Raw genomic sequence first — 112,353 nt, forward strand, 5'->3', positions numbered from 1 at the left:
CAAGGAGCAGGTGCAGATGATGGTGATGCACCTGTTGAAGCTGGTCAGCAAGCCGCAGATCGATGCCTCCGATGCCCTGGCCATCGCCATTTGCCATGCCCATACCCGTTCCAGTCTGTTGCCTCACGGCCTGGGAGCCGCACGCAGTCGTGGCGGGCGCCTGCGTCTCTGATAGCATCAGCGCTTCATTCATGAACCCGAGTAAGTTGCGCCTGTGTCGTCGGCCTTTATGCTCGTGTTGATATTCGCCAGCCTGCGGGCTGGCCAACACCCAAGGATCTGAAACGTGATTGGACGCTTGCGCGGCACCCTGGCTGAAAAACAGCCGCCGCACCTGATTCTGGATGTAAACGGCCTGGGCTATGAGCTTGAAGTGCCCATGACCACGCTGTATCGCTTACCGTCGGTCGGCGAGCCACTGACCCTGCACACCCATTTGGTCGTGCGCGAGGATGCGCAGTTACTCTATGGCTTCGTCGGCAAGCGCGAGCGGGATTTCTTCCGCGAACTGATCCGTCTCAACGGCGTCGGCCCGAAATTGGCCCTGGCCTTGATGTCGAGCCTGGAAGTCGACGAGCTGGTGCGGTGCGTGCAGTCCCAGGACACCTCGGCCCTGACCAAGGTGCCGGGTGTGGGCAAGAAAACCGCCGAGCGCCTGCTGGTCGAACTCAAGGACCGTTTCAAGGCCTGGGAAGCCGTGCCGGCGATGTTCGCCCTGGTGCCGAACCAGCCGGACGCGCCTGTGCCTGCGGTCAGCGCCGAAAACGATGCGGTCACCGCACTGATCTCCCTGGGCTACAAGCCGCAGGAAGCCAGCAAGGCGATTTCCGCCATCAAGGAAAAAGGCCTGAGTACGGAAGACATGATTCGTCGTGCCCTGAAGGGAATGATTTAAGTGATTGAAGCTGACCGTCTGATCGCCGCCACGGGCGCCCCCCGTGACCGCGAGGAAATCCAGGACCGCGCGATTCGTCCTGTCAGCCTGGCCGACTACATCGGTCAACCGACTGTGCGCGAACAGATGGAGCTGTTCATCCAGGCGGCCCGGGGGCGCAGCGAGTCCCTGGATCACACCTTGATCTTCGGCCCGCCGGGCCTGGGCAAGACCACCCTGGCCAACATCATTGCCCAGGAAATGGGGGTGTCGATCAAGAGCACGTCCGGGCCGGTCCTTGAACGGCCGGGTGACCTGGCGGCGCTGCTGACCAATCTCGAACCCCATGACGTGCTGTTCATCGACGAAATCCATCGGCTGTCGCCCATCGTCGAGGAAGTGCTGTACCCGGCAATGGAAGATTTCCAGCTCGACATCATGATTGGCGAGGGGCCGGCCGCGCGCTCCATCAAGCTCGACCTGCCGCCTTTCACCCTGGTGGGCGCCACCACCCGTGCCGGCATGCTGACCAATCCGCTGCGCGACCGTTTCGGTATCGTCCAGCGCCTGGAGTTCTACAGCAACGCCGACCTGGCGACGATTGTCAGCCGCTCGGCGGGTATCCTCGGGCTGCCGCTGGACCCGGACGGTGCCTATGAAATCGCCCGGCGTGCCCGGGGAACGCCGCGGATCGCCAACCGGCTGCTGCGTCGGGTCCGGGATTTTGCCGAAGTCCGGGCCAAGGGCCACATCACCAAGCCGATTGCCGACCTGGCGCTGAACCTGCTGGACATCGACGAGCGTGGCTTCGATCACCAGGACCGGCGCCTGCTGCTGACCATGATCGAGAAGTTCGACGGTGGCCCGGTGGGCGTGGACAGCCTGGCGGCGGCCATCAGCGAAGAGCGCCACACCATTGAAGATGTGCTGGAGCCGTACCTGATCCAGCAGGGCTACATCATGCGTACCCCTCGTGGGCGCGTGGTGACCCGTCATGCTTATCTGCATTTTGGCTTAAACATCCCGACACGAATGGGTGAGATGCCGGTGGTAGACGAATTCCTCGATGCCGTGGACGATTGAACGAGCTCTGTACGCCGACTTTTTTCCGGTTCGTGCTGTCCCAGACGACGCCTGGAGCGTCAATGCGTTCGAGAATGAAAAAACAGTTGCCTGGCCGATTGGCAACCTGAGGAGTAAGCACTAGAGTATGCGCGCGCAAAACGGGCTGGAGTCGTTCGCACATCGCTGTCGCGTTTATTACGAGGACACCGATGCTGGCGGCATCGTCTACTACGTCAATTACCTCAAGTTTATGGAACGGGCTCGAACCGAACGGCTGCGGGAACTGGGTTTCGCCCAATCCGCGCTGGCAGGGGAGGACCTGTTATTCGTCGTGCATTCCAGCGAAGCGCGCTACCACGCGCCGGCGCGACTGGACGACGAACTGGTGGTAAGTGCCGATGTCATCGAATTGAACCGTGTCAGCCTGCGCTTCAAGCAGCAGGTCAGGCGGGCTACGGATAACGTGCTGCTCTGTGAAGGGCAGTTTTTGGTGGCCTGTGTGCGCACCCATAGTTTGAAACCCCGGGCCATTCCCGAAGCTCTACGTGCGGCCTTTGCCGGCGTGAGCGGCGCGGGTACACACTCAGAGCAGGAGATAAAGCGTGGAAGCTAACGTCGTCGACCATTCCTCCATGTGGAGCCTGGTCAGCAATGCCAGCGTCGTGGTGCAACTGGTAATGCTGACCCTGGTAGCCGCATCGGTGACCTCATGGATCATGATCTTTCAGCGCAGCAACATGCTGCGCGCCGGTCGCCGTGCCCTGGAGAGCTTCGAAGAGCGCTTCTGGTCCGGTATCGACCTGTCCAAGCTCTATCGCCAGGCCGGTAGCAACCCGGACCCGGATTCGGGTGTGGAGCAGATCTTTCGTGCCGGCTTCAAGGAGTTCTCCCGCCTGCGCCAGCAGCCGGGCGTCGATCCTGAAGCGGTGATGGAAGGCGTGGCCCGTGCCATGCGCGTGGCCATTTCCCGCGAAGAAGAAAAGCTCGAGCAGGGCCTGTCGTTCCTCGCCACCGTCGGTTCGGTCAGCCCGTACATCGGTCTGTTCGGTACCGTGTGGGGGATCATGAACTCCTTCCGTGGCCTGGCCTCCGCCCAGCAAGCGACCCTGGCCACCGTGGCCCCGGGCATCGCCGAGGCACTGATCGCCACCGCCATCGGCCTGTTCGCGGCCATCCCGGCCGTTATCGCCTACAACCGCTTCGCTGCCCGCAGCGAAATGCTGACCGGCCGTTACTACACCTTCGCCGATGAATTCCAGGCGATCCTGCACCGCAAAGTGCACACCAGCGAAGAATAAGCAGGTATTTCCCAATGGCTTTAATCGCTCGAGCCCGAAAAAAGCGCAAGCCGGTTGCCGAGATGAACGTGGTGCCCTACATCGACGTGATGTTGGTGCTGCTGGTCATCTTCATGGTGACCGCGCCGATGCTCAATCAGGGCGTGAAGGTCGATCTGCCCAAGGTTTCCAGCGAAGCCTTGCCGCAGGACAACAACACCCAGGTACTGACCATTTCGATCAAGGCTGACAAGACCTACTACTGGAACCTTGGCAGCGAAGTCGATACCGAGAAGCAGCAGGACCGCGCCATGACCTTGCCGCAGATGACTGATGCGGTGACCAAGATCATTCGTGTCGGCAACGATGCCGGCAAGCGCACCCAGGTTTTCATTCGCGGCGACAAGACCGTCGACTACGGTGCGGTGATGGGCGCCATGGGCGGTTTGCAGAAAGCCGGGGTCGGTAACGTTGGCTTGATCACTGAGGCGCCCTGATGCAGCAACAGCGAGAGCCGTCCGCCTCGGAAAGCTACTTCTGGCCCAGTGTCCTGGCAATCGGCCTGCATGTGCTGGTGTTCGGCATGCTGTTCGTCAGTTTTGCCATGACTCCGGAGCTGCCGCCGGCCAAGCCGATCGTGCAGGCGACGTTGTACCAGCTCAAATCGAAAAGCCAGGCTACGACCCAGACGAACCAGAAGCTTGCGGGTGAGGCGAAGAAGTCCGCCGCGCGCCAGACTGAAGTCGAGCAGATGGAACAGAAGAAGGTCGAGCAGGAAGCGATAAAGGCAGCGGAACAAAAGAAAGAGGAAGCGGCTCAAAAGGCCGAGGAAGCCAAGAAGGCCGATGAGGCGAAGAAAGCGGAAGAGGCGAAAAAGGCTGACGAAGCCAAGAAAGCCGATGACGCCAAGAAAGCCGCCGAGGCGAAAAAGGCAGAAGAGAAACAATTGGCTGATATAGCCAAGAAGAAAGCCGAAGAAGAAGCCAAGAAAGCCGCTGAAGAAGAGGCCAAGAAAGCGGCCGCTGAAGAAGCGAAGAAAAAGATCGTCGAGGACGCGAAGAAAAAAGCGGCCGAAGACGCCAAGAAGAAAGCTGAAGCCGAAGAGGCGAAAAAGAAAGTCGCCGAAGACGCGAAGAAGAAAGCCGCCGCCGACGCCGCCAAGAAAAAGGCCCAGGACGCAGCGCGTAAATCCGCCGAAGACAAAAAGGCCCAGGCCTTGGCAGATTTGCTTTCCGACACGCCAGAGCGCCAGCAGGCATTGGCTGACGAGCAGGGCGATGAAGTCGCCGGCAGTTTCGATGATTTGATTCGCGCACGAGCGGCAGAAGGCTGGGCTCGTCCACCTTCGGCGCGCAAAGGCATGACGGTAGTATTGCAAATCGGCATGTTGCCCGACGGTACGGTTACCTCGGTCAGCGTCGCCAAGTCCAGTGGTGACGGTCCGTTCGACGCTTCGGCGGTCGCAGCGGTCAAGAACATTGGGCGATTGACGGAAATGCAAGGAATGAAACCGAGCGACTTCGCTCCCTATCGTTCATTCAAGATGACATTCACACCTGAGGATCTAGCCTTGTGAGAAACCTTCTTCGAGGAATGCTTGTCGTTATCTGCTGCCTGGCAGGGATAGCGGTAGCAGAGGAAAAGAACATCCTGGTCACCAGCGGCAGCGACCGGGCGACCCCGATCGCCGTCGTACCGTTCGGCTGGCAGGGCGGTAGCGTCCTGCCGGACGACATGGCGGAGATCATCGGCAACGACCTGCGCAACTCGGGTTACTACGCGCCGATCCCCAAACAGAACATGATCAGCCTGCCGACCCAGGCCAGCGAAGTCATCTACCGTGACTGGAAGGCCCTGGGCGCCCAGTACATCATGGTCGGCAGCATCGTTCCGGCCGGCGGTCGCCTGCAGGTGCAGTACGCCCTGTTCAACGTCGCCACCGAGCAGCAAGTGCTGACCGGCAGCGTGTCGGGCAGCGTCGATCAGTTGCGCGACATGGCGCACTACATCTCCGACCAGTCGTTCGAGAAACTCACCGGCATCAAGGGCGCATTCTCTACCCGCATGCTCTACGTGACGGCCGAGCGCTTCTCCGAGAACAACACCCGCTACACCCTGCAGCGCTCCGACTATGACGGCGCCCGTGCGGTGACCCTGCTTCAATCGCGCGAGCCGATCCTGTCGCCGCGTTTCGCTCCAGATGGCAAGCGCATCGCCTATGTCTCGTTCGAGCAGAAGCGTCCACGTATCTTCATGCAGCACATCGACACCGGTCGCCGCGAGCAGATCACCAACTTCGAAGGCCTGAACGGCGCGCCAGCCTGGTCGCCGGACGGCTCGCGCCTGGCGTTCGTGCTGTCCAAGGACGGTAACCCGGACGTCTACGTGATGAATCTGGCTTCGCGTTCGATCTCCCGCGTCACCAATGGCCCAGGCATCAACACCGAACCGTTCTGGGGCAAGGATGGCTCGACCATCTACTTTACCTCCGACCGTGGCGGCAAGCCGCAGATCTACAAGACCAGTGCTGGTGGTGGCGGTGCCGAACGCGTGACGTTCGTGGGTAACTACAACGCCAACCCTAAACTGTCGGCGGACGAAAAGACTCTGGTGATGATCCATCGCCAGGACGGTTTCACTAATTTCAAGGTGGCGGCCCAGGATTTGCAGCGCGGAAGTGTAAAAATCCTCACTGATAGCACTCTGGACGAGTCACCTACTGTTGCGCCCAACGGCACCATGGTAATCTACGCCACCCGCCAGCAGGGCCGGGGAGTCTTGATGCTCGTGTCCATTAATGGACGCGTGAGGCTCCCGCTTCCTACCGCTCAAGGCGAAGTCAGAGAACCGTCCTGGTCCCCTTACCTGAACTGACGCGGCGCTATACGTTTTACTTAACACACTGGGGTTCATTAGGAGTTTCACGATGGAAATGCTGAAGTTTGGTAAATTTGCTGCGCTGGCTCTGGCCATGGCTGTAGCTGTAGGTTGCTCGTCCAAAGGCGGCGACAATGCCGGTGAAGGCGCTGTTGATCCAAACGCTGGTTACGGCGCTAACACTGGTGCAGTTGACGGCTCCCTGAGCGAAGAAGCTGCTCTGCGCGCAATCACCACCTTCTACTTCGAATACGACAGCTCGGACCTGAAGCCAGAAGCCATGCGCGCTCTGGACGTTCACGCCAAGGACCTGAAAGCAAACGGCGCTCGCGTTGTTCTGGAAGGCAACACCGACGAACGTGGTACTCGTGAGTACAACATGGCACTGGGCGAGCGTCGTGCGAAAGCCGTTCAACGCTACCTGGTACTGCAAGGTGTTTCCCCAGCTCAGCTGGAACTGGTTTCCTACGGCGAAGAGCGTCCAGTTGCTACCGGCAACGACGAGCAGTCCTGGGCTCAAAACCGTCGCGTCGAACTGCGTAAGTAATTCGTCATGCGAACGTGCCGTCGTGCTGTAACTGTTCTGGCTCTCAGCCTCGCGCCGCTTGCGGCGTGGGCTGCGGTTCCTGTGGTCGATAACGATGCCGGCTATAACAATAGCGGGAGCAGTTATCCGCCTGCAGGTTACGGTACGAACGGCGCCTATGCCGGGGGAGGGGTTTCGGCCCCTGTCTCGGCACAGGGCCAGCTGTTCAACCAACTGCAGCAAATGCAGGATCAGATATCGCGCCAACAGGGTGTGATCGAAGAACTGCAAAATGATATTTCGCGCATGAAGCAGGAAAACCTGGAGCGATACCAGGATCTTGATCGGCGCATAGGATCCGGCGTTGCACCTGCCGCGACTCCCGAGAATTCTCCTGCCGGTGGCGACTTGAACGCCCCCGGTGCAGCCGCTGGCGCTGGCGCGGGGGCTGCTGCTCCAGCAGCACCTGCCGCCGGTGGCGAGCCCGCTGATCCGGCGAAGGAAAAGCTCTATTACGACGCTGCCTTCGACCTGATCAAGGCCAAGGATTTCGACAAGGCCAGCCAGGCCTTTGCCGCTTTCCTGCGCAAATACCCAAACAGCCAGTACGCGGGCAATGCCCAATACTGGCTGGGCGAAGTGAACCTGGCCAAGGGCGACCTGCAAGGCGCTGGCCAGGCGTTCGCCAAGGTTTCGCAGTTGTATCCCAAGCACGCCAAGGTGCCGGATTCGCTGTACAAGCTGGCTGACGTAGAGCGCCGCCTTGGTCATACCGACAAGGTGAAAGGCATTCTGCAGCAGGTGGTGGCTCAATATCCGGGTACGTCGGCTGCCCAGTTGGCCCAGCGTGATCTGCAACGCATGTAAGCCAGCTTGACCTGTTTTTGAAGAAACCCGCGCCTGTCGCGGGTTTTTTCGTTAGAATTCACGCCCTTTTTATGAAACACGCTTTTTGGGATCTGCGCGTTGGCGGGGTTCCTTGAAGTGCCTGACGGAGGCGGACAGCCTGTTTAGCTGTTACGCCCGTGGCGACTATGCAAGACACATTGAGAATCACCGAAGTTTTTTACTCGTTGCAGGGTGAAACGCGCACGGCTGGGCTGCCCACGGTATTTGTGCGCCTCACCGGTTGCCCGTTGCGCTGCCAATACTGTGACAGCGCCTACGCTTTCAGCGGCGGCACCTTGCGAACCCTCGACGATATCCTGGAACAAGTGGCCAGTTATCGTCCGCGTTATGTCTGCGTCACGGGCGGTGAGCCATTGGCGCAACCCAACGCCATCCCTTTGCTCAAGCAGCTGTGTGATGCCGGTTACGAGGTTTCGCTGGAGACCAGCGGCGCCCTGGATATCTCGGCCGTCGACCCGCGCGTCAGTCGCGTCGTGGACCTGAAGACTCCAGGCTCCAAGGAAGCGCACCGCAACCGTTACGAGAATATCGAACTGCTGACACCCAACGATCAGGTCAAGTTCGTGATCTGTTCGCGGGAAGATTATGACTGGGCCGTGTCCAAGCTGATCCAGTACGGACTCGACCAGCGGGCCGGCGAAGTGTTGTTGTCGCCGAGCCATCACGATTTGAGCGCCCGGGAGCTGGCGGACTGGGTGGTGGCGGATAACCTGCCGGTGCGCCTGCAATTGCAGCTGCATAAATATCTTTGGAACGACGAGCCGGGGCGCTGATATGACTGATTCGAACATTGCGGAAAAACGTGCGGTCATCCTGCTGTCCGGTGGCCTGGATTCGGCCACTGTCGTGGCCATGGCCCGTGCCGAGGGTTACCGCTGCTACACCATGAGTTTCGACTATGGCCAGCGCCACCGAGCTGAACTGCACGCCGCCGAACGAGTTGCCCGGGACCAGGGTGTGGTGGAGCACAAAGTGATCGGCCTGAACCTCAATGGCATCGGCGGCTCGGCCTTGACCGACAGTTCCATCGACGTGCCCGAGGCGCCTGGCGAAGGTATCCCGGTGACGTATGTGCCGGCACGCAACACTGTGTTCCTGTCATTGGCATTGGGCTGGGCCGAAGTGCTGGGTGCCCGCGACATTTTCATTGGCGTCAATGCCGTGGATTATTCCGGTTACCCGGATTGCCGTCCGGAGTTCGTCGAAGCCTTCGAGCGCATGGCCAACCTGGCGACCAAGGCCGGCGTAGAGGGGCAGGGCTTTCGCATCCAGGCGCCGCTGCAGAATCTCAGCAAGGCCGACATCGTCAAGGCCGGTGTGAAGCTTGGCGTGGACTACGGGCTCACTGTTTCCTGCTATCAGGCCGACGATCAGGGCCGTGCTTGCGGCAAGTGCGACAGCTGCCGCCTGCGTGCGGAAGGCTTCGCGGCCGCGGGTGTGAGCGATCCAACTCGTTATTTTTGATTTATTTCAAATTAAGTGTTGAATAGTCCTTAGAAATCAGTATTATACGCGCCACCACACAGCGGGTCGTTAGCTCAGTTGGTAGAGCAGTTGGCTTTTAACCAATTGGTCGTAGGTTCGAATCCCACACGACCCACCATTTTTTGCAGTTTTAAAAGTCTGGAAGGCCCACGAAAGTGAGGATTTCCGGATTTTTTTTTGCCTGCGTGAAAGTGGCCGGACGAATCCCGAATCTGGCCGGGGTCATGGCAGTCCTTGGGCTACGCCATTAACCTGGAAAAAATAGCCTCAGCTCCTAGACTGTTGAAGCCCGCTCCCTGTTCAAGCGCAGCGCGCATCTCGTTCATAAAGTGCGCGAGGTTCGATCAAGGAGGATTCGACATGAAGCTGCGAATTACCCAGTTTGCTCCCTTCGATCAGGTCAAGGATATCAAGGCTGATATCAAGGGCGGATGGTGCGCCGGGGTAACCGCCATGGTCGGCGCTGCCGTGGGTGCCTATGACGTGGAAGGCCAACCCGATTTTGGGCATTGGGTCGAACATGTCGCTTTTGTAAGAGCCAAGGCGGCGTTGCTGAAGATCAATTCCAGTCTCAACACGGCCGAAACGCTGCAGGCCGTCCTGGGCCGATATCAGAAAACCCGCGACGTCTGCGGTGACCTGCATAAACCCGAATATGAAGCGCGTGGTTGCAAAGTTCTCCTGAGCTTATCGGGATGGTTTCCAGTGCTGGGTTATGCGTCCTACCTGAAAAATTCCAAATGGCTGACCAATCATATCGGCTACATCATCCGAGGCGGGGACAAGCTGGTGTTGTTCGACCCCAATTACGGTATCGGTTTGTTCACCATTGAGGATGCGCTGCCGCTGAACCTGAACGAGCTGACCAAGGCGATCGGCATCCTCGCCTGGAAGAGTGGCCTTTCCAGTTACCTGCTGTCCTACACGGCGGCCACTTCCGTTGTTGACGAAGATCCCTTGCAACTGCGCTTGTCGAACGATATCGAGGAGAAAGCCCGGGCCTTGAGAGAGCTCAGCGGTCGTTTTTTTACCGGGACAAAGTAGCAGCGTTAGCGGATGTGTCGCCCATAACCCTTTGGGTCAAACCGCAATACCATCACCATCATCAACGCCATGATCGCCGTGAGCGACCACCAGGCCCACTCGAAACTGCCCAATTGATCGCGGATCATTCCGGCAATCAAAGGCGAGAGCCCGGCGATGAGATAGCCCACACCCTGCACGAACGCCGTAAGACCGCCGGCCCGGCGTGGGTTGTCCAGGTGGTCGAGGGACACGATCAGGCTCATGGGGAACAGGCCGCCGATACCCAGTCCCAGCAGGCAGGGCCAGAGCAGGCTGAAGCGTTCCGGGCTGAGGATCAGGCCGCAGAAGCCGCCGATGATCAGGGCCAGCAGGACGCCCAGGAGCAGGCGTTTATCCCGGCTGCGGTTGGCTATCGCCGGAACGACCAGGCCGGACAACACTTCCATGGCCGTAAGCAATCCCAGCAGCAGGCCCGCGTGCTGTTCGCTCCAGCCCTTTTCCACGTAGTACGGCGCCAGCCAGGCCAGCACGCAAGTGTAGGAGGCGGTGCCCAGGCCAAAGAAAATCGCCAGCAGCCAGGCCCGCGCGTTGCTGGAAAACGTTTCGTGCTGCCGGGACGCTGCTTCGGGCAAGGAGGTGATGCTCGAGCGTTGGCCGTACCAGCTGCCGAGGGCGATCAGCGCCAGCAATGCCCAGATCGCCAGGCCGAGGCGCCAGCTACCGGTCTGTGCCAGGACAAAAGGTGAAAACGAAGCGGCAATCGCCGCACCGCCCATGATGGACGTGACGTACAAGCCCATGAGCAGCGAGACGTTGTCGGCGAAGCGCGACTTGATCAGTGCCGGCATCACGGCCTGGATCAAGGCGATCCCGAGCCCGGCCACGATCGCACTGGCAATCAGTCCGGCGGCGCTGTCCAGATACAAGCGCGACACCGTGGCGAGCCCAATGATCAACAGCGACAGCACGATGGTGCGGTGTTCACCGATGCGCAGGGCGATGCGCATGCCCAGGAACATTGCCAGGCCCATCGACATGACGGGCAACATGGTCAACAGCGAGGCGGTGCTGAAATTCAGGGGGACCTCGCCGCGAATGGCGGACAGCAGCGGTCCGACCGCCGCCATCGAGGGCCGTAGGTTCAGCGCCACCAACACGATGCTGACCAGCAGCCAGGCGGCGTGGGTGCTTGAGGTTCGAACGTTTTCCATGACAGGGCCTTGGTTGGACAAGGCCCCATTTAGGCCTGGGCGTCTTGCGGCGGGCAAACTGAAAACTGGCTGGTGGTATTGAAAAATTAAATACCGCCCTCGGTTATTCCATCTCCGGGCTCAGCGTCCCCAACCACGCCACCAAGCCGAGAATGACCACTGCCACAGAGAACTCCAGGACCATGCTGCGCCGCAGGGCATTCACCGCGACCCGGTGCTCACCGGTCTGTCGGGCGTTCTCCAGGAGTGGGCTCAGGTGAAAACGGTTCAGCGCGGCGAACACCAGCATGACCGCGAACAAGGTGAGTTTGAGCGCCAGCAACTGACCATAGGTGCTGTCGAGTAGCCCCGTGATACTTGGGCCGACGATGAACAGGTAATTGATCACCCCTGTCACGCTGATGACCACCACGATCACCGCCCCGGCGGTTTCAAACCCGGTCAATGTCCGGGCCAGTACCGCCAAGCGAGGCTCGGACTGGCGAAGCAGCAGGGCGAACGCGGCCAAGGCGCCGACCCAGCCACCCGCCGCCCATAGGTGCAGGAAGTCGGTGATGAAGTGCCAACTGCGGCGTGCGCCTTCGTCCATCGCACCGTGCCCTGCCCAGGCCAGCGTCGCCAAAGCCACGGCTCCGCCCAGCAGGACCAGGCCCAGGCTGGCGGTCGGCCAGCGTTTATTGAGCATCACGGCGAAACCGGCCAGCAGCAGCGCCGCCATGCGCAGGGTCCAACTCAAGCCGACGTCGGTTTCCCATACCATCATTTCAATGTGCGGCCACAGCTCGATCCAGTCCGAAACGCCGCTCATGGCCCAGGTCATGCACACCATGGCGGCGAGGGAGAGCAACCCACCCAGCACCGCCGTGGTCGCCAGCAGCGGCGCGAAAGGCAACTGCGCACCCGACACCCGCTCCTGGCCTCGCAGGCTATAAAGACCGAACGCGGCCAGGCCGAACAGCAACATCAAATCCAGGTACAGGGCAAAGCGCAGCACAATGTTGATCGAATCGCTCATCAACTCACTTCACCTTGAACGTGACGTTGCCGGTGATCGGGTGAGTGTCGGACGATACCGCGCGCCACTGGACCTGATAGGTGCCAGCGGTGAGAGGCGTATTCGGGGTAATGACCATGGTTTTCGGGTCATCGCTGCCGGAGACCTTGGCTGGCATGGGCATCGGCGCATGGGCCGCCATGCCGGGCATCTCGGTCATCATCAGCTTGGCACCGGAGAGTTTGGTCATCAGGTTCTCGGAGAAGTGCAGTTCTATTTTTGCCGGCGCCGCCCCATCGGCGCCTTCGGCGGGGGTGGAGGACAGCAGTTTCGGATGGGCCTGGGCCAGGCCACTGAGCAACAGGCCTGTGGACAAGGCGACGGCAACGACAGCGTTTTTGATGAGTGACATGCAAGGACTCCTACAGCTCGGTTTTTAGTTTTTAGTGAAAAAGGTCAGCGGGTCAGAACCACATGCGCAGGCCCAGTACCAGGCGTGCCTCGCTGCGGTCTTCGCCTTCTTCCCGGGCGTAATCGGCGGTGTTGCCGTAGACGCGGTTCCAGGTGACGCCAATGTAGGGCGCGAATTCGCGGCGTATTTCATAACGCAGCCGCACGCCGAGTTCGCTGTCTGACAACCCTGAGCCGATGCCTCGGGCGGGATCGTTCTTGCCATAGAAGTTGACCTCGGCGGTGGGCTGAAGGATCAACCGATTGGTCAGCAAGATGTCGTAGTCGCCTTCCAGGCGCGCCGCGCTCTGGCCGCCTTCACCGATGAACGCGGTGGCCTCGGCTTCGAAGTTGTACAGCGCCATGCCTTGCACGCCCAGGGCGGCCCAGGTTTGCGGATCGCCTGGCTTGAAGTCCTGGCGCACGCCGGCCACCACGTCCCACCAGGGACTGATGGCGTGGCCCCACAAGGCCTGGAGTTCGGCTTCTTCAGTCTTGCCGTTGAGGCGTTCGCCTTCGGAACGCAGCCACAGACGGTCGATGTCACCGCCGATCCAGCCCGAGGCATCCCAACTCAGGGCGCTGCCATCGTCGGCGTCCTGCCACTCCAGTTGGTCGATGAGAAAGAACGAGTTGATGGCGCTGTCATGTACCGCGTGTCCACCGTGATCCTCGTAGACGGCGGCGCGGTCGGCGGCGGTCAGTTCCGGGATCGGCGTGCGACTGGTGGCAGGTGCCGATTGCATGGACTCCATGCCCTGCATCGAGTCCATGCCTTGCATCTGGCTATGGTCCATTCCCGGCATCTGGCTGTGATCCATGCCCGGCATGTCGTTGCTCGCGGCCCAGGCCGAGATGCTGCTGCCGAGGGCAAGGACGGCCATGGGCAGGATGGGGTACTTCACAATCATGGTCATGGTCGCTTCCTCATTCCTGCACCCGAACTTCACGAAACATCCCCATCTCCATGTGAAACAGCAGATGGCAGTGATACGCCCAGCGCCCGAGGGCATCGGCGGTGACCCGGTAGCTGCGCCGGGAGCCCGGTGGCACGTCGATGGTGTGCTTGCGGACCATGAACTGGCCGTTCTCATCCTCCAGGTCGCTCCACATGCCGTGCAGGTGGATGGGGTGGGTCATCATGGTGTCGTTGATCAACACGATGCGCAGTCGTTCGCCGTACTTGAGCAGCAGCGGTGCGGCGTCGGCAAACTTCACGCCGTTGAACGACCAGACGAATTTCTCCATGTGCCCGGTCAGGTGCAGCTCGATCGTGCGGCCAGGCTCGCGGCCGTCGGGGTCGGGAAAAGTGCTGCGCAGGTCTGAGTAGGTCAGCACTTTGCGGCCGTTGTTGCGCAGCCCCATGCCCGGGTCGTCGAGCTTGGGCTTGACGCTCATGGCCTGCATGTCCACCAGGGGGTTGTCTTTCTCGGTGTCGGGGTGCGAGAGCATGCCGTCCATGCCCTGCATGGCACCGTGATCCATACCGGCCATGTCACCCATACCCTGCATCTGGCTGTGATCCATGCCTTGCATCGGGCTGTCGTCCATCCCCGCCATGCCCTGCATCGATCCATGGTCCATGCCACTCATTTGCCCCATGCTGCCGTGGTCCATGCCTCCCATGCCCATGTCGTCCATGGTCACCAATGGCCGCGGGTCCAGTGGCGGCACTGGCGCTGACAGCCCGGCCCTGGCCGCGAGGGTGCCACGGGCGTACCCGGTGCGGTCCATGGACTGGGCGAACAGGGTGTAGGCCTCTTGGGTCGGTTCGATGATGACGTCATAGGTCTCGGCCACGGCGATCCGGAACTCATCGACGCTCACCGGTTTGACGTATTGGCCGTCAGACGCCACCACCGTCATCTTCAAGCCGGGAATGCGCACATCGAAATAGCTCATGGACGAGCCGTTGATAAAGCGCAGGCGAAGACGTTCGCCTGGCTTGAACAGGCCGGTCCAGTTCATGTCCGGCGCCTGTCCGTTCATGAGGTAGGTGTAGGTGGCGCCGCTGACGTCGGCCAGGTCAGTGGGATTCATCTTCATCTCGGCCCACATCTTGCGATCGGCCACGGTGCTGGCCCAGCCGTTCTTGCCCACATCGTCTATGAAGTCGCCGACGGTGCGCTTGTTGTAGTTGTAGTAGTCCGACTGTTTCTTGAGCTTGCGAAGGATGTCGCCGGGCTCTTCATCGGTCCAGTCGGTGAGCATCACGACGTAATCGCGTTCGTACTGGAAAGGCTCGGGTTCCCTGGCGTCAATCACCAGCGGGCCGTAGACCCCGGACTGTTCCTGGAAACCGGAATGGCTGTGGTACCAGTAGGTGCCGTTCTGTCGGACCTTGAACTGATACACGTACATGCCGTCGGGTTCGATGCCTTTGAAGCTCAGTCCCGGAACGCCATCCATGTTGGCCGGCAGCAAAATACCGTGCCAGTGGATGGAGGTGGTGTCCTTCAAGCGGTTGCGCACCCGCAGGGTCACGGTGTCGCCTTCACGCCAGCGCAGCAGGGGGCCGGGGATGCCGCCGTTGATGGTCTGGGCGGTGCGTGGGCTACCGGTGAAGTTGACCGGGCTTTCGCCGATGAACAGGTCGAATTCGGTGCCTGTCAGCACGTTGGGCTGGCCGGGGCTGGTGACTGCCCAGACGGGCGCGCGCCATAACCCCAGGCCACCCAGGATGCCGCCGGCGGTCAGGCCTTTGACGAAGGTTCGCCGGGAAGTTTTTGTTTGCATCGATGGAAGTCCGTCAGTCGATTCGCAGCGAGCACAGGAACAGTTCCCTGTGCAGGTTTGAAAAGAAGATGACATAAGCCAGCGCGACAAGTGATTACATTTCAGTCAGCTTGGCAGAGGCAGAAGTCAGCCATTGCCTTGGTGAATACAAAACTTGTGGCGAGGGGATTTATCCCCGTCGGGCTGCGAAGCAGCCCCGGAAAAAGGTGAATGCAACTGCCCTGATACAGCGCGCTGATTGGGTTTAGGACCGCTTCGCGGCCCAGCGGGGATAAATCCCCTCGCCACAGATTTTGTGTTCGACCTTATAGCCTTGATGCGTCTGCCAGGACGCAGGTCAGAATGATCTTTTGCAACGGCGGGATATTCTGTAGCCTTGCCGGCTTCACGCTGTCCCGTGCCTGATTGATACCCACTTTCCCGGCGGTACCCGAGTGGTCCGGAGCCGGGTGTATACTCGACTTTCGCGCTAAACGCGCTTGCAGGTCTTGCGAACATGACGCAAATTTCCGAACGCCTTCTGGTCCAGGCCCATCTCGACGCCAAGCAGCCCAAGCCGCTGAGCGCCGAGCAAGAGGCCTGGTACCGCGCCGCCATCGCTGCCGAGCTCAAGGCTCAGGACGCAGTGCTGGTCGCGCACTTCTATTGCGACCCGGTCATCCAGGCCCTGGCCGAAGAGACCGGTGGTTGTGTGTCCGACTCCCTGGAAATGGCCCGCTTCGGCAATGCTCACCCGGCCAAGACCGTGGTGGTGGCGGGGGTCAAGTTCATGGGCGAGACCGCCAAGATCCTCAACCCCGAAAAACGTGTGCTGATGCCGACCCTGGAAGCCACCTGCTCCCTGGACCTGGGCTGCCCGGTGGACGAGTTCTCGGCGTTCTGCGACCAGCATCCGGAGCGCACCGTGGTGGTGTATGCCAATACCTCGGCGGCAGTCAAAGCCCGGGCCGACTGGGTAGTGACCTCCAGTTGTGCGCTGGAAATCGTCGAGAGCCTGATGGACAACGGCGAAACCATCATCTGGGGCCCGGACAAGCATCTGGGGACTTACATCCAGCGCAAGACCGGTGCCGACATGCTGCTCTGGGACGGTGCCTGTATCGTCCACGAAGAGTTCAAGTCCAAGCAGTTGGAGGACATGAAGGCGCTGTACCCGGATGCCGCGATCCTGGTGCACCCGGAGTCGCCGACATCGGTGATTGAACTGGCCGATGCCGTGGGCTCCACCAGCCAGTTGATCGCCGCGGCCCAGACTCTGCCGAACAAGACGCTGATCGTCGCCACCGACCGGGGTATCTTCTACAAGATGCAGCAGCTGTGCCCGGACAAGGTCTTCATCGAGGCTCCTACCGCTGGCAACGGCGCGGCGTGCCGCAGTTGCGCACACTGCCCGTGGATGGCGATGAACACCCTGGAGCGCACGCTCAAGAGCCTGCAGGAAGGCGCCAATGAGATATTCGTCGACCCGGCTTTGATTCCCCAGGCCATTCGCCCGCTCAAGCGCATGCTGGACTTTACCCAGGCGGCGCGGATGAAGCTGGCGGGGAATGCTTGAGGCTGAATAAGATTTTCAGTCGCGTAGGGCTTTCTGTGGCGAGGGGATTTATCCCCGCTGGGCTGCGAAGCGGCCCTAAAACCTGACACCGCGGAGTGTCAGAATGAACAAATGGGGCCGCTACGCGCCCCAACGGGGATAAATCCCCTCGCCACAATGTAATCCGCTTACCTGCTTTGGCGGTATCACTTGGTCTTCTTGGGAATCCGCACCAACTGCGTTTCCGAGTAGATGTCATGCCAGCTGCGTTTGCGCTTGTCGAACAGCGCCCAGATGAAGCCCAGCCCCACCAGCAGCAACGACGCAATCGACACCACGAACCGCAACAGCGCCTGCCACAGGCTGATGGCTGTGCCATCGGCGTTCTGTACACGGATGCACCACACCTGCATGCCCAGGGTCTGGCCGTTGTGGGTCCAGAACTTGGCGAAAAAACCGAACAACACGAACAGCAGCACAGTGGACAGCAGCGGGTCACCGTCCAGTGCCCCGGCTTCGGTCAGGGCGCGCATTTTTTCTTCGCCGATGATCGCCATCTGGATCATCTTGTAGGCGCCGCTGGTGACGATCAGCAGCGCCGTGCACAGCAGGAAGTCATAAAACATCGCAGCCAGGCGACGACCCAGGCCGGCGGGAGGAAAGTCCCCCTGGGGAGTGAGCAGGTGTTTCGGCATGACGGCCTCGGACAGAAAAAGAAGCCATTTTACGGATTTACGCCCATAAAAAAGCCCCTGATATCAATCAGGGGCTTTTTCGTGTGGGAAAGCTTCAGGCTTCGGCGATAACTTCGTCAGCCTGCATGCCTTTCTGGCCTTGGACGGCAACGAAAGTGACCTTCTGGCCTTCTTTCAGGCTCTTGAAGCCGTTGCCCTGGATGGCGCGGAAATGCACGAACAGATCCGGACCGCTTTCAGGCGTGATAAAACCAAAACCCTTCTCGTCGTTGAACCACTTGACGGTACCGCTCTGACGTTGAGACATTTTCTTATTTCCTTTGACGCTAAAATTGATGACAGCCTCTTTCGCATGAAAGAGTACTGGGGCTGGGTTGCAGGAAAGTAAGAGACGTCGAACGGGATGTAGCGAACTTCATAAGCTACTGCCCAGGTCACGATTCCAAGCGACCCATGCAAACACAGTGACCAAACTCTACGCCAACTACGAATGAAAAAACAACCCCCCGGGGAAGCCCGTATTTACTCAGCTTGCAGGCATTTACATGCCCCGTCGGGGGCGCTTATTCGATAGGCTAGTTCAATTGTTTGCCGCCGTTATAAGCGCTGTTGAGTGCCTAAAAGATATGCACCTTTTTATGGCGGTTGCGTTACACATTAGTGCACGTATAACGCAATCGCGTTACTTATAGAAACAGTCAATCAACCGCGGTAGTAGCGTTGTGGAACAAATGGCATTTTGCTTACAAGCAAAGGCACTTTTTTCCCACGCACGATGGCCCAGACTGGCGTATCCAGTGCGACATAGGCGCTGTCCAGGTAACCCATTGCCAACGGCCCGCCCAGGGTCGGGCCGAAACCGCCGCTGCACACCGTACCGATAATCTCGCCCGTCTCGTTGACGATCTCTGCACCTTCGCGCACGGGTGTGCGTTCCTGGGGCAGCAGGCCCACGCGTTTGCGCTTCACGCCGCCCTGTTGTTGGGCGAACACGGTTTCAGCCCCGGGGAAACCACCGGCCCGGGCGCCATCGGCGCGGCGGACCTTGGAGATCGCCCACAGCAGGCTGGCTTCGACCGGCGTCGTCTCGGTGTTCATGTCATGGCCATAAAGACACAGGCCGGCTTCCAGTCGCAGGGAGTCGCGGGCGCCGAGGCCGATGGCCGCGACTTCCGGTTCGGCCAGCAGGGCGCGGGCTAGTTTTTCCGCGTCGGTGGCGGGTACCGAGATTTCGAAACCGTCTTCACCGGTGTAGCCAGAACGACTGACGAAGCAATCCACGCCCAGCAGTGTGACGCGCTGGAACTGCATGAAGGTCATTTTCGCCACCTCAGGTGCCAGGCGGGCGAGCACGGTGACGGCTGCCGGGCCTTGCAGGGCGAGCAGGGCCCGGGCTTCGAACAGCGGCTCGATGTCGCACTGCGCACCAATGTGGGCCCGCAGGTGGGCCAGGTCCTGGTCCTTGCAGGCGGCGTTGACCACCAGGAACAGTTCGTCGTTGCCCAGGTTGGCGACCATCAGGTCGTCGAGGATGCCGCCGTTGTCGTTGGTGAACATGGCGTAGCGCTGCATGCCCACCGGCAGGTCGATGATGTCCACCGGCACCAGGGTTTCCAGGGCCTTGGCGGCACCTGCGCCAGTGAGGCGGATCTGGCCCATGTGGGACACGTCGAACAGCCCGGCCTGATCGCGAGTGTGCTGGTGTTCCTTCATCACGCCCAGTGGGTATTGCACCGGCATGTCGTACCCGGCGAACGGCACCATGCGGGCGCCGAGTTCGAGGTGCAGCGCATGCAGCGGGGTTTTCAGCAGTTGTTCGGTGGACATATCAGCTCCTGGAAAAATGTAGAGGGCAGGCAAGTGCGCGTCAGCATTCGATGATGTTGACCGCCAGACCGCCGCGGGCGGTCTCCTTGTATTTGCTTTTCATGTCGGCGCCCGTCTGGCGCATGGTGCGGATGACTTTGTCGAGGGAGACGAAGTGATGCCCATCGCCGCGCATGGCCATGCGCACCGCGTTGATGGCTTTCACCGAGCCCATGGCGTTGCGTTCGATGCACGGCACCTGCACCAGGCCGCCGATCGGGTCGCAGGTCAGGCCGAGGTTGTGTTCCATGCCGATCTCGGCGGCGTTTTCCACTTGCTGCACGCTGCCACCGAGCACTTCGCACAGGGCTCCGGCGGCCATGGAGCAGGCCACGCCGACTTCACCCTGGCAGCCGACTTCGGCACCGGAGATGGAGGCGTTTTCCTTGTACAGGATGCCGATGGCGGCGGCGGTCAGCAGGAACCGCACCACGCCATCTTCGCTGGCACCAGGGATAAAGCGCATGTAGTAATGCAGCACTGCCGGGATGATGCCTGCCGCCCCATTGGTAGGGGCGGTGACAACGCGCCCGCCATAGGCGTTTTCTTCGTTGACTGCCAAGGCGTACAGGTTGACCCAGTCCAGTACCGACAGCGGGTCGCGCAGGGCGGCTTCGGGGTTCTTGCACAATTGGCGATGCAGCGCCGCGGCCCGGCGCTTGACCTTCAGCCCGCCCGGCAGAATCCCTTCGTTGCGACAGCCCGCCGCCACGCAATCTTGCATGACCTGCCAGATCTTCAGCAGGCCGGCGCGGGTTTCGGCTTCGGGGCGCCAGGCGCTTTCGTTGGTCAGCATCACCTGGCTGATGGACAAGCCATAGGTGGTGCAATGGCCCAGCAGGTCCTTGGCGCTCTTGAACGGGAAGGTCAGGGGCGTGGCGTCTTCGACGATACGGTCGGCGCCGGCCGCGCCTTCGTCGACGACAAAACCGCCACCCACCGAGTAGTACTCGCGGCTGCGCACTTGCAGGCCTGCGGCATCGAAGGCGCGGAAGATCATGCCATTGGGGTGAAAGGCCAGCGGCTTGCGGATCATCGCCAGGTGCAGTTTTTCATTGAATTCGATGGAGTGCTCGCCGAGCAGGTTCAGCCGACCGCTGCTGCGAATCGCTTGCAGGCGACTGTCGACGGTCTCGGTGTCCACGGTATCGGGGTGTTCACCTTCCAGGCCCAGCAGCACGGCCTTGTCACTGCCGTGACCCTTGCCGGTGGCGCCGAGCGAGCCGTAGAGCTCGACTTTGACGCTGGTGGTGACATTGAGCAGGTCATCACGACGCAACCCTTCGGCGAAACGGGCGGCGGCACGCATCGGGCCGACCGTATGGGAGCTGGAAGGGCCGATGCCGATCTTGAACAGGTCGAACACGCTTAACGACATGGTGTTTCTCCGGTTTCTTTTTATGGGGATCGACGGTTTAAGGTCTGACATGGATCCTGTGGGAGCGAGCCTGCTCGCGATAGCGGATTGTCAGGCAACATCTATTGGCTGTTACGCCGCTATCGCGAGCAGGCTCGCTCCCACAGGAGATTTGGAGGGCTGGTAGATCGCCCTCCATTCAGGTCAAGCGTAGCTTTCGATCGACGGGCAGGCGCAGACCAGGTTGCGGTCGCCGAACACGTTGTCGACCCGGCCCACCGGCGGCCAGTATTTGCCATCGACCAACGACGCCACCGGGTACACCGCCTGTTCGCGGGTGTAAGGGTGGGTCCACTCGCCGACGATTTCCGCTGCAGTGTGCGGGGCGTTTTTCAGCGGGTTGTCGTCTTTGTCCAGGCTGCCGTTTTCCACCGCGCGGATTTCTTCGCGGATGCAGATCATGGCCTCGCAGAAGCGGTCCAGTTCTTCCTTGGATTCGCTTTCGGTCGGCTCGATCATCAGCGTGCCGGCCACCGGGAACGACATGGTCGGGGCGTGGAAACCGAAGTCGATCAGGCGCTTGGCCACGTCATCGACGCTGATACCGCTGCTGTCCTTGAGCGGGCGCAGGTCGAGGATGCATTCGTGGGCGACCAGGCCGTTGCTGCCGGAGTAGAGCACCGGGTAATGCTCTTCCAGGCGTCGGGCGATGTAGTTGGCGTTGAGGATCGCCAGTTGCGAGGCGCGCTTGAGGCCCGCGCCGCCCATCATGCGGATGTACATCCAGGTGATCGGCAGGATGCTCGCGCTGCCGAACGGCGCCGCGCACACCGCGCCTTCCTTGCGCTCCATGTTGGCATGGCCCGGCAGGAACGGTGCCAGGTGCGATTTGACGCCAATCGGGCCAACGCCCGGGCCGCCACCGCCATGGGGGATGCAGAAGGTCTTGTGCAGGTTCAGGTGCGACACGTCGCCGCCGAACTTGCCCGGGGCGCAGAGGCCGACCATGGCGTTCATGTTGGCACCGTCGATGTACACCTGGCCGCCGTTGTCATGGATGATGCCGCAGATTTCGCGGATGCCTTCTTCGAACACACCGTGGGTGGACGGGTAGGTGATCATCAGCGCCGCGAGGTGTTCGCGGTGCTCGATTGCCTTGGCCCGCAGGTCTTCGATGTCGACGTTGCCGCGGGCATCGCAGGCGGTCACGACCACGCGCATGCCGGCCATGTTGGCGGTGGCCGGGTTGGTGCCGTGGGCCGAGGACGGGATCAGGCAGATGTCGCGACGTTCTTCGCCACGGCTCTGGTGATAGGCGCGGATCGCCAGCAAACCGGCGTATTCGCCCTGGGAACCAGCGTTGGGCTGCAGCGACACCGCGTCATAGCCGGTGGCGGCGCAGAGCATGGCTTCCAGCTCGTCGGTCAGTTGCTGGTAGCCGGCGCTTTGCTCGGCTGGAGCGAACGGGTGCAGGGCGCCGAACTCGGCCCAGGTCACCGGGATCATTTCGCTGGCGGCGTTGAGTTTCATGGTGCAGGAACCCAGCGGGATCATGGTGCGATCCAGGGCCAGGTCCTTGTCGGCGAGCTTGCGCAGGTAGCGCATCAGCTCGGTTTCGGAGTGGTAGCGATTGAACACCGGGTGGCTGAGGATCGCCGACTGGCGCACCAGCTCGGCCGGGATACGGCTTTGCACGGTGGTGGCCAAGGCGGCGAAGTCCGGCAGGGCCTTGCCGTCGGCCAACAGGTTCCACAGCGTTTCGACGTCAGCCTGGCTGGTGGTCTCGTCCAGGGACAGGCCCAGGCGTTGTGCGTCCACCACGCGCAGGTTGATGCGCTGGGCGCGGGCCTTGTCGTGCAGGGCGGCGGTTTGCGCGCCAGTGTGCAAGGTCAGGGTGTCGAAGAAGCTTTCTTGCTCGACGCTCAGCCCCAGCGCGCCCAGGCCCTTGGCGAGGATCGCGGTCAGGTGATGGATGCGGTTGGCAATTTGCACCAGGCCCTTGGGCCCGTGGTACACGGCGTACATGCTGGCGATGTTGGCCAGCAGCACCTGGGCGGTGCAGATGTTGCTCGTGGCTTTCTCGCGGCGGATGTGTTGCTCGCGGGTCTGCATCGCCAGGCGCAGGGCCGGCTTGCCGAAACGGTCCACGGAAACACCGACCAGACGGCCCGGCATGTCGCGCTTGAAGGCGTCCTTGGTGGAGAAATACGCCGCGTGCGGGCCACCGAAGCCCAGTGGTACGCCGAAGCGCTGGGCGCTGCCGATGGCGACGTCGGCACCGAACTCACCGGGTGGGGTCAACAGGGTCAGGGCTAGCAGGTCAGCGGCAACGGCCACCAGGGCGTTGGCGGCGTGGAAGCGCTCGGTCAGTTCGCGGTAGTCGAACAGGTCGCCGTTACTGGCCGGGTACTGCAACAGTGCGCCGAAGAAACCGCTGACATCGCTCAGTTCGCGCTCATCGCCCACCACCACGTCGATGCCCAGGGGCTCGGCACGGGTGCGCAGCACGTCGAGGGTTTGCGGGTGGCTGTGTACGGAGGCGAAGAAGGCGTTGCTGCCCTTGTTCTTGCTCAGGCGCTTGCAGAAGGTCATGGCTTCGGCGGCGGCGGTGGCTTCGTCGAGCAAGGAAGCGTTGGCGATCGGCAGGCCAGTGAGGTCGCTGATCAGGGTCTGGAAGTTCAGCAGCGCTTCGAGACGGCCCTGGGAGATTTCCGGCTGATACGGCGTGTAGGCGGTGTACCAGGCCGGGTTTTCCAGCAGGTTGCGCAGGATCGGTGCCGGCGTGTGGCAGTTGTAGTAGCCCTGGCCGATGTAGGTCTTGAACAGTTGGTTCTTGGCGGCAATGGCTTTGATCGAGGCCAGTGCATCGGCTTCACTCTGGCCGTCGCCCATGTCCAGTACGCTGGTGCCCTTGATGCTTTCCGGGATGACGCTGGCGCTCAGGGCTTCCAGGGAGTCGTAGCCCAGGCGCTCGAGCATGGCTTGCTCGTCGCTGGCACGCGGGCCGATGTGGCGGGCGATGAATTCGTTGGCGGTGCCGAGATTAACGGTCATGTTGCGCTCCTCAGGCTTCGGCGTTGGCTTTGATCAGACGGTCGTAGGCGTCCTGGTCCAGCAGTTGGCCAACTTGAGCGGGGTCGGCGGGCTTGAAGCGGAAAAACCAGCCTTCGCCCAGCGGATCTTCGTTGACCAGTTCCGGATTGCTTTCAAGGGCCGGGTTCACTTCGAGCACTTCACCGTCCAATGGCATGTAGACGCCGCTGGCCGCTTTCACCGATTCCACGGTGGAGGCTTCGGCACCCTTGTCGTAGCTTTGCAGTTCCGGTAACTGAACATAGACCACATCGCCCAAGGCGTTCTGCGCAAACGTGGTAATACCGACGGTAACGCTGCCGTCGGCTTCGGTGCGCAGCCATTCGTGATCTTCAGTGAAACGCAACTCGCTCATGGAAACTCCTGGGGCCAGATTCGTCTGGTGGACGCGAAGAAGGCACGGGACTTGGCCCGGCCGAATGGCAATACCCATAGCAAGAATGCGGCCAATGTTGATAATGGCTTATAGATCAATGAGTTGAGTCGTTTCGTTGAGGCCCGGATCGACTTGACTGTAGCGAAATCGCTACAGCTGAGCGCCTGGAAAAAATCGTTGTGGGATCAAAGCCTTAGTTTGCGCTGTTTGGCAGCGGCTGTAGCGATATCGTTCCGCTGTAGCGCTTTCAGTACAGGTGGAGGTCGTTTTTGGCTCGGTTTCAAATATGCCGCTGGCCAAATGTGGGAGGGTGGGCTTATGGCTTGTTGGAAATGCCGTACTTGCGCAGCCGATGGGCAATCGCAGTGTGGGAGGTTTGCAGGCGGCTGGCGAGTTGGCGGGTGGAGGGGTAGTTGACGTAGAGGCTTTCGAGCAGGTGCTTCTCGAAGCTTTTCACGGCCTGCTCCAGGCTTTCGACTTCCACATCGCCCTGGCGCGCCACGGAGGTGCCGGCAATGTCCAGGTCGCCGATATCCACCAGGCTGCTTTCGCAGATGGCGGCGGCGCGGAAGATCACGTTCTGCAATTGCCGCACGTTACCCGGCCAGCGGTTGCCCAGCAGCGCCGGGTAAGTGCCTGGGGCCAGGCGGCAGACCGGGCGCTGGATCTGCGCGCAGGCCTGTTGCATGAAGTAACGCGCCAGCAGCAGGATGTCCTGGCCGCGTTCACGCAGCGGCGGGACTTCGACATTGAGCACGTTCAGCCGATAGAACAAGTCCTCGCGAAACGAGCCTTCGCTGACCATTTTCTCCAGGTTGCGATGGGTGGCGCTGAGGATGCGCACGTTGACCTTGATCTCCCGATCGCCGCCGACCCGACGGAAGCTGCCATCGTTCAGGAAGCGCAGCAGCTTGGCTTGCAGGTACGGCGACATCTCGCCGATTTCATCGAGAAACACCGTGCCCTGGTTCGCCAGCTCCATCAGCCCTGGCTTGCCGCCCCGTTGCGCGCCGGTGAAGGCGCCGGGGGCGTAGCCGAACAGTTCACTTTCGGCCAGGTTCTCCGGCAACGCCGCGCAGTTCAGGGCCAGGAACGGCGCGCTGTGACGGGCGCTGATGGCGTGGCAGGCCCGGGCCACCAGTTCCTTGCCAGTGCCGGTTTCGCCCTGGATCAGCAGCGGTGCATCAAGCGCTGCGACCCGCTGGGCCCGGGTCTTGAGGGTGCGGATCGCCGGAGATTCGCCCAACAGCGCGTCGAAGCCCTCGGCGTGGTCGTGGTGCAGCGCCGACAGGCGTTCGCCGATGCGGTTCGGCTGATAAAGCGTCAGCAAAGCGCCAGCGTCGGTGATGGGCGTGGCATCGAGCAGAAAGGTCTGGCCGTTGAGGGTGATTTCCCGCAGTGGCAGGCGGAAACCATTCTCCAGCAGAGCGCCCAAAAGGGTCTCGTCCCCGAACAGCTCGGCGACGCTTTCCCCGGCCGGTTCGCGCCCGTACAGGGCGATCAGCGCCGGGTTGGCCAGCAATATGTTGCCAGCGCTGTCCAGGGCCAGCACCGGGTCGGTCATGGCGGCGAGCAGGGCATCGAGCTGCAAGTGTCGACGTTGTCCGGGCAGGATGTCCACCACGGTGACCGCCTGCACGCCTTGCACGCTGAACAGCGCCTCGCGCAGTTCGTCGAGCACTTGCGGGCTGAGGGTCGGGGCGTCGATGTAGACGTTGGGCGGCACCATCTCCACCGCATCCAGATTGAGATTGCGCCCACCGAGCAGGGCCAGGACTTCCTGGGTGATGCCGACGCGGTCGATGAAACTGACGTGGATACGCATGGGGCGGTTTTGGGTTCTGGACTGCGGAGGGTGGCAAGTATGCCTTGGGGCGGGCTATTGGTGAAATCCTGGCGCAAAGCTTGGGGCCATAACAGATTCCCTGATGTGGGAGCGAGCCTGCTCGCGATAGCGGAGGTTCGGTCACCCTTTTATTGATTGAGACACCGCTATCGCGAGCAGGCTCGCTCCCACAGGGGGGGCATTGTGGCAAATATCGGTTACAACCCAACATCCCACTCCGGCTTCTCGGGAAACTTGAGCACCAAAAAATCCAGCAGGCTACGCAGCGCCGAGGGCATGTGCTTGCGTGACGCATACACCGCGTACATGTTCATCCGACGGGGTTCGGCGTGGGCCAGCAGGCGGATCAGTTCGCCGTTCTTGATGTGGGCGCCGGCCTGATAGCTGGGCAGCATCGCCACGCCGGCACCGGCCATGGTGGCCCGCAGCAGCGTGCTGGCCTCGTTGGCGCTGATGTTGCCCTGCACCGGCACCGAAACCTGCTCGCCGTCCTGCTCGAAATGCCACAGGCTCTTGCCGACGTAGGAGTGGGTCAGGCAGTTGTGCCGACTCAACTCCTCGACCCGCTGCGGTGTCGGGTGGTCGCGCAGGTAACCGGGCGAGGCACAGATCACCGAACGGCAGACCGTGAGGCGGCGGGCGATCAGATTCGGGTCCAGGTCGTTGCTCATGCGGATCGCCAGGTCGATGCGCTCGTCCACCAGGTTCACGGTGCGGTCGAGCATCTGCAGGTCGACGCTCACCCCAGGGTAGCGCTTGACGTATTCGGCCATGGCACTGGCCAGTTGGGCCTGGCCGAACGAGGTGCTGGCACTGATGCGCAGCATGCCTCGTGGCGCGTCGTCCGGGGTGCTGACCGCCGCTTGCATGTCGCCGCACAGTTCCAGCATCTGTCGGCAACGTGGCAGGGTTTCCAGGCCGGCGGCGGTCAGGCTCAGCTTGCGGGTGGTGCGGTGCATCAGCCGGGCGCCGACCCAGTCTTCCAGCTCCGCCAGGTACCGCGATACCACCGGCCGCGACAGGTCCAGGTGGTCAGCGGCCGCCGACTGGCTGCCCAGGTCCACCACCGTGACGAATACCCGCATTGCTTGTAGACGATCCATGATTTGCCCGATTTCAGAAACAAACTATGTTGGATCATCGCATTTTTCGAAATGAACCGGGTCACTAAGCTCCGTCTCATGCCCTTCCGGGCTTTGGACAATGGAGCAAGCATGACCGTATTCACCCCATTCAAGCACCTGCTGCTGGCGACCGCATCGATGGCATTCGCTGCCCACAGCTGGGCGGCCAGCTTGACGCTGGATGTCTACAACCCTGGCGCGGCGGCGATCTTCCCGGTGACCTCGGTAGTGGTCAGCGGTGAGAAAGAAGCGATCCTGGTGGATGCCCAGTTCGGCAAGTCCCAGGCGGCCCAAGTCGTGGAAAAAATTCGCGCCAGTGGTAAACGACTGACCACTATCTACATCAGCCACGGCGATCCAGACTACTATTTTGGTCTGGAAACCCTCACCGCCGCGTTCCCTGAGGCCAAGGTGCTGGCGTCCGCGCCGACCGTCGAGCACATCAAGCAAACCGTCGACGGCAAGCTGAAATATTGGGGGCCGATCCTGAAGGCCGATGCACCGGCCAAGGCTGTCGTGCCACAGGTACTCAAGGGCGACAGCCTCACCCTGGAAGGCCAGCGCTTGCAGATCGTCGGCCTCGATGGCCCGCAGCCGGACCGCAGTTTCGTGTGGATTCCATCGATCAAGGCGGTGGTTGGCGGCGTGGTGGTGGCCGAGAACATTCATGTCTGGATGGCCGACACCCAGACGCCACAGTCCCATAAGGATTGGCTGACGACGCTGGCAGGCATTGAAAAGCTGCAACCGGACACCGTGATCCCGGGCCACTACCTGGGTGAAAGCACCCGTTCCCTCGTCCCGGTGCGCTTCACCGCCGGTTACATCAAGGCCTTCGATGAAGAAACCGCCAAGGCCAAGGATTCCGCTGCGCTGATCGCCGCCCTGAAGCAACGCTACCCGAGCCTGGGTGAGGACAGTTCCCTGGAGCTCAGTGCCAAGGTGGCGAAGGGGGAGATGAAGTGGTGAGACCTAACACCGTTGTGGCGAGGGGATTTATCCCCGCTGGGTTGCGAAGCAGCCCCAAAAAAGGCTGACCGGGCTACATCAGGTCTATCGCATATGACGCATTGGGACTGCTTCGCAGTCCAGCGGGGATAAATCCCCTCGCCACAAGAGCATGTATTTCAAACATCGTTAATCAATGGAGAACATCATGAGCAAAATCGCAATCATCGGCGCCACCGGGCGTGCCGGTAGCCAACTGTTGGAAGAGGCCCTGCGCCGAGGCCACAGCGTGACGGCCATTGCTCGCAATACCGCGAAAATCGGCGAAAGGGCCGGGGTGGTCAGCAAGCAACTGGACGTATTGGACAGCGAGGCGTTGATCGCAGCGATCACCGGGCATGATGTGGTGATCAGTGCCGCTCACTTTGCCAGCGTACCGGCCGACAAGCTCATCGCGCCGGTGAAGGCCGCCGGGGTCAAGCGTTTGCTGGTGGTCGGCGGGGCCGGCTCGTTGCTGCTGCCGGACGGCACTCGTGTGATCGACAGCGATGGCTTCCCGGAGGAATACCTGGCAGAAGCCAGCGCCGGTGCGTTGTTCCTGGATGTACTGCGCCAGGAACAGGATCTGGATTGGACCTTTCTTTCGCCTTCGGCGGAGTTCGTCGAAACCGCACGCACCGGCCAATTCCGCCTCGGCAAGGACCACCTGCTGTTCGACGATGCCGGGCGCAGCTGGATCAGCTTTGCCGACTACGCCATTGCGATGATCGATGAAGTGGAAACGCCACAGTTTTCGCGCACGCGGTTTACTGTCGGTTATTGAGCCACAGGCATCAGCCGTGAACCCGCACCCAAACGGTGACCAGCACCGTCGCCGCCATCAGCCAGGCGACGGCGGCGACGGCCAATGAGGCTTCGAGGCGCATGCGGTCGACCATCACGTACAGCGTTGCGAGATAGACGAAATACGGAATGATCGACCACATGCCGAACACAATGGTGGTCTTCAGGTCGTCCACCGAGCGGCCCTTGCCGACGATGTAGTGGGCGATCAGGGCAAAGGTCGGGAACAGCGGCACCAACCCGGCGATGTAATAGTTCCTGGTCTTGGCCAGCATCGCCAGAATGACCACCACGGCCGCACCCAGCGCCGCCTTGAAAATCAGGTCCACACGTTCACCATCCGGTTAATGGCTCAGGCCATATTTTTTGACTTTGTCGAACAGCGTGGTCTTGGCCATGCCCAGTTCCTGGCTGGCCTGGGTCAGGTTGCCACCGCTGCGTTGCAGGGCGTCCACCAGCAGGTTGCGCTCGAAGGCTTCCACTGCTTCGGCAAAGGCCAGGCCCTGGCTGGCGCCACTGGCGCCGGACCTCTTGAACGCCGGCAGGCCCAGGGCATAGCGCTCGGCGACGTTGCGCAGCTCGCGCACGTTGCCCGGCCAGTCGTGGCTCATCAGGTTCGACAGGGTCTGGTTGTCCAGCTCCGGCACCGTACGGTCGAAGCGCAGGGACGACTGTTGGAGGAAGTGTTCGAACAGTTGCAGGATGTCTTCGCGCCGCTCGCGCAGTGGTGGCAGTTCCAGGGTCACTACGTTTAGGCGATAATACAGGTCGCTGCGAAACTGCCCATTCCGGCCCATTTCGTCCAGGTCGGACTTGGTGGCGGCGATCACCCGGCAATCCACGGCCACGCTCTGGTTCGAACCCAGGCGCTCGAGGGTGCGTTCCTGCAACACGCGCAGCAACTTGATCTGCAAGGGCAGGGGCATGCTTTCCACTTCGTCGAGAAACAGCGTGCCGCCATCGGCGTGCTCGATCTTGCCGATCCGGCGTTTGCCGGCGCCGGTGAAGGCATTGGCTTCGTGGCCGAAAATCTCGCTTTCGAACAGGTTCTCCGGCAGACCGCCGCAGTTCAGCGCGACGAACTGTTTGTCGTGGCGGCGGCTGAAGTCATGCAGGCAGCGGGCGACCAGTTCCTTGCCGGTGCCGGTTTCGCCTTCGATCAGCACGTTGGCCGAGGTGTCGGCGACGTTGGCGATCAGCGCCCGCAGGTGCTGCATGGCCGGCGAGCGGCCAATGATCCGGCCTTCCAGGGAGTCGCGCTCGGCCAATTGCCGACGCAGCGATGACACCTCTCGGGCCAGGCTGCGCTGCTCCAGGGCGCGGCGAGCGACGTCCACCAGGCGTTCCGGAGAGAAGGGTTTCTCCATGAAGTCATAGGCGCCTTTTTGCATGGCGCCCACGGCCATGGAGATGTCGCCGTGGCCGGTGATCAGCACCACTGGCAGGCTGCGGTCCCGCGCCTTGAGGCGGGTCAGCAGCTCCAGGCCGTCGATGCCCGGCAGGCGAATGTCGCTGATGACGATGCCGGCAAAGTTATCGTCGACGCGCTCCAGGGCCTCTTCGGCGCTGCCCACGCCGATGCAGGGAATGTCTTCCAGGCTCAGGGCCTGCTGGCAGCCCAGCAGGACGTGGGGGTCGTCTTCGACGATCAGTACGCTCAGGTCGTGGTTCATAGCGGCTCGGCAGGTGAAAGGCTTACCAACGGTAAACTGAGGACAAATGTGGTGCCACGTTCAAGCGGATACTCGACGCCCAGGTGCCCGCCAGCGGCGGCGGCCAGGCTCGCCGAGAGCGTCAGGCCCAGGCCCAGCCCCTGTTCGCCAGGTTTGGTGGTGAAGAACGGTTCGAACAAATGCTTGCGGGCCTCTGGATCGATGCCGTGGCCATTGTCCCGCACCCGCAGGCGATATTTGCCATCGGCGGCCTGGCCTTCGAGCCACAGTTTCGGCTCGGGTTGCGTCTGCATGGCGTCCAGGGCATTGCCGATCAGGTTCACCAGGATCTGCTCCAGGCGGGTCTGGTCGATTTGCAATTGGACGTCATCGAAGCCGCTGTGGATTTGGATGTCCAGGCTTTCCAGGCGCCCGCCCAGCAGTTGCAGCGCCGCCTCGACGGCCTTGCCCAGGCTCGCCCGGCCCTGGTCATCGCCGCGCCGGGCGAAGGCGCGCAGGCTGGCGGTGATCCGGCCCATGCGGTCGATCAAATCGTTGATGGTATTGAGGTTGGTGCTGGCGATGTCCAACTGACCGCGCTCCAGGAAGCGCACGGTATTGCCGGACAAGGTGCGCAGCGCCGCCAGCGGCTGGTTGAGTTCATGGGCGATGCTGGTGGACATCTGGCCGATGGCCGCCAGTTTGCCGGCCTGGACCAGTTCGTCCTGGGCTCGGCGCAACGTCTCTTCGGCCTGGCGCCGCTCGCGGATCTGGCCCTTGAGTCGTTCGTTGCTGGCACGCAGGTCGGTGGTGCGTTCGGTAATCCGACGTTCGAGCTGGTTGTTGGCTTCCTGCAAGGCTTCCCGGGCGGCGAGGCGGGTGGCGATGACCTTGCGCCGTTCATTCCAGGCGATCAGCAGGAACGCCACCAAGGCGAACGCCACGGCCACCAGGATGCCTTGGTTGATCGCCTGGCGCCGCAGGTCTTCGAGAGGGGTGAGCAGAGTGAAATTCCACGGGGTATCGCTCAAGGGCCGGGTCTGCGACAAATAGCTGATGGCGCGCTCGTCGGACACCAGTTCGCTATTGGCCGGGAAGGTCAGCTTCTCCATGCCTTCGGCCAGGCGTTCCCGGGCCAGGGGCACCAGTTCATTGAGCGGAAACCAGTAATATTGCAGGCTGCGGGCCAGGCGTTCCTTGGTGTCGTCGCTCAGCGGGCGTACCGACTTGAGCCGTCGCGCCGGGTCGCTGGACAGGATGATGATGCCGTTCTCATCACTGACGAAGGCCTCCAGCCGTGCTCGTTGCCAGCGCTCTTCCATGGCTTCGAGGCGCACCTTGACCACGGCCACGCCGATGATCTTGCCTTGTTGTTCCAGACCATGGGCCAGGTAATAGCCGGGTTCGCCATTGGTGCTGCCGATGCCGTAGAACCGCCCCGGCTGGCCGCGTACGGCGTTCTGGAAATAGGCGCGAAACGACAGGTCCTCGCCCAGGTAACTGTCGACGTCGCGCCAGTTGCTGGTGGCCATCACCCGGCCGGTGGTGTCCATCACGTAGATAGCTCGGCTGCGGCTGCGGCGGTTCAGGCCTTCGAGGTATTCGTTGACGGTTTTGCGATGTTCGGGCGTAGGGTCGTCGAGCAGTTGCGAGACGCTCGATTCAAGCTCCAGCAGGCTGGGCAGGTAGGTGTACTTGCTGATCTCGCTCTCGACCGCACGGGCGTGCAGCTCCAACTGGCGCTCGCCATTCTCGGCGAGGCCACGTACGCCATAGTGTTCGCTGATCCAGAAGCCGAGGTAACCCAGGCCGATCATCAGGGCGATGACCAGGGGCGGCAGGAACAGATGGCGAATCAGGCGGGGTTTCACGGCGAGTGATGGCGGCGCGGCGCGATAGAGGGTGGGGTCGCATTTCATCACAGATGCCTTGGGTCAACCACAACACAAATCCTTATGCCGACATCGATCCCCTTGTGGGAGCGAGCCTGCTCGCGATAGCGGACTTACATTCAACATCGATGTTGACTGTGCCGGCGTCATCGCGAGCAGGCTCGCTCCTACAGGGTTTTGCGCAAACGTGCTTTTAGTGCTGCAGGATTTTCTCGAGGAAATGCTGCGCGCGTTCGGAGCGGGCGCTGATGTCGCCGAAGAACTCTTCTTTCTTGCAGTCTTCGATGATCTGGCCCTGGTCCATGAAGATCACCCGGTTCGCCACTTTGCGGGCGAAGCCCATTTCGTGGGTCACGCACATCATGGTCATGCCTTCGTGAGCCAGTTGCACCATCACGTCGAGCACTTCGTTGACCATTTCCGGGTCAAGGGCCGAGGTCGGTTCGTCGAACAGCATCACCACCGGGTCCATCGCCAGCGCACGGGCAATCGCCACGCGCTGTTGCTGGCCGCCGGAGAGCTGGCCCGGGTGCTTGTGGGCGTGGGCCGAGAGACCAACCCGTTCAAGCAGTTGCAGGCCTTTCTTGGTGGCTTCTTCCTTGCTGCGCCCCAACACCTTGATCTGCGCGATGGTCAGGTTTTCGGTGATGGTCAGGTGCGGGAACAGTTCGAAATGCTGGAACACCATGCCCACCCGCGAGCGCAGTTTCGGCAGGTTGGTCTTCGGGTCGGCGATGGACGTGCCATCGACCACGATGTCGCCTTTCTGGAACGGTTCCAGGGCGTTCACGCATTTGATCAGCGTGGATTTGCCCGAGCCCGATGGCCCGCACACCACCACAACCTCACCCTTGCTGACCTCGGTGCTGCAATTGGTCAGTACCTGGAAGTCCCCATACCACTTGTTGATGTTCTTGATAGAGATCATACGGCGAACCTTTTTTGCAGACGCTTGACCAGCAGCGAGGCGGCAAAGCTGATTGTGAAGTACACGAGACCTGCGATGATCAGGAACTCATTGGAGCGGCCGATGATGTCGCCATTGGCCCGCGAAGCATTGAGGAAGTCCACCAGGCCGACCGTGTAGACCAGCGAGGTGTCCTGAAACAGGATGATGCTCTGTTGCAGCAGCAGCGGGGTCATCTTGCGAAACGCCTGGGGCAGGATGATCAGGCGCATGGTCTGGCCGTAATTCATCCCCAGCGCCTGGGCGGCACCCATCTGGCCCTTGGGGATCGACTGCACGCCGGCCCGGACGATTTCGCAGAAGTACGCCGCCTCGAACATCATGAATGCCACGACGCAGGAGCCGAACGCGCCGATGGGCGTGTCTTCGCCGGTGATCCAGCGCAGCACGAACGGCACCGCCAGGTAGAACCAGGTGATGACCAGCAGCAGCGGAATCGAGCGGAAATAGTTGACGTAGGCGCCCGCGATATTGGAGACCAGCTTGTTGTGGGACAGGCGCATCAGCGCCAGGATCGTCCCCAGAATGATCCCGCCGACGACGCCCAGGGCCATCAGCTTGAGGGTCATCACCATGCCGTTCCACAAACCGGGAATGGCCGGGATGATGCCAGTGAAGTCGAATTCCATTATTTACCCCCCACGGAGATCAGGCCGGGCACCGCGACTTTCTTCTCGACCATGCGCATGAGCAGCATCAGGCTCATGTTCAAGGTGAAATAGATCAGCGTTGCCAGGGTAAAGGCTTCGAACAGGTTGGCGGAGAACTCGGCGGTCTGCTTGGTCTGCGCGAGCAGTTCCATGAGGCCGATCAGCGAGGCCACGGAGGAGTTCTTGAAGACGTTGAGGAATTCCGAGGTAAGCGGCGGAATGATGATCCGGTAGGCCTGGGGCAGCAGCACGTTCCAGTAGATCTGCGGCAGCTTGAAGCCCATGGCGCGGGCGGCGGATTCCTGGCCGCGCGGCAGTGCCTGGATGCCGGTACGCACCTGTTCGCAGACCCGGGCGGCGGTGAACAGGCCCAGGCACACGACGACGCTCAGGTAGGCCGAGGTGGTCGGGTTCAGGTCCTGTTTGTACCACTCCTGCATATCGGCGGGCAGCAGGTCCGGCACCAGGAAGTACCAGATGAACAGCTGAACCAGCAGCGGCACGTTACGGAAAAGCTCCACGTAGCACGTGGCGATACCCGACACCAGCCGGTTCGGCACGGTACGCATCACACCCAGAATCGAGCCCAGCAGCAGGGCTATGATCCAGGCCACGACGGCGATGGCGATGGTCCAGCCCAGGCCGGCCACGTACCAGTCGAGATAGGTCTCGCTGCCCACGCCGGTGGACTTGAAGAACACGCCCCAGTCCCAGTTGTAATTCATTAGGGTCTCCCCTCAGATCGTTCGATGTACAAGTGCCCGCCTGGGGAAACTCCGTTCCCGCCCGGCTTGGAGGCCAGGCACACGCGATCGGCTCGACAGCCACCGGTTCGAGTGTTTCCAGATTTGCCAGCAGGGAGTGACCATCCCCTGAAAGGGCCGGGCCCCTTCAGGAGATAAGGTTAGTCAGAAATCAGGACTTCTTGTCGTCAGCCGCTTTGTCGGTCGGGTTGGCGATCAATTTCTTGAGCTCTTCGCTCATCGGGAAGTTCAGGTTCAGGCCTTTTGGCGGGATAGGTTGCATGAACCACTTCTCGTAGATCTTGTTGATCTCGCCCGAAGCGTAGGTCGCCTTGATGGCGTCATCGACAGCTTTTTTGAACGGCTCGTCGCCCTTGCGCATCATGCAGCCGTAGATTTCGTAGGACTGTGGCGTACCGGTCACGGCCCAGTCATCGGCTTTCTTGGCCTTGGCGGCTTCGCCAGCCAGCAGGGCGTCGTCCATCATGAACGCGACGGCACGGCCCGATTCCAGCATCTGGAAGGATTCGCCATGGTCCTTGGCGGAGATGACGTTCATGCCCATCTGCTTGTCGGCGTTCATCGCCTTGAGCAGGCGCTCGGACGTGGTGCCGGCGGTGGTCACGACGTTCTTGCCTTTGAGGTCGTCGAAATCCTTGTACTTGGAATCTTTCTTGGACAGCAGCTTGGTGCCGATCTCGAAGATGCCAACGGAGAAGTCAACCTGCTGCTGACGCTCGACGTTGTTGGTGGTGGAGCCGCATTCCAGGTCCACGGTGCCGTTTTGCACCAGCGGGATACGGGTTTGCGAGGTGACCAGGTTGTACTTGACCTGCAGGTTGGGCAGGTCCAGGTCTTTCTTGATCGCTTCGACGACTTTGAGCTGGATGTCGTGAGAGTAGCCGACAGGCTTGCCGGAAGCGTCTGCGATGTAGGAGAACGGAATGGAAGCGTCGCGATGGCCAAGCGTGATAACGCCGGACTCTTTGATCTTTTTCAGTGTGCCGGTCAGTTCGGCTGCGAAAACCGGAGTGCTGATCAGAGCGGCAGCAATGGCTGCGCCCAGGAGATGGGGAACGATACGCATCGATGTTTCCTCGACATTGTTTTTTTTATTTCGGCCGGTTCGTCGGCCCTGAGTACTTCGAAGTGCCTGGTAGCTCCTGTTGTGTTGGCGAACAGGCATTCGTCTCCAGGAGTGTAGAGCATGACTCGTGCCAGGCCAGGACGGTCTGTTTAACTTGTTGTTTTATTTGGTAATTAATGTTTTGTTTCAGGTTTCATGCGGGCTGCTTCATCCGGTTAGCCGAACTGACTGGCGGGTCGTGTTCGGAAAACCGAATGGCTCTGGCACCCAACATCAAACCACTGTGGGAGCGAGCCTGCTCGCGATGAGGCATTAGCATCTACATCTAAGGGGCTGACATACCGCTATCGCGAGCAGGCTCGCTCCCACAAGGGATAAGTGATGTATGCCAGAGAGCAAAAAGCCCCTGAATCGCAGGATTCAGGGGCTTTTGGTATCGCAGTCTATTGTTCAGGCCGCTTCGATCTTGCGACGGTTGTGCTCGACCTTGTCCAGGTACTGTTGCAGCTTCTCCTGTTCGACCGCAGTGGTGAACAAGCCCAGTTTGCTGCGGCGCCACAGGATGTCCTGGGCATCGACGGCCCACTCGTCGCTGCACAGATAATCGACTTCGCGGGTATAGAGGCCGGCGCCGATATGCTCGCCCAGGTCGCCCAGGTTGTGCACGCCTTCGAGCATGCGCCAGGTGCGGCTGCCGTAGGTGGTGGCCCAGCGGCGGGCAATCTCGGTTGGCAACCAGTCGAACTTGTCGCGGATCGCCGAGCACAGTGCCTGCGGGGTGGTCATGTTTTCGCCGCCGGGGAGGGCTTCCACGGCGGTCCAGCTCGGACGCATTTGCGTGAAATAGGGGCTCAGTTGCGCCATCGCCGATTCGGCCAGTTTGCGGTAGGTGGTCAGCTTGCCACCGAATACCGACAACAAGGGGGCCTCTTCACCGCCACCCGACAGCGCCAGGGTGTAGTCCCGGGTCACGGCCGACGGGTTGTCGGATTCGTCGTTGCACAGCGGACGCACGCCGGAATAGCTGTGCAGGATATCGTCGCGGCTGATCTGTTTCTTGAAGTGGGCGTTGACCACCTTCAACAGGTAATCGGTTTCGCCTTCGGTGATCGCTACTTTGGCCGGATCACCGGTGTATTCGCGATCAGTCGTGCCGATCAGGGTGAACTGGTTCAGGTACGGAATGGTGAATACGATGCGCTGGTCTTCGTTTTGAAGAATGTGCGCATGCTCGCCTTCGTAGAGTTTCGGCACGATCAGGTGGCTGCCCTGGATCAGGCGAATGCCGTAGGGCGATTCCAGCTTCAGGTCATCGCGAATGAACTTGGCGACCCACGGGCCGGCGGCGTTGACCAGTGCCTTGGCGCGGATCGAAAACAGGCTGCCGTCGGCGCGCTCCAGGTGCAAGTGCCACAGGCCTTTGCTGCGGCGGGCGTTCACGCAGCGGGTGCGGGTGTGGACATGCGCACCTTTTTCCCGGGCGGCCATGGCATTGAGCACCACCAGCCGCGCATCGTCGACCCAGCAGTCGGAGTATTCGAAACCTTTGGTGATCTCGCTTTTCAGCGCACTGTCGGCACCGAATTTCAAACTCTTGGAGCCAGCGAGCTGTTCGCGTTTGCCCAGGTGATCGTAGAGAAACAGGCCTGCGCGAATCATCCACGCCGGACGCAGGTGCGGACGGTGAGGCAGCACGAAGCGCATTTGCTTGACGATATGCGGAGCCTTGGCCAGCAGCACTTCGCGCTCGGCCAGCGCTTCACGCACCAGGCGAAATTCATAATGTTCGAGGTAGCGCAGACCGCCGTGGATCAGCTTGCTGCTGGCCGATGAGGTGTGGCTGGCCAGGTCGTCCTTTTCGCAAAGGAACACCGAAAGACCGCGACCGGCAGCGTCCGCGGCAATCCCCACGCCGTTGATACCACCGCCAATGACGGCGATGTCGTAGATCTCGGCGAGAGGGGGCGTAGGCAAGGTAGAAGTGGGCATCGGCTGGCCTCGGGCTCTTTTCGTAATATTTGAATTCGAACATAAATGTTCATTTGCGAAAATACTAGCCCATAAAGACGGCAACAGCCAGTCAACTTCGATTGAAAATACTGATCAAGAGAAGCTGAAAGGAAAATTTTCGAACATGGAAGGAAGGGGGAAGGTGCCTGGGCACGCTTTTGTGGCGAGAGGGATTTGTGGAAAAAAGCTTCCTCGCGAAACAGGCGCCTCGTTCTATGTAGAAACTGTGTCGCCTTCATCGCGGGCAAGCCATGCTCCCACAGCACCCTTGCCACAGGGTATTGAGGAGGTCGTCAGACCACCTCCAGCCGAATCTTGTGTTGGCTCAGCAATTGCGCCAAAGCCGGCACCGGTTGCTGGTCGGTCACCAGGCAATCGATCAGGCTGATGGGGCCCAAGCGGACCATGGCGTTACGCCCGAATTTGCTGGAGTCCGCGGCCAATATAACTTGCCGGGCGTTGGCGATGATGGCTTGGGAGACTCGTACTTCCTGATAGTCGAAGTCCAGCAGGCTGCCGTCTTCATCGATCCCGCTGATGCCCACCAGGGCGAAGTCGACCTTGAACTGGTTGATGAAGTCGACGCTGGCCTGGCCCACCACGCCGCCGTCACGCCGTACGTTGCCGCCGGCGATCAGGACTTCGAAGTCGTCCTTGGCACTGAGGATCGAAGCCACGTGCAGGTTATTGGTGATGACTTTCAGATGGTTGTGATTAAGCAGCGCACGGGCGATGGATTCGGTGGTGGTACCGATGTTGATGAACAGCGAGGCATGATCGGGGATCTGGGCGGCGATGGCTTCGGCGATGCGTTGCTTTTCATCGCGCATCTGATCGGCGCGCATGGCGTAGGCGGTGTTTTCCACGCTTGAGTCGTAGGCGGCGCCGCCGTGGTAGCGGCGCAGCAGGTTCACTTCCGCCAGTTGGTTGATATCACGGCGGATGGTTTGCGGGGTAACGACGAATAGCTGCGCCATTTCCTCGATGCTGACATAGCCGCGTTCGCGGACCAGTTCGAGAATTTGCTGCTGGCGGGGAGGCAGATTCATGGGGCTTCCTTTGGGCTGCCGTACAAAATTTGCCCATGATGCCGCAGGAATCCACTCCCGACCAGTTTCAGAACCTCATCGGGTTTTATTCAGCGTCTTCATGGGGCTCCCAATCACGGGTGCGACTGACCGCCTTCTGCCAGCCGGCGTAGAGTTTTTCCTTCGCCTGTTCGTCCAGTTGCGGTTCGAATTCGCGCTCGATCACCGCTTTGCCGCGCAGTTCTTCCAGGCTGCCCCAGAAGCCACATGCCAGGCCGGCCAGGTAGGCAGCACCCAAGGCCGTGGTTTCACGCATTTTCGGCCGCTCGACCTGGGTGCCCAGGATGTCGGCCTGGAATTGCATCAGGAAGTTGTTCGCCACCGCGCCGCCGTCGACGCGCAGGGCCCTGAGGCGTTCACCCGAATCCTGCTGCATGGCGTCGAGTACGTCGCGGGTCTGGTAGGCAATCGACTCCAGTGCCGCGCGAATGATGTGATCGACCCGTACGCCGCGGGTCAGGCCAAACAACGCGCCGCGGGCATAAGGGTCCCAATACGGCGCGCCGAGGCCGGTGAAGGCGGGCACCAGGTACACGCCGTTGCTGTCCTTGACCTTGTTGGCAAAGTATTCGGTATCCAGCGCGTCGTTGATGATCTTCAGTTCATCGCGCAGCCATTGGACCGTGGAGCCGCCATTGAATACCGCGCCTTCCAAGGCATAGGCCACTTCGCCGCGGGGACCGCAGGCGATGGTGGTGAGCATGCCGTGATTGGATTTGACGGCTTTTTCGCCGGTGTTCATCAGCAGGAAGCAGCCGGTGCCGTAGGTGTTTTTCGCTTGGCCCGGCTCCACGCACATCTGGCCGAAAAGAGCGGCCTGCTGGTCACCAGCGATGCCGCCAATAGCGATGCCGCTTTTGGTGCGGCCGTAAATCTCCGAGGACGATTTCACTTCCGGGAGCATTTCGCGGGGGATGTCGAGGATGTCGAGCATCTTCGCGTCCCACTCCAGTGAGTGAATGTTGAAGAGCATGGTGCGCGAGGCGTTGGTGTAGTCGGTGACGTGGACCTTGCCGCCGGTGAATTTCCAGATCAGCCAGCTGTCGACGGTGCCGAACAGCAGTTCTCCGTTGCGTGCACGCTCGCGGCTGCCTTCGACGTTGTCCAGGATCCACTTGAGCTTGGTGCCGGAGAAGTATGGGTCGGTGACCAGGCCGGTGGTTTCGCTGATGTATTGCTCGTGGCCGTCGCGCTTGAGCTGTTGGCAGATCTCGGTACTGCGGCGGCATTGCCAGACGATGGCGTTGTAGATCGGCCGGCCGGTGGTCTTGTCCCAGACGACGGTGGTTTCGCGCTGGTTGGTGATACCGATGGCGGCCACCTGGTCATGGTGCAGGCCAGCCTGGGCCAGGGCTTCGACCATGACCGCGCTCTGGGTGGCGAAGATTTCCATCGGGTCGTGTTCGACCCAGCCGGCCTGCGGATAATGCTGGGCGAATTCGCGCTGGGCGGTGCAGACCACGTTGGCGTCACGGTCGAAAATGATCGCGCGCGAGCTGGTCGTACCCTGGTCGAGGGCAATGATGTAGTTCTTGTTCTGTATGTCGGTCATGTCGATTGCCTTGGGACGTAAAAAAAGGGAGAGACCATGGCGCACGCTTGAAGGGGTAGGAGCATGCGCCCACTGTATTCAGGACGTTCTGGGCTTACCGTCAATGGAAGGTGTTGCATCCTTTGTAGCAGTTATGGCGCTGGGCAGGTGGCGGGCAATCAAGCCGCGATAGGCCGCGGCACCGAGGCACGCACCCACGATCGGTGCAAAAATCGGAACCAGGAAATACGGGATGTCGCGTCCACCCGTGAGGGAAATTTCACCCCAGCCGGCGAAGAAAGTCATCAGTTTAGGACCGAAGTCCCGCGCCGGGTTCATCGCAAAGCCTGTCAGTGGTCCCATGGAGCTGCCGATCACCGCGATCAGCAGGCCGATCAGCAGCGGCGCCAATGGGCCACGGGGCAAGCCATTGTTGTCATCGGTCAGGGACATGATTACCCCCATCAGGATGGCCGTGATGATCACTTCCACGAGAAAGGCTTGGCCGGTGGACAGCGCTGCGTGCGGGTAGGTGGAAAACACCGAGGCCAGTTCGAGGCTCGCTTCAGTGCCGCGAATCATGTGGCGGGACTGTTCGAAATCGAAGAATAGATTGCTGTACAGCGTGTAGACCAAGAGGGCGCCGCAAAAAGCGCCGGCCACTTGGGAAACCATGTAGAGAGGCAGTTTGCGCTTCTCGAAGTCAGTGAAAATGCACAGGGCAATGCTGACCGCGGGGTTGAGATGGGCGCCGGAAATGCCGGCGCTCAGATAGATCGCCATGCTGACGCCGACGCCCCAGATGATGCTGATTTCCCACAGGCCGAAACTCGCACCCGCGACCTTGAGCGCTGCGACGCAGCCGGTGCCGAAAAAGATCAGCAGGGCAGTGCCCAGGAATTCGGCCAGGCATTGGCTGGACAGGGACGGCTGTTGTAAAGCAATTGTCATTCAAACCTCGGTTTTTTGTTGTTTTGCTGCGCCTTCGACAAAGCTCGATTGCGCATTCCGCGCCGAGGCAGGATCCCCATCCTGATCTCGGGTTGCTGCTTGAGACCTGCGATATTACTTTCAGTTTCGAAAAAATATAGACAAGAAACGCTGGTGTCAAAGGTCGAAAGTGAACCATCGGTCACATTTCAACTATTCGCGGCGTGAATGACTTACCCGCCAGCGGCGTGTCACCGTGACGGTCGCGGTGTGCCAAGCCTTTTCGTGGGCGATGGCTTAGAATCCGGCCACTCTTTTTTGATTTCCTTGTCAGGAGCGGTCATGACACCCGCGTTGGATTTGCTTAAGAAAGTGCGCGCCGAACATCGCATCCACAGTTATGAGCACGATCCCAAGGCCGCGTCGTACGGCTTGGAAGCGGCGGAAAAGCTCGGCCTGGATCCGGCGCAAGTGTTCAAGACGTTGTTGGCGGCGAGCGAAAAAGGTGAATTGCTGGTGGCGGTGGTGCCAGTGGCCGGGACCCTGGATTTGAAAGGCCTGGCCCATGCCGCCGGGGTGAAGAAAGTCGAAATGGCCGACCCGGCCGCCGCGCAGCGTTCGACCGGTTATCTGCTCGGCGGCATCAGCCCGCTGGGGCAGAAGAAGCGCCTGCGCACTTTTATCGACAGCTCCGCACAGCCGCTCGCCACTATGTTTGTCAGTGCGGGGAGGCGCGGGTTGGAAGTCGAGTTGGCGCCTTCGGTATTGAAGGAGCACACCGGGGCGGCATTCGCTGATATCGGGCGTGCTTGAATAGAGTCGGTGCCTGCTGCGCAGCCAGGCGCAAACAAGTGCCCTCGCCACAAGGGTGTGAAAGGCTAAGCTTGGCGTCAGATCTTCTATCCCCAGGCTGTAGGGTGAAAATTCTGCTGATCTGTCACTGGATAAGCCGTGCCGCTGCGTCGCATGCTGGCGCATAAAAAAGGAGAAGTGCCATGCAGCTTGCGTTTCATCAGGTCGATGCGTTCAGTGATCGGCCGTTCGGCGGTAACCCGGCGATGGTCTATCGGCTCGACGGCTGGCTGGCCGACGACTTGATGCAGAAGATCGCCGCCGAACACAACCTGGCTGAAACCGCGTTTCTGGTGCGTGAAGGCCAGCATTGGCATATTCGTTGGTTCACGCCCACCACCGAAGTGCCGCTGTGTGGGCACGCCACGTTGGCCAGCGCTTATGTGCTGTTCGAGGTCTATCACGAAACGGTCGAGCGCCTGGATTTCATCTGCCGGTCCGGTTCGTTGAGCGTGACGCGTGAGGGTGATCGGCTGTGGCTGGATTTTCCGGCCATCGTGCCTGCCGAATTGGGCGCCTCCCTGGCCGTGCAGAGTGCCTTGGGCGTCGAAGCGGTGGATGTGCTGAGTTCCAACGAACTGTTTGTGGTGCTGGAGTCGGAGCAAGCGGTGCTCGATTGCAAGCCGGACATGGTGGCCTTGGCAAAACTGCCTTGGCCCGGGGCTATCGTGACTGCGCCGGGGAGCAAGCATGATTTTGTCTCGCGCTACTTTGCCCCGGCGATTGGCATCAACGAAGACCCGGTGACGGGCTCGACCCACTGCAGCCTGATTCCATACTGGTCCAAGCGTTTGGGTAAGCACGGGCTGACGGCTTATCAGTGCTCGGCCAGGGGTGGGGCTTTGTTTTGCCGGCTGGAAGGTGAGCGGGTGAAGATTGGCGGGAATGCGACGTTGGTGGCCAGTGGAACGTTGATGCTGGGTTGACTCTGCACTCCAGCCAATGAGATCGAATGTGTGAGCGAGCCTGCTCGCGATGGCGGCGGCTCAGCTTGCATCGATGCTGAATGTGCCTACGTCATCGCGAGCAGGCTCGCTCACACAGAATTTTGCATTTCTTCAGGTTTTAGCTGGAGGTGCTGTGACGCCGCACGCCGCTTTCCACCGGTGGTAGATGCGCCGCCGTGCTGCCCGAGGCCTGGAACAACACCAGGTGTTCAGCCGCGACGCGGATGCCCACACTGGCCTCGACCTGATGGTCGGCATGGCTGGGGAAGATCGATTCCAATTGCGCGCCTGTCGGTAATTGCAGGCGATACAAGGTTGACGCACCCAGGAAAGTCTTGCCGACGATTTTGGCGGTGAGCGGGCTGTCCGGTGCGTAGACGATATCGTCCGGGCGCAGCAACACATCCACCGCACCGCCGATGGGCCAGGTGTAGGCACGGTTGCCACGCAGGATGCCCAGCTCGGTCTGCACCGATTCCGGGCTCTCGAGTCGGCCGCGAATGAAGTAGCCCTGGCCAATGAAACTGGCGACGAACGGTGTCAGTGGTTCGTGATACAGGTTGTAGGGCGTGTCCCACTGTTCCAGTCGACCTTCCTTGAACACCCCGACATGGTCACTCACGGCGAAGGCTTCTTCCTGGTCGTGGGTGACCAGGATCGCGCTGGTGCCGCGGGCCTTGAGAATGTCCCGCACTTCATGGCTGAGCTTGCGGCGCAGCTCGCCATCGAGATTGGAAAACGGTTCATCGAGCAACAGCAGCTGTGGTGCTGGTGCCAGCGCGCGGGCCAGGGCCACGCGCTGTTGCTGGCCACCGGAAAGTTCATGGGGAAAACGCTTGCCCAGGTGCTTGAGGTTGACCAGTTCCAGCAATTCTTCGACGACACGATCCTTGTCCGGATGTTTGCGAATGCCAAAGGCAATGTTCTCGGCCACGCTCAGGTGGGGAAACAGGGCGTAGTCCTGGAACACCATGCCGATGCGGCGTTTCTCCGGGGCGAGGGTGAAGCCGGCGCGGGAAATGGTTTCCCCGGCCAGTTGGATTTCACCCTCGTGCACCGGTTCGAAGCCGGCGATGGCGCGCAACGTCGTGGTCTTGCCGCACCCGGACGAACCGAGCAGGCAACCGATATCACCGGCATTGAGGTGCAAGTTGAGGTTCTGGACCACCCGTTGGTCTTGATAACCGCAGGCCAGGTTGTGCAAGTTCAGCAGCAGGGGGTGACTCATGCGTGGTGATACGCCGGCTCGACCAGGAACTCGAGCAGGGCCTTTTGCGCATGGAGGCGATTCTCTGCCTGGTCCCATGCCACCGAGCGTGGATCATCCAGCAGGTCGAAGCTGATTTCCTCGCCACGGTGGGCAGGCAGGCAGTGCATGAACAACACGTCGGCATCCGCCAGGTCGAGCAATGCCCGGTTGACCTGGAGCGGTGCGAACAGCTTGAGGCGCTTGGCGGTTTCCTCTTCCTGGCCCATGGAGGTCCAGACGTCGGTGCTTACCAGATGCGCGCCGGCCACGGCCTGTTTCGGATCGCGGACGATGGACACCCGGTCCGCGGCCTTGGCGAGCAGCTCGGCATTGGGGTCATAACCTTCAGGGCAGGCAATGCGCAGTTGGAAGTCGAATTGAAGCGCCGCTTCTATATAGCTGTTGCACATGTTGTTGCCGTCGCCGATCCAGGCCACGGTCTTGCCCTGGATCGAGCCACGGTGTTCGAGGAAGGTCTGCATGTCGGCCAGTAACTGGCAGGGGTGCAGGTCATCGGACAGGCCATTGATGACGGGTACGCGGGAGTGGGCCGCGAACTCGGTCAGGGTGCTGTGGGCAAAGGTACGGATCATCATCGCGTCCAACATGCTCGACATGACGATGGCGCAATCGCTGATGGGTTCGCCACGGCCCAGCTGGGTGTCGCGCGGCGACAGGAAGATCGCCTGGCCGCCCAGTTGGATCATGCCGGCTTCGAAAGAGATGCGCGTGCGGGTCGATGATTTCTCGAAGATCATCCCCAACACACGGTTTTTCAAGGGCTCGAACAGTACGCCGCGGTTACGCAGGTCCTTGAGCTCCACGCCTCGACGGATCACACCGAGCAACTCATCGGGCGTGAAATCCATCAGGGAGAGAAAGTGCCTTGCGCTCATGATTGACTACCTTTTTGTAACTGACCGCAGATGCTCAAAGCCTTGTTTATTCAAAAAACGGGCGAGACCTGCGGCAAAAGCCGCACGGGGCGACGAAATAGGGGAAGGCGCGATCTTATAATTAAATGTCGCGTCTTACCAATAGGGCTACGGTTTTTGGGGATTTCAGCGAGGCCATCGCAAGACTGCGATGGCGAATTTGTGGCCGGTTTCCTGACAGCAGCGACCCATTTGTACACTGGCGTTGCTCGGCTTGGCAATCAAGCACGGCGGGCGCGCCATGGATGAGGGGCGGTTTGCGCCGTGGCATCCCATCTTTCGCCTGTCTGCCGCTGGTTGTGAAACATTTCCTAATGCAAAGGCCTGGGTTATAAATGAACCACAGCGGCACAGGAGCCCGAAATGGATTCGAAAGAGCAACAATTGATGGAATTGCTAGGGCTGACTGCACGCTCGCTGACGCACCTGACGGCTTCGGTGACTTCGATGTCATTCGAATTGCTGCGCAGCGACGATGAGGTGACCAAGGCCGCGGGTCGTCGAATGATCGATCGCATGGCCACTATCAGTAACGGGCTCGACGAGCATTGGCGGCTGATCGGCGAGCTGACAGGTGTGCCCATCGCCCAGGAGCAGGTGGAAACCGTCGAAGAAATCCAACTGCTGGCGCCGCCTCCCGACCAGCCTTGACGCCATGTCATCGGTTGGCCTGATGCCCGGCAATTCACAGGACGAACGTCGCTGGCGCTGCCGGGAATCACGCGCCATAGTTTTGTTCCCGCGGCCGAAAGCGCCCGCCACGAATAAAACAGAGACTGGCCATGACCAAGACTCTCCACCACCGTGCGTGCCATCTGTGTGAAGCCATCTGTGGCTTGACCCTCGAAACCACCGAGACCGACGGCCAGGGCCTGGCGATCACTTCGATCAAGGGCGATGCGCTGGACACCTTCAGCCGGGGTCACATCTGTCCCAAGGCCGTGGCCCTGCAAGATATCCAGAACGATCCGGATCGGCTGCGCCAGCCCATGCAGCGCATCGGCAATGAATGGCACCCCATCGCCTGGGACGATGCCTTCGCGTTGGTGGCCGAACGTCTGGCGGATATCCAGGCGCGCCACGGCCAGAACGCGGTGGCGGTCTATCAGGGCAACCCCAGTGTGCATAACTATGGGTTGATGACCCACAGCAACTATTTCCTGGGCCTGTTGAAAACCCGCAGCCGTTTCTCGGCGACCTCGGTGGATCAACTGCCCCATCACCTGACCAGTCACCTGATGTACGGCCATGGCCTGTTGCTACCGATTCCGGACATCGATCACACGGACTTCATGTTGATCCTGGGCGGCAATCCGCTGGCCTCAAACGGCAGCATCATGACCGTGCCGGACGTGGAAAAGCGCCTCAAGGCGATCCAGGCCCGTGGCGGCAAAGTGGTGGTGGTCGATCCGCGCCGCAGCGAAACGGCGGCCATTGCCAACCAGCATGTCTTCGTCCGCCCTGGCGGCGATGCCGCGCTGCTGTTTGGCTTGCTCAATACATTGTTCAGCGAAGGCCTGACCCGTGACAGCCATTTGCCTGTGGATGGTCTGGACGAGGTGCGTGAGGCTGTCGCTACTTTTACGGCTGAAGCGATGAGCCCGCTCTGTGCGGTGCCGGCAGCGCAGATCCGCCAGTTGGCGCGGGACTTCGCCGCCGCGCCGTCAGCGGTGTGTTACGGGCGGATGGGGGTTTCGACCCAAGCGTTCGGTACGTTGTGCCATTGGTTGATCCAGGTGATCAACCTGGTCACCGGCAATCTCGATCGGGTGGGCGGGGCGCTGTGCACCGAGCCGGCGGTGGATCTGGTGGCCACCACTTCGGGCGGGCATTTCAATCGTTGGCAGAGCCGGGTGTCCGGGCGCCCCGAATATGCGGGGGAGTTGCCGGTATCGGCCCTGGCCGAGGAAATGCTCACCGAGGGCGAGGGCCAGATCCGTGCGTTGGTCACTGTGGCCGGCAACCCGGTGCTGTCCACCCCCAACGGGCGGCAACTGGAGCAGGCCCTGGACGGGTTGGAGTTCATGGTCAGCGTCGATTTGTACGTCAACGAAACCACGCGCTACGCCGATCTGATCCTGCCCTCGACCTCGGCCCTGGAGAACGATCATTACGACACCACGTTCAACCTGTTCGCGGTGCGCAACGTGACCCGTTTCAACCGGGCCATCCTGCCCAAGCCCGAGGGGGCGCTGCACGACTGGGAAATCTTTGTCGGCCTGGCCAAGGCCTTTGCTGCCCGGACCGGCAAAGAGCTCAAGCCGACCATGCCGCCGGCGCAGATGATCGATTTTGGCCTGCGCAACGGGGCGTATGGCGACGCCTCGCCGCACAAGTTGTCCCTGGCGACCCTGTTCGACCATCCCCATGGCATCGATCTTGGCGCACTCAAGCCTAACCTGGCCCCGCGCTTGAAAACCGAAAACCAGCAGGTGCAGGCCGCGCCGGCGGTGATTCTCGCCGACCTTGCGCGCTTTGCCGCGTTGCAGGCGCCAGAACCGGATGAGTTGCTGATGATTGGCCGCCGCCATGTGCGCAGCAACAACTCCTGGATGCATAACTTCCATCGACTGGTGAAGGGCAAGCCGCGTCATCAATTGCTGATGCACCCGGATGACCTCGCCTCTCGCGGCCTTGCCGACGGGCAGCGCGTGACGGTCAGTTCGCGAGTGGGGGCCATCGAAGTCGAGGTGCTGGGCAGCCTGGACATGATGAAAGGTGTGGTCAGCCTGCCTCACGGCTGGGGCCATGCCCGGCCGGGCGTGCAGATGACCATTGCCAGCGCACAGCCAGGCTCCAGCGCCAATGACCTGACTGATGATTGCCAGCTCGATGAGTTGTCCGGCAACGCGGCGCTCAACGGTGTACCGGTGAAGGTGGCGGCTGCGTAAAATTGTCTCTGGAGCACGTTCGGCTTTCCGTTACAATGCGTCACCGTGTCGACAACTTACGTCGCAAAGTTTTAAGCCGAGGTGCTCCATGGATATCATCGAAACGATTAAAGACCAGATTGCCAACAACACCATCCTGCTTTACATGAAAGGCTCGCCGAACGCGCCACAGTGCGGTTTCTCGGCCAAGGCCGCTCAGGCTGTGATGGCGTGTGGCGAGAAGTTTGCCTACGTGGACATCCTGCAGAACCCGGAAATCCGCGCCAACCTGCCCAAGTACGCCAACTGGCCAACCTTCCCACAACTGTGGGTTGGCGGTGAGCTGATCGGCGGTAGCGACATCATGACCGAGATGGCCGCTGATGGCTCGTTGCAAGCCACGATCAAGGAAGCGGTAGAAAAAGCGGCGGCGAACAAGACCGAAGCCTGATCCATGGAAGTCGGTTCACCACACCGGTTGTGATGAACACGAAACCTTGTGGGAGCGAGCCTGCTCGCGATAGCGGTATGTCAGTCAGCAGTTTTTTACCTGAACCACCGCTATCGCGAGCAGGCTCGCTCCCACAGTGGTTTTGGGTAGGCCTGGAATCCAGGCAATAAAAAGCCCCGCCTCTCGAAAGAGGGCGGGGCTTTTTAATGCCTGGCTAGCGGGGAAGCTTACTCTTCACCCATCTGCGATTGCAGGTAATTCTCAAGACCGACTTTGTCGATCAGGCCCAGCTGGGTTTCCAGCCAGTCGATGTGCTCTTCCTCGGATTCGAGGATATCTTCCAGCAGTTCACGGCTACCGAAATCGCCAACGCTTTCGCAATGGGCGATGGCGGCCTTCAGGTCGGCGTGGCCGGTGCGCTCGATACGCAGGTCGCACTCCAGCATTTCCCGGGTGTGTTCGCCGATGTGCAACTTGCCCAGATCCTGGACGTTCGGCAGGCCTTCGAGGAACAGGATGCGCTTGATCAGTTTGTCCGCGTGTTTCATCTCGTCGATGGATTCGTGGTACTCGTGCTTGCCCAGCTTGTTCAGGCCCCAATCCTCGTACATGCGCGCATGCAGGAAGTACTGGTTGATCGCGACCAGCTCATTGCCGAGGATCTTGTTGAGATGCTGGATGACTGTAATGTCGCCTTTCATGATGAGACCTGCCCTGTAATAGCTGTATATAGGGCAGAGTTTGAGCCGCACATTTACGGGTGTCAAACCTAAGTTATTGAATAATAAATGAAAATTAATCGGAATAAGAATGTTTGTGTTCCGCGTCTGGACGCTAAGCAATTGATTTACAGGCATAAAAAAACCGGACATTGAGTCCGGTTCCTTGAAAACTGTTTTTTACGCGGCGGTAAATTCTACCGGGTAGGGGATCGAGGCCTGTGCCGTTTGCACCTTGGCGAGGGTTTCGCGAACCACTTCCTTGGCCAGGCACGCACATTTACCGCATTGGCTGGCTACGCCGGTGGCCTGACGGACTTCGCGATAGCTGCAGCAACCTTCGTAGATCGCTTCGCGGATTTGTCCGTCGGTGACGCCAGTGCAGAGGCATACATACATAAGTTAGAACCGTCGCTGGTTGTGACTCAATTGAGACGGATCTTAATGTTAACGAGAATGATTGTCAAAGTGGTTTCTGAAAACCTTTTGCCAGAGCGACGCCTGGCTGACGAACGGTTTGTACCCCGGCCAGTGACGTGTCATGAAATGCTACAGCGATTTTTCAATACCGCCGAAAAACCGTTGAAGACAGCCCAAATTCGCGGTGTATGATGGTCGGCCCTTGCAAGCGGGTTCGTGTCACAGGGCTGTCGCCTGAGGGTGGCAGGCTGGCCCGGACCTTGTTTTCACGCTATTACATCAGGAGATATCCAATGAGCGTACTCGTAGGCAAACAAGCCCCAGACTTTACCGTTCCAGCCGTGCTCGGCAACGGCGAAATCGTCGACAGCTTCACCCTGTCCTCGGCCATCAAAGGCAAATACGGCCTGGTGTTCTTCTATCCGCTGGACTTCACCTTCGTCTGCCCGTCCGAACTGATCGCACTGGATCACCGCATGGACGACTTCAAGGCCCGCAACGTTGAAGTGGTTGCCGTTTCGATCGACTCGCACTTCACCCACAACGCCTGGCGCAACACCCCGATCAACAATGGCGGTATCGGCCAGGTGAAATACACCATGGCTGCCGACATGAAGCACGAAATCGCCAAGGCCTACGACGTTGAGTCCGAAGGTGGCGTGGCTTTCCGTGGCGCGTTCCTGATTGACGACAAAGGTGTTGTCCGTTCGCAGATCATCAACGACCTGCCGCTGGGCCGTAACATGGAAGAGCTGATCCGTCTGGTCGACGCGCTGCAATTCCACGAAGAGCACGGCGAAGTGTGCCCGGCCAACTGGAAAAAAGGCGACAAGGGCATGACCGCTTCGCCTGAAGGCGTTGCCGCTTACCTGGGCGAGCACAGCGACAAGCTGTAATTGCTTTAGGCATAAAAAAACCGGCCCTTGGTAGGGCCGGTTTTTTTATGGGTGTTTCAAGCCAAATTATCGGCTGAACACAGAGCTATGGGGCGATGTCAGTCGTCGAAATCCTGCCAACCACCCATCTGCTTCCAGCGATTGACGATGCCGCAGAACAGCTCCGCCGTCTTCTCGGTGTCGTAGCGGGCCGAGTGGGCCTCGCGGCCATCGAAATCGATGTCGGCCGCCTGGCACGCCTTGGCCAGGACGGTCTGGCCGTATGCCAGGCCAGCCAGGGTCGCGGTGTCGAAGCTGGAGAACGGGTGGAACGGGTTGCGCTTCATGTCCAGGCGCGCGACAGCGGCGTTGAGGAAGCCCAGGTCGAAGCTGCTGTTGTGGCCGACCAGGATCGCTCGCTTGCAACCGTTGGCCTTCAGCGCCTTGCGCACGCCACGGAAGATGTCGGTCAGGGCCGTTTCTTCGCTGACCGCCATGCGCAGCGGGTGATCGAGCTTGATCCCGGTAAACTCCAGGGCCGCCGCTTCGATGTTGGCGCCTTCGAACGGTTCGACACGGAAGAAATAGGTGTGGTCAGGGAACACGAAGCCTTTTTCGTCCATGCCAATGGTGGTCGCGGCGATTTCCAGCAAGGCGTCGGTGGCGGAGTTGAAACCGCCGGTTTCTACATCGACGACGACCGGCAGATAACCCCGGAAGCGGGCTGCCATGGGATGACGGGCGCCGCCCGAACCACCATTGCCGTCCAGTTCGTCGTCGAAATGATCTTCACTCACGCGTTTTCCTCCAGCAGGCGCCAGCGCAGTTTTTCACCGGCGCGCAGCGGGATGACAGTCAGCTCGCCGAAAGGCAGGCTGGCGGGGGCGGTCCATTCGTCGCGGACCAGGGTAATACTGTCGGTGTTCACCGGCAGGCCATAGAAACGCGGGCCATGCAGGCTGGCGAAGCCTTCGAGTTTGTCCAGCGCATTGCGCTGTTCGAACGCCTCGGCATACATCTCGATGGCGGCATAGGCGGTGTAGCAGCCGGCGCAACCGCAGGCCGCTTCCTTGGCGTGACGGGCGTGGGGCGCCGAGTCGGTGCCGAGGAAAAACTTGGTGCTGCCGCTGGTGGCGGCGTCGAGCAAGGCTTCCTGGTGGGTATTGCGCTTGAGGATCGGCAGGCAATAGAAGTGCGGCCGGATCCCGCCCACCAGCATGTGGTTGCGGTTGTACAGCAGGTGATGGGCAGTAATGGTCGCGCCAACGTTGGCCGGAGCCTCGTTGACGAACTGCACGGCATCGCCGGTGGTGATGTGTTCGAACACCACCTTGAGGGTCGGGAAGCGCTCCACGACGCGGCGCATGTGCTCGTCGATGAAGATTTTCTCGCGGTCGAACACGTCGACGTCGCCCCGGGTGACTTCACCGTGGATCAACAACGGCATGCCGACTTCGGCCATGGCCTCCAGCGCCGGGAAGATCTTGTCGATGCTGGTGACGCCGGAATCGGAGTTGGTGGTCGCGCCGGCAGGGTACAGCTTGGCGGCGTGGACGAAGCCGCTGGCCTTGGCGTCGCGAATCTCTTCGGGCTGGGTGCGGTCGGTGAGGTACAGCACCATCAGCGGTTCGAAGCGGCTGCCAGCCGGGCGTGCGTCGAGGATGCGCTGGCGATAGCCGTCGGCCTCGGCGGCGTTGCGCACGGGCGGAACCAGGTTCGGCATGATGATTGCGCGCCCGAAGGTGCGCGCGACATCGGCGACGGTATGGGTCAACACAGCACCATCGCGAAGATGAATATGCCAGTCGTCGGGACGCAGCAGGGTCAGGCGGTCAGACATTGGGGGGCTTCCAGGCGGGTCAAACTCTGGGGAATGCTACCGGAAAAGACCGATTCAGGCACCCGCTATCAAGTTCTGCCGCAACTTACCGATAGCTCCTACAGGTGTGCCACGAATCCGTGCAGTGCCCCGGACAGGCGTCATGCCCCAGGCATGCGTCGATCTTTGTATAAAAGTCAGTGGAGCCTCCCGTGCGCCAGCGTTATCTAGCCTTGCTCAGTGTGTTTGCCAGCCTTCCCGCCATGGCGCTCACTTTCCAGACCCGTCTGGAGAGCATTGAGTGGACGGTCGAAGGCGACAAGTTCGAGTGCCGGCTGAGCCAGCCGATCACCGATTTCGGCAGCGGCGAGTTCGTGCGTCGGGCGGGCGAGCAGGCCACGTTCCGCCTCAAGACCTACAACCCGATGCTTGGCGGCGGTTCGGCAACCTTGCTGGCGGCCGCCGCGCCGTGGCAACCGGGGCGAGGCGATATCAACCTGGGTTCGGTCAGGATCGGCAGCGGCGATGTGCTGTTCAACAGCTCCCAGGTCCAGGCCGGCCGGTTGATCAGTGGCCTGATGGAAGGTCGCAGCCCCGTGGTGCGCCGCAACACCGAGGACGGACGGGTCTCGGAAGTGCGCCTGCTGCCGGTGCGTTTCAGCAAGGCTTTCAATGACTATCAAGGTTGCGTGGCGAAACTGTTGCCAAAGAATTTCGAGCAGGTGAAGCAGACCCAGATCGGCTTCCCCGGCGAAGAAGTCGAACTCGATGCCCATGCCAAGGCACAGTTGCAGGTAATGCTCGACTTCATCAAGGCTGATCCAAGCGTTAATCATGTAGAGCTTGACGGCCACTCCGACAACAGCGGCAATCGCCTGACCAACCGTGAGCTGTCGCGCCGCCGCGCCCTGGCAGTTCAGGATTTCTTCAAGGCCAATGGCTTCCAGGAATCGCAGATTACCCTGCGCTTCCACGGCGAGCGTTATCCCCTGGTACCCAATACCAACGCCGCCAACCGCGCCAAGAATCGTCGCGTGGTCGTGCGCCTGGAGCGTGTGGCGCCGACTGAAGTACCGGCACCCCAGGCCCCGGCGGCGCAGCCGGCGGCTCCTGCGGCGCCCGCCAAGGTTCCGGCGCCGGTCGCCGCACCAGCCAAGGCGCCCGCTCCGGCGACTGCGCGCACGTCCTGATTCGATTTTGACCGTCGCGCTCTCGACATAATCTGTCGCTTCGTCGTCATAAGCTGTCGCGCCTCTGTAAATTATCCGCGCTGGACGTTAGACTTCTCGGCTTTCCGTACAACCCGTGGAGTGATGGCATGGCGGACGTAAACAAGGTCGTTCTGGCGTATTCCGGCGGCCTGGACACTTCGGTGATCCTCAAGTGGCTGCAGGACACTTATAACTGCGAAGTGGTGACCTTCACCGCTGACCTGGGACAGGGCGAGGAAGTCGAGCCTGCACGCGCCAAGGCCCAGGCCATGGGCGTCAAAGAGATCTACATCGATGACCTGCGCGAAGAGTTCGTCCGCGACTTCGTGTTCCCGATGTTCCGCGCCAATACCGTTTACGAAGGTGAGTACCTGCTGGGTACCTCCATCGCCCGTCCGTTGATCGCCAAGCGCCTGATCGAAATCGCCAACGAAACCGGCGCCGACGCCATTTCCCATGGCGCCACCGGCAAGGGCAACGACCAGGTGCGTTTCGAGCTGGGTGCCTATGCCCTCAAGCCTGGCGTTAAAGTCATTGCCCCATGGCGTGAGTGGGACTTGCTGTCCCGTGAAAAACTGATGGACTACGCCGAGAAGCACGCGATTCCGATCGAGCGCCACGGCAAGAAGAAATCCCCGTACTCGATGGACGCCAACCTGCTGCACATCTCCTATGAAGGCGGCGTGCTGGAAGACACCTGGACCGAGCACGAAGAAGACATGTGGCGCTGGACCGTCTCCCCGGAGAAGGCCCCCGATACCCCGCAGTACCTGGAGCTGACCTATCGCAACGGCGATATCGTCGCACTGGACGGCGTTGAGATGAGCCCGGCCACCGTGCTGGCGACCCTGAACCGCATCGGTGGCGAACACGGCATCGGTCGCCTGGACATCGTCGAGAACCGCTATGTGGGCATGAAGTCCCGTGGCTGCTACGAAACTCCCGGCGGCACCATCATGCTGCGCGCCCACCGGGCGATCGAATCGATCACCCTGGACCGCGAAGTGGCTCACCTCAAAGACGAGTTGATGCCCAAGTATGCCAGCCTGATCTACACCGGCTACTGGTGGAGCCCTGAGCGTCTGATGCTGCAACAGATGATCGACGCCTCCCAGACCAACGTGAACGGTGTCGTGCGGCTGAAGTTGTACAAGGGCAACGTGATCGTGACCGGGCGCAAGTCCGACGACTCGCTGTTCGATGCCAACATCGCGACCTTCGAAGAAGACGGCGGTGCCTACAACCAGGCCGACGCGGCCGGCTTCATCAAGCTCAACGCCCTGCGCATGCGCATCGCGGCGAATAAGGGTCGCAAGCTGTTCTGACCCTGGCGAGATGAAAAAGCGGCCTGCCATGAGCAGGCCGTTTTTTTTGCCCCTTTTTTGCGTGTGCGGGCTTTGCTGCTGCGCGGCCCTTGATCGTTCATTCATCCTGCCCGTGGGCTGCCGGGTCTGCGTTGCTGTAGATGACGTATACGACGATGCGGGTGTGCTTCAAATGTCTTGATCGACAGGTCTCGCTCAGGCGTTCCGATTGGCCGCATAGGAGACAAGGGGAGGCTGGTTCGCGCCTGCGTCGATGAAGGCGTTTTAGCAGCTCTTTGATTTTATCCGCCCGACGTAGCAGTCGTTTGTGTCGGCAGGGCGAGTCAACCATGGTCTTTAAAAAGTGCTTGTTCTTGCGAAAATCCGAGGGTGAATACAGGGAGCGATAATTGAAGTTGAGCGTTATGAAAAAAAGCAGCAATAGATAAAAAGGGAAGCTGATCAGGAACCAGAGGTAATACTCACGATCCTGGTCATCCAGGAATGGCAAGGAAATCGCCGCGGAAGTTTCGGACAAAGTTGCGAATATGGCGATGAGGGTCATAGGGTTGGTTATGGTCTTCGAAGGTTTGTTCATGGTTAATGCTCATGGAATATTTATGCTCGGTGAATAGGCTGGAAAGTGGTTATTAAGATATAGGCGCAATCGCAGCGGCTGCCGATGATGGATGTCGGATGCCAAGCTATTTTATATATGAATTTTTCTTCTTGAAGTGAGCGAGAGGCAGTTTTAACAGTAAATAATTCAGTTACTCTTTATGATTGAAAAGCTTTTTAATGGGCTGCCTGTCGGTGGGCGTCACGGTAAAAGAGCGAATTGTTCACAGGGTTACCGGATTGTTAAGAAAGGTCCATTCTTCTCTGTAGAAAAATTCACGACACATTTTTTCCTGGAGAATTTGTAGGATTTTTCTGTATAGCTTGTAGGTTCTGTCTCTCGGTGCGAGCGTTCAGGGGGGGGCGGCATGCCAAGGTAGAAATGACTAGGCTATTGTGCGTGCTCTAAAAATTCGAACAGCGAAGTTGGATTTGCCCATGAATAAAGTGCTGATCGTGGATGATCATCCCGTCATTCGTCTTGCTGTACGTTTGCTGATGGAGCGTCATGGTTATGAAGTCGTTGCCGAAACCGATAATGGCGTCGATGCGTTACAACTTGCTCGCGAACTTATGCCCGATATCGTCATTCTCGATATCGGTATTCCCAAGCTGGACGGATTGGAGGTCATTGCCCGTCTGGCGGCTATTCCTTCATCGATGAAGGTGCTGGTGCTGACTTCCCAGGCACCGGGACATTTTTCGATGCGCTGCATGCAGACGGGGGCGGCCGGGTATGTATGCAAGCAACAGGATCTTACTGAGTTACTGAGTGCAATCAAGGCAGTACTGTCCGGTTACAGTTACTTCCCCAACCAGGCCTTGCATACGGTACGGTCGAGTCTGGGCAATGCCAGTGAGTCGGATATGGTCGACCGATTATCGGGGCGGGAAATGATGGTCTTGCAACAACTGGCTCGCGGTAAGACCAACAAGGAGATCGCCGATGGAATGTTCTTGAGCAACAAGACCGTCAGTACCTACAAGACACGCTTATTGTTGAAGCTCAATGCCCGTTCCCTGGTCGACCTGATCGAACTGGCGCAGCGTAATGGGTTGGTGTGAGTTTTCGGGTCACGCGTACTCAGTAAAAAGCCTCCATCAGGGAGGCTTTTACGTGTCAGAGGTCAAAGTCGTAATCGGCCAGTTGCTTCTGCAGACGGCGCTCTTCCAGCAGGTTATCAATGGTGCGGCGCTTGCTCAGGTTGGTTTTCGCCACTTCCACGACCACAGGTTCAACGTCGTCGGCCTCAACGGCGATGAATTCGTCTTCTACATCCAGTTGTTCTTTGCCAGTACTCATGGGTTCGACTCCAGGCTAAGACTGCCATTGGCGCTCCTTATATCGATAAACCACGGGCGGGTAAAAAAGATTTTTTCAATCGGTTGATCGATAAAATCAATAGCGCCTCAATCGTCGGAGGTCTTGTGCTTGTATTCGCATAAGTCTTCGATTCGACAGCTGCCACAGCGGGGCTTGCGCGCCAGGCAGACGTAGCGTCCGTGAAGGATGAGCCAGTGATGGGAGTCCAGCAGGAATTCCTTGGGGACGAATTTCATCAATTTCTTCTCGACCTCCACCACGTTTTTGCCGGGGGCCAGCCCGGTGCGGTTGCTGACACGGAAAATGTGGGTGTCGACCGCCATGGTCAACTGCCGAAACGCGGTGTTGAGTACGACGTTGGCGGTTTTGCGGCCCACGCCCGGAAGGGCTTCCAGCGCTTCACGGGTCTGTGGGACCTCACTGGCGTGGCGCTCGATCAACAGGCGGCAGGTCTCGATTACGTTTTTGGCCTTGCTGTTGAATAGCCCGATGGTCTTGATGTACTCGGACAGTCCCTCGACGCCCAGGGCATAGATCGCCTCTGGCGTATTGGCCACCGGGAAAAGTTTGGCCGTGGCTTTGTTGACGCCGACGTCGGTGGACTGGGCCGAGAGGATGACCGCGATCAGCAACTCGAACGGCGAGGAATAGGCCAGTTCGGTCTTTGGTTCCGGGTTGTCCTCGTGAAAGCGACGAAATATTTCCAGGCGTTTTGCGGCGTTCATGGGCGCGGCGTTTCCTCGATAGTTGAAGGGGGAGTGTCAGCCGTCCAAGCCTGTCGGGCCGCCAACAGCAGCCCAAGCAGAATGAACCCGCCTGGGGCGAGCAAGGCCAGGGGAAGGCTGCTGCCGATCAGCCCACGCACGGCGCCCAGGCTGATCATCAAGAGACCGAACAGCCCAACCAGCCTCAGGCGCCCAAGCCAGCGAGACTCAACGAAGAATCCCTCATGCTCCAGCGCCACGCAGCTCAGGGCGATCCAGCCAACGTAAAGGCTCAACGGACGGTACAGTTCCAGCGCCCAGGCCTGGACGATAAAGCCCGTGCAGGTGGTCAGGGTCGCGGCCAGCACGATGGAGGCGAGCAGCCGTTGACGGGTTGTCAGGCGCTGCCGGACAAGCCCCATCGTCAAACCATGGCTGAAGAGAATCAAGGCCCAGGCCAGCCACAACCCCAGCGCGCCGACCAGCGAATGACTCGCGCCGATCAATGGGACGAGCAGCAGGCCGTGTGTCAGCCCCCATGGTTTATTCATTCGCCGCCACCCCCGTCAACTGAGCCTTGTGCTCGTCGAAGTAACGCAGCGCATCGTGCACAGCCTGCAGGACCGCCCGGGATGTCACTGTCGCGCCTGCCAGTTGATCGAACTGCCCCTGGTCCTTTTTCAAGGCCCAGCCGCTGTCGTCAGGCGCCTGACGTGATTTACCGGTGAAAGTCTGCAGCCAGGCGTTCGGCCAACCGGCAATCGCCGCGCCCAACCCGCGTGTTTCGGATTGGCGCAGGGTCTTGACGCCCAGCAACCGGCCCTGAGGATCGATGGCGATCAGCAATTCGATGCTGCCTTCATAGCCCTGCGCCTGGCTACGTAGCAGCACGGCGCTGGGCTGGCCGCTGCGGGTCGCCAGGTAGCCGCCCAGCAGCGTGCTGTGAGCCAAGGTCACCGAGGCTGGGACAATGGGGTGCGCCAACGGCTGGTTGTCATAGCGGTCAGTGGGCAGCACCTCGAGCAAGGTTCTGTTCGCCAACGCTTGCCGCTGGGCCTCGATGCGCCCGGCCGTGCCGAGGTGAGTGAGGTAAGTGGCACCAACGCCCAGGCCGATCACCAGGATCAGGATTGCCACGCCGCCGCGATTATTCATGTCAGTGGCCGCCGTTGTCGCGCTTCGGCAAACCGGTCCAGTGCCGGTACTCCGAGGTTCATCAGCAACACCGCGAACGCCACGCCGTCCGGGTAACCAGCCCAGGTACGGATCAGATAGACCAGCAACCCCATACCTGCGCCAAACAGCAGGCGAGCGAGAGGGGCCTTGGCCCCCGAGACCGGTTCGGTCGCGATAAAAAACGCGCCGAGCATGGTTGCGCCGGTGAACAGGTGAAACAGCGGCGAGCCATGGGAGTCGGAACCCGAACCGTTCCAGCACAACAGGCTGACGATGGACAGGCTCGCCAGCATGCCCACCGGGGCATGCCAACTGAACACCCGCTGTTGCAGCAGAAACAGACCGCCCGCCAGGAAGGCCAGGTTGATCCATTCGACACCACTGCCACCGAAACGCCCGAAGGCCGGATCGTTGGCGAACAGTTCATCGATGGTCAGGCTCGTGTTGGTCCGCAGGCTGTCCAGCGCGGTTGCTCCGGCCCAGGCATCGGGCGTCGGGTGAGTGCCGAATACCTGCTGCAAGCCTTCAAGCAGGCCCATGGCATGGAGCGCCGGCCATTGGCTCATATGGGAGGGAAACGCCACCAACACCACGGCGTACCCAAGCATCGCCGGGTTGAACGGGTTGCTGCCGACGCCGCCCCACAGGTGCTTGCCGAACAGCAAGGCGCAGGCGGCCGCAGTCACGGTCAGCCACCAGGGGCAATAGGCCGGCAAGGCCAGGGCCAGCAGTGTGGCGCTAACCAGCGCGCTGCCATCGTTCAGCTCAGGTTTGAAGGGTCTGCCCCGTAAACGCAGTACCAACGCTTCGACTGCCAGCGCAGTGAGACCGGACAACAGCAGGTTGAGCAGCACGCCCCAGCCATGGAACCACAGCAATGCCAGCAGGCCGGGCAGTGTCGCCAGCAACACACGCGTCATCGCTTGGCGCAGCCGTTCATCCACGGGCTCAGGAAGCGGCATGGGCGTCCACCTGGCGTTCGGCATCCTTCACCGCTTGTTCCAATGCCCGCAGTTGTTCATCCGATACCGTAGCCGCCCGGGCCTTGCTGAGTTCGGCGCGGCGCATCGCCAGTTGGATCTTGGCTCGCTTCAGCTCGGCGCTGTTCGCCGGTGCAGGAGCTGGAGCGGTCGAGGGGGTGGCGTTTTCCAGTTGGCTCAGGGCCTGCTCGGCTGCTTCGAACTGGCGTTGCAGCACGATCAGTTGCGACTGTTGCTCGAAGGTTGGCGGATGGCCGAACGCTTTCAAGGATTTGTTCAATTGCGCCCGGCTCATGGCCAGGTCGACCTTGGCTTTTTTCAAGGCAGCATCGGCGGTGGCGGCTTTTTGCGCGCGCACGCGCTCCAGTGCGGCTTGTACGGGGTCGAGTGCCTGGCCCTGTTCCTGGGGTTGAGTCTGGGCTGCGCGTTGGTTGCGAGCCAGGCGTTCGGCCTGGCGCTGTTCTTCTTCGCGGCGTAGGCGCGTATTGCGCTGTTCGAAGCGGCGCCGGGCGTGGTTGCGCTTGGCGGTTCGCGCCTGTTGCTCTGCGGCGCTGAAGGCCAGGCCGCCGACGATCGGCAGGGTCGCCGTCGGCAGAGGACGCATTTCAATGCAATCGACCGGACAGGGCGCCACGCAAAGATCGCAGCCGGTGCATTCGTCGATGAGGACGGTGTGCATCAGCTTCGCCGCGCCGACAATCGCGTCCACCGGGCAGGCCTGGATGCACTTGGTACAACCGATGCATTCGGCTTCGCGGATAAAGGCAATCTGCGCCGGGGCACTGCCGCGGCTGGTGTCCAGTTCCAATACTGGCACTTTCATCAGCTCGGCCAGGGCGGCGATGGTTTCGCGTCCACCGGGCGGGCATTTGTTGATCGGCTCACCCTGGGCGATGCCTTCGGCGTAGGGCTTGCACCCGGGATGGCCGCACTTGCCGCACTGAGTCTGCGGCAGCAAGGCGTCGATACGTTGAATCAGGCTCATGTTTTGACCAGCCCGCGCAATCCGAGAAAGGCCACCGCCATCAGTCCGGCGCTGATCAACTGAATCGGCAGGCCCCGAAAGGGCAGGGGAATATCGTTATTGAAGACGCGTTGGCGCAAATCATCGAACAGGCTCAGCACCAGCCAGAATCCCAGCCCGGCGCCCAGGCTCGTGGCGATGGCATGGCCCAGGCCCCGATCATCCTGGCTGTTGAGTAGCGTGAGGCCGAGGATACCGGCATTTGCGAGCAACAGCGGCCACAGCCCCTCGAACGGCAATGCCGGCAGCCAGCGCGCCAGCCAGTGCAGCAATGGGCCGATCAACAGCACGCTCAAGGACAACCAGGCAAACAGGCGCAGCGATGTCAGGTTTGCCGGGACCAGCAGCCAGTGGTCCAGCAGATAGCCCAAGGCGCCAACCATCAGCATCAGGAACGCCGTCGCCAGGCCCAAGGCGTGCACCTGCTTTCGACCATTGGCCGCCAGCAGCGGATCGACGCCCAGCGGCCAATGCAACACGAGGTTGTTGATCAGGGCAGCGCTGAACAGCGTGAGGACGATTTCGGTCATGGGCGTGTTGGCAACAAAGGGCCTGTTACAAGATTAGGCATTATCCGGCACGCCGGGAGGGCGGGCCAGATATGAAAATCCCACAGCCGCCTGCGAAGCGACTGTGGGATCGGTGCAACAAGCGGTCGCGTTACTTGATCCGCTGGCCCGGCTTGGCGCCGCTGTCGGGGCTCAACAGGTAGATTTCCTCACCACCGGGGCCTGCCGCCATCACCATGCCTTCGGAGATACCGAAGCGCATTTTGCGTGGCTTGAGGTTGGCGATCATCATCGTCAAGCGGCCTTCAAGCTTGGCGGGGTCCGGGTAGGCACTCTTGATGCCGGAGAACACGTTGCGTTGCTCATCGCCAATGTCCAGGGTCAGGCGCAACAGCTTGTCGGCGCCTTCGACGGCCTCGGCCTTGACGATCAGCGCCACGCGCAGGTCAACGGCAGCGAAGGCGTCGAAGTCGATTTCCGGCGACAGCGGGTCCTTGGCCAGTTCGCCGTTCCCGGCCGGCGCGCCGGTATCGGTCTGGCTGGCGGCCAGGTCTTCCTTGGAGGCGTCGGTCATGGCTTGCACCTTGGTGGCGTCGATGCGAGTCATCAACGGCTTGAACTCGTTCAGCTGATGGTTGCTCAGCAGCGTCTGGTGATCGTTCCAGGTCAGCGGCGCGACGTTGAGGAACGCCTCGGCATCGGCGGCCAGCAGCGGCAGCACCGGCTTGAGGAAAATCACCAGCTGGCGGAACAGGTTGATGCCCAGGGCGCAGATCGCCTGGACTTCGTCCTGCTTGCCTTCCTGCTTGGCCAGCGACCAGGGCGCCTTGTCGGCGATCCAGGCATTGGCGCGATCGGCCAGGGCCATGATTTCGCGCATGGCGCGGGCAAAGTCGCGGCTCTCATAGGCTTCGGCGATGCTTGGCGCGGCGGCGAGGAAGGCGTCGGTCAACTCCGGCGCGGCATTGCCCGCAACCAGGACACCGGCGTTGCCTTTGTGGATAAAACCGGCGCAACGGCTGGCAATGTTGACTACCTTGCCTACCAGGTCGGAGTTGACCTTCTGCACGAAGTCTTCGAGGTTCAGGTCCAGGTCATCGACGCCACGGCCGAGCTTGGCCGCGTAGTAGTAGCGCAGGTATTCCGGCGACAGGTGGTCCAGGTAGGTCCGGGCCTTGATGAAGGTGCCGCGGGACTTGGACATTTTCTGGCCGTTGACGGTCAGGTAGCCGTGGACATTGATGCCGGTCGGTTTACGGAAGCCCGCGCCTTCGAGCATGGCGGGCCAGAACAGCGCATGGAAGTTGACGATGTCCTTGCCGATGAAGTGGTACAGCTCGGCGGTGGAGTCCTTGCCCCAGAACGCATCGAAGTCCAGCTCCGGCGTGCGGTTGCAGAGGTTCTTGAAACTCGCCATGTAGCCGATCGGTGCGTCCAGCCACACGTAGAAATACTTGCCGGGCTCGTCGGGGATCTCGAAACCGAAGTACGGCGCATCGCGGGAGATGTCCCACTGTTGCAGGCCGGCGTCGAGCCATTCGGCGATCTTGTTGGCCACGGCGTCCTGCAGGGTGCCGCTGCGGGTCCAGGCTTGCAGCATCTGCTGGAAGTCCGGCAGCTTGAAGAAGAAATGCTGGGAGTCCTTGAGCACCGGTGTGGCCCCGGAAATCGCCGATTTCGGGTCCTTCAGGTCGGTCGGTGCGTAGGTGGCGCCACATTTTTCGCAGTTGTCGCCGTACTGGTCCTCGGTGCCGCATTTCGGGCAGGTGCCCTTGATGAAGCGGTCGGCCAGGAACATTTTCTTTTCCGGGTCGAAATACTGGGTGATCGAACGGGTGGCAATGTGCCCGGCGTCACGCAGCTTCAGGTAGATCTGGCTCGACAGCTCGCGGTTTTCTTCGGCGTGGGTGGAGTGGAAGTTGTCGAAATCCACCAGGAACTCGGCAAAGTCGGCGCTGTGTTCAGCCTGGACGTTGGCGATCAGTTGTTCCGGGGTGATGCCTTCCTTTTCCGCGCGCAGCATGATGGCCGAACCGTGGGCGTCGTCGGCGCAGACATAAATGCATTGGTTGCCGCGATGCTTCTGGAAGCGCACCCACATATCGGTCTGGATGTATTCCAGCATATGGCCGAGGTGAATCGAACCATTGGCATAGGGCAGGGCGCTGGTGACGAGGATCTTGCGTGGCTCGGACATGGGGCTCGGCTACTTGATGAAACGGAGGTCGGCCACTATAAAGCGCCGGGAAATATATTTCACCCCACTGGCCTGTTTCCGGATGCGTTGTTGGGTGCGGTATAGACACAACCTGTGGCGAGGGGATTTATCCCCGCTGGACTGCGCAGCAGTCCCAAAACATTCGAACCTGACCAGTCTGATTCACCGAAGCGCCAGGTTTTGGGGGCGCTTCGCAACCCAGCGGGGATAAATCCCCTCGCCACAAAAGGTGTTCGCACCGCGGTAATCGGGTCGCCACAACAGCATGCGCGGCGTAGGATAGCGGCCTGTTTTCAAGTCTTGCTATCGGAGTTGCCCATGAGCGCCGTCAATCGCGCAGCGGTGGAAGCCGTCCTTCGCCAGTACACCGACCCCTACCTGAATCAGGACCCGGTCAGCGCCGGATGCGTGCGCACCATCGACATTCAGGGCGATCGCGTCAGCGTCCAGCTGGAAATCGGCTACGCCGCCGATCTGTTCAAGAGCGGTTGGGCGCAAATGCTGCAAATGGCGATCGAGTCCCTGGACGGTGTAGCCAGCGCCAAAGTCGACATCACCAGCGTGATCGCTGCTCACAAGGCCCAGGCGCAGGTACCGGGGCTGGCGAACGTCAAGAATGTCATCGCCGTGGCCTCGGGCAAGGGCGGCGTGGGCAAGTCCACCACCGCCGCCAACCTGGCCCTGGCCCTGGCCCGTGAAGGGGCCAAGGTCGGGATTCTCGACGCGGACATCTACGGCCCGAGCCAGGGCATCATGTTCGGCGTGGCCGAGGGCACCCGGCCCCAGGTCAAGGACCAGAAGTGGTTCGTGCCGATCCAGTCCCATGGCGTGGAAGTCATGTCCATGGCCTTCCTGACCGACGACAACACGCCGATGGTCTGGCGCGGGCCGATGGTTTCCGGTGCCCTGCTGCAACTGGTGACGCAAACCGCCTGGGGTGACCTGGATTACCTGGTGATCGACATGCCGCCAGGCACTGGCGATATCCAGCTGACGCTGGCGCAGAAAGTCCCGGTGGCCGGGGCGGTGATTGTCACCACCCCTCAAGACCTGGCCCTGCTGGACGCGCGCAAGGGTGTGGAAATGTTCCGCAAAGTGAACATCCCGGTGCTGGGCGTGGTGGAAAACATGGCCGTGCACATCTGCTCGAACTGCGGGCATGCCGAGCATCTGTTCGGCGAAGGTGGCGGGGAAAAACTGGCGAGCCAGTACGGCGTCGAACTGCTGGCCTCGCTGCCGTTGTCGATGCTGATCCGCGAACAGGCCGACGGCGGCAAGCCCACGGTCATCGCCGAGCCGGACAGCCAGATCGCCATGGTCTATCAGGAGCTGGCCCGCCATGTGGGCGCGCGGATCGTGTTGCAAGAGGCCGCATCACCGGCGATGCCGAACATCACTGTCAGCGACGATTGATGCTGCACAGCAATTTGAGCAGCTAACCAGGCTGCTCCTTTGAAATGCAATCCCTTGTGGGAGCGAGCCTGCTCGCGATAGCGGTATATCAGCCACATCAAGGCTGACTGACCTGACCTGACGCGATCGCGAGCAGGCTCGCTCCCACATTGATTGTGTGCAGGTTCTTAGATCCGCAACCCGCCATCCATCTCCAGGATCCGACCGGTGTAATAGTCGTTCTCGAAGATGTACGCCGCCGAATGAGCAATCTCCTCGGGCTTGCCCATGCGCTTGAGCGGAATCCCCGAGGTCATTTTTTCCAGGGCTTCGGGCTTCATGCCCAGGGTCATCTCGGTTTCAATGAAGCCCGGTGCGATGCCGGCGACACGGATGCCGTAGCGTGCCAGCTCCTTGGCCCAGGTCACGGTGGCGGCGGCCACGCCGGCCTTGGCGGCCGAGTAGTTGGTCTGGCCGACATTGCCGGCGCGGGAAATCGACGAGATATTGATGATGGCGCCACTGTTTTTCAGCTCGACCATTTTCGCCGCCACTTCACGGGTGCACAGGAATACACCGGTCAGGTTGACGTCGATCACGGCCTGCCACTGGGCCAGGCTCATCTTGGTCATTTCGCCGTCCTTGACCTTGAGCAGCAGGCCGTCGCGCAGGATCCCGGCGTTGTTGATCAGGCCGTGGATCGCGCCGAAATCCTCGGCCACCCGAGCAACCATGTCGGTCACTTGTTCTTCATTGGCGACGTTGCACAGGTAGGCACGCGCCTCGACACCCTTGGCTGTGCAGGCGGCAACGGCCTGGTCGAGTTTTTCCTGGTTGAGGTCCACCAAGGCGAGTTTCGCGCCTTTCCCCGCCAGATACTCGGCCATGGAGCGGCCCAAACCCTGGCAACCGCCGGTGATAATGATTACTTTGTCGGTGAGTTGCATTCTCATGTCCAGATGGCGCAGCGGTGAAGGGGACCTTTTGGGAGGCCTCTCGATTTGCGACGGTGTAGCCCGGCTGCACACGAGAACTGTCCCATAGGCGTACCGGAACATTACTCCAGTCGCCTGACCGTTTTCTAGACGGATTTCATAAAAGGAGTCATAAATTGAGCGTTGAAGCTGCCAAGAATGCCCGGGAACTGCTGCTCAAGGAATACCGTGGAGTGCTCGCCACTCATTCCAAATCCATGCCCGGCTTTCCGTTCGGTTCCGTCGTGCCCTATTGCCTGGACGAACAAGGCCGGCCCCTGATCCTGATCAGCCGCATCGCCCAGCACACGCACAATCTGCAAAAAGACCCCAAGTGTTCGATGCTGGTAGGCGAGCGCGGTGCCGAGGATGTGCAGGCCGTGGGGCGCCTGACCTATCTGGCCGAGGCCCGGAAACTCGAAGACGGCGCCGCCATCGAGGCTGCCGCCGAGCGTTACTACCGCTATTTCCCTGACTCGCAGAACTACCACAAGGCCCATGATTTCGATTTCTGGGTGCTCGACCCGGTGCGCCATCGCTACATCGGCGGCTTTGGTGCCATCCACTGGATCGACCAGCTCACCCTGGCCAATCCCTTCGCCGGCAAAGCCGAAGCCAGCATGATCGAGCACATGAACGCCGATCACGCCAAGGCCATTGCTCATTACGTGGAGTTGGCCGGCCTGCCGAAAAGCGAACCGGCGCAATTGGTAGGCATCGACAGCGAAGGCATGCACCTGCGTATCGGCCAGGGCCTGCATTGGCTGGCGTTTGCGACGCCTTGCAACACGCCGACACAAGTGCGCGAAGCCTTGGTTTATCTGGCTCACGCCGAGCAATGGCCGAAAAATGCGCAAGTCGACGCTTGAATTCACGAAAGAACGACGTCATTTAGGTTTTCATAGCAAGGCATTCTTGCGTTGAGGAACCATTTGATGCGCCCTTTTTTGTTGCTCTTTCTGCTGTTCCCAGTGTTGGAGCTGTTCGTATTCGTCAAGGTCAGCGGTGCGATCGGGTTTTTCCCGGCGCTGCTGCTGGTCATTCTCGGCTCGATGCTCGGCGTATTCGTGCTGCGCATTGCCGGTCTCGCCACAGCGTTGCGGGCTCGTGAAAGCCTGAACCGTGGCGAGCTGCCAGCCCAGACCATGCTCGAAGGCCTGATGCTGGCCTTGGGTGGCGGCCTGTTGATCCTGCCAGGCTTTATCAGCGACGTAGTGGGCCTGGTCATGCTGTTGCCATTCACCCGTCGGATGCTGGCCAATAAAATGCGTCAGCGCGCCGAAGAGCAGGCGATGCGTCAGCGGGCCTTTGCCGATGACCTGCAACCCCGTGGTGGTCCGGCCCCGCGCCAGCCTGTAGGGCGCGAGCCCAATGTGATCGAAGGCGAGTTCGAACACCGGGATTCCAAGTAAAACCCTCGATACGGCGCCTTCGGGCGCCGTGTTCGTTTTGGCTGCGCGAAGTAAAAAAATTTCTCCCCCCGCCCTTGTAATCCACTTGTACGCCCTTATGTAACGGTCACCGCAAGGTTTCCGGTGGTGACACCGGACAGACTTCCGCGGTTCGACTGACGAACCGCACCCGGCTCTGCCGGCTTTGTTAAACCCGCCGGGACTACACCGGCCGATGAAAACCACAATTAGGAGAGATCGACAATGAAGCTTCGTCCTCTGCATGACCGCGTCGTCGTCCGTCGCAGCGAAGAAGAAAAGAAAACCGCTGGCGGTATCGTCCTGCCAGGTTCGGCTGCTGAAAAGCCAAACCAGGGTGAAGTCCTCGCTGTAGGCCCAGGCAAAGCACTGGAAAACGGTGAAGTACGTGCGCTGTCCGTGAAAGTGGGTGACAAGGTTGTTTTCGGCCCTTACTCCGGTAGCAACACTGTGAAAGTTGATGGCGAAGACCTGCTGGTTATCGGCGAGAGCGAAATCCTCGCTGTTATCGAAGGCTGATTCCCCGCTCATTTTTCCGCGACTACAAAGTATTTAAGGAATATCGATCATGGCTGCTAAAGAAGTTAAATTCGGCGATTCCGCCCGCAAGAAAATGCTCGCCGGTGTCAACGTCCTGGCTGACGCAGTAAAAGCGACCCTGGGCCCGAAAGGCCGTAACGTGATCATCGAGAAGAGCTTCGGCGCTCCGACCATCACCAAGGACGGCGTTTCCGTAGCCAAGGAAATCGAGCTCAAGGACCGCTTCGAAAACATGGGCGCGCAACTGGTCAAGGACGTTGCCTCCCGTGCCAACGACGACGCCGGTGACGGCACCACCACCGCTACCGTCCTGGCTCAATCGATCGTCAACGAAGGCCTGAAAGCCGTCGCTGCCGGCATGAACCCGATGGACCTCAAGCGCGGCATCGACAAGGCGACCATCGCCATCGTCAAGGAACTCAAAGGCCTGTCCAAGCCGTGCGCTGACACCAAGGCAATCGCCCAGGTCGGCACCATCTCCGCCAACTCCGACAGCTCCATCGGCGACATCATTGCCGAAGCCATGGAAAAAGTCGGTAAAGAAGGCGTGATCACCGTTGAAGAAGGCTCGGGCCTGGAAAACGAACTGTCGGTTGTTGAAGGCATGCAGTTCGACCGTGGCTACCTGTCCCCGTACTTCGTCAACAAGCCGGACACCATGACCGCCGAGCTCGACGGCCCGCTGATCCTGCTGGTCGACAAGAAGATCTCGAACATCCGCGAAATGCTGCCAGTGCTGGAAGCCGTTGCCAAAGCCGGTCGCCCACTGCTGATCGTGGCCGAAGACGTTGAAGGCGAAGCCCTGGCGACTCTGGTTGTGAACAACATGCGTGGCATCGTTAAAGTCGCAGCCGTCAAGGCTCCAGGCTTCGGCGATCGTCGCAAGGCCATGCTGCAGGACATCGCCGTACTGACCGGCGGTACCGTTATCTCCGAAGAGATCGGCCTGAGCCTGGAAAGCACCACCCTGGAGCACCTGGGTAACGCCAAGCGCGTGATCCTGTCCAAGGAAAACACCACCGTGATCGACGGTGCCGGCGTCGAGGCTGATATCCAGGCTCGCGTTACCCAGATCCGCGCCCAAGTGGCCGAAACTTCGTCCGACTACGACCGCGAGAAACTGCAAGAGCGCCTGGCCAAACTGTCCGGCGGCGTTGCAGTGATCAAGGTTGGCGCCGGTTCCGAAGTTGAAATGAAAGAGAAGAAAGCCCGCGTTGAAGACGCCCTGCACGCCACCCGTGCAGCCGTTGAAGAAGGCGTGGTACCTGGCGGCGGCGTGGCACTGGTTCGTGCCCTGCAAGCCATCAGCGAACTCAAGGGCGACAACGATGACCAGAACGTCGGCATCCAGTTGCTGCGTCGCGCTGTAGAAGCTCCTCTGCGCCAGATCGTTGCCAACTCCGGCGACGAGCCAAGCGTTGTGGTCGACAAGGTCAAGCAGGGTTCGGGTAACTACGGTTACAACGCTGCGACCGGCGAATACGGCGACATGATCGAAATGGGTATCCTGGACCCAGCCAAAGTGACTCGTTCGGCCCTGCAAGCGGCTTCGTCGATTGCCAGCCTGATGATCACCACCGAGGCGATGATCGCTGAAATCAAGGAAGACGCTCCAGCTGGCGGCGGCATGCCAGACATGGGCGGCATGGGTGGCATGGGCGGCATGATGTAAGCCAGCCTTACCCCTGTAGCGAAAAGCCCCGCCTGCGAAAGCAAGCGGGGTTTTTTATTGCCTTGGATTTATCTCAGGCTTGAAATTGCACCCATCTGTCTCTGTGGGAGCAAAGCTTGCTCGCGATCGCAGTGGGTCAGCTTGCCAGGATGCTGACGCTGCCCTCGCAATCGCGAGCAAGCTTTGCTCCCACAGGGTTTGTCCGGGGGCTTTCAGGCATTGACCGGATGAGTGACGGCCACACGCTCAGATGTAGAGGCCGGTCGGTACAGGATGTAGTAGTAACACCCCAGGCAAATCAGCCAACAGAACACCGCAGTCCACACGTTGTGGGAAAAGAAATGCGCCCCTTGCATCATCCGACCCAGGGAAAACACCGTTCCCAGCGTGAAGGCGAGTACCAGGGCCCGGCGGGCCAGGCGCGGGCGGCGGTCGCGCAGCACGAAAAACAGCGCAAACAAGGTGAACCCGGTGGCGGCATGACCGCCGGGCCAGCATCGGCCGGGTTTGTCCGTGGCCGGGCGTGGGCTTAGCAGCTCACTGTAGGTTTCCTTGCCTCCGAACTCCTTCAAACTCCAGGGGCATTGCACCGCCGTCACCGCTTTCATCGGTGTGACGAAGGACGTCGCCAGGGCCAGGGACAGCACCAGGCAACCCAGTTCGCGTTTGAATGGCTTGAGCCGGGCGACGAAAAACGAACTGATAAACCCGAGGATCGCCAGGACGGAAAAGGCGATGACGACTTGTTTTGCCCGGTCATGGAGGATGTTTTCCAGAAAGTAGCTGTGGCGCCCGATGAAGTCGCCGGTGGCCGGGTCATAGAGCAATCGGGCCAAATCCATGTCCAGATCGGTCCACTCCAACAAAATCAGAGTAATTGCCACAACGGCGGGAATTGCGAGGCACAACCAGAAGTTCAGCGGGCGAGGCGTGGGGCGTAGAACGCTTGATGGCATGACAGATCCTGAACCAAGAAAGCGCCCCAGGGCATCAGCCTGGGGCAGTTCGATTAACGTTTGCTGACTTGCTCGACACCCTCCTTGGGTGTTCTCCAGCCAAGCAGCTGTTGCTTGAAGCCATAACTGGCGGTTTGGTAATACGTAATGGCGCGACTGATCAGAGGGTCTGTGTTATCTGCCCGGGATTCGCGACTTTCGGTCAGCGCATCGTCATGCCGTCGCAGGCCTTGGCGTGGACTGAGGATTGCCAGATCCTTGCCGTCGAACAGGCCCAGATGTTGATAATTGCCTACGACGACGCGGGGCGGCAACGGGTTGTCCTGTAGCAGATTGCGACCGAAGAACGTCGACTGGTAATCCATGTTAAGCAAACCGAGCAAGGTGGGTGCGAGATCGATCTGGCTGGCCAACTGGCCGCTTTCCCGCGGCTCGATCAGCTTCGGCGCGTAGATGAACAGCGGGATCTGATAATTGCTGATCGGTAGGTCTTCCTTGCCGGCGCTGCCGGCGGTATGGTCGGCCACGAAAACGAAGATCGTGTTATCGAACCACGGTTTTTGCCGTGCCTGTTCCAGAAACTGACCAATGGCGTAATCGGTGTATTTCACTGCCCCATCACGGCCATTGCCGGACTTGATGTCGATCCGATTATCCGGATAGGTGTAGGGACGGTGATTGGACGTGGTCATCAACTGCAATAAGAATGGCTGCTGCCTGGCGTAATTGCTATCGGCCAGTTTCAACGTCTGTGTGTACAGATCCTCGTCGGCCATGCCCCATGCATTCTTGAAGTGGATCTCGGATTCATCGACGCTGCTTTGATCGACGACCCGATAGCCATTGCCGCTGAAAAACGCGTTCATGTTATCGAAGTAACCGCGCCCGCCGTACACAAACACACTGTCGTAGCCGACTGCGTTCAATTGCTGGCCAAGGCTGGCGAAGCCGCTTTCCCGGCCAATGCGCTTGACGATCGAGCGTCCCGGGGTAGGCGGAATAGCCAGGGTGATGGCTTCCAGGCCTCGGTCGGTGCGGGTGCCCGTAGCGTAGAAATTATTGAAGTACAGGCTCTGTTGGCGCAAGGCGTCCAGATTGGGTGTCAAGTTGCGTTGGTCGCCGTTGCTACCCAGGTATTTGGCGCTGAGGCTTTCGATGGTCACCAGCACGATGTTCGGTGTACGGGCGGTGCCGGGGTTGTCGATCATTCGGCGGATATCTTGCGGATCCTCACCGATGAAGCGCGCATGGGGCTCGCTCAGTTCGGCACGTATCTGCTGGGCGACGGTGGCCGGGGCCAAGTGGCTGTAGAACTGTTCATAGTCCAGTTCGTTGTTACGAAACGCCGCGAAGAACTGATACGGGCCGTTGCTCGCCAGTTCGTTCCGATAGGCATTGCCGCCCTGAGCGCGTGGCGCATCCTGGCTGAGCAATTGCAAGCTCAGGGCCGCGACAGCCAGCAGGCCTGATGCACTGAGCAGGCGCCCGCGCAAGGGTGGCAATGGCGCGGCCAGCGCTGCATTGAAAGGTTTGCCCAAAGCCAGGCTCAATCCCACGGCCAGTACCGCGAGAATCGTCAGCAGGGTGCCGATTGGGTACGATTCCAGCACGTTGTTCAGCACTTCATCGGAATAGACCAAGTAGTCGACAGCGATGAAGTTGAAACGCACGCCGAATTCATCCCAGAACAGCCATTCGGCGACGGCGGTGAACAACATGACGAATACGCTGACTGTCAGCAGCCCCCGAAGAAACCAGCGGTGACCGCGACGACGCCATAGGGCCGGAGGGCAAAGCAGCAAATACAGCCCCATCGGCAAAATTGCATAGGCAAGAAACCCTAGGTCATACAGCAAGCCGGTGCCAAACACGGAAAACGCGACACCTCCAGCCTCATCCAAGTGAGTGAGCAGTAGAAAGGTTCGGGTCAGGAGAAACACCACCAGCCAGGCGCTGGTGATCAACAGCAGAAAGCGCATGGGCGCTGCTTTGATAAAGTCCATTTACTACTTTCCTTATATATCAATCCGATAGCGCGAGAGTGTTGCTCCTTCACTGTAGTCAGGGTGTGAATCGATAGTGAAAAAACTATAAAAAACTGATGGGTGGTAGGTGTCGATTTTCCGCAGCCTCCAGCCCTAGCCCTGAATCGGCATTGGCCGTAAGCTGCGCGGGCCAAGATGGCCGTTAACCGTATACGCAGGAGATGCCCATGCGAATTCTATTGGTTGAAGACAACCGCGACATCCTGGCCAATCTGGCCGATTACCTGGGGCTCAAGGGCTATACCGTCGATTGTGCCCAGGACGGATTGTCGGGGTTGCACCTGGCTGCTACCGAACACTACGACTTGATCGTGCTCGACATCATGCTGCCAGGCATCGACGGCTATACCCTGTGCAAGCGCCTGCGCGAAGACGCCCGGCTCGATACGCCGGTGATCATGCTCACCGCCCGGGATCAGTTGGACGATCGTCTGCAGGGCTTCAAATCCGGTGCCGACGATTACTTGATCAAGCCTTTCGCCTTGTCGGAACTGGCCGCGCGGATCGAAGCCGTCATGCGTCGTGCCCAGGGCGGTGGTCGGCGTGCCTTGCAGGTGGGCGACCTGAGTTACGACCTCGACACCCTCGAAGTGACCCGTGAAGGCAAGCTGCTCAAGCTCAACCCCGTAGGCCTGAAGCTGCTGGCGGTATTGATGCAGAAAAGCCCCCACGTGCTGCGCCGGGAAATCCTCGAGGAAGCGCTGTGGGGCGATGATTGCCCGGACAGCGACAGTCTGCGCAGCCATGTCCACCAACTGCGCCAGGTGATCGACAAACCGTTCGACAAGCCGCTGTTGCACACCGTGCACGGCGTGGGTTATCGCTTGGCCGAGGGCCGAGATGGAGTTTAAGCAGAGCCTTGCCCAACGGATCATCATCGCTTTTGCGCTGATGAGCGCGTTGGTGGCCGGGGCATTCGCCATGGGCATCGTGGCGACGGTCCACCTGGTGGAGGAAAAGCTGATTTCCGCCGGGCTTGGGGGCGATCTGCAACGCCTGCTGCTGATGGACAGCGTCTCGGACTGGAACCATCGCCCGGAACCCGACCAGTTGTTTTATTTCAGCGGCGGCCCGGGCGACTTCGAGTTGCCCAAGGACCTGCGGCATCTGGAGCGTGGTTTCCACGAGGTGTTTCGCGAACAGTTGTCGTATCACGCCATGGTCGAGATCGTGGACGGTCGGCACTACGTGTTGCTGCAAGACCAGAGCGACTTCGAAGAGCGCGAACGGGTGTTGTTCGCCGTGGTGCTGGTGGGCTTTGTGCTCAGCCTGGCACTGGCGGTATTTCTGGGCTGGGTCCTGGCACGCCGGGTGATGGCCCCCGTGGTTCGCCTGGCCCGGCAGGTGCGCCATCGCGACCAGCTCCTCGGGCTCGCCCCGCCGCTGGCGCCGGATTACGCCGCCGATGAAGTGGGCGAACTGGCCGTGGCGTTCGACGCGACACTGGGGCGGTTGCGCCAAGCCTTGACGCGCGAGCGGTTGTTCACCAGCGACGTAAGCCACGAGTTGCGCACACCGTTGATGGTCCTGGCGACCTCCTGCGAACTGCTGCTGGAAAACCCGGCCCTGGATCAGCGCGGCCGCACACAGGTCGAGCGCATTAACCGGGCCAGTGAAGAAATGCGTGAGCTGGTGCAAACCTTCTTGATGCTCGCCAGGGCAGAGCGTGAAGACAACGGCATGTCACCTCGACTGGCCCTTGCCCAAGTGGCTGAAAACCTCCTCGGGGTGTGGCGTGGTCCCATCGAATCCAAAGGCTTGACGCTGATCTTCGAGCCGGGGCAAACCCTCGACACCCTGTATAACGCCACCTTCCTGACCGCCGTCATGGGTAACCTGCTGCGAAACGCCTTGCACTACACCGACCAGGGTTTCATCCGCCTCTCGTTGACCTCCACCGGATTCGTGGTCGAGGACAGCGGTGTGGGCATCCCGGAGGAGAAGCGCGAGGCGATGTTCGAGCCGTTCGTGCGTGGTAATGAAAAGCGCGGCGAGGGATTGGGGTTGGGGTTGTCACTGGTGCAACGGATTTGCGAGAACCAGGGCTGGACGGTGAGTCTCAGCACGATGGAACCCAACGGTTGCCATTTCGAGGTGGAATTGAATCCGATGGTGTGATCACCAATACCGGAAAAGTCTTGTAAAGATTCGGTCATTTACATGACAAAGTTTTCACAAAGCGATGACCTGACCCTGACATGTCAATTCATAAGGTGGGGGCTATTCAGACAGGGAGGCCCCCATCAATGCCCGATCCCATCAAGCTTGATTTTTCCGAGAAATACGACGAGCAGCATGCCCAAAGATACTTTCAAAAGCATCGAAGCAATTTGAGTCGTCGCCTTTCCAATCAACGAGACCAGCAACTGGCCCGCCGTGCATTAGCCCTGGTGGGCGACCCTGGCCTGGTGCTGGACTTGCCCTGCGGTGCCGGGCGATTCTGGCCCTTGTTGGCCGAAAAGCCGAACCGGGTAATCATCGGCGCGGACAATTCCGAAGCCATGCTCAAAACCGCAATGGAGTCTCAACCGGTCGATGTCGTGAAACGGGTACAACCCTTGCACACTTCTGCGTTCGACATTGCTTTGCCTGATAGCGCCGTTGACAGCATTTTTTGCATGCGCCTGCTGCACCACATCGGTGAACCCGCGCATCGACTGGCGATTCTTAAGGAATTCGAGCGCGTTACCCGTGATAGCGTGATCGTTTCATTATGGGTCGATGGCAATTTCAAGGCCTGGAAACGCAAGCGGCAGGAACGTACTCGTGGGCAAAAAGGCTACCAGAATCGATTTGTGTTACCGGTTGCTACAGTAGAGGATGAGTTTCGGCAGGCAGGGTTTCGCATTCAGGAACGACTGGATTTTCTACCGCTCTATGCCATGTGGCGAGTTTATGTATTACGCAAGAGGTAAGGGCATGGGTGTACAGGTAGCAGGGACATCAACGATTCTGCTCGACGACTTCGAACATTTCTGGAGTCAGCAGGGTGAATGGGTGGAAGAACCCAATGTGCGTCGCGGCGGTGAAAGCGGTGTGCAACGAATCAAGAGCAAGGACGGCAAGCTGCTTTATGCCAAGCGTCAGACCGGCCATATTTATCGCAGTTGGCTGCACCCGTTCGGTAGACCGACCGTGCTGCGGGAGCAAGACGCACTCCTGGCGTTGACCCGTCTGGGTGTCCGTGTCCCCAAACTCATTTTCTGTGGCGCCCAGCGGGACCCGATTCACAAGTGGCGCGCGCTGCTAGTGACCCAAGCGCTGGAAGGGTTTGAAGAGATCGAGCACTGGTATGCCGCAGGTGGTCGCGAGCGTCATGGCGAAGCGGTGCATGATCAAATCCTCCTGGCACTGGCGCAAAACCTGGCCCGCATGCACAAGGGGCGTTGGCAACATGGCTGTATCTACATCAAGCACGTCTTTGTGCGCGTGACCGGAGAAGGTGAGGCGGCCAAGGCCGAAGTGGCTTTGCTCGATTTTGAAAAGTGTCGCCAGCGCCTGACCGCCCAGCGTGCCGCGTCCCATGACCTCAAGCAGCTGCGGCGCCATTCGTCGTTCAGCGATGCCGATTGGAAAAAACTCGTCTACTTTTATGAGGCGGCGTTTGGCAGCGCTATCAAAGGTTTATAGCGATGAAACTAGAAATTGCTAGAGGTTTGTTTTTAGTCGGAGCCCTGGCAGTTGCATCGATGGCGGTGGCTGTGTGGGAACAGCCACGCTCGCAGATCCTCAGTGCTTCGAATGCTGATGCGCATTGCCCTTTGCCGCGCGTGGCAAAGGCCAGCGAGGCGATCCGACCGGACAATGATCTGCTGCTGTTCATGTTCAGCCTTTCCCAGGGGATGAGGCCGCAAAGTTGAGAGACATGAAGCCAAAATAAAGGCCTCGCTTGTGCGAGGCCTTTATTTTCTGACTGCAGAAAAACCATTGTGGCGAGGGGATTTGTCCCCGTTGGATTGTGGGAGCAAAGCTTGCTCGCGAAACGCCCGCCCCGATTCCTGGAAGACCGCATCACCTTCATCGCGGGCAAGCCTTGCTCCCACAGTATCCCTCGCCACAGGTGTCCACTTCAGGCCTTGTCCGGCTTGGCCAGCAGCGTGTAGACGCAGGGCAACACGAACAGCGTGAACAGGGTGCCAATCGACATCCCGGTAGCGATCACCGTACCGATGTCGAAACGGCTCACAGCCCCGGCGCCCGTGGCGAGGATCAGCGGCACCATGCCGAACACCATTGCCGCAGTGGTCATCAGCACCGGTCGCAGACGAATCGACGCGGCTTGTTCCACGGCTTCGCGCGGCGTCAGGTTCTGCTCCCTGCGCAACTGGTTGGCGAATTCGACAATCAGGATCCCGTGCTTGCTGATCAGGCCAATCAGCGTCACCAGGCCCACCTGGGTGTAGATGTTCATGCTCGACCAGCCGAGGAACAGCGGAATCAAGGCGCCGCAAATCGACAGCGGCACCGTCACCAGGATCACCAGCGGGTCCCGGAAGCTTTCGAACTGCGCGGCCAGCACCAGGAAGATGATTGCCAGGGCCAGGGCAAAGGTCACCCACAACGCGCTGCCCTCCTGTACGAATTGGCGCGAAGCCCCGGCGTAATCGAAGGCGAACCCTACCGGGGCCTCCTCCCGGGCTATCTGGCGGACGGTCTCGATGGCCTCGCCCATGCTCACGATGGGGAAGCCTGAAATCGTCACCGCATTGAGTTGCTGGAACTGGTTCAGTTGTCGCGGTCGCGCCCGGTCGCTGACCTTGATCAGGGTCGACAGCGGTAGCGATTCACCCTTGGCATTTTTCACGTAGTAGTTGTTCAACCAATCCGGGTTGTCCCGGAAAGGACGCTCGACCTGGGCAATGACCTTGTAGCTGCGCCCCTCGAGGGTGAAGCGGTTGATCTCGGCTTCACCCAACAGTGTCGCCAGGGTGCCACCCAGGTCCTGCATCGAAACGCCCATCTGGGCAGCCTTGGCGCGATCGATATCCACCACGACCTCGGGCTTGTCGAACGCAAGGTCAATGTCCATGAAGGCGAACTTGCCGGATTCCAATGCACGCTTTTTGACCCGGTCGGCAATCTCCAGCAGCGTCGCGTAGTCCTTCGGCGAGTTGATGACGAACGCGAACGGCAAGCCTTCGCCGGTGCCTGGCAGCGAAGGCAGGTTGAAACCGAATATCTGCAAGCCAGGCACGCTTTCCAGCTTGGCCTGGACCTCTGGCAGGATTTCCATCTGGGTGCGGCTGCGTTCGTTCCAGGGTTTGAGCAGGAAACCGCCGATACCCGACTGCACGCCGTTGTAGCCATTGATCTGGAACGAGGAGTAGTACTCCGGGAACTCCTTGAAGATGGTAATGAAGTGATCGGTGTATGTGTTCAGGTAGTCGAGGTTGGTTGGCTGCGGGGCGTTGGCCATCATGAAAATGATGCCCTGGTCCTCGTCGGGGGCCAGTTCGGACTTGGTGAACATGATCAGCACCGGAATCAGCAGCAGGACGATCACCGCGAACACCAGCACCACCGGCCGGGTGTTGAGAGTGCCGTGAAGCATGCGCTGGTAACGGCTCTTCAAGCGTTCGAAGACCGTGTCCAGCCGATGAGCCAGGCCCGAGGGGTTCTCGTCGTGGCGCAGGAGCATGGCGCACATCATCGGCGACAGGGTCAGGGCGACGATCCCGGAGATCACCACCGCCCCGGCCAGGGTCAATGCGAACTCCTTGAACAAAGCGCCCGTCAGGCCCTGGAGCAGGCCGATCGGTGCATACACCGCCGCCAGGGTGATGGTCATCGAGACCACCGGCATGGCAATTTCCCGGGCACCTTCTATCGCGGCGTCGAACGGGGTCTTGCCTTCCTCGATGTGCCGGTGAATGTTCTCCACCACCACGATGGCGTCGTCCACCACCAGGCCGATGGCGAGCACCATGGCCAGCAGTGTCAGGAGGTTCATCGAGTAGCCCATCAACTGCATGAAGAACATCACGCCGATCATCGACAGCGGGATGGTCACCACCGGGATGACCACCGAGCGCAGGGCCCCGAGGAACAGGAACACCACGACGATGACGATCAGCACCGCCTCGAACAGGGTTTTCACCACTTCGTCGATGGAGGCCTGGATGAACAGGGTGGCGTCGTAGGCGATCTCGGCCTTGAGGTTGGTCGGGAGCTGGGCCTCCATGTCCGGCATGATCTTGCGCACTTCCTTGATCACATCCAGCGGGTTCGCGCCGGGCGTGGCCTTGATCCCGATGTACACCGAAGGCGTGCCACCAAAGGAACTGATGGTGTCGTAGTTCTCGGCGCCCATTTCCACGCGGGCCACGTCTCGCAGCAACACGCGGCTGTCGCCGTCGGTCTTGAGCGGGATCGCGGCGAAGGCCTCGGCGGACTTGAGTTCGGTATTGGCGTTGATGCTGGTGACCACATACTCGCCTTTCACTTCACCGGCAGCGGAGAGGAAGTTGTGCTGGCGCACGGCATTGGTCACGTCGGCGGCGGTCAGGCCGAAGCCGGCGAGCTTGACCGGGTCCAGCCACAGGCGCATGGCGAAGACCTGGTTGCCGAGGATCTCCGCCTCGGCCATGCCCGGCAGCGTCGCCAGTTTGGGCTGGACCACCCGTGACAGGTAGTCGGTGATCTGCGGGTTGTTCAGTTCCTTGCTGAAGAAGCTGATGTACATCAGTGCCGAGGCGTCGGCGGCCTCGCGGCTGAGAACGGGGTCCTCGGCGTCCTGGGGCAACTGGTTCTTGACCTCGTTGGCCTTGGCCAGCAGTTCGGTAAAGAGCCGGTCGCTGTTGGAGCCGATACGGGCGTAGACCGAAATCACCGAGAAATTCTGGCGACTGACCGAGGTCATGTAGTCGATGCCCTCGGCGCTGGCCAGGCTTTGCTGCATCGGCTGGGTAATGTAGCCCTGGATGGTTTCGGCGTTGGCCCCGGGGTAGGCGGTGGTCACCGTGATCAGGGCGTTCTCCATTTGCGGATACTGGCGCAAGGGCAACTTGCTCCAGGCCTGGAAGCCCAGCAGCACGATCAACAGGCTGACCACGGTGGCGAGCACCGGACGGCGGATGAATGGATCGGTAAAAGCCATGAGGGTTCCTTGATCAGTCCGCGCGCGGCGGGCTGTTCTGTTCGGTCAGGGTCTTGTCGTCGCTGATGGCGATGGGCGTACCGTTGTCGAGTTTGATCTGGCCGGCGATCACGACTTGTTCGCCACTCTGCACGCCTTTGGAAACCAGCACTTGGCCGTCACGTCGTTCGCCGGTTTCAACGAAGCGCCGTTCGGCGATCAGGACCGGCTGGCCCTTGTCGTCTTTCTCGACATTGCCGTCGGCGGCTTTCTTCTGGCTTACCACGTACATGGAGTTGCCGTAGAGGGTGTAGGTCACGGCGCTTTCCGGCACGACGATTCCGGCGGCCACCTCCGGCAGGATCACCTGCAGGTTGGCGAACATGCCGGGCAGCAGCTTGCCGTCGGGGTTGGCCAGGGTGGCGCGCACCAATACGTTGCGGGTGCTGTCCTCGACCTTGGGGTTGATCGCGCTGATGGTGCCGACGAAGTTCTGCCCGGGATAGGCCGAGACGCTGACGTTGACCGGTTGGGCAACGGCGAGCCTGGGCACGGTTTGCTCAGGGACGTAGAAGTCCACATAAAGGCTGCTGAGGTCTTGCAGGGTGGCGATCACCGTGCCGCTGGCCAGGTAGTCGCCGACGTCCACCTGGCGAATGCCGATGGTGCCGCTGAACGGCGCCAGGATGTGTTTCTTGGCCAGTGACGCCTTGAGTTGATTGACCGTGGCCTGGTTTTTTTTCAGTTGCGCCGAGAGCCGGTCGAACTCGCCCTTGGAGATCGCCTGGCTGCCCACCAGTTGTCGGCCGCGACCGAAATCCAGTTGCGACAGGCCAAGGTCGGCCTCGGCGGTTTCCAGCAGGGCGCTTTCGACGTCGCTGTCCAGTTGCAGGAGTGGCTGGCCGGCCTTGACCTTCTGCCCGGACTGGAATTGCACCTTCTGCACGGTCCCGGCAGTTTCCAGGCTCAGGTCCACGCCTTGCAGCGCCTTGAGGCTGCCAACGGTGGGCAGGCGAGCCTCCCAGGGTTGCTGGGCGGCCGTGGCTACGGCAACGCTGACCGGTGGTTTGGGGGCAGAAAACATCTGGATCTGCTGGTAGACGGAGAAGGCCTTGTAGCCGGCGAGCAACAGCACCACCAGCAGGACAACACCCAACATGATCAGCATGCGGCGTCGCAGCATGTTCCACTTCCTTGGAAAAGAGCTGAGGGAAAATACAGATAGGCGGGCACATTACTCCGAGTGTGCGGGGGATTCCAGATGCTGGCGGGCTGGCAATGCGTGGGATTTTTCCGAAAAATCAGGGAGCTCGGCGCCGATGCGCTTCGCTCCCTGGCTCAGGCCAGATGCAAATGGTTGTCCCAGAGCCCTGCCGGTAGATCCAGTGGTTTTGCAACCAGTTGTGTCTGTCGGCAATCGTAATAGCGGCAGCGTCCTTGGCCCGACGTCACGACGAAACCATCGGCCACCGCGCCTACGCCAGCGCAGTCCGGCAGCGGTGCGTCCAGGCGTACGTCGCCACTGTCCAGGTCCCAGATGAAGAAGCGGTTGCCACGAGGGGCGGTCAGGGCCACCAGGCGCAAGTCGCTGTGCACGGCGACGCTGGCGGTGTAGTGCCCCATGGCCTGCAATTGCTCTTCAGGCACCGGGAACGCCTGGAACGGTTGGCCCGGCCGCTTGATCGCCACCAGTTCCGACGACTCGTGGGCAGCGCCCATGAACTGCTGGCCGGAGACGATGGTGCCGTCGCTGGCTATGCCCAGGTGGCGCACGCTGTTCATCGACTGGGCGAGGGTTTCCTTGCTCAGCAGGGTGCCATCGCGTTGCATCAGCACCAGGCTCGGCTCCATGGCGTCGAGGTTCATTTCGACCCGGCTTTCGGCCTCGGTGCGAATGCCGCCGTTGGCGATCACCAGCGTTTCGCCATCGGGCATCCATGACACCTGGTGAGGACCGATGCCATGGGTGGAAATCTCGCCGCTGTGCACCAGCCGCTCGCCTTCGAAACGGTATACGCCCAACAGCCCGCGTCCCGGGTCGGTGGTGTCGTTCTCGGTGGCATACAGCCACTCGCCGCTTTTGTGGATCACCGCGTGGCCATAGAAATGCCGGTTCGGCAACGAGGTGATGGTTTGCAGCAGCGACCCGTCGCGCAGATCGATCAGATAGCTTTCGGTGCCTGGACGACGGGCGACGAACAGCGCAATCGGCAGTGTCGGATGGTTGATGATGTCATGGCAACGCTGGCCGACCTGGGTGGCGAACACCCTCGTGCCGTCCAGTCGATAGCCGACGGCGTAGTGCTTGCCGTCGCCATCGTCCCGTGCCGAAAGCAGTAGCGGACTCTTGTCCTTTTGCTTGAACAGCGTCCAGCCGCCCAGGGTAACGGCGCCGAGCAGCAAGCTGCCCAGTGCCAGGACCTGACGTCGAAACATGATCAGTCACCGTCGTTGGCGTTGAAGCCCAGTTGAATGCCCAGCGCCTTGGCCAGTTCGCCTTCGTGCAGGCGATGGACGACGTTGAGGCTGTCATACAAATCGTTGAGTTGCTGGCGCCCGGCATCGTCGTTGAGCATTTCGGTCAACGAGCGCTGGCTGCTGGCGAACAATTTCAACGAGGCATCGTAGGCGGCATCGATCTTGTCGACCAGTGGTTTCTGGTCGCTTGGCAGCAGGCCGCGCAGGCCCTTGTTGTCCACGCCGGCCCAGACGGTCCTGGCCGCGCTCAGGCTGGCCTCCAGGCCTTGCAACGACGACTGGCTGCGCCAGGCATCGGCCTGGAACGGTTGGGGTACGCCTTTGCTCTGGCGGCCCATCGGCGTGCCGAGCTTCTTCTTCAGCGTGTCCAGGGCGGTGACCTGCACACGCAGCAGGTCGGCGATGGCCTCGTGGGAATCGGCGTAGCGCTGGTTGGGGAACTTGCTCATCTGGGCGAGCATGCCGTCGTTGGTGTTCCAGCGCGACAGGATCTCTTCGGCCAGTTGTTTCTGGCGTTCGCCGATGGCGGTGAGCAGTGGGCAGTACTTGGCTTTTTGCGCACTGTCGGCCATGTCGATCTTGGCGTCGAACAGCAGGTATTCATAGGCCGAGAGGCCCTGGACCACGACGCTGGACTTGGCCAGGCCGGCGGCGTCGATCTGTGGCTCGCTGTTGACCAGTTGCTCGACCTGGCGGCCCACCAGGTTTTTCTTGTCCGGCCAGAACTGCACCTGCCAGGCGCGGTTGCCCTCGGCCAGCGGACCGATCAGCAGCGGTTGCAGCTCGGCCCAGGCTTTTTGCGCCTTGAGGAAGTCGGCGCGGGCAGTTTCCAGGTTTTCCTTGCCTTGGCAGAACGCCAGGGCGCTGCTCGCCAGTTGCCGGTCGGCATCGACCCAGCGGCTGTAGGTCGGCAGGATCACTTGCTTGGCGATGGCGGCCGAGGTGACGGCTTGCGGATCCTGGGGCGAGCAGGCGCCAAGGGCGATGGCGGCGAGGCTGGTGAACAACAGCTTGGGACGGAACATGTCGTGCTCCCACTTCTGGAAAAGGCGTTTAAAGGGAATTCAGAAAGGCCAGCAACGCGGCGCGCTGCTCGGCATTGAACGATAAAACCTGGCGCTGCGCCGCTTGTGCTTCGCCGCCATGCCATAGCACGGCTTCGAGCAAGTCACGGGCGCGACCGTCATGCAGGAACTGGGTGTGGCCGTTGACGGTTTCGGTCAGGCCGATGCCCCATAGCGGCGGGGTTCGCCAGTCACGGCCGCTGGCCTTGAATTCGCTGCGGTTGTCGGCCAGGCCTTCGCCCATGTCGTGCAGCAGCAGGTCGGTGTAGGGGCGGATGACCTGGCTTGCCAGCTCCGGTTCGGCAGCGTTGGCGGAGGTGGTGTATTTCGGTGTGTGGCAGGACTGGCAACCGGCCTGGAAAAACAGATTCTTGCCCGCCAGCACCTGGGGCGAGTTCACCTCGCGGCGTGCCGGTACGGCGAGGTTGCGGCTATAGAACAGCACCAGTCGCAGGATGTTGTCGCTGACTTCCGGTTCGCCGTCCGGGCCGTTGCCGCTGGGGGCGCGCTTGCAGTCGACTTGGCTCTCGGTGCAATCGTCGAACGGCCGCAGGCTGGTGGTCAGGCCCATGTCGCCGGAGAACGCGTGGACGTTCTGTTGGTTGAGATTGGGCTGTCCGGCCTTCCAGCCGAACCGTCCCAGGACGGTTTTTTGCTGGGCATCGTCCCAGACCTGGTTGGGACGTCCGGCGATGCCGTTTTTCTCCCGGGCCTGGGCCTCGGCGTTGGCCAGGATGGCTTCGTCGGGAATGGCCTCGAGCAACCCCAGGCCGATCATCGGCGGGGCGACGCGGGCGGAAAAACGCGTGTCCGGGTGCATTGGCCCATAGGCCAGTTGGGTGATCTGCAGGTTCGGCTTGCGCAGTTCCACGACGGTGCCGTCCTTGAAGCGCACCGGGACCGGCGTGTAATCGACCCGCACCTTGCCTTCGGGGGCGACGCCGGGCACGGACATGTCCTGCAACTGCCCACCGTAGACCGGTTCCGGCACCACGCCCAATTGTTCGATGAGCTTGGCGTAAGGCGGCGCATCGGGAATCGACAGGCGTACCAGCATCGATACCGCGCTGGTCGCGTCCGGCGCTGGCGGGTGGCCGCGACCGTCCTTGATATGGCAGTTCTGGCAGGCGTTGGTGTTGAACAAGGGCCCGAGGCCGTCCCGGGCGGTGGTGGTCGAGGGGGCGATCACCCAGGGGCTGCGGAAGAAACTGTTGCCGACGCTGAAGTCCACGCGTCGTGAGGGCGGCAGGTTGGCCGAGGGCAGGGAGAAGGCGTTCTGATCGCTCTTGCGTACCGTCGCGGCGCCACCGGAACGGGCTTCACCCGGTTCGGCCTGGGTAAAACGCGGGGCATCATCGCAGGCACTCAGGCCCAGGGCCATGAACAGTGCACATAAACGAAGAGGCAACGACGGCATCGGGCGACCTGGGAAATGAGTGAAAACGAGGGCGCAAAGTCTAACAGGGCGGGGCTGTTTGAATAAGAGGAATTATCGTTTGGTTGGTTGGAGAGCCGCTTCGATGTGAGAGAGGAAAGTACTGCTCACTCAAGGATCCGTTGTGACGAGCAAAGTTATACCGCTATGTGGGAGCAAGGCTTGCCCGCGATGAAGGCGATGCGGTCTATCAGAAATTGAGGCGCCTGTTTCGCGAGCAAGCTTTGCTCCCACAGTGGGACTGGCTTTCATCTGCGGAGTTATGGCTGGACAACCGCTCCCGGTACCAACGGCAACTCCAGTGTCGCAATGAAACCGCCTTGGGAATGATTGTCCAGCACCAGCGCGCCGCCATGACGTTCGGCGGCACGGCGGGCGATCGCCAGGCCCAGGCCATGGCCGGCGGCGGTCTGGCCGGGGGCGCGGAAGAACGGTTCACCCAATTGCCCCAGGTGCTCGGCCTCCACGCCAGGGCCGTGGTCGCGCACGCTGATCAGGATCCGTTCGCCCTGGCGCAGCGCGCGCATCTCGATGGGTTGCCCGGCGGGATTGAAGCGCTGGGCGTTGCGCAGCAGGTTGTCCACCGCTCGCTCGATCATGGTCGGCCAGCCCTTGAGGGTCAGGTCTGCCTCGGTTTCGAGGTGCACGGTTTGTTCCGGTGAAGCCAGTTGCGCATCTTTTTGCAGGGTAACCAGCAAGCCGTTGAGTTCCACCTCTTCGGCGCTGGCGTTATCGGCATCGACCCGGGCCAATACCAGGATTTCGCTGATCAGCGCTTCGAGGCGATCGCATTCGCGGGTCAGGCGCGGCCAGAGTTTTTCGCGCTCCTCGGGGCTGGCCCGCTCAGCCAATGCCAGGGCAATGCGCAGCCGGGCCAGGGGGGAGCGCAGTTCGTGGGACACGTCTCGCAACAGTTGCCGTTGGCTCCCGATCAAGCTTTGCAGGCGTGCGCCCATGCGGTTGAAGTCGGTGGCCAGTACGCCGAACTCGTCCCGCCGATTGGCCAGCTTGGCGAGGCTGTTCTGCTGATAGGCGGCTTGGCCCAGGTCATGCACCGCGCCGCGCAGACGGCTCAGCGGGCGAGTGATGGAGAGCGTCACCAGCAGACTGAACAGGGTCAGTACCACCAGCGCGATCCCCAGTGCACTGAGGGGCCAGAGCAGGCTGTCGCGGTGCCAGGCGTCCAGTTCGGGATGGGGAATGCGGTAGATGAACAGGTAAGTGTCGCCGGTTTTGGCGCTGGTGAATTCGTCGGTCAGTCGCCGCCAGGGCAGGCGTCGGTCGTTGTCATTCTGTCGAGCTTCGAAGGCCGCGGCGCGATGGGGGAAGGTGCCGCGTACCACCGGGTCGCCGCTTTCGTTGAACACCTGGACATCGATGTGATACTGGCGCTTGCGCTGTTGCAGGATGTCCTGCGCCGCGTCCTCGCCCTGGCTTTCGTAGGTTTGTGTCCACTCTTCGGGCAGGGTATTGAGCCCCGGGTGGCGGCTGAGGATCCAGGCGTCCTGGTTCAACATGTGGCCCATCAGGATCGAAAGTCCTGCAACCAGGGCGATGGCCAGCCAGAAACTGGCCAGGATGCGCCAGAACAATGAACGCACGGTCAATCCTCGAAAACAAAGAAAGCCCAACGGCGATCTGCCGTTGGGCTGGGGAGCTTCAGTGCATTATTGCGCTTTTTGCGGCTGTTGCGCTTTCCAGGCCTTGAACTCGGCCCACTCGGCGCGGCGCTCGGCTTGCTTCTTCTGGATCGCGTCGAACTCTTTTTGCTGCTCAGGCTTGAGCAAGCTGCGGATCTGGGCGTCGACTTTCTGGTGCCGCGCTTCCATTTCATCTTGCATGGCTTTCTGGTCGGCTGGTGACAGTTTGGCCAGGTATTTCTCTACCAACTCGCGGCGTTCGTGGCGCTGTTCGCCCATGATCTGGCGGATCTGCTGGCGTTGTTCACGGCTCAGGTTCAGTTCGCTGAACGGACCTTTGTCGTGCATCATGCCGCCGTGACGCGGGCCATCCATCGGACCCATCGGGCCGGCGTCTCCAGGCATGGCCATGGCGACGGTGGGCAGGGCGGCAGCGAACATCAGAGCGATAAGGGTCTTGCGCATGGGGTATCTCCTTGTCTCATTCCCGGTCAGTTCCGGATGTGTGCAGATTACGGAGATCAAGGTCAGCGGCGGTCAGGGGTGGGTAAAGCTTGGGTAAAGACGATTTGGTGTGGAGCTGACAAATCTGCAGGGGGACACAACACCCTGTGGCGAGGGAGCTTGCTCCCGCTGGGCTGCGCAGCGGCCCCAAGCTTTTGCGGTTGCTGCGCAACCGAGCGGGAGCAAGCTCCCTCGCCACAAAAGCCTCTAGGGGCTGTAACAGTGCTCACAGCCTCTAGGGCTGTAATAGCAGCCACAATCTCTAGAGGCTGTAGTAATAGCCACGGCTACGCAGGGCCACGATGCGCGGGCGGCCGTCGGGGTGGGGGCCGATTTTCTTGCGCAGGTTGCTCACGTGCATGTCGAGGCTGCGGTCGTACAGGGTCAGCTTGCGGCCCAGGGCGATCTGCGCCAGTTCCTGCTTGTCCAGGGGTTCGCCCGGCTGCTTGAGCAACGCTTCGAGCAGGCGGCTTTCAGACACGGTGAGGGTCTGTTCCTGTTCATCGATGCTGACCACACCACGCACCGGGCTGAAGGTCAGGTCACCCAGTTCGATCTGGCTGGACACCGCCGCCGGGTGGCTGCGGCGTAGCACGGCGCGCAGGCGGGCGGTCAGTTCTCGTGGGTCGCAGGGTTTGGCCAGGTAATCGTCGGCCCCCAGTTCGAGGCCAAGGATGCGGTCCAGCGGTTCGCCACGGGCCGAGAGCATCAGCACCGGCAGCTCCGGGTGATCGTTGCGCAGCTGCTTGAGCAGTTCCAGGCCGCTGCCGTCGGGCAGCATCACATCCAATACCACCGCCGCCGGGGCGGTTTCGGCCAGGGCCTTGCGGGCACTCTGGCCGTCGTGGCAGGCGCGAACCTGAAAACCTTCCTGGCTCAACCAACTTACGAGGAGCTCGCACAGCTCCTGGTCATCGTCTATCAGTAACAGCTCGCTCATGACTCACTCAATTTAGCCATTGCCGACGTTGTCTACGTCCACCGCTGGCAAAGATACCGCAGAGCAGGGCCAATAGCGCTACCCCGGCGCCAATGACAAACCATTGCTGTTGATCGGTCAACAGGCGAGGCAGGGGGCTTGCCTGGGCTTCCTTGAGTTGCAGCTTCAGGCGCTGGTTCTCCTGGCGCAGCCGGGCCAGCAATGCGCTCTCGCGTTCGCTGTCGGCGCTTTGCAATTGTTTGCTCAGTTCTTCGCGCTGGCGTTCGCTGTCTTTCAAGCGTTGCTGCAGTTCGGCGATCTGGCCGCCGGCGCTCAGGGACAAGGGGGTCGAATGATTGGCATCGGTGCTCTCCTCGCCATGGGCGGGTGCCCCGACCGCCAATGTGACCAATAACAGGCACAACGGACCTTTGCGCATTGCAACTCCTGAATTCCAATCGAGATTGGACAGGTTGTCGGCAGGCAAACGAGAAAAATGAGCAATTGAGCGCAATGAGCCGCGAAGGCTCATCGCGTCAGGGGGGTTACGGCATGGACTGCTTGAATGGCTTGACCACGACATTGGCATAGACGCCGGCCGCAACGAACGGGTCGGCCTCGGCCCAGGCTTGTGCCGCAGCCAGGGAGTCGAACTCGACTACCATCAGGCTGCCACTGAAACCTGCGGCGCCCGGGTCATTGCTGTCCACCGCCGGGTGCGGGCCGGCCAGCACGACGCGGCCTTCGGCCTGGAGTTTTTGCAGGCGCTCCAAGTGCGCGGGACGAGCGGCCTGGCGTTTTTCCAGGGAGTTGGCGACGTCGGTAGCAATGATTGCGTAGAGCATGTCAGTCCTCGGTTTTTGGCGTGGTGGGGTCGGCATCATGCAGGTGACGGGACAGGTAGATACCCTGGCCAATCAGGAACAACAGCGTCATGCCCAGGCTACCGAAGACCTTGAAGTCGACCCAGTAGTCCTGGAACGTGAACGCCACGAACAGGTTGGCAGCGCCGCAGAACAGGAAAAAAGCGATCCAGGCGATGTTCAGCCGGGTCCAGATCAGGTCCGGCAGGCTCACGGCATGGCCCATGATGCGCTTGATCAGCAGGCGGTCACCGACGAAGTGGCTGCCGATAAAGGCCAGGGCGAACAGCCAGTTGACCACCGGAGCTTTCCATTTGAGGAAGGTTTCGCTGTGGAAGGCCAGGGTCAGGCTGCCGAATACAAGGCAGGCGATCAGCGTCAGCCACTGGCTCTTCTCCAGTTTGCGCTGGGATACGAACAATGCACCGTAGACCACCAGGGAACTGATGATCAGCACCGCGGTGGCGCTGTAAATACCGCCTACAGTCAAGGAATGACCGGCGAAGTCGACGGCCCGGGGATCAAGTTTGTAGACGATGAAAAACAGCAGGAGCGGGATGAAGTCGATGAATTGTTTCACAGTGGCAGCCAGAAGCAGGATGTGGCGGCATAATAACAAACATCCTTGGCCGCGATAGGGCCAGCTGATTTGAGGTAACAAACTCTCGTGAATGTTGATTTGCACTGCCATAGCACGGCCTCCGATGGCGCCCTGGCGCCTGCGGTTCTGGTGGCGCGGGCGTTCGAGCACGGCGTGCGAGTCCTGGCCCTGACCGATCACGACACCCTCGAAGGCCTCGACGAGGCCCGCGGCGCCGCCACGGCGCTGGGCATGCAGCTGGTCAATGGGGTCGAGCTGTCCTGCACCTGGGGTGGGGCGACCATCCATGTGCTGGGCTACGGTTTCGATGTGAATGCGCCAGCGTTGGTCCAGGCCATCGCACAACTGCGCGACGGGCGCTGGCTGCGTTCCGAGGAGATCAGCCGCAAGCTGGCCCTCAAGGGCATGCCCGGTGCGCTGGACGGTGCCCGGCAGATCCAGCAGGAACTGGGTGACAGCGGCAACGCACCGGCCCGACCACACTTTGCCGACTGGATGGTGCGCGAAGGCTTCGTCAAGGATCGCGCCGAAGCGTTCCGCAAATGGTTGGGCGCCGGCAAGCTGGGGGACGTCAAGCAGCACTGGCCGACCCTGGAAGAAACCGTTGAGACCCTGCGGGCCGCTGGCGCCTGGGTCAGCCTGGCACATCCTTGGCACTATGATTTCACCCGCAGCAAGCGCCGTCGCCTGGTCGCCGACTATATTCAAGCAGGGGGCCATGCCATCGAGGTGGTCAACGGCCATCAGCCTGCCGAGCAGGTCGGCAGCCTGGCGATCCTGGCCCGTGAGTTCGGTCTGCTGGTCACCGCCGGCAGTGATTTCCATGGCCCTGGGGGCTGGTCCGAGATTGGCGAATACCGCCCGTTGCCGGAAGATCTGCCACCACTATGGTGTAGATTCAAACATGATCCCGTTACCGCCGCCGTCTGAACAGGTAGAACACGTGAGTCAATTTTTCCAGATTCATCCGGAAAACCCGCAAGCGCGCCTGATCAAACAGGCTGTGGAAATCATCCGTGGCGGGGGTGTGGTGATCTATCCCACCGATTCCGCCTACGCCATTGGTTGCCAGATCGGTGACAAGAATGCCGTGGAGCGAGTAAGACGCCTGCGTCAACTGGACGACAAGCACAACTTTGCGTTGATCTGCAGCGACCTGTCGCAGTTGGGCCTGTTCGCCAAGATCGACACCGGCACCTTCCGCCTGCTCAAGGCCCATTTGCCAGGGCCGTATACCTTCATTCTCAACGCCACCCGGGAAGTCCCGCGGCTGTTGCTGCACCCGAAAAAGCGCACCATCGGCCTGCGGGTGCCTAGCCATCCCATCGCCCTGGCGCTGCTGGCGGAGCTGGGCGAGCCGCTGATGAGCGTGACGTTGATCATGCCTGGCGAGACCGAGCCGTTGACCGATCCCTATGAGATGCGCCAGATACTCGAGCACCAGGTGGACCTGATCATCGACGGTGGTTTCGGCGGCATGTCGGCGTCCACGGTGATCAACCTGGCCGATGGCGAGCCCCAGGTGGTGCGCGTTGGTTGTGGCGATCCGACGCCGTTCATGGTCGAGGCCTGAATGTCCGCCGTGGAAACCGTCGTGGACAGTGCAGACAGCCAGGCCGGCGCGCAGCAGGAACTGCCGTTCGCCATGGTCTACGGCCAGGCGGTCATGGAAATGCCCCTGGACCTGTACATTCCGCCGGATGCGCTGGAAGTGTTCCTCGAAGCCTTCGAGGGCCCGCTCGACCTGCTGCTGTACCTGATCCGCAAACAGAACATCAATATCCTCGACATCCCCGTGGCGGAAATCACCCGCCAGTACATGGGCTACGTCGAGTTGATGCAGTCGGTGCGCCTGGAACTGGCGGCCGAGTACCTGGTGATGGCGGCCATGCTGGCCGAGATCAAGTCGCGGATGCTGCTGCCACGTTCGGCCGAGGTCGAAGCGGAAGAAGACGACCCGCGCGCCGAGCTGATCCGTCGCTTGCAGGAGTACGAGCGCTTCAAGGTCGCCGCCGAAGGCCTTGATGGTTTGAACCGGGTCGGGCGCGATGTGGTGGTGCCCAAGCTCGATGCCCCCGAGGCGCGGGCGCGCAAGTTGCTGCCGGATGTGAGCCTGGAAGAGTTGCTGATGTCCATGGCCGAGGTCCTGCGCCGGGGCGATATGTTTGAAAGTCACCAGGTCAGCCGTGAAGCGCTGTCCACCCGCGAGCGCATGAGCGATGTGCTGGAGCGGCTCAAGGGCGGCGGCTTCGTGCCGTTCGTCGAGTTGTTCACCGCCGAGGAAGGGCGCTTGGGGGTGGTGGTGACGTTTATGGCGGTCCTGGAATTGGTCAAGGAATCCTTGGTCGAGCTGGTGCAGAATGAGCCGTTCGCAGCGATCCACGTGCGGGCACGAGCCGAATAACGAGCAAATCAATGAATCTGACTGAACCCCGCGAGCTGGCCCCCTTGCTTGAAGCTTTCCTGTTGGCCTCGGGAAAGCCGCAATCGATGGAAAAGCTGTTCGAACTCTTCGAAGAAGGCGAGCGGCCTGATCCGGCCGTGTTCAAGAAAGCCCTGACACTCTTGGGTAAATCCTGCGAGGGGCGGGCTTTCGAGCTCAAGGAAGTGGCGTCCGGTTATCGCCTGCAGATCCGCGAGAAGTTCGCGCCCTGGGTCGGGCGTCTGTGGGAAGAGCGGCCGCAGCGTTATTCTCGCGCCATGCTCGAAACCATGGCATTGATTGCCTATCGCCAGCCGATCACTCGGGGCGAGATCGAAGATGTGCGGGGCGTGGCGGTCAACAGTCATATCGTCAAGACGCTGCTGGAGCGCGAGTGGATCCGCGTCGTCGGCTATCGTGATGTACCGGGCAAACCGGCGATGTTCGCCACCACCAAGGCTTTTCTCGACCACTTCAACCTGAAGAACCTCGACGACTTGCCGCCGCTGGCCGAACTGCGGGAGCTGGAGCCCGAACCGATGCTGGAGTTCGACGACGTCCCGGTACCCCAGGGCCTACAGGAGCTGGCCGACGCCAGTGCGGAGCCGGAGGAGCCCAAGGAAGAGACCAGTTTCCACTCGTTGTTGCTGGAGTTGGACACCATGGAGGAGGGGCTCAAGACCGATTTCGACGACTTGCTGCGTGAAGGTCCTGGCCTCGAGGGCGAGTCGGATGAGTTGGCGGAGCCCGATAGCCCGGTGGGGCCTGCACCAGAGCCAGAAGCGGAATCGGAACCGGAACCGGAAGAAGACATCCTCGGCGTCGCCGAAGCTCGGGAAAAACTGCTGGCCGCTGTCGCCGCCCTCCAGCCGCCGGAACCCGAACTGAGCGACGAAGAGGCCGAAGCTCGCGCCCTGGCTGAAGCGATCGAAAACGAACGGCGCCAGTTCGACGACTGATTCAACTGGTTTGGAAACGCTGGCTGATCCACCTCCGTCCCCTGTGGGAGCTGAGCTTGCTCGCGATGACGGAGTAACATCAGCATCAATGCAGGCTGACCCGCCGCCATCGCGAGCAAGCTCGGCTCCCACAGGGGGCTTCATTAAGTCCCCACCAAACGGGAAGCCACCGGTCGGCGGAAAAACGCTGAGCGCGCGTCGATCAACTAGTCTTTGATGCGCAATCGCCGCAACGAGCGTATGATTCGCGACCCTTTGGCGATCCCTTCGTCGAAGACCCGTTTTCAAAGTGTCAGGCCGCGTGCCTGGCCCGACCACACCGGGAGGTGCCCAGAATGAAAGACCAAGACCAGAACGACAGCCAGGAAATCGGCCCAGCAGGCGAGAAGCTGCAAAAAGTCCTCGCCCGTATCGGCGTCGGTTCGCGCCGCGACGTGGAAGCCTGGATCACCCAGGGCCGGATCAAGGTCAACGGCAAAGATGCCACCTTGGGCCTGCGTGTCGACATGCACGATGCCATCACCATCGATGGCAAGGTGATCAAGCGCGAAGAGGCCGCCGAAACGGTGCGCCGCGTGATCATGTACAACAAACCCGACGGTGAGATCTGCACCCGTGACGACCCGGAAGGCCGTCCGACCGTGTTCGACAAGATGCCACGTCCGAAAGAAGGCCGCTGGATCAACATCGGTCGCCTGGACATCAACACCACCGGTTTGCTGATGTTCACCACCGACGGTGAGCTGGCCAACCGTTTGATGCACCCATCCTACGAGATGGACCGCGAATACGCCGTGCGCGTGCGTGGCGAAGTCGACGACGAGATGATCGAGCGCCTCAAGGCCGGCGTCGTGCTGGAAGATGGCCCGGCGCGTTTCACCGACATCAAGCAGGCGCCCGGCGGTGAAGGCTTCAACCACTGGTACCACTGCGTGGTGATGGAAGGCCGTAACCGTGAAGTGCGTCGCCTGTGGGAATCCCAGGGGTTGGTGGTCAGCCGTTTGAAGCGCGTGCGTTTCGGCCCGGTGTTCCTCAACTCCGACCTGCCGATGGGCCGCTGGCGTGAAATGAGCCAGTACGAAGTCGACATCCTGGCCGCCGAAGTGGGCCTCAAGCCGGTGGCGATGCCGCAGATGACCGCCAAGAGCAAGGACAAGCTGGAGCGGATGCAGCGTAAGTCTTCGCGTCCGATGGGCAAGACCGAGCGCGTGCGTACGCTGCGTCCGGCTGCTGAAGGTGCGCCGACCGGCCCGCGTCCTTCCCGCGAGCCGCAGATCGAAGGTGAACGCCCGGCCCGCAAGCCGGCGCCACGTCAGGACGGCGAACGCGGCCCGCGCACGCCACGCCCGGCCAATGGCCGGACTGAACGCGGTGAAGGTCGCGGTGCTCCAGCCGGTCGTGGTACGCCAGTGGCCGATCGCCCGGCCGACACCAAGCGCCCGGCCAAGCCTGCGCCGAAAAAGCGCCCGGGTATCGTCCTGGTCGACCGCGACGCGCCATCGGGCAAGCGCCGCGGGGCACCGGCGGGTTCGGGGCAACGTCCGGGGTTTGGGCGTCGCAAGCCTGAGTGAGGCAGCGGTAAGTTTCTAGCTGCACGCGGCAAGAAAAAACGGCAACCATTGGGTTGCCGTTTTTTTTACCTGACTTTTAGTGATGCGGTATTAATAAGTCCGCCATCGCGAGCAGGCTCGCTCCCGCAATGAGACGGCGCCGAGCTCGTATCCCCATTCACTGAAGATCAACTGTTGGAGCGAGCCTGCTCGCGATGGCGTCAGTAGCACCACCATTAAACTCAGCCTACAACACAAACCGCCCATCAAACATCGGCTCATTATCCAGGGCCAACACGCCTCCCTCGAAAATCAGATCCAGGTGATGGCTACCCTTGGCCCCGCCACCGAGCCCCAGGTGCAGGCCGCAATGGCGCTCCTCGAAGCCGGCATTGCGGGCGTACAGGCTCTTGACCCCTTCGTTGGTGCCGATTCCCAGTTCTTCGATGCGACGGTTGGATGGATTGGCGTCCAGGTACTTGTTGAAGTCGTGCTCCAAACCCGGAACGTCGGTGGCGATTTTCTGGATGGTGGAGTCTTCGATCCACAGCTCCAGCGGCGATTGCAGCACACCGTATTTGCGTGCGAACGGGATGGTGCTCAGGAATGTGCCGACGAATTTCACCCGGCCATTGATGGTGTCGCTGTGGGTGGCGATTTCGCCGGGGGCCAGGTCGTAGTTGCCGAGGCCGTTGATGTCGGTCCATTTCTTCACGCTGCCCAAGGCTGTGTCGAAATACGAACCGTGGTCATCCTGGAAGCTCAGGGTCGTCGCTTGGGACATGCGCCGGATCAGGTGACTGTTGAGCCCGGCGATACGCTGGGGAATCACGCTGAAAGTGTCGTAGAAATAGTCGCCGTAATCCTTGAACAGCAGCGATTTCTTCCAGTTTTCGGCCATCACGCCTTGCAGTGCGCGGACAAAGTCCGGGCCGTCGGGGCGAGGGTTGGGCAGGGTGGAGGAGTCGTAGAAGAAAATATACAGATCGCTGTCGGCAATGGCCTTGGACAGGCGTTCCGTGGATTCAAGGTCCAGGCGCATGGCACTGAACCGGAAGGGCGAACAGCTGCCAGCCTGTTCGGCGATGGCGCCGGTCAGCACTTCGTAGTCAGCTGTATGGCCGAGCAGCACCTTGGCGGGCTGTATGCCGGCCAGTGCGGGATGGTGTTCGAGGTAGTAAAGGAAATGTGAGATGGCTCGTTGTGTGTCCATGCTTATTCTTCCCTGACAAGTTCATTTAACTTCCCTGACAACCGGCAAATAGTGGCGGAGTCGACCGGCCGGATCGCCTCCGCCGGGCAGTGCCTACAGAGGCCACATCGCCGTGCCGAACGGAACGACAGCGTCGGCTTGCATCATTTCAACGGCGGCTTCATGGGTAGGGGCTTCAAACCATTCGTCCAGTTGCAGTTCGGTTTCCAAGTCTTTGTCCAGTGCTTGCATAGTGAATCTCCTAGATGACTTTTACGGAAATCAACGGGCCGATTCGGCGAGTGTAAACAGGCCGGCAACGGCACCGCAGAACTTGTCGGCACGATGCCTTGGCAAGTCGCTGAAAACCTAGTCGAGGGTTTTTTGGATTGCAAAAAAATAATTTTATTTTTTTCGTTTGAACTTTTTATTCCATTTTCGCGGAAGAAATTACTCATTCAAAAACAGTTGGCTGTGTAGTTTTTTGCTTAGGTAGCTAGCTACCGTCAATTTGCAGTCAGCTTACAGAAAATTCCTACATGGAAAATTTACGTTACGGTTTGTAAAGAAATATTGACGATTTTTGCCTATCAAGCCGGCCTGTACCGGTGTTTGGCTGCGCTGTAAGAAAAAGCTGCCGAAGAGGTCGGTTTGACGGGTTTTCCGACACTTCGCAGCGCTTGTTTCAAACCGGCGGGACGGGTCAGATGCGCGGCAGACCTGAAGTACGGGGTGCGCGGGTGTCTGGTCGCGGTGGGGCAGCGGTGTACAATGCGCCGCGTTTTACTGTGACCCTTCGCGTACCCACGCATTTTCAAGGTTATCCGCCTTGTTCACTCCGCCACGCCACGAGCGTGTCGGGTTCGATTTCGTCACAGATAAAAACAAATAGGTGACGCATGACCGTTGTAGAAAATACGCATTCAGGCGAGCTGAAGCGCGGCCTGAAAAATCGCCACATTCAACTGATCGCCCTCGGCGGCGCGATCGGCACCGGCCTGTTCCTCGGCTCGGCGGGGGTTCTGAAATCAGCCGGCCCGTCGATGATCCTTGGCTACGCCATCTGCGGTTTCATCGCCTTCATGATCATGCGCCAGTTGGGTGAAATGATCGTTGAAGAGCCGGTGGCCGGTTCCTTCAGCCATTTTGCCCACAAATATTGGGGCGGTTTCGCCGGGTTCCTGTCGGGTTGGAACTGCTGGATCCTCTACATCCTGGTGGGCATGTCCGAGCTGACCGCGGTCGGCAAGTACATCCATTATTGGGCTCCGGAGATCCCGACCTGGGCTTCGGCAGCCGCGTTTTTCATCCTGATCAACGCCATCAACCTGGCCAACGTCAAAGTCTTCGGCGAGGCCGAGTTCTGGTTCGCGATCATCAAGGTCGTGGCGATTGTCGGCATGATTGCCCTAGGCAGCTACCTGTTGGTCAGTGGCCATGGCGGCCCGCAAGCGTCGGTGACCAACCTGTGGTCCCACGGTGGATTCTTCCCCAACGGCGTGAGCGGGTTGGTGATGGCCATGGCGATCATCATGTTCTCCTTCGGTGGCCTGGAAATGCTCGGTTTCACCGCCGCCGAGGCCGATAAGCCGAAAACCGTGATCCCCAAGGCCATCAACCAGGTGATCTACCGGATCCTGATTTTCTACATCGGTGCACTCGTGGTGCTGCTGTCCCTGACCCCTTGGGACAGCCTGCTGACCACCCTCAACGCTTCCGGCGATGCCTACAGCGGCAGCCCGTTCGTGCAGGTGTTCTCGATGCTGGGCAGCAACACCGCCGCGCACATCCTCAACTTCGTCGTGCTGACCGCCGCGCTGTCGGTGTACAACAGCGGCACCTATTGCAACAGCCGCATGCTGCTGGGCATGGCCGAGCAGGGCGATGCGCCCAAGGCCTTGGCCAAGATCGACAAGCGCGGCGTGCCAGTGCGTTCGATCCTCGCCTCGGCGGCCGTGACGCTGGTGGCGGTGTTGCTGAACTACCTGATCCCGCAACATGCGCTGGAGCTGCTGATGTCGCTGGTGGTCGCGACCCTGGTGATCAACTGGGCGATGATCAGCTACTCGCACTTCAAGTTCCGCCAGCACATGAACCAGACCCGTCAGACACCGCTGTTCAAGGCGCTGTGGTATCCGTACGGCAACTTCATTTGCCTGGCGTTCGTGGTGTTCATCCTCGGCGTAATGTTGCTGATCCCCGGCATCCAGATTTCGGTCTATGCGATTCCGGTGTGGGTGGTGTTCATGTGGGGGTGCTACGTCATCAAGAACAAGCGCAGTGCCCGGCATGAACTGGCTGTGGCGGCTGCCGCCAAGTAAGCGATTCCCTAAAACAACAAACCCGGCCGAGCGCCGGGTTTGTTGTTTTAGGGGAAGGTGTTGTCCGGGGGATTCGCTGTATCCTGTGGGGCCTGATACCGGACGCTTTCCATGCTGGCGATTTCCAACACCGTGCACATCCCCGACGCCGAGATCGAGCTGACGGCCATCCGTGCCCAGGGTGCAGGTGGGCAGAACGTCAACAAGGTTTCCAGCGCCGTGCACTTGCGCTTCGACATTCCGGCCTCGTCGCTGCCTGAATTCTACAAGGAGCGGCTGCTGGCCCTGCGCGACAGCCGCATCACCAGCGACGGTGTGCTGATCATCAAGGCACAGCAATATCGCACGCAGGAACAGAACCGGGCCGATGCCCTGGAGCGCCTGGTCGAACTGATCCTCAGCGCCACCAAGGTCGAAAAGAAACGCCGCCCGACCAAGCCGACCCTGGGTTCGAAAAAGCGTCGCCTGGAATCCAAGACCAAGCGCGGTTCGATCAAGGCCGGGCGCGGCAAAGTGGATTTCTAGTTTCTTTCCCGCTCCTGGCGATGCTTTGGCGCCTGTCGGTACAGGTAGATGCTCAATGCCAGGCCACCCAGGGCCGCCAGTGCGGCGAACAAGAAGATCGAGGCAAAGCCAAAACCTGCTGCAATCGCGCCGGCCAATGGCCCGGTGATCCCCAACGACAAGTCAATGAACAGCGAATAAGCGCCCACCGCCGCGCCACGGCTGGAGGCCGGCACCAGGTTGACCGCTTCCACGCCCAGCGCCGGAAACACCAGGGAAAAACCGAAGCCGCTCAACGCCGCGCCCGCCAAGGCCCAATGGGCATCCGGAGCGAGCCACAGCAGCAACAACCCCAGGGTTTCCACCGACAGGCAGGCAATCGCCACGCGAAAGCCGCCCAGGCGGTTGATCAGGTTGCCAAAGAGCAAACGCGCGCCGATGAAGCTGGCGCCGAACAGGCTCAGGCACAGCACCGCGTTGTCCCAGTGCTGCGTTGCGTAATACAGGGTGATGAACGTGGCGATGGTGCCAAACCCGATGGAGCCCAGGGCCAGGCCACAGCCGTGGGGCAGGACGCGTCCCAGCACGTGCATGAACGGCAGGCGCTCGCCTACGACGATGGGCGCGGCGGTTTTGCGCCAGGCCAGTGCCAGGCCCAGCAAGCCCAACAAGATAATGCTGACGCCCATGCTCCACAGCCCCAGGCGATTGACCAGCCACACTCCCAGTGGGGCGCCAATCGCCAGCGCGCCATAGCTGGCGATGCCGTTCCAGGAAATCACCTTCGCGGTATTCGCCGCGCCGACCCGGCCAATGCCCCAGCCAATCGAACCCGAGCCCACCAGGCTTTCCGCGCTGCCCAGCACCAGGCGACCGATCAACAGGCTGATCAGGCTGAACACTGGCAGATGGGGCGTCCAGGCAGACACCAGCATGAACACACCGCTCAGACCGCAGCCGGCGAGGCCGAACATGACCGCACGCTTGCTCCCCAGGTTGTCGATGATCTTTCCTGCATAAGGACGGCTGAGCAGGGTGGCCAGGTACTGCACGCTGATCACCAGCCCGGCGATCACCGCGCCGAAACCCAGCTCGCCGTGGACATATCCAGGTAGCACGGCCAGGGGAATACCGATGTTCAGGTAGCCAATGAATGTGAACAGGACGATGGAGACGACTTGCAGCGTGACCGCCAGGGGGCGCTGGGAATCTGACATGAGGAAAAGGTCCACGGAGCAGCAGGATAGATAGGCTGCTTATGATAACGGCGAGCGTGGTGGCTGGTCTTGGAAAAGTAAAACTATTTGCCCAATGGTTGCTCAGCGATCGTTTTGTCCGGCGACCAGGTGCGTGGTGACCAGTGCGGCGAGGGCGTTTTCTTCGGTGCCGAAACGAGCCAGCAGGGCAGCTTGTTTCTCGGGAGAAAGGCGTGTCCAGATCTCGACCATTTTCTCGGCGGTGCCGATCAGTACGCTGGCCTGGGCTTCGCTGAAGGTCGGGGTGTCATCGGTCATGGTGCGGGGGCTCGGGATTCAGGCAGTGTGGAAAGCGCATATTAGCGCTTTCCACACGGTCTGGTGGTGCGGGTGAATCAGTCTTCGCTGTCGGCCTGGCGGCGTTCAGTGGCTTCTTTCGGCTCGGGTTGCTGGGCGTCTGGTTGCCCCCCGGCTTGTAGCGTGGTCGTCTGCTCAGTGTCGTGCAGGCTTGGGAAGGGGAGATTAGGGATCTCGTGCATATCGCGCTCCTCGCAAAGTCTGTTGATAGATCTGGTAGATCCGCGCTTTTAAAAAGCCTGGGCAGGATACCCCAGGAGAAATGACAAAAAGACTTTTAAATCCTGGTGTGCCGACAAAAGGGGTTGTCTGGACAGGTCATGCTCAATAGTCGCGGCGCTTGCGAAATGCCCATCGGCCGGCAATCAGCGTGAAGGTGACCACCAGCGCCACCAGGATCCAGAAGCCTTCAGGATCGCCGGCCAGCGGCACGCCACCGACGTTCATGCCAAAGAAACCGGCAATGATGTTGATGGGCAACGCCAACACCGTGACCACCGTCAGGGTGAACAGGGTGCGGTTGCTTTGTTCGTTGAGGTTGGCGGCAATTTCTTCCTGCAACAGCTTGATCCGTTCGCCCAGCGCGGTGAGGTCGTTGATGATCAGGGCGAATTCCTCGGTGGATTTGCGCAACTCCTTGACGTCTTCTTTCTGCAACCATTGCGGCGGGCGGTTGAGCAGGCGCAGCAACGAACCCGGCTCCAGGGCCAGCAGGCGTTGCAGGCGCACCAGTACCCGGCGGTTGCTGCCCAGCTCGGCGCGGTTGGTGGACAGCCGCGAGGACAGCAACTGATCTTCGACCAGGTCGACGCTGAGGCTGGTCTTGCGCACGATCTGGGTCAGCACTTCGCCCTGGTCGCGCAGCAAGTGCACGAGTAATTCCACTGGCGAGCGAAAGCACTCGCCGGCCTTGACCGACGAGCGCAGCTTGTCGACCGAGTGCAGGGGCTGCAAGCGCGCGCTGACGATCAACCGACTGTGCACGCACACCCACAATGTGGAGACATCCGAGGACACCATGTTGCTGAGGTTGAACACGACGTCGTTCACCACGGCCAGCAACGCCGAGTCGACGTGTTCGATGCGGGTCGAGCGTGAACCTTCGTGCAAGGCTTCGAAAAACTCCTGAGGCAGGGCCAGGTGATTTTTCATCCAACGCTCGCACGCGGCATGAGCCAGGTTCAGGTGCAGCCAGAGGAACTCGTCGGTGTCTTGCGGGTGTTGCAGGCTCCGTAGGGCCTGGGCCGAATCTATCTCCTGCCCACGCTCGCCGGGGTGGAAACGAAACCCGTAAAGCAGGCCGAACAGGTCCGGATCGCGGTGGCTTTGATCGATGCTGTGGTTCATGAAGTCTCGCTGGCGGGAAGTGCCTGTCGCGGCTGCAGGTTCACTTAAGTGCCATCATCGCAAGCTTTCTTGATGGTTTTGTGACAGTTCTATGGGCGCCGCGAAGGGCTGGCACTACCGGCAGTCGCCAGGGCTCAAGAATGCCTTCAGGCGGGCCGATGGTGTGTACATATCCCGGTATTCGGGTTGCGACGCGGTGTGTTGCGGACATGGAGGTCGGGACGTCGTTCCTGTTCTTTTCGCTTAGAGATTGCCTCCCATGTTTCTACAGAAATCCCTCAGAGCCCAGATTCTCGCCTTGTTGAGCGGCAGCCTGTTGGCGATGTTGCTGATCGCCCTGGCGTCCTTTCATTTCCTTTCCAATGGCGTCCAGAACTATCACAACCTGATCGAGGGGCCGTTGCGTGCCTCGCAGTTGATCGATGAGGCCAACCTGCAGTTCAAGGTGCAGGTGCAGGAATGGAAAAACGTTCTGCTGCGCGGCAAGCAGCCGGCGGATCTGGATAAATACTGGAAGCAGTTTGAGGAGCGTCAGCGTGATGTCCAAGGCATCCTCGGCGAATTGATCGGGCGTGCAGGTGTGCCGGCGCCCATCAAGACCCGTATCGAGGCTCTGCGCGATGAGCATCGTCAGTTGGGCGCGGCCTACCAAAAGGGCCGTGATGCCTTTGTCGCCTCCGGTGGCGATCCAGCGGCGGGCGATGCGGCGGTCAAGGGCGTGGACCGTGCGGCCAGTGAGCAAATGAGTGCGCTGGTGGTGGAGCTGCGCAAGTTGGGCACCGAGCAATCGATGCTGATCAGCGCCGATGCCGATCGCACGATCATGCTCGGCACGGTGATCATGCTGGTGTCGGGCATGTTGATTGGGTTGTTCAGCCTGTGGTTGGTCAATCGCAACCTGGTTCAACCGATCCGTAACCTGATCGAATACGTGACCCGACTCAGTCATGGGCGTTTCGCCGAGCGTGTGACGAGCAACCGTCAGGACGAACTGGGCAATCTGGCGGTAGCGGCCAACACACTGCGTGATTTCCTGGCTGAAACCTTTACCCGCCTGCAACGCAGTGCCACGGAACTGGACAGTGCCAGCGGTGAGCTCAATGCCATCGCCAGCCTGATGAGCCAGGGCACCAGCGAGCAATTCGAACGCACCGATCAGGTAGCGACGGCGATGAACGAAATGTCCGCCACGGCCCAGGAAGTGGCCCGCCATGCCGCCGACGCGGCGCGGGCGGCCGATGATGCCGATCAATCGGCGCAACAGGGCGAAAAGGTCATGCAAGGGACCATCCACACCATCACCCGGATGCGCGGCGAGATCGCCAACACGGCCACGGTCATCCGTCAGTTGGAAACCGACAGCGGGCGTATCGGCAAGGTGCTGGAAGTGATCCGCGGGATTGCCGAGCAGACCAACCTGCTGGCCCTCAACGCTGCCATTGAAGCGGCGCGGGCCGGGGAGGCGGGACGCGGTTTCGCGGTGGTTGCCGATGAGGTGCGTAGCCTGGCCCAGCGCACTGCGTCGTCGATCATCGAGATCAACCAGATCATCCAGACTGTACAAACCGGTGCGGTGGACGCGGCCCACGCCATTGAGAGTGGACAGTCCCGCAGCGAAGAAAGCGTGGAGCAAGTGACCCAGGCCGGTGCGATGCTCGAGCGCATCACCCAGGCAGTCGAAGCCATTCGCGACATGAACCGCCAGATCGCCACCGCTGCCGAGGAGCAGACTTCCGTGGCCGAAGACATTTCGCGCAACCTGACTGAAATCACCTGCATAGCCAGCACTAACCTGGACAATGTGCAACGCACCGAAGCCGCCAGTCGGGATCTGCATGGCTTGTCGGGGCAGTTGAATGAAGTGACGGCACGGTTGAGTGCCTGACGGTAGTTCGCGTTAGTTATCGATAAACGCAAAAGAGCCGCGCAACCCCAAGGTTACGCGGCTCTTTTCTACTGATGGATCAAGTGTCTTGCTTGTTGCTCAAGACCTTGCCGGTCGTGGCATCAAAGTCCACGTCGAATTCTTTACCGTCGGCGGTTTTCAATTCGACTTCATACTCATAACCGTTGAAATGATTGTCCAGGTCGGTGTCGGTGATGGTCGCGCCCGGGTGCAACTTCAGGGCTTCTTCGTTCATCGATTCAAGGGACTTGATCTTGCCTTCCTTGACCAGTTGTGGGATCTGGTCGATGCGTACATCGGCCTGGGCCAGGCCAGCGGTGAGGGTCAGGGCGGCAGCGGTGAACAGGGCAGTCAAAGTTTTCATAAGTTCTTTCCTTGGTGTCATTAAGGGGGGAGTCGTTTAAGTGGTGCCAGATTATCTGTGGCAACTTAATTCACCCTTAATTCGAAAAAACTTCTGAAGTGCCGAGTGGGGGCCTATGGGGCAAAGTCCTCCCCCATAGGCGTGTTCGGGTTCAGTAGCCGTTCTTTTCCAGTAACTGCGCGACGCTGCCAGTCTCGGGGCGCTTGAAGTAGTTGAGCAGTTCACTGGCGCGGTTGGTGAAGATGCCATCGACGCCGGCATCCATGACTTTCTTGAAGTCCACCGCTTCATCCACGGTGTAGACATGCACCAGCAGACCCTGGTCATGGGTGTACTGGTTCATCCACGGTTGCACCAGGTCCGAGTAACTCTGGCTACCGCCGTGGGTCAAGGCGGCGGACGGTCCGGTGCCTATCGCACCCTGAGCCTTGGCGTACTGGACCCACTTTTCGAATTCGGCCTTGTCCTTGGGTTCCTGCTTGGCGTAATAGACCGCCTTGTCCGTTTCACCGGATTGGGCAAAAGGCACCTTGGACTTGGGCTCGATGTTGCCTTCGCCCACCCACAACAGCAGGATCTTCGGCACTTTCGGCATCTCTTTGTGCAGCAGTTCGAGGCTGCTCTTTTCAAAGGTCTGCAAGACCACCTTGCCCTTGCCCTGGCCGACCCCGGTGGCGCGTTTGGCCAGTTTCGACCCGGCCGGGCTCAGCCAGCCGCGGTCCTGCAATTTGTCCTTCAGATCACGTTCGATGCCGGGGAACAGCTTCGGCTCCTTGGTCTCGATGTACAGCCCTGGTTTGTGCAGCGGGTTGCCCTCGGCGATGTCGATCACTTCATCCAGGGTGAGGATTTTCAGGCCGGCGAATGAAGGGCGGGCACGGTCCGGGTAGGCGGTGTTGAACCAGCTGCCGGCATCGAGAGTCTTGAGTTCCGCCATGGTGAACTGGTTGGCGGTGCTGTCCTTGCGTTCGGGAAACTTGGCCGCGACATCCGTGGTGCGCAGCAGGCTGTCGTCATGCAGGACGAACAACACGCCGTCCTTGCTGCGTTGCAGGTCCAGTTCCAGGTAGTCGGCGCCCAGGTCGCGGGCCAGTTTGTAGGCGGCGGCAGTGGATTCCGGCGCATCGAACGAGGCACCACGGTGGGCGATGACCGCCGGGTGCGGAATGCCCTGGAGGGCTGCCAGCGCCTTGGGGGGCGGGGCCTCGGAGGCTTGTGTCTGGCCGAAGCCGAGCAACAGGCTCAGCACCAAGGCGCTGCGGGTAAAAGTGACAGGCATGCTCGAAATCCTTTCGTGGGTGTGTGCAAAAACCTATCTTTTAGCAACTGAACGCTGTCGGCGCTATCGCCATACCGACATAAACGTGTGCAAAGCAGAATTTTCCCACGCATTTCCAGGATGCTTTGCAGTACCCTTGGCAGCACCAGTTTCCCCGGCAGAGGGAAACCCGAAACCATCGTTCACTTGCCCTGCGTGTAAACCATCGATCAGACGTCCCGAGGGACGCATCCATGAGGTTTACCATGCGCACCACTTCGACATTCATCTGCCAGGCCGCCGACCAGCTCAAGGGGTTTGTCGGTCTGAACCGCAAGACCGGCCACTACATCGTACGTTTCAGCGAAGACGCCTTTGGCATGGACGTGGCCGACGACGGCATCATTCCCGCCAGCGAGTTTGTCTGGGCTGAGGTGGCAGACGGCACCATGGCCCTCAAGCGCGAGCGCATCCAGTTGTTGCTGGACCAGCACATCGACGACCGCATCAACCTCACCGAACCTTTACGGGTGTACATGGCCCGCAGCGACCTGCCGGAAATCGTGGCGGTGCGGCAGTTGGTGACAGGCTGAAGCCGGGATCTCGAGTTGAACAAGGAACACTGTGGGAGCAAGCTCAGCTCCCACAGTGGATTTGTGGTGAAGGAAGGCTCTGTGAACACCCGAGATTCAGTGTGGGAGTGGGCTTGCTCGCGAAGACGGTGGAACATTCAGCACCGATTCAAGCATCAGGTTTGGCGTTGGAACGCATAATCGCGTTCAACCTTGCACACCCGCGTGTGGCAGTAGGCATACCAGGTGGAGCGGCCACGCTCGCGGATCGCGCTATGCTCGGGATGCTGCTTCCAGGCCAGGATCGCCGCTTCGCTGCTCCAGTAGGACACGGTGATGCCCAAGCCATCTTCACCGCGGGCCGATTCGACGCCGAGAAACCCTGGCTGCTCTCGAGCCAAGGCCAACATGCGCTCGGCGGCTTCGGCGTAGCCTTGGTCACCCTCGGTGCGCAGGGAGGTGAAGATCACCGCATAGTAATGGGCACTCATCGTGTTGCCCTGGCGCAGGCTTCGACAAACGCGTTGACCAGCGGTGGCATGCGCCCCTCCAGCGCAGCACGTTCAGGTTGGAATAGCGTCGCGACAAAGAATGGATGATCGCGCAGCTCTACCGCCCGCAGGTCGCCAGCCGAATCCCGGGCCACGGCGTGCAGACGCTGGCTCAGCAAGTCTTTTTCAAAATCCGGATTGACCCCGAAACGGCAATGATAGCCCTCGAAAATCGTCTGGCGACCATAGGCCCTGGCGATCAGGGAACCCACTTCGAGCTGGAGGCTGTCGATGGTTTCGACCAAGGCGCAGCTCAGCGGCGTCAACAGGGCCCGCTCAGCCTCGGGAGCGGTTTCGCCATGGGCGGCATCGGCCCAGCCCATCACGTTACGGGCGTATTCCAGCAAGGCATGCTGAAAGCCGCCGCAGGTGCCCAGGAAAGGGCGACGCTGTTCCCGAGCAAAACGAATCGCGTGCAAGGCGCCGTCTTCGCTTCGGTAAGGACTGCCGGGCACGCACCAGACGCCATCGAAGTCATCCAGAACGTTGTTGTCGGCGATGGCGTCGGTTGCCAACCACTGGCAGCTACTCTCTTGTCCGGTTTGCCTGGCGATGAGCTCAAGGGCGCGGGGGATCGCCCGATGGGCCGTTATCTGTGGGTCATAGTCGCCGACCAGAGCGATGTGTAAAGAACGCTGGTTTTCCATGGGATGTTCGCCGCTTGTTGATTGCTGGTCGCCACTATAGATTGGCGTTCACGCAATCAATATTGGCGTTTATCCAAGTGTTCAATGCATCGACGCACTATCGTCTGGACTACCCGGATCTGTCCCTGATCCTCGCGCTGGTCCGTGGTGGCTCACTGGCTCGGGCTGCGCGACTGCTGCAAGTGGATGTGTCCACGGTATTCCGCTCGGTACGCCGACTCGAGGCGGCCCTGGGCCAACCCTTGTTCGAAAAAAGTCGTTCTGGATACCTGCCCACGAGCCTGGCCCAAGCATTGGCTGAGCAGGCCGAGCGCGCGGAGCAGGCTTTGGAGGCAGCGCGGATCGGTGTGGAGCAGGGGGGCGAGGTCGTCAGCGGCACGGTACGACTGACGTGCACCGACTCGGTCCTGCAAGCATTGCTGCTGCCGGCGTTGGCGAGGTTCATGCCCGACTACCCGGCATTGACCCTTGAGCTGAGCACCTCGAACGACTTCGCCAACCTGAGCCGCCGTGATGCCGACATTGCGTTGCGTTTGACCCGTACGCCGCCGGAACACCTGGTTGGGCGAAATCTGGGGCGCGTGACTTACCGGGTATGTGCCGGCACTACGTATCTGCGCGCGGGGAGTCCGGATGATTTGGCCTCCATGACCTGGATCGCGCCGGACGACTTCCTTCCCGATCACCCCACCGTGGCCTGGCGCCGCCAATCTCTACCCGGCGTGGTGCCTGCTTATCGCTGCAACAGCATGCTTTCGATCACAGAGCTGGTGCGAGCCGGCTTGGGCGTTGCGGCGCTGCCGGACTTTCTGATCGATGAGCGCCAGGGCCTGATGCCCCTTGGCGAACCGCTGGAGGGATATGACACGGCCCTGTGGCTCCTGACTCGTCCGGACTGCCGGACCTTGCGTTCGGTGGTGACCTTGTTCGATGAGCTGGGGCGCAATCTGCGCTGGCGCTGACTTTCAACGGGGCAGGGTGCGCATGACTCTGGATGACGGTCCCCCAACGGTTATAGTGCGCTGAGCACCCGCCCTTGGCAGAGAACATCACGATGACGAAGTCTTCCCAACCCACCCCATCCGCACCCGTTGACCACTTGCGTTTTCATCGCCCTCACGCTCATCTGGCGCCGACCTTTGGCAATGACCGCTTTGCGTTGAGAGCAGAGGCTTTCGCGCGTTTTTTCGGGACTCCGATGTTCCTCGGCGCGCAAACAGTGATCGTTTTGATATGGGTCAGCCTGAACCTGTTGGGCGTCGTCCATTTCGATGCCTACCCGTTCATCTTGCTGAACCTGGCGTTCAGCCTGCAGTCGGCCTATGCCGCGCCGCTGATTTTGCTGGCGCAGACCCGCCAGGCCGCCCGAGACAAAGCCCAGGCGGAAGCCGATGCGCAGCATCGCGAAGCCTTGGCCATCGCCAACAGCGAGCGCCAGGCCCAGGCCGCGCAGAATACGGCGCAGTTGCTCGAATTGTTGGAACAGAACACCCGCCTGACGGAAATGACCAAGGCATTGACCGAGCGTATCGACAGCTTGACTACCGAACTGCATCAGAAGGTCATGCACAACCCATCGATGCAGTAGTCCTCCATTGGCTGATCAGGCTTGGTAACGGCTCAGGAACATGTCGAGGGCCGACTCGATAACCTGGGTCTGCTCATCCAGGGTCAGGCTTGGTTGTCCCATCGAAACCTGCGGCCAAAAGGCGAACGTCTTGAGTAGCCCATGCATTTGTTGGGCGGCAAATGCCGGTTCCACGGGCTTCAAGCGGCCATCGGCCTGGGCCATGCGAATCCAGGCAGTCAAGCCTTCCTCACGTTGTCCCATGCGCGCAACCATGTCTTGGGCGCGCTCGGGGGAGTGGATAGTCGCGGCGATGGCGATGCGCGCCAGGTCGAGGAAGTTCTCGTCTGCGAGCATGTGCAGTTTGGCTTGCAGCAACGTTTGGAGCTGATCCCGTAGCGGCTTTTGCGGGCTGTAGGGCATGTCCTGTTCTGCGGTAATGCTGTTCCATAACCGATTCAGAATTTCGGCAAACAACTCTTCCTTGCTCGGGAAATGGTTGTACACCGTACGTTTCGATACGCCGGCTGTCGCTGCGATCTTGTCCATGCTGGTGATCTCGAAACCGCTGCTACGGAATTCAGCAATCGCGGCCTGGAGGATGGCTTCGCGTTTTCGCTCGGTAAGGCGCTGCGGTGCGGTCATGGGCAATTCGTCGGTTGAGATGATAGAAATTACACTCGGAAGTTTACTTGCTCTCGGGATTCATGCAATCTAGAAACTACACCGAGTGGTGTAGTTTTGAGTCAGACGGCTGAGCGTGCATGCAACGGCCATCCAGCGTCCCACAACGGCGAAGCGCAATTGCGACGACGTCCTTGGAGTTATCGCACCATGACCATTCCCTCTTTTTCCACCGACAGCCCGTCTGCCCTCCCTTCATCCCGGCAGGAACAGGGCAAGTATCGCAACCACGCCTTCACTCCTCGGGAAGGCTTTGGTACCACCCTGCGCATCATCTGGAACATGATCTTCCACAAGCCGCGCACCACCCGGCCTGCGGGCGCCATCGAGGTTCAACCGTTGACGCGCGCCGCGCTGTTGGCCGCGCCTAACAACAGCGTCTGGCGCCTCGGCCATTCCACTGTTCTGCTCAAGCTGCGGGACAAATTCTGGCTGACTGACCCGGTTTTTTCCGAACGCGCCTCGCCCGTGCAATGGGTCGGCCCGAAGCGTTTTCATCAGCCGCCCATCAGCCTGGAAGAGTTGCCGCCGATTGAAGCCGTGATCCTTTCCCACGATCATTACGACCACCTCGATCATCAGGCCATCCTCAAGCTGGCGGCCAAGACTCACCACTTCCTGACGCCTCTTGGCGTGGGTGACACCCTGATCAAATGGGGCATCGACGCCGACAAGGTGCAGCAGTTGGACTGGTGGCAAGGTACCGAGGTGGACGGTATCGAGTTCATCGCTACGCCGTCCCAGCACTTTTCCGGACGCGGCCTGTTCGATAGCAACAGCACCTTGTGGGCCTCGTGGGTGATGATCGACGGCGCCAGCCGAATTTTCTTCAGCGGCGATACCGGCTATTTCGACGGTTTCAAACGCATCGGCGCGCAATACGGGCCCTTTGACCTGACGCTGATGGAAACCGGCGCCTACAACGTCGATTGGCCCCATGTGCACATGCAACCGGAGCAAACCCTGCAGGCTCATATCGATCTCAAGGGCCGTTGGTTGCTGCCGATCCACAACGGCACGTTCGACCTGGCGATGCATGCCTGGTACGAACCCTTCGACCGCATCCTGGCCCTGGCTTGGGAGCGCAACGTCTGCATCACCACGCCGCAAATGGGCGAGGCATTCACCCTGACGCAGCCGCAACGTGGCCGGGCCTGGTGGCTGGACGTGGAGCCCTCGGCGTATCAGGACCAGGCAGGCATCGCGTAGCGCACGCGGAGCCTGCGCTATTCAATCATTGCGTAATCGGGTCGCCCCATGGGATCCGGCGTCGCGCCCTTGATATTCATGCCGCGACCCGGTGCGAAGCCGGGGAAGAACACCAGGCCCTCGGCTTCCAGGCGAAACGCCAGGGCCAGGCGAGTCACATCGAGCAACTCGCCGCCGGCCTCGAAGCGGCGGATGGCCTGGACCGAGACACCGGATTGGCGGGACAGCTCCTCGACACTCCAGCCCAGCATAGCTCGGGCCTGTGCACTGTGGGCGGGGGTGAATTGATAGACAGCGATGCGTTCCAGAGTGGTTTTGATTGCGAGAGAGGCCATGGGAGTTCTCCAAAGCTGTGGATTCAAAAATACTGTGTTTTTGTACAGTTGTTTTGAGCCCGGATCAATCTCATTTTTTTGATCGGTGACCAGTGGTCTTTTCTAACCAGGCACTCGGGGCGTGGCCCAGGACCCGACGGAACATGGTGGAGAACGCAGCGGGGCTGTCGTAGCCCAGATCAAGGGCTATTCGCGTCACCGCATCACCTTCGGCCAGGCGGGCCAACGCCGCCATGACACACGCTTGCTGCCGCCACTGGCTGAAACTCAGCGTGGTTTGCCGGCTGAACAGACGATTGAACGACCGTAGGCTGATATGCAATTGCGCCGCCCATCCCACGGGCGAGGCATGGGCATCGGGATGCTTGAGGAACGCTTGGCACAGGCCGAGCAGGCGTGAATCCTTGGGCAGTGGCAGGTGCAGCGGCAGATGTGCGCTGCGCAGCAGTTCGTGCAGGAGCAGGTCGATCAACACACCATCGCGTCCAGCCTCGTCGTAGTCCGGCGCAAGCTCCACGGCTTCCAACAGCAGCTGGCGCATCAGGGGCGACACATTGATGACCTGGCAGCGGGCATCCATGGCCGTCACCGCCGCCGGCTCGATGTACAGACTGCGGGTGCTGACGCCCAGCATCAGCACTTCATGGGCCACCCCTGGCGGAATCCACACCGCCCGTTGCGGCGGCACCACCCAATTGCCGTCCTCGGTGCTGACCTGCATCACGCCAGTGGCGCCATACAGTAACTGCGCCCGGCGATGGTGGTGCAGCGGCAATAAATGTCCGTGGGGATAATCGGTGCCGATGGCGACGACAGCCCTGGGTATCGCATCCAATAAATCGATCGAGGTGTTGCGCATCGATGAGCCATTCGTGATTGGCGTAAATGCGAACATTATTGGCTGGTTTGCTACAGCAGGCCAGGCTTCGCTTACCTATCGTGGGCGCCTCCCTTTTCATGGATTCGCCTCGATGTTCTATGTATTGCTCGCGTGCTTCGGTTGCCTGAGTGGCGTGACGGCGGTGCTGTTTGGTTTCGGTGGTGGCTTCGTCGTGGTGCCCTTGATGTATCGCATGCTTACAGCTAGCCACGGTGTTGACGACCCCACCGGCCAATCGGCGATGCACATTGCTGTGGCCACCTCCACCTGCGTGATGGTGGTCAACGGGCTGATCGCCACCGCAAAGCATCACCGCGCCGGTAACCTCCTTCGCCGCTACCTTTGGCCGTTGGCCGGCTATATCGGCCTGGGCGCAGTCGTTGGAGCCGTGGCAGCGATTTGGGCGAGCGGCGAAGTGATTCGCTATGGTTTCATCGTTTATCTGGGAATCACGATTCTGGACTGCCTGTTCAGACGCGGTTTTCTTACACACTCTGACGCTGTAGCCCCACGTCCATTGGGCAGGGCAGAAGTATGGGGAGGTGGAGTCGTCATCGGCGCCATTGCTACGTTTTTGGGCGTAGGAGGTAGCGTCATGACTGTGCCGTTGCTGCGTCGTCGTGGGCTGAGTATGTCCCAGGCAACATCTATGGCGAACCCATTGAGTTTGCCGGTCGCGGTGGCCGGAACGCTGACTTACATGGCCATGGCGGGGGTTACCAGGGATTTGGGGCCCTGGCTTGTCGGGTATCTGGATTTGCAGGCGTTCGCGGTTTTGACGATAGGATCGTTAGTGGGGATTCGCTTTGCTACACCTTGGATCGGGCGCATACCGGATCGACTTCACGCTTGGGTCTATCTCGGGTTGCTAGTGGTCGTGATGCTGGGCATATCGGTACAGTAACTCGCTACGCGGCGTTGTTTGAAATCCCATGATAAGGAGTGAAATATCGATTCCGGAGTTCAGATTCGCCATACTCCGCGCCACTCTTTTCCCAAGCGAGCACTCGCTTCTTTCCAGGAAGATTCCATGTTCAAAGGACTGTTACTCCTCGCATCCAGCGCCACGTGCCTGCT

At 60.6% G+C, this 112,353-nt stretch carries 114 protein-coding genes, 1 tRNA gene and 1 pseudogene (2 of these 116 running past the window's edge); 50 read left to right on the top strand and 66 right to left on the bottom strand.

Going from position 1 to position 112,353, the window contains the following annotated elements; all coding sequences use genetic code 11:
• The 14 genes from ruvC to DTP52_RS13550 form a co-directional block, all read left to right on the top strand.
• A protein-coding gene (gene ruvC, locus DTP52_RS13485; protein WP_109753806.1) for a crossover junction endodeoxyribonuclease RuvC crosses the window boundary here: on the top strand, positions 1–172 show its final stretch. It extends 353 nt beyond the left edge of the window; the window shows 172 of its 525 coding nt (coding positions 354–525); its start codon lies beyond the left edge, outside the window; the stop codon is at positions 170–172.
• A gap of 114 nt (positions 173–286) precedes the next feature.
• Positions 287–895, top strand: a complete 609-nt coding sequence (gene ruvA / locus DTP52_RS13490; RefSeq protein ID WP_053124616.1) for a Holliday junction branch migration protein RuvA — start codon at positions 287–289, stop codon at positions 893–895.
• A complete protein-coding gene (ruvB, locus tag DTP52_RS13495) occupies positions 896–1,957 on the top strand; it encodes a Holliday junction branch migration DNA helicase RuvB (RefSeq protein ID WP_109753807.1) in 1,062 nt (353 codons plus the stop codon).
• 127 nt (positions 1,958–2,084) lie between these two features.
• Positions 2,085–2,552, top strand: coding sequence for a tol-pal system-associated acyl-CoA thioesterase (gene ybgC, locus DTP52_RS13500; RefSeq protein ID WP_003205037.1), 468 nt, complete (start codon positions 2,085–2,087; stop codon positions 2,550–2,552).
• The gene (gene tolQ / locus DTP52_RS13505) at positions 2,542–3,237 is read left to right on the top strand and encodes a protein TolQ (RefSeq protein WP_014339916.1); all 696 of its coding nucleotides are present in this window, start codon (positions 2,542–2,544) and stop codon (positions 3,235–3,237) included. Before ybgC ends, tolQ begins: the two co-directional genes overlap by 11 nt.
• Positions 3,238–3,260: 23 nt before the next feature.
• Positions 3,261–3,713 carry a protein TolR gene (tolR, locus tag DTP52_RS13510; RefSeq protein ID WP_161798348.1) on the top strand — a complete coding sequence of 151 codons (453 nt, stop codon included), beginning with the start codon at positions 3,261–3,263 and terminating at the stop codon, positions 3,711–3,713.
• Positions 3,713–4,792: a cell envelope integrity protein TolA gene (gene tolA, locus DTP52_RS13515; protein ID WP_109753808.1), complete on the top strand. Its 1,080-nt coding sequence runs from the start codon at positions 3,713–3,715 to the stop codon at positions 4,790–4,792. Before tolR ends, tolA begins: the two co-directional genes overlap by 1 nt.
• Positions 4,789–6,090, top strand: coding sequence for a Tol-Pal system beta propeller repeat protein TolB (tolB, locus tag DTP52_RS13520; RefSeq protein WP_109753809.1), 1,302 nt, complete (start codon positions 4,789–4,791; stop codon positions 6,088–6,090). Before tolA ends, tolB begins: the two co-directional genes overlap by 4 nt.
• Positions 6,091–6,142: 52 nt before the next feature.
• Positions 6,143–6,640, top strand: coding sequence for a peptidoglycan-associated lipoprotein Pal (gene pal, locus DTP52_RS13525; protein WP_003178634.1), 498 nt, complete (start codon positions 6,143–6,145; stop codon positions 6,638–6,640).
• A gap of 6 nt (positions 6,641–6,646) precedes the next feature.
• Positions 6,647–7,486 carry a tol-pal system protein YbgF gene (gene ybgF / locus DTP52_RS13530; protein WP_109753810.1) on the top strand — a complete coding sequence of 280 codons (840 nt, stop codon included), beginning with the start codon at positions 6,647–6,649 and terminating at the stop codon, positions 7,484–7,486.
• 167 nt (positions 7,487–7,653) lie between these two features.
• A complete protein-coding gene (gene queE / locus DTP52_RS13535) occupies positions 7,654–8,301 on the top strand; it encodes a 7-carboxy-7-deazaguanine synthase QueE (protein ID WP_109753811.1) in 648 nt (215 codons plus the stop codon).
• 16 nt (positions 8,302–8,317) lie between these two features.
• A complete protein-coding gene (gene queC, locus DTP52_RS13540; RefSeq protein ID WP_162893921.1) occupies positions 8,318–8,992 on the top strand; it encodes a 7-cyano-7-deazaguanine synthase QueC in 675 nt (224 codons plus the stop codon).
• A gap of 63 nt (positions 8,993–9,055) precedes the next feature.
• Positions 9,056–9,131 (top strand) — tRNA-Lys (locus tag DTP52_RS13545).
• Positions 9,132–9,373: 242 nt separating this feature from the next.
• Entirely contained in the window at positions 9,374–10,057 is a 684-nt protein-coding gene (locus DTP52_RS13550; RefSeq protein WP_109753813.1) for a hypothetical protein, read from the top strand.
• Positions 10,058–10,062: 5 nt separating this feature from the next.
• Here DTP52_RS13550 and DTP52_RS13555 read toward each other — a convergent pair whose 3' ends face one another.
• The 5 genes from DTP52_RS13555 to DTP52_RS13575 all read right to left on the bottom strand — a co-directional run bounded on the left by DTP52_RS13555 (position 10,063) and on the right by DTP52_RS13575 (position 15,430).
• Positions 10,063–11,250, bottom strand: coding sequence for a cyanate transporter (locus tag DTP52_RS13555; protein ID WP_109753814.1), 1,188 nt, complete (start codon positions 11,248–11,250; stop codon positions 10,063–10,065).
• 103 nt (positions 11,251–11,353) lie between these two features.
• Positions 11,354–12,265 carry a copper homeostasis membrane protein CopD gene (gene copD / locus DTP52_RS13560; RefSeq protein WP_109753815.1) on the bottom strand — a complete coding sequence of 304 codons (912 nt, stop codon included), beginning with the start codon at positions 12,263–12,265 and terminating at the stop codon, positions 11,354–11,356.
• 4 nt (positions 12,266–12,269) lie between these two features.
• On the bottom strand, positions 12,270–12,656 hold the full coding sequence (gene copC, locus DTP52_RS13565) for a copper homeostasis periplasmic binding protein CopC (protein WP_109753816.1): 387 nt from the start codon (positions 12,654–12,656) through the stop codon (positions 12,270–12,272).
• A 52-nt stretch (positions 12,657–12,708) separates the two neighbouring features.
• Positions 12,709–13,578: a copper resistance protein B gene (locus tag DTP52_RS13570; protein WP_371925592.1), complete on the bottom strand. Its 870-nt coding sequence runs from the start codon at positions 13,576–13,578 to the stop codon at positions 12,709–12,711.
• 43 nt (positions 13,579–13,621) lie between these two features.
• Positions 13,622–15,430, bottom strand: coding sequence for a copper resistance system multicopper oxidase (locus tag DTP52_RS13575; RefSeq protein WP_109753818.1), 1,809 nt, complete (start codon positions 15,428–15,430; stop codon positions 13,622–13,624).
• Positions 15,431–15,926: 496 nt separating this feature from the next.
• Between DTP52_RS13575 and nadA the strand changes: the two genes are divergently transcribed.
• Positions 15,927–16,985: a quinolinate synthase NadA gene (gene nadA, locus DTP52_RS13580; RefSeq protein ID WP_109753819.1), complete on the top strand. Its 1,059-nt coding sequence runs from the start codon at positions 15,927–15,929 to the stop codon at positions 16,983–16,985.
• 185 nt (positions 16,986–17,170) lie between these two features.
• On the opposite strand, the gene DTP52_RS13585 is transcribed toward nadA, so the two are convergent.
• The 8 genes from DTP52_RS13585 to DTP52_RS13620 form a co-directional block, all read right to left on the bottom strand.
• The gene (locus DTP52_RS13585; RefSeq protein WP_109753820.1) at positions 17,171–17,659 is read right to left on the bottom strand and encodes an RDD family protein; all 489 of its coding nucleotides are present in this window, start codon (positions 17,657–17,659) and stop codon (positions 17,171–17,173) included.
• A gap of 94 nt (positions 17,660–17,753) precedes the next feature.
• Positions 17,754–17,966 (bottom strand): cold-shock protein, encoded by a 213-nt coding sequence (locus DTP52_RS13590; protein WP_011335634.1) that lies wholly within the window; start codon positions 17,964–17,966, stop codon positions 17,754–17,756.
• A 395-nt stretch (positions 17,967–18,361) separates the two neighbouring features.
• Positions 18,362–19,486 carry a glycine cleavage system aminomethyltransferase GcvT gene (gene gcvT / locus DTP52_RS13595; RefSeq protein ID WP_109753821.1) on the bottom strand — a complete coding sequence of 375 codons (1,125 nt, stop codon included), beginning with the start codon at positions 19,484–19,486 and terminating at the stop codon, positions 18,362–18,364.
• 40 nt (positions 19,487–19,526) lie between these two features.
• Positions 19,527–20,903 carry an L-serine ammonia-lyase gene (locus DTP52_RS13600; RefSeq protein ID WP_109753822.1) on the bottom strand — a complete coding sequence of 459 codons (1,377 nt, stop codon included), beginning with the start codon at positions 20,901–20,903 and terminating at the stop codon, positions 19,527–19,529.
• 183 nt (positions 20,904–21,086) lie between these two features.
• Positions 21,087–23,936 carry an aminomethyl-transferring glycine dehydrogenase gene (gene gcvP, locus DTP52_RS13605; RefSeq protein WP_109753823.1) on the bottom strand — a complete coding sequence of 950 codons (2,850 nt, stop codon included), beginning with the start codon at positions 23,934–23,936 and terminating at the stop codon, positions 21,087–21,089.
• Positions 23,937–23,946: 10 nt separating this feature from the next.
• Entirely contained in the window at positions 23,947–24,330 is a 384-nt protein-coding gene (gcvH, locus tag DTP52_RS13610) for a glycine cleavage system protein GcvH (protein WP_109753824.1), read from the bottom strand.
• A gap of 337 nt (positions 24,331–24,667) precedes the next feature.
• Positions 24,668–26,176 carry a sigma-54-dependent transcriptional regulator gene (locus tag DTP52_RS13615; protein ID WP_109753825.1) on the bottom strand — a complete coding sequence of 503 codons (1,509 nt, stop codon included), beginning with the start codon at positions 26,174–26,176 and terminating at the stop codon, positions 24,668–24,670.
• A gap of 218 nt (positions 26,177–26,394) precedes the next feature.
• Positions 26,395–27,300: a LysR family transcriptional regulator gene (locus DTP52_RS13620; protein WP_109753826.1), complete on the bottom strand. Its 906-nt coding sequence runs from the start codon at positions 27,298–27,300 to the stop codon at positions 26,395–26,397.
• A gap of 111 nt (positions 27,301–27,411) precedes the next feature.
• Between DTP52_RS13620 and DTP52_RS13625 the strand changes: the two genes are divergently transcribed.
• Both DTP52_RS13625 and DTP52_RS13630 read left to right on the top strand, forming a co-directional pair.
• Positions 27,412–28,290, top strand: a complete 879-nt coding sequence (locus DTP52_RS13625; protein ID WP_109753827.1) for an MBL fold metallo-hydrolase — start codon at positions 27,412–27,414, stop codon at positions 28,288–28,290.
• 187 nt (positions 28,291–28,477) lie between these two features.
• On the top strand, positions 28,478–29,092 hold the full coding sequence (locus DTP52_RS13630; RefSeq protein ID WP_109753828.1) for an NAD(P)-dependent oxidoreductase: 615 nt from the start codon (positions 28,478–28,480) through the stop codon (positions 29,090–29,092).
• A 10-nt stretch (positions 29,093–29,102) separates the two neighbouring features.
• Here the strand turns inward: DTP52_RS13630 and DTP52_RS13635 are convergent, their stop codons facing one another.
• The 11 genes from DTP52_RS13635 to DTP52_RS13690 form a co-directional block, all read right to left on the bottom strand.
• The gene (locus tag DTP52_RS13635; protein WP_162893920.1) at positions 29,103–29,432 is read right to left on the bottom strand and encodes a GlpM family protein; all 330 of its coding nucleotides are present in this window, start codon (positions 29,430–29,432) and stop codon (positions 29,103–29,105) included.
• A gap of 24 nt (positions 29,433–29,456) precedes the next feature.
• Positions 29,457–30,785: a sigma-54 dependent transcriptional regulator gene (locus DTP52_RS13640; RefSeq protein ID WP_109753830.1), complete on the bottom strand. Its 1,329-nt coding sequence runs from the start codon at positions 30,783–30,785 to the stop codon at positions 29,457–29,459.
• Positions 30,782–32,683, bottom strand: coding sequence for an ATP-binding protein (locus DTP52_RS13645; RefSeq protein ID WP_109753831.1), 1,902 nt, complete (start codon positions 32,681–32,683; stop codon positions 30,782–30,784). Before DTP52_RS13645 ends, DTP52_RS13640 begins: the two co-directional genes overlap by 4 nt.
• Before the next feature lie 166 nt (positions 32,684–32,849).
• On the bottom strand, positions 32,850–33,584 hold the full coding sequence (locus DTP52_RS13655) for an amino acid ABC transporter ATP-binding protein (RefSeq protein WP_003204983.1): 735 nt from the start codon (positions 33,582–33,584) through the stop codon (positions 32,850–32,852).
• Positions 33,581–34,252 (bottom strand): amino acid ABC transporter permease, encoded by a 672-nt coding sequence (locus DTP52_RS13660; protein WP_109753832.1) that lies wholly within the window; start codon positions 34,250–34,252, stop codon positions 33,581–33,583. Before DTP52_RS13660 ends, DTP52_RS13655 begins: the two co-directional genes overlap by 4 nt.
• On the bottom strand, positions 34,252–34,998 hold the full coding sequence (locus DTP52_RS13665; RefSeq protein ID WP_018614191.1) for an amino acid ABC transporter permease: 747 nt from the start codon (positions 34,996–34,998) through the stop codon (positions 34,252–34,254). Before DTP52_RS13665 ends, DTP52_RS13660 begins: the two co-directional genes overlap by 1 nt.
• 190 nt (positions 34,999–35,188) lie before the next feature.
• Positions 35,189–36,103 (bottom strand): glutamate/aspartate ABC transporter substrate-binding protein, encoded by a 915-nt coding sequence (locus DTP52_RS13670; RefSeq protein WP_109753833.1) that lies wholly within the window; start codon positions 36,101–36,103, stop codon positions 35,189–35,191.
• 450 nt (positions 36,104–36,553) lie between these two features.
• Entirely contained in the window at positions 36,554–38,092 is a 1,539-nt protein-coding gene (gene glpD, locus DTP52_RS13675) for a glycerol-3-phosphate dehydrogenase (protein WP_109753834.1), read from the bottom strand.
• Positions 38,093–38,406: 314 nt separating this feature from the next.
• On the bottom strand, positions 38,407–39,162 hold the full coding sequence (locus tag DTP52_RS13680; RefSeq protein ID WP_109753835.1) for a DeoR/GlpR family transcriptional regulator: 756 nt from the start codon (positions 39,160–39,162) through the stop codon (positions 38,407–38,409).
• Positions 39,163–39,247: 85 nt separating this feature from the next.
• Entirely contained in the window at positions 39,248–40,753 is a 1,506-nt protein-coding gene (gene glpK, locus DTP52_RS13685) for a glycerol kinase GlpK (protein WP_109753836.1), read from the bottom strand.
• 78 nt (positions 40,754–40,831) lie between these two features.
• On the bottom strand, positions 40,832–41,683 hold the full coding sequence (locus DTP52_RS13690) for an MIP/aquaporin family protein (RefSeq protein ID WP_109753837.1): 852 nt from the start codon (positions 41,681–41,683) through the stop codon (positions 40,832–40,834).
• A gap of 321 nt (positions 41,684–42,004) precedes the next feature.
• On the opposite strand from DTP52_RS13690, the gene ybaK reads away from it, so the two are divergent.
• Both ybaK and DTP52_RS13700 read left to right on the top strand, forming a co-directional pair.
• A complete protein-coding gene (gene ybaK / locus DTP52_RS13695) occupies positions 42,005–42,475 on the top strand; it encodes a Cys-tRNA(Pro) deacylase (RefSeq protein WP_109753838.1) in 471 nt (156 codons plus the stop codon).
• A 182-nt stretch (positions 42,476–42,657) separates the two neighbouring features.
• Positions 42,658–43,440, top strand: coding sequence for a PhzF family phenazine biosynthesis protein (locus tag DTP52_RS13700; RefSeq protein ID WP_109753839.1), 783 nt, complete (start codon positions 42,658–42,660; stop codon positions 43,438–43,440).
• Between the two features lie 139 nt (positions 43,441–43,579).
• On the opposite strand, the gene DTP52_RS13705 is transcribed toward DTP52_RS13700, so the two are convergent.
• Entirely contained in the window at positions 43,580–44,689 is a 1,110-nt protein-coding gene (locus DTP52_RS13705; protein WP_109753840.1) for an ABC transporter ATP-binding protein, read from the bottom strand.
• A complete protein-coding gene (gene argF, locus DTP52_RS13710) occupies positions 44,686–45,606 on the bottom strand; it encodes an ornithine carbamoyltransferase (protein WP_109753841.1) in 921 nt (306 codons plus the stop codon). The genes DTP52_RS13705 and argF overlap by 4 nt, the downstream gene beginning before the upstream one ends.
• Positions 45,607–46,008: 402 nt before the next feature.
• On the opposite strand from argF, the gene DTP52_RS13715 reads away from it, so the two are divergent.
• From DTP52_RS13715 to grxD, 3 genes are all read left to right on the top strand, one after another.
• Positions 46,009–46,296 carry a hypothetical protein gene (locus DTP52_RS13715; protein ID WP_014339882.1) on the top strand — a complete coding sequence of 96 codons (288 nt, stop codon included), beginning with the start codon at positions 46,009–46,011 and terminating at the stop codon, positions 46,294–46,296.
• Positions 46,297–46,427: 131 nt separating this feature from the next.
• Positions 46,428–48,536 carry a molybdopterin oxidoreductase family protein gene (locus DTP52_RS13720; RefSeq protein ID WP_109753842.1) on the top strand — a complete coding sequence of 703 codons (2,109 nt, stop codon included), beginning with the start codon at positions 46,428–46,430 and terminating at the stop codon, positions 48,534–48,536.
• A gap of 88 nt (positions 48,537–48,624) precedes the next feature.
• Positions 48,625–48,966: a Grx4 family monothiol glutaredoxin gene (grxD, locus tag DTP52_RS13725; RefSeq protein WP_003204956.1), complete on the top strand. Its 342-nt coding sequence runs from the start codon at positions 48,625–48,627 to the stop codon at positions 48,964–48,966.
• Positions 48,967–49,193: 227 nt separating this feature from the next.
• Here grxD and bfr read toward each other — a convergent pair whose 3' ends face one another.
• The gene (gene bfr, locus DTP52_RS13730) at positions 49,194–49,667 is read right to left on the bottom strand and encodes a bacterioferritin (RefSeq protein WP_109753843.1); all 474 of its coding nucleotides are present in this window, start codon (positions 49,665–49,667) and stop codon (positions 49,194–49,196) included.
• A 198-nt stretch (positions 49,668–49,865) separates the two neighbouring features.
• Positions 49,866–50,084: a bacterioferritin-associated ferredoxin gene (locus DTP52_RS13735; RefSeq protein ID WP_003178704.1), complete on the bottom strand. Its 219-nt coding sequence runs from the start codon at positions 50,082–50,084 to the stop codon at positions 49,866–49,868.
• Between the two features lie 314 nt (positions 50,085–50,398).
• Between DTP52_RS13735 and DTP52_RS13740 the strand changes: the two genes are divergently transcribed.
• Positions 50,399–51,001 carry a peroxiredoxin gene (locus tag DTP52_RS13740; protein ID WP_003204949.1) on the top strand — a complete coding sequence of 201 codons (603 nt, stop codon included), beginning with the start codon at positions 50,399–50,401 and terminating at the stop codon, positions 50,999–51,001.
• Positions 51,002–51,099: 98 nt separating this feature from the next.
• Here DTP52_RS13740 and rnt read toward each other — a convergent pair whose 3' ends face one another.
• Together rnt and pyrC are read right to left on the bottom strand one after the other, a co-directional pair.
• The gene (gene rnt, locus DTP52_RS13745) at positions 51,100–51,777 is read right to left on the bottom strand and encodes a ribonuclease T (protein ID WP_109753844.1); all 678 of its coding nucleotides are present in this window, start codon (positions 51,775–51,777) and stop codon (positions 51,100–51,102) included.
• Positions 51,774–52,820: a dihydroorotase gene (gene pyrC, locus DTP52_RS13750; protein WP_109753845.1), complete on the bottom strand. Its 1,047-nt coding sequence runs from the start codon at positions 52,818–52,820 to the stop codon at positions 51,774–51,776. The genes rnt and pyrC overlap by 4 nt, the downstream gene beginning before the upstream one ends.
• 191 nt (positions 52,821–53,011) lie before the next feature.
• Between pyrC and DTP52_RS13755 the strand changes: the two genes are divergently transcribed.
• Positions 53,012–53,989, top strand: a complete 978-nt coding sequence (locus DTP52_RS13755; protein ID WP_109753846.1) for an OmpA family protein — start codon at positions 53,012–53,014, stop codon at positions 53,987–53,989.
• Between the two features lie 128 nt (positions 53,990–54,117).
• Positions 54,118–55,335 (top strand): argininosuccinate synthase, encoded by a 1,218-nt coding sequence (locus DTP52_RS13760; RefSeq protein WP_053124536.1) that lies wholly within the window; start codon positions 54,118–54,120, stop codon positions 55,333–55,335.
• A 328-nt stretch (positions 55,336–55,663) separates the two neighbouring features.
• On the opposite strand, the pseudogene DTP52_RS31190 reads toward DTP52_RS13760, so the two are convergent.
• Positions 55,664–55,912: pseudogene (locus DTP52_RS31190) on the bottom strand (hypothetical protein); the annotation flags it as partial.
• A gap of 458 nt (positions 55,913–56,370) precedes the next feature.
• On the opposite strand from DTP52_RS31190, the gene DTP52_RS13770 reads away from it, so the two are divergent.
• On the top strand, positions 56,371–56,997 hold the full coding sequence (locus tag DTP52_RS13770) for a response regulator transcription factor (protein ID WP_109753848.1): 627 nt from the start codon (positions 56,371–56,373) through the stop codon (positions 56,995–56,997).
• Positions 56,998–57,052: 55 nt separating this feature from the next.
• Here DTP52_RS13770 and DTP52_RS13775 read toward each other — a convergent pair whose 3' ends face one another.
• The 8 genes from DTP52_RS13775 to metG form a co-directional block, all read right to left on the bottom strand.
• Positions 57,053–57,235: a PA3496 family putative envelope integrity protein gene (locus DTP52_RS13775; protein WP_109753849.1), complete on the bottom strand. Its 183-nt coding sequence runs from the start codon at positions 57,233–57,235 to the stop codon at positions 57,053–57,055.
• Between the two features lie 107 nt (positions 57,236–57,342).
• Positions 57,343–57,981 (bottom strand): endonuclease III, encoded by a 639-nt coding sequence (gene nth, locus DTP52_RS13780; RefSeq protein ID WP_109753850.1) that lies wholly within the window; start codon positions 57,979–57,981, stop codon positions 57,343–57,345.
• Positions 57,978–58,511 carry an Rnf-Nqr domain containing protein gene (locus DTP52_RS13785; protein ID WP_109753851.1) on the bottom strand — a complete coding sequence of 178 codons (534 nt, stop codon included), beginning with the start codon at positions 58,509–58,511 and terminating at the stop codon, positions 57,978–57,980. The genes nth and DTP52_RS13785 overlap by 4 nt, the downstream gene beginning before the upstream one ends.
• Entirely contained in the window at positions 58,504–59,115 is a 612-nt protein-coding gene (locus DTP52_RS13790) for an RnfABCDGE type electron transport complex subunit G (RefSeq protein WP_109753852.1), read from the bottom strand. Before DTP52_RS13790 ends, DTP52_RS13785 begins: the two co-directional genes overlap by 8 nt.
• Positions 59,112–60,098 (bottom strand): RnfABCDGE type electron transport complex subunit D, encoded by a 987-nt coding sequence (locus DTP52_RS13795; RefSeq protein WP_109753853.1) that lies wholly within the window; start codon positions 60,096–60,098, stop codon positions 59,112–59,114. The genes DTP52_RS13790 and DTP52_RS13795 overlap by 4 nt, the downstream gene beginning before the upstream one ends.
• Positions 60,085–61,101, bottom strand: coding sequence for an electron transport complex subunit RsxB (gene rsxB, locus DTP52_RS13800; protein ID WP_109753854.1), 1,017 nt, complete (start codon positions 61,099–61,101; stop codon positions 60,085–60,087). Before rsxB ends, DTP52_RS13795 begins: the two co-directional genes overlap by 14 nt.
• A complete protein-coding gene (locus tag DTP52_RS13805) occupies positions 61,098–61,670 on the bottom strand; it encodes an Rnf-Nqr domain containing protein (RefSeq protein WP_109753855.1) in 573 nt (190 codons plus the stop codon). The genes rsxB and DTP52_RS13805 overlap by 4 nt, the downstream gene beginning before the upstream one ends.
• 130 nt (positions 61,671–61,800) lie before the next feature.
• Positions 61,801–63,846 (bottom strand): methionine--tRNA ligase, encoded by a 2,046-nt coding sequence (gene metG, locus DTP52_RS13810; RefSeq protein WP_109753856.1) that lies wholly within the window; start codon positions 63,844–63,846, stop codon positions 61,801–61,803.
• Positions 63,847–64,185: 339 nt separating this feature from the next.
• On the opposite strand from metG, the gene apbC reads away from it, so the two are divergent.
• Entirely contained in the window at positions 64,186–65,280 is a 1,095-nt protein-coding gene (gene apbC, locus DTP52_RS13820) for an iron-sulfur cluster carrier protein ApbC (RefSeq protein ID WP_109753857.1), read from the top strand.
• Positions 65,281–65,447: 167 nt separating this feature from the next.
• Here apbC and DTP52_RS13825 read toward each other — a convergent pair whose 3' ends face one another.
• Positions 65,448–66,206, bottom strand: coding sequence for an SDR family oxidoreductase (locus DTP52_RS13825; protein ID WP_109753858.1), 759 nt, complete (start codon positions 66,204–66,206; stop codon positions 65,448–65,450).
• Positions 66,207–66,370: 164 nt separating this feature from the next.
• On the opposite strand from DTP52_RS13825, the gene DTP52_RS13830 reads away from it, so the two are divergent.
• The 4 genes from DTP52_RS13830 (at position 66,371) to groL (ending at position 69,875) form a co-directional block, all read left to right on the top strand.
• Entirely contained in the window at positions 66,371–67,102 is a 732-nt protein-coding gene (locus DTP52_RS13830) for a HugZ family protein (RefSeq protein ID WP_109753859.1), read from the top strand.
• A 66-nt stretch (positions 67,103–67,168) separates the two neighbouring features.
• Entirely contained in the window at positions 67,169–67,645 is a 477-nt protein-coding gene (locus DTP52_RS13835) for an FxsA family protein (protein WP_109753860.1), read from the top strand.
• Positions 67,646–67,888: 243 nt separating this feature from the next.
• On the top strand, positions 67,889–68,182 hold the full coding sequence (locus DTP52_RS13840; RefSeq protein WP_003178744.1) for a co-chaperone GroES: 294 nt from the start codon (positions 67,889–67,891) through the stop codon (positions 68,180–68,182).
• Between the two features lie 49 nt (positions 68,183–68,231).
• On the top strand, positions 68,232–69,875 hold the full coding sequence (gene groL / locus DTP52_RS13845; RefSeq protein ID WP_109753861.1) for a chaperonin GroEL: 1,644 nt from the start codon (positions 68,232–68,234) through the stop codon (positions 69,873–69,875).
• A 212-nt stretch (positions 69,876–70,087) separates the two neighbouring features.
• On the opposite strand, the gene DTP52_RS13850 is transcribed toward groL, so the two are convergent.
• A complete protein-coding gene (locus tag DTP52_RS13850; protein ID WP_109753862.1) occupies positions 70,088–70,831 on the bottom strand; it encodes a phosphatase PAP2 family protein in 744 nt (247 codons plus the stop codon).
• Between the two features lie 53 nt (positions 70,832–70,884).
• Positions 70,885–72,834, bottom strand: coding sequence for an LTA synthase family protein (locus DTP52_RS13855; RefSeq protein WP_109753863.1), 1,950 nt, complete (start codon positions 72,832–72,834; stop codon positions 70,885–70,887).
• 209 nt (positions 72,835–73,043) lie between these two features.
• Between DTP52_RS13855 and colR the strand changes: the two genes are divergently transcribed.
• The 5 genes from colR to DTP52_RS13880 all read left to right on the top strand — a co-directional run bounded on the left by colR (position 73,044) and on the right by DTP52_RS13880 (position 76,736).
• Positions 73,044–73,727 (top strand): two-component system response regulator ColR, encoded by a 684-nt coding sequence (gene colR / locus DTP52_RS13860; protein WP_109753864.1) that lies wholly within the window; start codon positions 73,044–73,046, stop codon positions 73,725–73,727.
• A complete protein-coding gene (locus DTP52_RS13865; RefSeq protein WP_109753865.1) occupies positions 73,717–74,994 on the top strand; it encodes a HAMP domain-containing sensor histidine kinase in 1,278 nt (425 codons plus the stop codon). The genes colR and DTP52_RS13865 overlap by 11 nt, the downstream gene beginning before the upstream one ends.
• Before the next feature lie 128 nt (positions 74,995–75,122).
• Positions 75,123–75,791 (top strand): class I SAM-dependent methyltransferase, encoded by a 669-nt coding sequence (locus DTP52_RS13870; protein ID WP_109753866.1) that lies wholly within the window; start codon positions 75,123–75,125, stop codon positions 75,789–75,791.
• 4 nt (positions 75,792–75,795) lie between these two features.
• Positions 75,796–76,506, top strand: a complete 711-nt coding sequence (locus DTP52_RS13875) for a lipopolysaccharide kinase InaA family protein (RefSeq protein WP_109753867.1) — start codon at positions 75,796–75,798, stop codon at positions 76,504–76,506.
• Positions 76,507–76,508: 2 nt separating this feature from the next.
• Positions 76,509–76,736, top strand: coding sequence for a hypothetical protein (locus DTP52_RS13880; RefSeq protein ID WP_109753868.1), 228 nt, complete (start codon positions 76,509–76,511; stop codon positions 76,734–76,736).
• Between the two features lie 209 nt (positions 76,737–76,945).
• Here the strand turns inward: DTP52_RS13880 and DTP52_RS13890 are convergent, their stop codons facing one another.
• The 11 genes from DTP52_RS13890 to DTP52_RS13945 all read right to left on the bottom strand — a co-directional run bounded on the left by DTP52_RS13890 (position 76,946) and on the right by DTP52_RS13945 (position 89,434).
• A complete protein-coding gene (locus tag DTP52_RS13890; RefSeq protein ID WP_109753869.1) occupies positions 76,946–79,972 on the bottom strand; it encodes a multidrug efflux RND transporter permease subunit in 3,027 nt (1,008 codons plus the stop codon).
• A 13-nt stretch (positions 79,973–79,985) separates the two neighbouring features.
• Positions 79,986–81,134 (bottom strand): efflux RND transporter periplasmic adaptor subunit, encoded by a 1,149-nt coding sequence (locus tag DTP52_RS13895; protein WP_109753870.1) that lies wholly within the window; start codon positions 81,132–81,134, stop codon positions 79,986–79,988.
• A gap of 155 nt (positions 81,135–81,289) precedes the next feature.
• Positions 81,290–82,387, bottom strand: coding sequence for a DUF1513 domain-containing protein (locus tag DTP52_RS13900; RefSeq protein WP_109753871.1), 1,098 nt, complete (start codon positions 82,385–82,387; stop codon positions 81,290–81,292).
• 2 nt (positions 82,388–82,389) lie between these two features.
• The gene (locus DTP52_RS13905) at positions 82,390–83,454 is read right to left on the bottom strand and encodes an imelysin family protein (protein ID WP_109753872.1); all 1,065 of its coding nucleotides are present in this window, start codon (positions 83,452–83,454) and stop codon (positions 82,390–82,392) included.
• 28 nt (positions 83,455–83,482) lie between these two features.
• On the bottom strand, positions 83,483–84,910 hold the full coding sequence (locus DTP52_RS13910) for a di-heme oxidoredictase family protein (protein ID WP_109753873.1): 1,428 nt from the start codon (positions 84,908–84,910) through the stop codon (positions 83,483–83,485).
• Positions 84,911–85,188: 278 nt separating this feature from the next.
• On the bottom strand, positions 85,189–86,529 hold the full coding sequence (locus DTP52_RS13915; protein WP_109753874.1) for a HAMP domain-containing sensor histidine kinase: 1,341 nt from the start codon (positions 86,527–86,529) through the stop codon (positions 85,189–85,191).
• A gap of 66 nt (positions 86,530–86,595) precedes the next feature.
• Positions 86,596–87,033, bottom strand: a complete 438-nt coding sequence (locus tag DTP52_RS13920) for a Spy/CpxP family protein refolding chaperone (RefSeq protein ID WP_109753875.1) — start codon at positions 87,031–87,033, stop codon at positions 86,596–86,598.
• 301 nt (positions 87,034–87,334) lie between these two features.
• The gene (locus DTP52_RS13930) at positions 87,335–88,012 is read right to left on the bottom strand and encodes a response regulator transcription factor (RefSeq protein WP_003178772.1); all 678 of its coding nucleotides are present in this window, start codon (positions 88,010–88,012) and stop codon (positions 87,335–87,337) included.
• Positions 88,013–88,019: 7 nt separating this feature from the next.
• Complete coding sequence (locus tag DTP52_RS13935) at positions 88,020–88,430, bottom strand: translation initiation factor 2 (protein ID WP_109753877.1); 411 nt, start codon at positions 88,428–88,430, stop codon at positions 88,020–88,022.
• 106 nt (positions 88,431–88,536) lie between these two features.
• Positions 88,537–88,836, bottom strand: a complete 300-nt coding sequence (locus tag DTP52_RS13940; RefSeq protein WP_109753878.1) for a YciI family protein — start codon at positions 88,834–88,836, stop codon at positions 88,537–88,539.
• 1 nt (position 88,837) lies between these two features.
• Positions 88,838–89,434, bottom strand: a complete 597-nt coding sequence (locus tag DTP52_RS13945; protein ID WP_109753879.1) for a septation protein A — start codon at positions 89,432–89,434, stop codon at positions 88,838–88,840.
• A gap of 87 nt (positions 89,435–89,521) precedes the next feature.
• Between DTP52_RS13945 and DTP52_RS13950 the strand changes: the two genes are divergently transcribed.
• The 5 genes from DTP52_RS13950 (at position 89,522) to rluB (ending at position 94,407) form a co-directional block, all read left to right on the top strand.
• Positions 89,522–90,385: a PHP domain-containing protein gene (locus tag DTP52_RS13950; protein ID WP_109753880.1), complete on the top strand. Its 864-nt coding sequence runs from the start codon at positions 89,522–89,524 to the stop codon at positions 90,383–90,385.
• A 13-nt stretch (positions 90,386–90,398) separates the two neighbouring features.
• The gene (locus tag DTP52_RS13955) at positions 90,399–91,028 is read left to right on the top strand and encodes an L-threonylcarbamoyladenylate synthase (RefSeq protein ID WP_109753881.1); all 630 of its coding nucleotides are present in this window, start codon (positions 90,399–90,401) and stop codon (positions 91,026–91,028) included.
• A gap of 132 nt (positions 91,029–91,160) precedes the next feature.
• Entirely contained in the window at positions 91,161–91,859 is a 699-nt protein-coding gene (locus tag DTP52_RS13960) for a ScpA family protein (RefSeq protein WP_165826070.1), read from the top strand.
• An 11-nt stretch (positions 91,860–91,870) separates the two neighbouring features.
• Positions 91,871–92,836, top strand: coding sequence for an SMC-Scp complex subunit ScpB (gene scpB, locus DTP52_RS13965; RefSeq protein WP_109753883.1), 966 nt, complete (start codon positions 91,871–91,873; stop codon positions 92,834–92,836).
• A gap of 335 nt (positions 92,837–93,171) precedes the next feature.
• Positions 93,172–94,407, top strand: coding sequence for a 23S rRNA pseudouridine(2605) synthase RluB (rluB, locus tag DTP52_RS13970; RefSeq protein WP_109753884.1), 1,236 nt, complete (start codon positions 93,172–93,174; stop codon positions 94,405–94,407).
• A 226-nt stretch (positions 94,408–94,633) separates the two neighbouring features.
• Here rluB and DTP52_RS13975 read toward each other — a convergent pair whose 3' ends face one another.
• Together DTP52_RS13975 and DTP52_RS31195 are read right to left on the bottom strand one after the other, a co-directional pair.
• Positions 94,634–95,599: a leucyl aminopeptidase gene (locus tag DTP52_RS13975; RefSeq protein WP_109753885.1), complete on the bottom strand. Its 966-nt coding sequence runs from the start codon at positions 95,597–95,599 to the stop codon at positions 94,634–94,636.
• A gap of 93 nt (positions 95,600–95,692) precedes the next feature.
• On the bottom strand, positions 95,693–95,830 hold the full coding sequence (locus DTP52_RS31195; RefSeq protein WP_003178782.1) for a hypothetical protein: 138 nt from the start codon (positions 95,828–95,830) through the stop codon (positions 95,693–95,695).
• Between the two features lie 647 nt (positions 95,831–96,477).
• On the opposite strand from DTP52_RS31195, the gene DTP52_RS13980 reads away from it, so the two are divergent.
• Positions 96,478–97,899: an amino acid permease gene (locus DTP52_RS13980; protein ID WP_109753886.1), complete on the top strand. Its 1,422-nt coding sequence runs from the start codon at positions 96,478–96,480 to the stop codon at positions 97,897–97,899.
• A 111-nt stretch (positions 97,900–98,010) separates the two neighbouring features.
• Positions 98,011–98,424, top strand: coding sequence for an alternative ribosome rescue aminoacyl-tRNA hydrolase ArfB (gene arfB / locus DTP52_RS13985; protein ID WP_025215135.1), 414 nt, complete (start codon positions 98,011–98,013; stop codon positions 98,422–98,424).
• On the opposite strand, the gene DTP52_RS13990 is transcribed toward arfB, so the two are convergent.
• From DTP52_RS13990 to DTP52_RS14000, 4 genes are all read right to left on the bottom strand, one after another.
• Positions 98,421–99,620 (bottom strand): MFS transporter, encoded by a 1,200-nt coding sequence (locus tag DTP52_RS13990; protein ID WP_109753887.1) that lies wholly within the window; start codon positions 99,618–99,620, stop codon positions 98,421–98,423. The two genes, arfB and DTP52_RS13990, sit on opposite strands and share 4 nt — an antisense overlap.
• 102 nt (positions 99,621–99,722) lie before the next feature.
• On the bottom strand, positions 99,723–99,917 hold the full coding sequence (locus DTP52_RS13995; protein ID WP_109753888.1) for a hypothetical protein: 195 nt from the start codon (positions 99,915–99,917) through the stop codon (positions 99,723–99,725).
• 77 nt (positions 99,918–99,994) lie between these two features.
• Positions 99,995–100,138 carry a hypothetical protein gene (locus DTP52_RS31200; RefSeq protein ID WP_162893862.1) on the bottom strand — a complete coding sequence of 48 codons (144 nt, stop codon included), beginning with the start codon at positions 100,136–100,138 and terminating at the stop codon, positions 99,995–99,997.
• 142 nt (positions 100,139–100,280) lie between these two features.
• Entirely contained in the window at positions 100,281–101,303 is a 1,023-nt protein-coding gene (locus DTP52_RS14000; protein WP_109753889.1) for a transporter, read from the bottom strand.
• A 259-nt stretch (positions 101,304–101,562) separates the two neighbouring features.
• On the opposite strand from DTP52_RS14000, the gene DTP52_RS14005 reads away from it, so the two are divergent.
• On the top strand, positions 101,563–103,188 hold the full coding sequence (locus DTP52_RS14005; RefSeq protein ID WP_109753890.1) for a methyl-accepting chemotaxis protein: 1,626 nt from the start codon (positions 101,563–101,565) through the stop codon (positions 103,186–103,188).
• Between the two features lie 79 nt (positions 103,189–103,267).
• On the opposite strand, the gene DTP52_RS14010 is transcribed toward DTP52_RS14005, so the two are convergent.
• Together DTP52_RS14010 and DTP52_RS14015 are read right to left on the bottom strand one after the other, a co-directional pair.
• A complete protein-coding gene (locus DTP52_RS14010; RefSeq protein WP_053124450.1) occupies positions 103,268–103,573 on the bottom strand; it encodes a PepSY domain-containing protein in 306 nt (101 codons plus the stop codon).
• 151 nt (positions 103,574–103,724) lie between these two features.
• On the bottom strand, positions 103,725–104,852 hold the full coding sequence (locus DTP52_RS14015) for a glycerophosphodiester phosphodiesterase (protein WP_109753891.1): 1,128 nt from the start codon (positions 104,850–104,852) through the stop codon (positions 103,725–103,727).
• Between the two features lie 245 nt (positions 104,853–105,097).
• Here DTP52_RS14015 and DTP52_RS14020 point away from each other — a divergent pair, with 245 nt between their 5' ends.
• Positions 105,098–105,424, top strand: coding sequence for a DUF2025 family protein (locus DTP52_RS14020; RefSeq protein WP_109753892.1), 327 nt, complete (start codon positions 105,098–105,100; stop codon positions 105,422–105,424).
• A gap of 155 nt (positions 105,425–105,579) precedes the next feature.
• On the opposite strand, the gene DTP52_RS14025 is transcribed toward DTP52_RS14020, so the two are convergent.
• Positions 105,580–105,894 (bottom strand): antibiotic biosynthesis monooxygenase, encoded by a 315-nt coding sequence (locus DTP52_RS14025; RefSeq protein ID WP_109753893.1) that lies wholly within the window; start codon positions 105,892–105,894, stop codon positions 105,580–105,582.
• Positions 105,891–106,601: a CTP synthase gene (locus DTP52_RS14030; RefSeq protein WP_109753894.1), complete on the bottom strand. Its 711-nt coding sequence runs from the start codon at positions 106,599–106,601 to the stop codon at positions 105,891–105,893. The genes DTP52_RS14025 and DTP52_RS14030 overlap by 4 nt, the downstream gene beginning before the upstream one ends.
• A 14-nt stretch (positions 106,602–106,615) precedes the next feature.
• Between DTP52_RS14030 and DTP52_RS14035 the strand changes: the two genes are divergently transcribed.
• Positions 106,616–107,563: a LysR family transcriptional regulator gene (locus DTP52_RS14035; protein ID WP_109753895.1), complete on the top strand. Its 948-nt coding sequence runs from the start codon at positions 106,616–106,618 to the stop codon at positions 107,561–107,563.
• A 92-nt stretch (positions 107,564–107,655) separates the two neighbouring features.
• Positions 107,656–108,189, top strand: coding sequence for a DUF1003 domain-containing protein (locus DTP52_RS14040; RefSeq protein ID WP_109753896.1), 534 nt, complete (start codon positions 107,656–107,658; stop codon positions 108,187–108,189).
• Between the two features lie 15 nt (positions 108,190–108,204).
• On the opposite strand, the gene DTP52_RS14045 is transcribed toward DTP52_RS14040, so the two are convergent.
• Positions 108,205–108,813 (bottom strand): TetR/AcrR family transcriptional regulator, encoded by a 609-nt coding sequence (locus DTP52_RS14045; protein ID WP_109753897.1) that lies wholly within the window; start codon positions 108,811–108,813, stop codon positions 108,205–108,207.
• Positions 108,814–109,002: 189 nt separating this feature from the next.
• On the opposite strand from DTP52_RS14045, the gene DTP52_RS14050 reads away from it, so the two are divergent.
• Positions 109,003–110,061, top strand: coding sequence for an MBL fold metallo-hydrolase (locus tag DTP52_RS14050; RefSeq protein ID WP_109753898.1), 1,059 nt, complete (start codon positions 109,003–109,005; stop codon positions 110,059–110,061).
• A 17-nt stretch (positions 110,062–110,078) separates the two neighbouring features.
• Here DTP52_RS14050 and DTP52_RS14055 read toward each other — a convergent pair whose 3' ends face one another.
• Positions 110,079–110,396 carry a helix-turn-helix transcriptional regulator gene (locus tag DTP52_RS14055; RefSeq protein WP_060740988.1) on the bottom strand — a complete coding sequence of 106 codons (318 nt, stop codon included), beginning with the start codon at positions 110,394–110,396 and terminating at the stop codon, positions 110,079–110,081.
• 70 nt (positions 110,397–110,466) lie between these two features.
• Positions 110,467–111,255: a helix-turn-helix domain-containing protein gene (locus tag DTP52_RS14060; protein ID WP_109753899.1), complete on the bottom strand. Its 789-nt coding sequence runs from the start codon at positions 111,253–111,255 to the stop codon at positions 110,467–110,469.
• A gap of 112 nt (positions 111,256–111,367) precedes the next feature.
• Between DTP52_RS14060 and DTP52_RS14065 the strand changes: the two genes are divergently transcribed.
• Both DTP52_RS14065 and DTP52_RS14070 read left to right on the top strand, forming a co-directional pair.
• A complete protein-coding gene (locus tag DTP52_RS14065; RefSeq protein ID WP_109753900.1) occupies positions 111,368–112,180 on the top strand; it encodes a sulfite exporter TauE/SafE family protein in 813 nt (270 codons plus the stop codon).
• A gap of 126 nt (positions 112,181–112,306) precedes the next feature.
• On the top strand, positions 112,307–112,353 hold the start of the coding sequence (locus DTP52_RS14070) for a DUF3298 domain-containing protein (protein WP_109753901.1). The gene runs 1,147 nt beyond the window's last position; the window shows 47 of its 1,194 coding nt (coding positions 1–47); the start codon lies at positions 112,307–112,309; its stop codon lies off the right edge, out of view.

The sequence above is a fragment of the Pseudomonas sp. 43mfcvi1.1 genome, from assembly GCF_900115935.1.
Taxonomy (GTDB): Bacteria; Pseudomonadota; Gammaproteobacteria; order Pseudomonadales; family Pseudomonadaceae; genus Aquipseudomonas; species Aquipseudomonas bijieensis.

Bases quoted from the DNA above. Each gene is read 5' to 3' on its own strand.
- ybgC (WP_003205037.1), top strand. From the start codon at position 2,085: ATGCGCGCGCAAAACGGGCTGGAGTCGTTCGCACATCGCTGTCGCGTT.
- tolA (WP_109753808.1), top strand. From the start codon at position 3,713: ATGCAGCAACAGCGAGAGCCGTCCGCCTCGGAAAGCTACTTCTGGCCC.
- pal (WP_003178634.1), top strand. From the start codon at position 6,143: ATGGAAATGCTGAAGTTTGGTAAATTTGCTGCGCTGGCTCTGGCCATG.
- ybgF (WP_109753810.1), top strand. From the start codon at position 6,647: ATGCGAACGTGCCGTCGTGCTGTAACTGTTCTGGCTCTCAGCCTCGCG.
- queE (WP_109753811.1), top strand. From the start codon at position 7,654: ATGCAAGACACATTGAGAATCACCGAAGTTTTTTACTCGTTGCAGGGT.
- DTP52_RS13550 (WP_109753813.1), top strand. From the start codon at position 9,374: ATGAAGCTGCGAATTACCCAGTTTGCTCCCTTCGATCAGGTCAAGGAT.
- DTP52_RS13555 (WP_109753814.1), bottom strand. From the start codon at position 11,250: ATGGAAAACGTTCGAACCTCAAGCACCCACGCCGCCTGGCTGCTGGTC.
- copD (WP_109753815.1), bottom strand. From the start codon at position 12,265: ATGAGCGATTCGATCAACATTGTGCTGCGCTTTGCCCTGTACCTGGAT.
- copC (WP_109753816.1), bottom strand. From the start codon at position 12,656: ATGTCACTCATCAAAAACGCTGTCGTTGCCGTCGCCTTGTCCACAGGC.
- DTP52_RS13570 (WP_371925592.1), bottom strand. From the start codon at position 13,578: ATGGCCGTCCTTGCCCTCGGCAGCAGCATCTCGGCCTGGGCCGCGAGC.
- DTP52_RS13575 (WP_109753818.1), bottom strand. From the start codon at position 15,430: ATGCAAACAAAAACTTCCCGGCGAACCTTCGTCAAAGGCCTGACCGCC.
- nadA (WP_109753819.1), top strand. From the start codon at position 15,927: ATGACGCAAATTTCCGAACGCCTTCTGGTCCAGGCCCATCTCGACGCC.
- DTP52_RS13585 (WP_109753820.1), bottom strand. From the start codon at position 17,659: ATGCCGAAACACCTGCTCACTCCCCAGGGGGACTTTCCTCCCGCCGGC.
- DTP52_RS13590 (WP_011335634.1), bottom strand. From the start codon at position 17,966: ATGTCTCAACGTCAGAGCGGTACCGTCAAGTGGTTCAACGACGAGAAG.
- gcvT (WP_109753821.1), bottom strand. From the start codon at position 19,486: ATGTCCACCGAACAACTGCTGAAAACCCCGCTGCATGCGCTGCACCTC.
- DTP52_RS13600 (WP_109753822.1), bottom strand. From the start codon at position 20,903: ATGTCGTTAAGCGTGTTCGACCTGTTCAAGATCGGCATCGGCCCTTCC.
- gcvP (WP_109753823.1), bottom strand. From the start codon at position 23,936: ATGACCGTTAATCTCGGCACCGCCAACGAATTCATCGCCCGCCACATC.
- gcvH (WP_109753824.1), bottom strand. From the start codon at position 24,330: ATGAGCGAGTTGCGTTTCACTGAAGATCACGAATGGCTGCGCACCGAA.
- DTP52_RS13615 (WP_109753825.1), bottom strand. From the start codon at position 26,176: ATGCGTATCCACGTCAGTTTCATCGACCGCGTCGGCATCACCCAGGAA.
- DTP52_RS13620 (WP_109753826.1), bottom strand. From the start codon at position 27,300: ATGGATCGTCTACAAGCAATGCGGGTATTCGTCACGGTGGTGGACCTG.
- DTP52_RS13625 (WP_109753827.1), top strand. From the start codon at position 27,412: ATGACCGTATTCACCCCATTCAAGCACCTGCTGCTGGCGACCGCATCG.
- DTP52_RS13630 (WP_109753828.1), top strand. From the start codon at position 28,478: ATGAGCAAAATCGCAATCATCGGCGCCACCGGGCGTGCCGGTAGCCAA.
- DTP52_RS13640 (WP_109753830.1), bottom strand. From the start codon at position 30,785: ATGAACCACGACCTGAGCGTACTGATCGTCGAAGACGACCCCCACGTC.
- DTP52_RS13645 (WP_109753831.1), bottom strand. From the start codon at position 32,683: ATGAAATGCGACCCCACCCTCTATCGCGCCGCGCCGCCATCACTCGCC.
- DTP52_RS13655 (WP_003204983.1), bottom strand. From the start codon at position 33,584: ATGATCTCTATCAAGAACATCAACAAGTGGTATGGGGACTTCCAGGTA.
- DTP52_RS13660 (WP_109753832.1), bottom strand. From the start codon at position 34,252: ATGGAATTCGACTTCACTGGCATCATCCCGGCCATTCCCGGTTTGTGG.
- DTP52_RS13665 (WP_018614191.1), bottom strand. From the start codon at position 34,998: ATGAATTACAACTGGGACTGGGGCGTGTTCTTCAAGTCCACCGGCGTG.
- DTP52_RS13670 (WP_109753833.1), bottom strand. From the start codon at position 36,103: ATGCGTATCGTTCCCCATCTCCTGGGCGCAGCCATTGCTGCCGCTCTG.
- glpD (WP_109753834.1), bottom strand. From the start codon at position 38,092: ATGCCCACTTCTACCTTGCCTACGCCCCCTCTCGCCGAGATCTACGAC.
- DTP52_RS13680 (WP_109753835.1), bottom strand. From the start codon at position 39,162: ATGAATCTGCCTCCCCGCCAGCAGCAAATTCTCGAACTGGTCCGCGAA.
- glpK (WP_109753836.1), bottom strand. From the start codon at position 40,753: ATGACCGACATACAGAACAAGAACTACATCATTGCCCTCGACCAGGGT.
- DTP52_RS13690 (WP_109753837.1), bottom strand. From the start codon at position 41,683: ATGACAATTGCTTTACAACAGCCGTCCCTGTCCAGCCAATGCCTGGCC.
- ybaK (WP_109753838.1), top strand. From the start codon at position 42,005: ATGACACCCGCGTTGGATTTGCTTAAGAAAGTGCGCGCCGAACATCGC.
- DTP52_RS13700 (WP_109753839.1), top strand. From the start codon at position 42,658: ATGCAGCTTGCGTTTCATCAGGTCGATGCGTTCAGTGATCGGCCGTTC.
- DTP52_RS13705 (WP_109753840.1), bottom strand. From the start codon at position 44,689: ATGAGTCACCCCCTGCTGCTGAACTTGCACAACCTGGCCTGCGGTTAT.
- argF (WP_109753841.1), bottom strand. From the start codon at position 45,606: ATGAGCGCAAGGCACTTTCTCTCCCTGATGGATTTCACGCCCGATGAG.
- DTP52_RS13715 (WP_014339882.1), top strand. From the start codon at position 46,009: ATGGATTCGAAAGAGCAACAATTGATGGAATTGCTAGGGCTGACTGCA.
- DTP52_RS13720 (WP_109753842.1), top strand. From the start codon at position 46,428: ATGACCAAGACTCTCCACCACCGTGCGTGCCATCTGTGTGAAGCCATC.
- grxD (WP_003204956.1), top strand. From the start codon at position 48,625: ATGGATATCATCGAAACGATTAAAGACCAGATTGCCAACAACACCATC.
- bfr (WP_109753843.1), bottom strand. From the start codon at position 49,667: ATGAAAGGCGACATTACAGTCATCCAGCATCTCAACAAGATCCTCGGC.
- DTP52_RS13735 (WP_003178704.1), bottom strand. From the start codon at position 50,084: ATGTATGTATGCCTCTGCACTGGCGTCACCGACGGACAAATCCGCGAA.
- DTP52_RS13740 (WP_003204949.1), top strand. From the start codon at position 50,399: ATGAGCGTACTCGTAGGCAAACAAGCCCCAGACTTTACCGTTCCAGCC.
- pyrC (WP_109753845.1), bottom strand. From the start codon at position 52,820: ATGTCTGACCGCCTGACCCTGCTGCGTCCCGACGACTGGCATATTCAT.
- DTP52_RS13760 (WP_053124536.1), top strand. From the start codon at position 54,118: ATGGCGGACGTAAACAAGGTCGTTCTGGCGTATTCCGGCGGCCTGGAC.
- DTP52_RS13770 (WP_109753848.1), top strand. From the start codon at position 56,371: ATGAATAAAGTGCTGATCGTGGATGATCATCCCGTCATTCGTCTTGCT.
- DTP52_RS13775 (WP_109753849.1), bottom strand. From the start codon at position 57,235: ATGAGTACTGGCAAAGAACAACTGGATGTAGAAGACGAATTCATCGCC.
- nth (WP_109753850.1), bottom strand. From the start codon at position 57,981: ATGAACGCCGCAAAACGCCTGGAAATATTTCGTCGCTTTCACGAGGAC.
- DTP52_RS13785 (WP_109753851.1), bottom strand. From the start codon at position 58,511: ATGAATAAACCATGGGGGCTGACACACGGCCTGCTGCTCGTCCCATTG.
- DTP52_RS13790 (WP_109753852.1), bottom strand. From the start codon at position 59,115: ATGAATAATCGCGGCGGCGTGGCAATCCTGATCCTGGTGATCGGCCTG.
- DTP52_RS13795 (WP_109753853.1), bottom strand. From the start codon at position 60,098: ATGCCGCTTCCTGAGCCCGTGGATGAACGGCTGCGCCAAGCGATGACG.
- rsxB (WP_109753854.1), bottom strand. From the start codon at position 61,101: ATGAGCCTGATTCAACGTATCGACGCCTTGCTGCCGCAGACTCAGTGC.
- DTP52_RS13805 (WP_109753855.1), bottom strand. From the start codon at position 61,670: ATGACCGAAATCGTCCTCACGCTGTTCAGCGCTGCCCTGATCAACAAC.
- metG (WP_109753856.1), bottom strand. From the start codon at position 63,846: ATGTCCGAGCCACGCAAGATCCTCGTCACCAGCGCCCTGCCCTATGCC.
- apbC (WP_109753857.1), top strand. From the start codon at position 64,186: ATGAGCGCCGTCAATCGCGCAGCGGTGGAAGCCGTCCTTCGCCAGTAC.
- DTP52_RS13825 (WP_109753858.1), bottom strand. From the start codon at position 66,206: ATGCAACTCACCGACAAAGTAATCATTATCACCGGCGGTTGCCAGGGT.
- DTP52_RS13835 (WP_109753860.1), top strand. From the start codon at position 67,169: ATGCGCCCTTTTTTGTTGCTCTTTCTGCTGTTCCCAGTGTTGGAGCTG.
- DTP52_RS13840 (WP_003178744.1), top strand. From the start codon at position 67,889: ATGAAGCTTCGTCCTCTGCATGACCGCGTCGTCGTCCGTCGCAGCGAA.
- groL (WP_109753861.1), top strand. From the start codon at position 68,232: ATGGCTGCTAAAGAAGTTAAATTCGGCGATTCCGCCCGCAAGAAAATG.
- DTP52_RS13850 (WP_109753862.1), bottom strand. From the start codon at position 70,831: ATGCCATCAAGCGTTCTACGCCCCACGCCTCGCCCGCTGAACTTCTGG.
- DTP52_RS13855 (WP_109753863.1), bottom strand. From the start codon at position 72,834: ATGGACTTTATCAAAGCAGCGCCCATGCGCTTTCTGCTGTTGATCACC.
- colR (WP_109753864.1), top strand. From the start codon at position 73,044: ATGCGAATTCTATTGGTTGAAGACAACCGCGACATCCTGGCCAATCTG.
- DTP52_RS13865 (WP_109753865.1), top strand. From the start codon at position 73,717: ATGGAGTTTAAGCAGAGCCTTGCCCAACGGATCATCATCGCTTTTGCG.
- DTP52_RS13870 (WP_109753866.1), top strand. From the start codon at position 75,123: ATGCCCGATCCCATCAAGCTTGATTTTTCCGAGAAATACGACGAGCAG.
- DTP52_RS13875 (WP_109753867.1), top strand. From the start codon at position 75,796: ATGGGTGTACAGGTAGCAGGGACATCAACGATTCTGCTCGACGACTTC.
- DTP52_RS13880 (WP_109753868.1), top strand. From the start codon at position 76,509: ATGAAACTAGAAATTGCTAGAGGTTTGTTTTTAGTCGGAGCCCTGGCA.
- DTP52_RS13890 (WP_109753869.1), bottom strand. From the start codon at position 79,972: ATGGCTTTTACCGATCCATTCATCCGCCGTCCGGTGCTCGCCACCGTG.
- DTP52_RS13895 (WP_109753870.1), bottom strand. From the start codon at position 81,134: ATGCTGCGACGCCGCATGCTGATCATGTTGGGTGTTGTCCTGCTGGTG.
- DTP52_RS13900 (WP_109753871.1), bottom strand. From the start codon at position 82,387: ATGTTTCGACGTCAGGTCCTGGCACTGGGCAGCTTGCTGCTCGGCGCC.
- DTP52_RS13905 (WP_109753872.1), bottom strand. From the start codon at position 83,454: ATGTTCCGTCCCAAGCTGTTGTTCACCAGCCTCGCCGCCATCGCCCTT.
- DTP52_RS13910 (WP_109753873.1), bottom strand. From the start codon at position 84,910: ATGCCGTCGTTGCCTCTTCGTTTATGTGCACTGTTCATGGCCCTGGGC.
- DTP52_RS13920 (WP_109753875.1), bottom strand. From the start codon at position 87,033: ATGCGCAAGACCCTTATCGCTCTGATGTTCGCTGCCGCCCTGCCCACC.
- DTP52_RS13930 (WP_003178772.1), bottom strand. From the start codon at position 88,012: ATGAGCGAGCTGTTACTGATAGACGATGACCAGGAGCTGTGCGAGCTC.
- DTP52_RS13935 (WP_109753877.1), bottom strand. From the start codon at position 88,430: ATGCGCAAAGGTCCGTTGTGCCTGTTATTGGTCACATTGGCGGTCGGG.
- DTP52_RS13940 (WP_109753878.1), bottom strand. From the start codon at position 88,836: ATGCTCTACGCAATCATTGCTACCGACGTCGCCAACTCCCTGGAAAAA.
- scpB (WP_109753883.1), top strand. From the start codon at position 91,871: ATGAATCTGACTGAACCCCGCGAGCTGGCCCCCTTGCTTGAAGCTTTC.
- rluB (WP_109753884.1), top strand. From the start codon at position 93,172: ATGAAAGACCAAGACCAGAACGACAGCCAGGAAATCGGCCCAGCAGGC.
- DTP52_RS13975 (WP_109753885.1), bottom strand. From the start codon at position 95,599: ATGGACACACAACGAGCCATCTCACATTTCCTTTACTACCTCGAACAC.
- DTP52_RS31195 (WP_003178782.1), bottom strand. From the start codon at position 95,830: ATGCAAGCACTGGACAAAGACTTGGAAACCGAACTGCAACTGGACGAA.
- DTP52_RS13980 (WP_109753886.1), top strand. From the start codon at position 96,478: ATGACCGTTGTAGAAAATACGCATTCAGGCGAGCTGAAGCGCGGCCTG.
- arfB (WP_025215135.1), top strand. From the start codon at position 98,011: ATGCTGGCGATTTCCAACACCGTGCACATCCCCGACGCCGAGATCGAG.
- DTP52_RS13990 (WP_109753887.1), bottom strand. From the start codon at position 99,620: ATGTCAGATTCCCAGCGCCCCCTGGCGGTCACGCTGCAAGTCGTCTCC.
- DTP52_RS13995 (WP_109753888.1), bottom strand. From the start codon at position 99,917: ATGACCGATGACACCCCGACCTTCAGCGAAGCCCAGGCCAGCGTACTG.
- DTP52_RS31200 (WP_162893862.1), bottom strand. From the start codon at position 100,138: ATGCACGAGATCCCTAATCTCCCCTTCCCAAGCCTGCACGACACTGAG.
- DTP52_RS14000 (WP_109753889.1), bottom strand. From the start codon at position 101,303: ATGAACCACAGCATCGATCAAAGCCACCGCGATCCGGACCTGTTCGGC.
- DTP52_RS14005 (WP_109753890.1), top strand. From the start codon at position 101,563: ATGTTTCTACAGAAATCCCTCAGAGCCCAGATTCTCGCCTTGTTGAGC.
- DTP52_RS14010 (WP_053124450.1), bottom strand. From the start codon at position 103,573: ATGAAAACTTTGACTGCCCTGTTCACCGCTGCCGCCCTGACCCTCACC.
- DTP52_RS14015 (WP_109753891.1), bottom strand. From the start codon at position 104,852: ATGCCTGTCACTTTTACCCGCAGCGCCTTGGTGCTGAGCCTGTTGCTC.
- DTP52_RS14020 (WP_109753892.1), top strand. From the start codon at position 105,098: ATGCGCACCACTTCGACATTCATCTGCCAGGCCGCCGACCAGCTCAAG.
- DTP52_RS14025 (WP_109753893.1), bottom strand. From the start codon at position 105,894: ATGAGTGCCCATTACTATGCGGTGATCTTCACCTCCCTGCGCACCGAG.
- DTP52_RS14030 (WP_109753894.1), bottom strand. From the start codon at position 106,601: ATGGAAAACCAGCGTTCTTTACACATCGCTCTGGTCGGCGACTATGAC.
- DTP52_RS14040 (WP_109753896.1), top strand. From the start codon at position 107,656: ATGACGAAGTCTTCCCAACCCACCCCATCCGCACCCGTTGACCACTTG.
- DTP52_RS14045 (WP_109753897.1), bottom strand. From the start codon at position 108,813: ATGACCGCACCGCAGCGCCTTACCGAGCGAAAACGCGAAGCCATCCTC.
- DTP52_RS14050 (WP_109753898.1), top strand. From the start codon at position 109,003: ATGACCATTCCCTCTTTTTCCACCGACAGCCCGTCTGCCCTCCCTTCA.
- DTP52_RS14055 (WP_060740988.1), bottom strand. From the start codon at position 110,396: ATGGCCTCTCTCGCAATCAAAACCACTCTGGAACGCATCGCTGTCTAT.
- DTP52_RS14060 (WP_109753899.1), bottom strand. From the start codon at position 111,255: ATGCGCAACACCTCGATCGATTTATTGGATGCGATACCCAGGGCTGTC.
- DTP52_RS14065 (WP_109753900.1), top strand. From the start codon at position 111,368: ATGTTCTATGTATTGCTCGCGTGCTTCGGTTGCCTGAGTGGCGTGACG.